A 114,766-nucleotide genomic window follows, 5' to 3' on the forward strand; every position below is an offset into this window, starting at 1 on the left:
TAAGGCAGGAAGGTCACCACCCCCGGTTTGCCGTCGGCGCACAGGCGGTAGTTGCAGGAGTCGGTCTTGTCGGCGAAGCCGCCCGCCTTGTAGCCGGTCGATATTGACCCGTAGGCCATCTGGTTGGCGTTGATCTGCTTTTGCAGGCCAACACGCCAGGTGGTTTTCTTCCAGGTTTCCTTGTGGTCGTTCGAGGTCGGCGCCGCGTAGCCCGCATACGCGCCAAGGCCACCGCCGGCCCCCATGTCGGTCGACAGGTCGTTACCGTTGTGGACCCGGAAACCCGGCGTGCCGGGGATGCCGCGGTTGTACCAGCCGCGGTAATACGCGGTGTCGCCGATCCAGTTGCGGCCATACACTTCGCCACCCTTGTCTTCCTTGCTGTCGGACGACAGGCGCGCGCCCAGGGTGCCGGTCCAGGTGGGCATGAACTTCCAGTCCGCCTGCGCGAAGGCGGCCTTGGCGTCGACCTGGCGGTTCGGCTGGTGATACAGCACGCTGCCAGGATCGCCGTACGGCTTCTGGATCACGTTGGTCATTTCGTAGTCGATGCGGTTCCGTTCGTGCATCCAGAACAGGCCCGCCACGTACTGCACCGGGCCGACGGTTTGCTTGAGCTGCGCTTCGTGCACGGTCGACAGGTAGCGCGAATCCATGGTGCGGTGGAAGACATCGTTGAGCGGCCAGGTGCCCCAGTCGCCGCCGGCGATGTTGGGGTAGTTGCCGTTGATCTGGAACGGCGCGGCATGCTGCAGGCCCTTGTCGTCGTCGGTGGTCTCCTTGCGGCGCTGGTCGGCGATCTGGAAGCTGTAGTCGACGCTGGCGGTGTCAGTCAGATTCCAGTTCACGCCAGCGCGCACGGTGCGGATGTTCAGGTCCGTCATGCCCGGCACGTTGACGTTGATGTCCCATTTGCCGCCGGTGCAGGCGTAGCGCGTGCCGGCGCCGGACTCGCAGTCGCGAAAGTGCGACCAGCCGGCGCCGGAGTCCTGGAACTCTTCATACGCCAGGCGTGCGGTGACGTTTTTGTTGATCTTGAGCGCGGCGGCCACGCGCGCTGCCCACTGGTCCTGGTTGGTGTAGTAGTCCTTCTTGCCCACCTTGTGGTTGAAGCGCTGGTCGACGTCGGGAATGCCATCCGGGATCCAGCCGTAGGCGGGTGCGTTCGCTTCGCTCAGGTCGCGCATCTGGTTGGCGTAGCCGTCGCGCCGCACCTTCATGTAGGTCGCGCGCAGGGCCAGCATGTCGTTGACAGCGACGTTCTGGACGATGTTGGCCTGCTTCTTGTTGTAGTTGCCAAGTTCGATGTTGGCCTTGCCGTAGTTGCCCGTGAAGTCAGGCTTGGCCGAAATGACGTTCACGCTGCCGCCGGTCGAATTGCGGCCGAACAGCGTGCCTTGCGGGCCGCGCAGCACTTCGAGCTGGTCGATGTCGAACATCAGCGCCTGCGCGCCTTGCGGGCGCGGCGAGTACAGGCCGTCGACGTGAAAGCCGACGGCCGGGTCGCCCGTTTCGGTGAAGTTGGTCGAGGTGATGCCGCGGATGGTGATCTGCACGGCCGAATCGAGGCCGGTGTTTTCGATGACGACGTTGGGGATTTCACCGGCCAGGTCCCTGAGGCTGGTGGCGCCCTTGCGCGTGAGCTGGTCCTGGCTCAGGGCTGTCACGGCCAGCGGGGTGCGCAGCAGCGAGGTGGAATGGCGGGTGGCGGTGACTTTGACTTCCTGGATTTGATTCGGGTCGTTATTGGCGGGTACGGTGTTATCGGCGGCGCTGCCGGCAGTTTGCGCGTGGCCGGGCAGAACCGCACAGCCGAACGCGCTGGCGACCGCCAGACTGGTCAAGGTCCGTGTCGTTGGGAATAGCATCTTGTCTCCTGTTTTCCATTTGGATTATGTGCGCGCGGCTTGGCGAGCCCGCGTTGCGCTTATATGCAACACAGTGGTGACCCGCCAGCTGTGGCAAGCGATGCAGCCTTGCAGGGATGGACGAATCGATTCAATTGAGTATTGCGTTCGGAAATTTGGAGGGTCAAACGAATCTCTGAAACAGCAAGTAGTTTCATGGGATTTACTAAACAGGGGTGCGATGCGCCGGTTGGCTTGATGCGTTAGCGCGCAACGGTACGTGGTCTATTCAGCGTAGCCTCGCCAGAGGCCTACAGTTATTTAGAGAACGTGGATGACATTCGTGCCCGATGAGGATGGTTGTCCCATCGCATCAGGTCGATACCATCGAGTTCTCGGACTCGAAAGTAGCCGCGGATGCACTCGTGGTTTCGGACGCAAATTTGCATGTGGTTCTTGTCTGTAATGCCGGCGTCCTCGTAGAGATCCTCGCCTTCCCACAGCGCCCCAATAACGGTGTCATAGTCAGGTAAGCCCGCATCCTTGCGCATCTGATGGAGGTGTTCGAGGACAGCGCAATCCAGGGTTCGAACAAGATATGCACCACTTTTGTCCTTGAATTTGTTACTCCGCAGGTGTTGTCCTTCAGCTTCCGTCAGGGTCTTCAGCATGCGATGTGCCCTTTTCATTTCAGCCAGACCTGCATGGTCGAGCAGATTGAGGCAATTGCCCAACTCAATGACTGCACCGACGACATAAGGATAACGAATTCTCCCTTGGGAAATTTTGCGGCGAACCTTGGCATCGCGCGCGAACTCCAGTCCGCGCTCAGGGCTCGATTCCCAAAAGTAGAAGCCGTGGCCAAGCCAGTCGTAGTCGTTGGTACTCGATTTTAAATGCTGAACGTGGGACGCAAGCACTGCCTCGCCGATGCGGCGGTCGCACCCGTGGAAACCGTAGATGATGCCCGGGCGCCCGTACATCAATCAGGGTGCAGGTTTGGAACTGATGACTTTATCGTATGGTTTTGCGACGGCGAGTTTGCCGTCAGCAGTACGGACGAATATGCCGGCCCCAACCAGGGTTGCTTGACGCAAACTGGAATCCCTCATAACCCGCTCGTGATGAGCTCGCAAAATATCCATTTCCTGCTGATGTTTGGTTAGCTTGGCGGGTGAGTTCAGAGAATGCCGAAGATTTTTTGACATGATCGAATGCTCTCTCAGTTACCAAAACAGGGAGGACAAAAATATGCAAATAATGCCAGCGCTAGGTGCGCCGGAGTCCGATAACTTTAGCACACTACGCTTCATTTGCCCGGGGCAACCAGACGAATGTTGATCCGGTAAGTGCATGACTCATTGCCCGGCATAGTCCGGGGTGGGTGTTGTCACGCGCTCTAACTCACCCAGCCACTGGATCGCATGTTCGCGGCTGGTTCCGCACATCTCTTCGGACGGCTGCAGCCCGCCGCAAAACGCAGGCCGTTCCGGCTTGCCGAAAATGCGGCACAGATTGTCGTCGGTCAGCTGCACGCATCGCACACCCGCGGGTTTCCCGTCCGGCATGCCGGGAATCGGACTGGTGATCGACGGGGCGGTGCAGCATGCGCCGCAATTGTCACGGCAATTCATGCCATCTCATTTCTGTGGGTAAGTCATACGTGGCCAAAGTATACACCGCATCGAATCATAAGATGTCGTACAACTATTCGGGTTGTATAATATAGTCATGACATCCACCTTCACTGCCCAGACGCTCCCGCCACCCCGCAAGAAACATCGCACCCTCGCCCAGGGCGTGGTCGAGCACATCACGGGCAGCATCCAGCAGGGCGTGCTCAAGCCCGGCGACAAGCTGCCGACCGAATCGGCCATCATGGAGCAGCACGGCGTGAGCCGCACCGTGGTGCGCGAGGCGATTTCGCATTTGCAGGCAGCCGGCTGGGCGCAGACCCGGCACGGCATCGGCACCTTCGTCATCGAACGCAGCAATGCGGGCCTGGCGATCAATGCCGAGAGCATCGTCACCGTCATGGATGTACTGGCGATGCTGGAACTGCGCATCAGCATGGAGGCCGAAGCAGCCTGGCTGGCAGCGGCGCGCCGCAGCGAAGCGCAGGTGGCCGAACTGGCCAAGGTGCTCGGTGCCATGCAGCGCAGCGTGGCGCGCGGCAGCCCCGCCGTTGACGCCGATGTGCAATTTCACCTGCTGATCGCCCAGTCCACCGGCAACCGCTATTTCGTCGACATCCTGAGCCAGCTCGGCACCACCATCATCCCGCGTGCGCGCGTCAACATGCCGCAACTGGGGCATGACGATCCGGCCATCTACCTGGAACGCGTCAACCGCGAGCACGAAGACATCTTCAATGCGATCCTGCGCAAGGACCCGGAAGCGGCGCGCGCCGCCATGCGTACCCACCTGAGCAACAGCCGCGAGCGCCTGCGCCAGGCGCAGCAGCAACTGGAGTCGAACGGGGCCTGACGGCCCGCTCCACCGACCCGCCTCGCATACCGAAACGCTGCCTCCCGCAGCGCTCCCGCTGGCCCTGTCTTCCTCCCGCCTCGCCTTCGTTGTTTCGCACGTCTTCCAACTCATGCCGTGGCGCCGCGATCCGGCCGCCAGCCGTCTCAACGTTGTGCTTGCTTATGTCAAAGACTAGTTGTACGATGATGTATCACTAGCGCTAAACAACCCGCCTATCTCTGGAGATCGCATGAATCCGCAAGAACTCAAACACATCCTGTCGTCCGGCCTGCTGTCGTTTCCACTGACCGACTTCGACGACCAGGGCAATTTCAACGCGCGCACCTACGCCGAGCGCCTCGACTGGCTCGCTCCGTACGGCGCCAGCGCTCTGTTCGCGGCCGGCGGCACCGGTGAGTTCTTCTCCCTGACCCCAACCGAGTACTCGGACGTGATCCGCACCGCGGTCGATACCTGCCGCGGCAAAGTGCCGATCCTGGCCGGCGCCGGCGGCCCGACCCGCACCGCGATCGCCCTGGCCCAGGAAGCCGAGCGCCTCGGCGCCCATGGCATCCTGCTGCTGCCGCACTACCTGACCGAAGCAAGCCAGGACGGCCTGATCGCCCACGTCGAAGCGGTGTGCGCATCCGTCAAATTCGGCGTCGTCGTCTACAACCGCGGCCAGTGCCGCCTGACCGCCGACTCGCTCGAAAAGCTGGCCGCGCGCTGCCCTAACCTGATCGGCTTCAAGGACGGCATCGGCGACATCGAACTGATGGTGCAAATCTGGCGCCGCATGGGCGACCGCTTCAGCTACCTGGGCGGCCTGCCGACCGCGGAAGTCTACGCCGCTGCTTATAAAGCGCTGGGCACCCCGGTGTACTCGTCGGCCGTATTCAACTTCATGCCGAAAATGGCGATGGACTTCTACCACGCGATCGCCGCCGACGACCACGCGACCACCAACCGCCTGCTGGACCAGTTCTTCCTGCCTTACCTCGAAATCCGCAACCGCAAGGCCGGCTACGCGGTGAGCATCGTCAAGGCCGGCGCGCGCCTGGTTGGCCATTCGGCGGGCCCCGTCCGCGCTCCGCTGACCGACATGACGGCCGAAGAAGACGCCATGCTGGAGAAGCTGATCACCGCCCAGGGCGCCCAATAAACCCGTTCGAGGAAGAGCATATGCAAATCAATGGAGAAATGGTCATCGGCCAACGCACCTTGCGCGGCACGGCCGGCGTGGTGCGCGCGATCGACCCGTCCCGTAACGACACGATGGGCCCGGACTTCGGCCTGGCCACCGACGCCGACGTCGACGCCGCCTGCGCCCTTGCGCAAAGCGCCTTCGACGCCTACCGCAACACCACGCCGGAGCAGCGCGCGGTCTTTTTGGAGACCATCGCCGAGGGCATCCTCCAACTCGGCTCCGCGCTGATCGAACGCGCCGCGCTCGAAACCGGCCTGCCGACGGCGCGCCTGGAAGGCGAACGCGGCCGCACCGTCAACCAACTGCGCCTGTTCGCCAAGGTCGCGCGCGACGGCTACTTCATCGACGCCACCATCGATTCGGCCCTGCCGGACCGCGTGCCGCCGCGTCCCGATCTGCGCCTGCGCAAGATCCCGTTGGGACCGGTCGCCGTCTTCGGCGCCAGTAACTTCCCGCTGGCGTTTTCGGTCGGCGGCGGCGATACCGCCTCGGCGCTGGCCGCCGGCTGCCCGGTCATCGTCAAGGCGCACGGCGCCCACCTCGGCACCTCGGAACTGGTTGGCAAGGTCATTGCCCAGGCGGTGGCCGACTGCAAGCTGCCCGAAGGCGTGTTCTCGATGCTGTTCGGCGAAGGCCGCCAGATCGGCCAGCGCCTGGTCGACCATCCGGCCATCAAGGCGGTCGGCTTCACCGGCTCGCGCCAGGGCGGCCTGGCGCTGATGCGCACCGTCGCCCTGCGTGCCGAACCGATTCCCGTGTACGCCGAAATGAGCAGCATCAATCCGGTGTTCCTGCTGCCGGCCGCCTTATCAAACGACCGCGCCGCCGTGGCGCAGGGCTTCGTCGATTCGCTGACCCTGGGCGTGGGCCAGTTCTGCACCAATCCTGGCCTGGTCATGGGTCTGCAGGGCGACCACTTCGACCAGTTCGTCGAAGCGGCGGCCGCCGCGCTGCAAGGCAAGGGCGCCGGCACCATGCTCACCCCGGGCATCCACAAGGCCTACGTGGGCGGCGTGGAACAGCTCTCCGGCATCGACGGCGTGACCCTGGTCGCCAAGGGCAAACCGGACGGCGCCGGCTGCGCCGCCCAAGCCTCGCTGTACGTGTGCGAAGCGGCCACCTATCTGTCCACGCCTGCGCTGGAGTCCGAAATCTTCGGACCGTGCGCCTTGCTGGTGCGCTGCCGCGATGCGGAGCAGATGCAGCAGGTCGCCGAACATCTCGAAGGCCAGCTGACCGCCACCGTGCACGCCCTGGCCGCCGACCGTGCGCACGCCGCGGCGCTGCTGCCGGTGCTGGAACGCAAAGCGGGCCGCATTCTGTTCAACGGCTACCCGACCGGCGTCGAAGTGGCGCATGCGATGGTCCACGGCGGCCCGTTCCCGGCCACCTCGGACAGCCGCAGCACCTCGGTCGGCGCGTCCGCCATCGACCGCTTCCTGCGGCCCGTGTGCTACCAGAATGTGCCGGCGGACTTGCTTCCGGACGCACTTGCCGACAATAATCCCCTGGGCCTGACCCGCCTTGTCGACGGAGCCATGCAGCTCCCGCAGTAAAAGCTGGTTGCGCCGCCGGAGAACCGGGTGTGGAGACACCTTCCGGCGGCGCTGTTTCTAAAAACAACCATAAAGAAGCGACCGATGAACCAGCAAGTCATAGGCAAGTACCGGTGGACGATTTGCGCCCTCCTGTTTTTCGCCACCACCATCAATTATCTGGACCGCCAGGTCCTCAGTCTCCTTGCCACCGACCTGTCGAAGGAGTTCGGCTGGTCCAATACCGATTACGCCAACATCACGGCGGCCTTCCAGTTTGTGTACGCGTTCTCGATGCTGTTCGCCGGCCGCGTGATCGACAAGCTAGGAACCAAGCGCGCCTTCGTCCTGGCCATTACCATCTGGTCGCTCGGCGCCATCATGCACGCTTTCGCCATCGGCATCGGCGAAGGCATCAACGGCATCCTGACCAGCCTTGGCATGACCGTGGTACCGGTATCGATCGCCGGCTTCATGATGTCGCGCGCGGTGCTGGCGCTGGGCGAGGCGGGCAATTTCCCGGCAGCGATCAAGGCCACCGCCGAATACTTTCCCAAGAAGGAGCGCTCGTTTGCCACCGGTATCTTCAACTCCGGCGCCAACGTCGGCGCCATCCTGGCGCCGCTCACCGTACCGGTGATTGCCGCCGCGTGGGGCTGGCAGATGGCGTTCATCATCATCGGCGGGATCGGCTTCTTCTGGATGGCCGCGTGGATGGTGTTCTACGATACCCCGGCCAACCAGGCGCGCATGGGCAAGGCGGAACTGGACTACATCAACAGCGATTGCGTGGTGGTTCCGGAGCCTGCGGCGGGCGCTCCCGCGGCGGGCATCGTCAAGCCGAAAAGCTCGTGGTTCAAGCTGCTCGGCTACCGCCAGACCTGGGCCTTCGCGCTCGGTAAATTCATGACCGACGGCGTGTGGTGGTTCTTCCTTTTCTGGCTGCCCAAGTACCTGGCCGCGACCTATGGCCTGAAAGGCACCGACATCATCGTGCCGCTGGCCGTCCTGTACAGCATGACCATGGTCGGCAGTATCGGCGGCGGCTGGTTCCCGACCTACTTCATCAACCGTGGCGACAATCCCTACGACGGGCGCATGAAGGCCATGCTGGCCATCGCGTTCATTCCGCTGGTGGTGCTGCTGGCGCAACCGTTCGGCTACATCAGCTTCTGGGTACCGGTGATCCTGATCGGCATCGGCGCATCGGCCCACCAGGCCTGGTCGGCCAACATCTTCACCACCGTCTCCGACATGTTCCCGAAACACAGCGTCGGTTCGGTGGTGGGCATCGGCGGCATGGCCGGCGGCATGGGCGGCGTGCTGCTCACCAAGCTCGGTGGCTGGCTGTTCGATTATTATGGCGCCATGGGCCAGATCAGCACCGGCTACATGATCATGTTCTCGATCTGCGCGCTGGCCTACCTGGCTGCATGGACGATGATGAAAACCCTGGTGCCGCGCTACCGCGAAATCACCGATCTGTAAGGGCAATATGAGCAAGCAAGCCAGTATCGAAAAAGTACCGGGCGTGACCTGCAAGGTGGGCGAAAGCCCGCTGTGGAGCGCGCGCGAAGGCGCCTGGTACTGGGTCGACATTCTCGGCAGGCGCGTCTGGCGCCTCGATGCGGCAAGCGGCGAGCAGCGTATCTGGTTCACCGCCGAAATGCCGGCCTGTCTTGCGCTCACCGGCAGCGGCGCCCTGCTCGCGGGGATGGAGACCGGCGTGTTCGAGCTCACGCTCGATGTCGAGGTGCATGCGCATGCGTCGCTGCTGGCCGCGCTGCCCGACCTGAAGAAGGGCATGCGCTTCAACGACGGCCGCTGCGACCGTCAGGGACGCTTCTGGAGCGGCACGCTGGACCTCGACCAGCCCGAACTGCGCGCCGCAGGTTCCCTGTACCGCTACACGCGGGAGCAGGGCTTCTCGGCGCCGGTGGTATCGAACCTGGTGGTGCAGAACGGCCTGGGTTTTTCGCCGGACGGGCGCACCATGTATTTGTCCGACTCGCACGTCTCGCGCCAGATGATCTGGGCCTTCGACTACGACACCGACAGCGGCACGCCGCACAACCAGCGCGTGTTCGTCGACATGAACGCGCACCAGGGCCGTCCCGACGGCGCGGCGGTCGATGTCGACGGTTGCTACTGGATTTGCGGGAACGATGGCGGCTGCCTGCTGCGCTTCACGCCCGAGGGCAAGCTCGATCGCACCATCGACCTGCCGCTGCTCAAGCCATCGATGTGCAGTTTCGGAGGCCCCGCTATGGACACCTTGCTGGTCACCTCGATCGCGGCCGGCAGGAAGCCCGAGGACACCGAATCGGGCGCGTTGCTGCTGGTGCGCGCCGGTGTGCAGGGCATGCCCGAGACGCATTTTTGCGATTGAGGCGGCTAAGGTGAACATCGCGCGACTCGATCCTGCGCACGCTGCGGCGTACCGGTCGATCACGCTCGAAGCGCTTGCGCTCCACCCCGACGCCTACACATCCGGCGAGCCTGAGCGCGCCGCCTTGCCGGCGTCATGGTGGGAAGCGCGCCTCGATCCAGACCCCGCATCGAACGAAGTGGTGCTCGGTGCGTTCGGCGCCGACGGCACGCTTGCCGGCACCGTCGGCTTGTCGTTCGAGGTCCGCGAAAAAGGGCGCCACAAGGTCACCTTGTTCGGCATGTACGTCACGCCCCTGTACCGTCACGGCGGACTTGGCGAGCAATTGCTGAACGCTGCCCTGGACTACGCCCGTTTGCGTCCGCACGCAAAAATCGTCCAGCTCACGGTCACCGAAGAAAACGGCGCTGCCCGCGGCCTGTACGAACGGCTCGGTTTCACCGCCTTCGGCGTGGAGCCGTTCGCCATCGCGCTGGGCGAATGCTATCTCGCTAAGGTTCACATGTGGCGCGCGCTCGCTCCTCTGAAGGCCCAGGATTAAGAACTTGTTACGGTAGATAGGCGTGGCAGCTGGCCTGTTCCTGGGTGGCCGCCGGGATTACTTCGCTTTGCGCGACGACCAGTGAAAATGCAGCACCACCCAGCCGTCGCCTTTTTTCTCCAGCAGCGCCGTCTCGGTTCCCAACGCATTGATCTTCTTGCCCTTGAACGTACCCTTGCTCTCGGTTTCGTCCAGGATGATGGCGATGTTGCCGTCGATCCGCTCCTTGTGCCGCAACACCCTGCGCGTGGTGGCCCTGGCGAACGCAATGTCGTCCGCCAGGTGATGGTCCGCGTATTCGCTGCGCGAGCGTTCTATATGGCCGGCTTCGTAAATGACCGCATCGGGGCTCAGGAGCGCCATTGCGCGCGCCTGGTCGCCCGCGTGCAGGGCGGCGTGGAAGGCCGCCAGCGTCTCGCTGGGCGTCGCCGCCCGGGCATGTAGCGATGCCAGTCCGAGGACGGCAAGCAGAACGTATTTACGCATCGGCTTCTCTCAGTCGTTGAAAAAAGCGTCAGTGTGCATGATTTTTGCCCGGTTTGGTCACTTGCAGCACCTTCTCGCCAGGTTTTGCCGCCATCCGGTCGGCATCCGGCGCGCGCACCGGCTCCGGTTTGGCGATGCCGCCTTCCTTCCATTCGTAGGCCACGGTCCCGGGCGGATGCTTGTACCAGCCCGGGTCCTTGTAGTCGCCGCGCGCCAGCCCTTTGCGCACTTTCATCATGGTGAACATGCCGCCCATGCCGATGCCGCCGAACGGGCCCCTGCCGGTCATCATCGGCAGCGTATTGTCCGGCAGCGGCATTTCCATCTCGCCCATGTCGGCCATGCCCTTGTCGCCCATGACCATGTAGCCCGGCACCAGCTTGTTGATCTTGCCGAGCACCTCGCGCTGGTCGACGCCGATCAGGGTCGGCACGTCATGGCCCATGGCGTTCATGGTGTGGTGCGATTTGTGGCAATGGAAGGCCCAGTCGCCCGGCTCGTTGGCGACGAACTCGATCGCGCGCATCTGGCCGACCGCGATATCGGTCGTCACTTCCGGCCAGCGCGACGCCGGCGGAGTCCAGCCGCCATCGGTGCCCGTCACCACGAACTCGTGGCCGTGCATGTGGATCGGATGGTTGGTCATGGTCAGGTTGCCGACCCGGATGCGCACCTTGTCGTTCTGCGCGATCACCATCGGGTCGATGCCGGGAAAGGCGCGGCTGTTGAAGGTCCACAGATTAAAGTCGAGCATCGTGTTGACCTTGGGTGTGTAGCTGCCCGGGTCGATGTCGTAGGCGTTGAGCAAAAAGCAGAAGTCGCGGTCGACCCGCATGAAGTTGTGGTCCTTGGGGTGGGTGATCCAGAAGCCCATCATCCCCATCGCCATCTGCGTCATTTCGTCGGCGTGCGGGTGGTACATGAAGGTGCCGGGACGCTTGGCCACGAATTCATAGACGAAGGTCTTGCCCGGGTCGATGCCGGGCTGGGTCAGGCCGGTCACGCCATCCATGCCGTTGGGCAGGCGCTGGCCGTGCCAGTGCACGCTGGTGTGTTCGGGCAGCTTGTTGGTGACGAAAATGCGTACCCGGTCGCCTTCCACCACTTCGATGGTCGGTCCCGGCGACTGGCCGTTGTAACCCCACAGGTTGGCTTTCATGCCGGGCGCGATTTCGCGCACCACCGGCTCGGCCACCAGGTGGAATTCCTTGACACCGTCCTTCATCCGCCAGGGCAAAGTCCAGCCGTTGAGGGTGACCACCGGGTTGTACGGGCGGCCGTTGGGCGGCATGAGCGGCGGCTGGGTCGCTGCCTTGTCCATGATGACCGCTTCCGGCAGCGAAGCGGCACCGGCGCGCGAGACCAGCGCCGTGCTGACGGCAACCGCGCCCGCGCCAGTGAAGAAATTTCTACGTGAAACCATGTTGCATGTCCTTTCAGTGTTGGGCCGGCGCGGCGCTGCCGGCGCGTGGCGCCGGGGTTGCGGCTGCGGCGCTGTCGCCGGCGCCGGTCAGCGCGGCTTGCAGGGCGGCGTCGGCGATCCAGTAGTCGCGCTGCGCTTCGATCGCGGCGTTGACGCTGACAACCTGCTCGCGCGCGTCGGCCAGCAGTTCGAAGACGCTGATCAGCATCCCGTTGTAGCGCAGCAGCTGCTCGTCCGCGATGCGTTTTTTGAGCGGCACCACTTCGTCGCGGTAGTGGCGCGCCAGGTCGTAGGCGGTGCGGTAGGCGCCATAGCTTTCGCGCACCTGCGAGCGGGCGTCGACAGCAAAACCGGCGGCGCGGTGCACCGCCTGCATGTACATCGCTTCGGCCTTGGCCACTCTGGTGCTGCCCCAGTCGAACAGGGGAATCTGCAATTCGATCTCGTAGCCGGTGGCGCGCTCGCCCGTTTCGCCGGTGTTGCGCAGGTAGCTCAGGTCGAGCAGGTTGACGAAGCGTGTGACGCGCGTCAGGCTGAGGGAGGAGGCCAGTCCGGCCAGTTCCTTTTGCGCCATCAGCATGTCGAGCCGGTTGTTCATGGCCTGCGCTTCGGCATCCATCACCTCGCGCGGGGCCGCCGGCAGGTCGGGCAGGCGTTGGGGCAGGGTGAAGGCAGTCGGGCTTGAAAGGCCCATCAGGCGCGTGAGTTTTTCCCGTTCGACAGTGCGCGTCTGGCGCGCGCGGGCCAGCTGGGCCACCGAATCGGCGTAAAACGCCTGTTCGCGCGCGTGCTGCAGTTTGCTCCAGTTGCCGGCCACCGCCATGCGGCGCGCCAGTTCGGCGCTCGCTTCGGCGGCGTTTTTCACCTGCTCCATGTACTCGGCGCTTTGTTGGGCCGCGACCGCGCCGTACCAGGCGCGCCGGGTGGCGTCGGCGGTGCGCAGCACCTCGCTGGCGGCGCGCAGTTGCGCCTGTTCGTAGCGGCGCCGTTCGAGGCGCGTGGTGACCGGCATCGTCAGCAGGCCGATCACCGGCAGCATCAGCTTGCGTTCGATCTCGATGCCCTCATGGCTTTTCAGGCGGCCGAAACTGAACACCGGGTTGGCGATGCGCCCGGCCTGCACCAGGTCCGCTTCGGCGATGCCCAGTTCCGCGTAGCCGGCCTGCAGGCCGCGGTTATTGAGCAGGGCGACGGTCACCGCATCGTCGGCCGACAAAGGCTTGGCCAGCAGCGCGGCGACCTGGTGCTCCACGCTGCCGGCGCCCGGTGCGGTGGATGGAATGGCGCCGCCGCTGCGCTGCTGCGCGAGCTGGCGCACCTCGGCGTAGCCGCCATCGGGCGAAAACGATGCGCAGCCGGCGGCGCCGGCGCAGATGGCCGCCAGGGCGATGCGGCGCAGCGGAGTCGATAATCGTTGCATCGTCATTCCTTGTGGTGGTGGCCGTGGTGCGGGTCGGACTTGGCCTTGGCCGGCTCCGGGCTCTTTTTCATGCTGCTCATGTCGTGGCCGGCATGCGGATCGTCAACCTTCGGTGCGTCCGGTTGTTTGGCGGCGCTCATGTCGTGACCGGCGTGGCCCATGTGGCCCATGTGGCCGGGCGCCTTGCGCAGCTGGTCGAGGGTAGCCTTCCAGGATGCCGGTTGGGGCTCCTGGTAGGTGCGGTATCCGGCAAACGCCGAGTCGTAGGCAGGTGGTGCGGCGCTCGTTTGCGCCAGCGCCGGCGGCGCGGCGGCAAGCAGCAGCGGCCATATCAGGCGTAGGGAATTCATGACAACCTCAATCGTGTTGGTTAAAAGTCGCTGGTCCGCGGACGGACCAAGGGCATTCAGGCGATCGGGGAATGAGGGGGACGTTCCAGGCCGCCGGGAATATGCGCCGTCACGTGCACGGCGGCATACGCTATCCGTTCGGATGCGAGCGCTCGCGCATCGGCCAGCGCGGCAAATGCAGGGGCAATGGCCATGCCCACGCAGCAGAATGCACAGTTACTGCACTTGGCGGGGCTGGCGGGACTGTCCGGCTGGTGGCAATGGCCTTCGTCCATGCTGGCGACGACCTGGCTCGCGACCGGTACCCTGGCCGCCTCGCACAGCGCCGACGATGCCGCGGCGAAGCCCTGTAAAGGGATCGCGAGCAGCAACAGCCAGATCAGCAATGTTCTCAAGGACGTCATGGGCAAAGTCTAGCACATGGAAAATCGGGGCCGCAGCGGTGCTTACCGGGCCACCGTCGCAGGGTAGCCGGCATCGGCCAGGCTGGCGACAACGCGCTCCTGCGCCGCTGTCGTGTTCAGCAGGGCCGTGCGCGCCGGCATGTCGAACGCGATGACGGCATCATGGTCCAGCTCCTTGATGGTCTTGGTAATGACGCCTGCGCAATGGCCGCAGCTCATGTCGGGGATACTCAGCTTGATCATGGCGGAACTCCTGGTGGTGGATATGACAAACGTCATTGTCGACGTTCCCACAGTGGGAAGGTCAAGCGGTTTTTTCGCTTGACCTTACTATAATGGGAAGCTTAATCATGGTGGCATGCGCATGTAGAAGGAGCAAGAAATGACTACCACGACAATGCAGGACAAGCGGGGTGCGTTTGAAACGTCGCTGGAAGTAGGTGGCATGACGTGCGCCTCGTGCGCAGGACGGGTCGAAAAAGCGTTGCGTGCGGTGCCGGGCGTGCAGGGCGCCACCGTCAATCTGGCAACCGAGAAAGTGCTGGTTACCGGCGCCGGCCAATCGCTCGACCCCGCCCAGCTGATTGCGGCGGTCGAGCGCGCCGGCTACACGGCCAGTGCGCCGGCCGACGCAATGCCACTGTCAGCGCCACCGCCCGCGCCACCACGCGCTCTGTCCGAACCGGCGCAAATCGCGATTGCCGCCGCTCTGACCATCCCCCTGCTTGCCCCCATGCTGTTGGCCGCGGTGGGCATCGACTGGATGCTGCCTGCCTGGGTGCAATGGCTGCTGGCCACGCCTGTGCAGTTCTGGATCGGCGCGCGCTTCTACCGTTCCGCATGGAAAGCGTTGCTGGCCAGAAGCGGGAACATGGACTTGCTGGTCGCACTCGGCACCTCGGCCGCGTACGGCCTGAGCCTGTACCAGTGGCTCGGCCAGCCGCAGCATCATGGGGCGCACTTGTACTTCGAGGCGGCCGCCGTGGTGATCACCCTGGTGCGCCTCGGCAAGTGGCTGGAAACGCGGGCCAAGCGCCAGACCACCGAAGCGATCCGCGCCTTGCAGTCCCTGCGGCCGGCAACGGCGCGCGTGCGCCGCAACGGCGTGGACAGCGACATCCCGATCGCTAGACTGAAGGTCGGCGACGAGGTCGTGATCCGCCCCGGCGAGCGCATTCCGATGGATGGCACCGTCATCGAAGGCGCCAGCCATGCCGACGAATCGATGCTGACCGGTGAAAGCCTGCCCGTGAGCAAGGCGGTGGGCGCGCGCGTGATCGGCGGGGCGGTCAACGGCGAAGGCGTCCTGCTCGCCCGCGCCAGCGCCATCGGCACCGAAACCGTGCTGGCGCGCATCATCCGCGCGGTCGAGGACGCGCAGGCGGCCAAGGCGCCGATTCAGCGCCTGGTGGACAAGGTCAGCGCCGTGTTCGTGCCGGCGATTATCGTCATCGCGCTGGTCACCTTCTTGGGCTGGTGGCTGGCCAACGGCGACTGGAGCGCGGCGCTGCTCAACGCGGTGGCGGTGCTGGTCATTGCCTGCCCGTGCGCGCTGGGGCTGGCCACGCCGACGGCGATCATGGCCGGTACCGGCGTTGCCGCCAAATACGGCATTCTGATCAAGGATGCCGAGGTGCTGGAACTCTTGCATGGCGTCACCGTGGTGGCTTTCGACAAGACGGGCACGCTGACCGCCGGCAAGCCGCGCCTGACCGCGTACGTGGCCGCGCAGGGCGACGAGCAAGCCTTGCTGGCGCTGGCGGCCGCCGTGCAGCAGGGCAGCGAGCATCCGCTCGCGCGCGCTGTCGGGGACGCGGCGCGGACGGCGGGCATCATGCCGGCGAGCGCGACGGGCACGCGCGCCCTGGCCGGACTGGGCGTCACCGCCACGGTGGATAGCCGGCAGCTATTGCTGGGCAATGCGGCCCTGATGCGCAAGCACGGTATCGACATCGCTCCGCTGGCCGCGCAAGGTCAGGCGCGCGAGGAGGCCGGCGAGACCGTGTCGTGGCTGGCCGAAGCCGCGCAAAGCCCGCGCCTGCTCGGCATGCTCGCCTTTGGCGACGCGCTCAAGCCGGAAAGCCGGCAAGCCATCGAGCGCCTGCACGCGGCCGGCATCCGCACGGTGATGCTCAGTGGCGACAATCCCGGCAGCGCGCATCACATCGCCAGCCAGCTCGGCATTGACGAGGTGCACGCGCAGGTGCTGCCCGAGGGCAAGGCAGCCATCATCGCGGCCCTGCGTGCCAAGGGCGAGCGGGTGGCAATGGTGGGCGACGGCATCAACGATGCGCCGGCGCTGGCAGCGGCCGATATCGGCGTGGCCATGGGCAGCGGTACCGACGTGGCGATGCATACGGCCGGCGTGACCCTGATGCGGGGCGATCCGCGCCTGCTGGTCGACGCCATCGACATCTCGCGCCGCACCTACGGCAAGATTCGCCAGAACCTGTTCTGGGCGTTTGTGTTCAATGTGATCGGGGTGCCGCTGGCGGCGTTCGGTCTGCTTAATCCGATGATCGCCGGGGCGGCGATGGCGTTTTCCAGCGTGTCTGTGGTGAGCAATGCGCTGCTGCTCAAGCGCTGGGTTGCGGGAGGAAAAACATGATGATGAATATCGGCGAGGCGTCCAAGGCGTCCGGTGTGTCGGCGAAGATGATCCGGCATTACGAATCGATCGGGCTCATTGGCGAGGCGCAGCGCACCGATGCGGGCTACCGGGTGTACGGGCCACGCGATGTGCAGGTGCTGCAGTTCATTCACCGCAGCCGCGAGCTCGGTTTTTCGCTGGAACAGATCAAGACCTTGCTGGCCTTGTGGCAGGACAAGCAGCGCGCCAGCAAGGATGTGCGCGCGATGGCGAAGCAGCATATCGCGCAGCTGGATAGAAAAATCAACGACATGCAGTCGATGAAGCGCACGCTGGAAAAACTGGCTGGCGCCTGCCACGGCGACGATCGCCCGGACTGCCCGATCCTCGACGATCTGTCGCTGGGTTAAGCCTGCATTCATGAACGGCGTGCCTGAACTTGTCCGAGGTTCGGGCTGCCGCCTGCGCTTGCGGGTCTCAAGAACGAGTCCGGATGCCGTTCCAGTCCTGTGCAGTTTCTGAAACGCCGGCGGGTTCCTACCGTTTCTTCATTTCCTTGGTCGCGACATCCGCAGAAAATTTTGGATTGCGACAGCGTTCCAGTTCCGCCGGGGATGATCCGACGCGCTCCCCATATTCATCTTTCAACTGGAATGAAATTCTCGACAACGAGACGTCTTTTGGATTGGAAAAGACGTTCAGCGTCGGGATCACAGCAAGGCATTCAGCGGCACGGGAGAGCGACATGGTAAGGTTGTCGGCATCGTCGATTCCTGTTGCAGTCACCTTGGACATGACGTGAAGCGCGCATTCGCGGTAAAAAGAATACACCGCGTAAGGTACCCACGCTCGCTTCAGCTCATGCTGATTAGCCAAAATAGCGGCACCTTGAGGTAACTTCACAGCCACAAACCGGAAGTCGGCAGTATCACTGACCAAAACGATGCCCACAGGAACGCCGGTGGGGAGTGTGCACGCCAGGTTAATCTTGCCCAAATTATAGTCATCCAAAAAAACCACCGAATAGTTTTTCCGGTGAGTCAGTTGGTGTGCGTTCGGCAAATCCGCGGCATGGCTTGATCCAGCAATGAGCAGCACAATAAGACCATGCAAGAAAAATCGCATATTCACTCCTTCATGGACGTGCAATTTGCGTCGGTAATTCGCCCCAGTACGATGGGGCTGACTTCGATCGAGCGGTCCGCATCGTTGCGTTTGATATCAATTTTATTTTCGGACTTCAGCACATCGAAGGTGCCTGCGGAATTGACGCCATCGAGTCTCACTGTGCGCCGCTCGCGGCATTCGCTCCGCAGTTCGAACAACACCTTCGGAAAATTGAGGACGTCGCCCGAACGCTGGACAATGACCTTGAACTCGTAGGAGCCGTCGGATTCCACGCTCAGCGTCTGCGGCAAGCTGCGCACGGCCAGCACGTTTTTGATATCAATATTTCCAGCATTTACCGCGCCGCGCACAGTCCACACCTCCACTTCTCTGGCCTGAAACCAATGTTTGTTCGCACTCAGGACCATTAGCGCCACAACCAGATAGGCGGCGAACGCGCCGCCAAACTTCCAGCGCATGCCATACAGTGTTCCCTCGCCTTCAGCGCTGTTCTGCGGTTGGGGACATGCCTTGAATATAACAACGGCTGGGATAATAGGTAGCAAAACCAGAATGCAGCTCGTCAATAAAAATTGATAGTAGCTGCTCATTGCACATCCCCCGAAGGTTAGATAGAAATGTTGCTTATTATCACGCCGAGGTCTTTATCTTGATGAATTTGCGCGCTTGGGTGCTTCCGCGCTGCCTGACTTCAGCAAGCACGTCAGCTCGCACTTTCGCCATGGAAAACCTGCATGCTCAAGGCGCTCCACCATGTTCGATCTGTCGAAGGGGATTCTCGAAACCGGAGACTGAATCGCAGCTTCATGTGAGTGAATATATACCCTCATTGAGGATAGTAAAGCATCTTTTTTGCAACATGCATCAAATCTCGTGAACGAACTTCGGGCCTGATCCGGCATGCTTCCTCGCCTTTCCATGGCGGTCCGCCGGTTCTCCCCGGCTATCGATCAAGTGCCGACCAGATGGCCTTGAATTTCGTCATGGCGCGCGGTGCACTGCCCTCGTTCGCATCGCCGAAATCGCTGTTCGTCAGGAAGATCTTTCCCGTCCCCTGTACCGGATCGAACGCCATGAACGTCGTCACGCCCGGATCGCTGCCCGAGTGCCCGATCTGCCCGTTGGCCTCGTAGCGCCAGAAGACACCGCCATTCGGTTCGCCTTTCGGGCTATCGGCGGGAATGGCATTGTCGGCGAACTGCTTGTCGAACAGCAGCCGGAACGATGCTTTGCCGAGCAAGGCCGACTCCCCCCGATACCCCTTGATCATTTCCACCAGGAAGATGGCCAGGTCGTCGGCGGAAGTGATCAGGCCGCCATCCGGATAGGTGATGAGCGAATACAGCGGATAGGCCTGTTTGCTGGTGTTGTACAGCCGCGCATGGCGCGCCGCCAGCCCCGCATCGATGGACCAACCCGTATGGCGCATGCCCAGCGGCTGGAAAATATGGGTCTGGCAGAACGCATCGAAGCGCTGTCCGCTCTTGAGTTCGACCAGATGGGCGGCCAGCGCCGCGCCGATGTTGGAGTACTCGTAGGTGCTGCCGCTCGGCGCCGCGCTGAAATTGCTCGCCTTGAAGTCGCGCCCGCCGGCCGCCAGGTAATTCCGAAGAAAACCATCGAGCGACGTATCGGCACGTCCCGGCACGGTGTACTCCTGTGTGAAACGCTTGAGCAAGGGACTGCGGCGGTCCGAATACGCGTTCAGGTAGTACGAGTGCCCGTAAGTCTCATCGTCGTCGACGATGCCGGACGTATGCGTGACCAGATGCCTGATCGTGATCGGTCCGGCGTCCGCATGCGGATTATCCACGCGAAAGGGCAGTACCGCATTGATCTCGGTATCGAGGGTGAAGTAACCCAGCTCGATCGCCCTGGCAAGCGCCACCCCCACGAAGGTCTTGCTGACCGAACCGACGTTTTGCACGGTATCGGTCCGGTACGGCCGCCTGGCGCCCAGGTCGGCGTAGCCGAAGCCGTGCCGGTACGTCACCCCATCCTTGTTGACGGTGGCCACCGCAAACCCGGGAAAGCCCGCGTCCCGATGCAGCGCCTGCAGCCTGGCGCTCAACGCTTTCTCGTCCGGCCGTGCCTGCGCCACTGCGCAGCAGGCCAGCATGATGGCCAGTAGTACTCGTCGTCTCATCTGCATCCCGCCTTCTGGTTGAAGTCTTGCATTTTTACATTTCCTTTACGGCAGCGCACTGACTCTTTAGAAATTTTTTACGGCCGCGTCGATACCATTTGCTGTGTCTCCGTTTTCCACTACAGCAAAGAAAGAACTACCATGAAGATCGCCCTACTCGCAGCCCTGCTGTCGTTTGCCGCCCAGGCCGCATCGGCAGCGACCGAGTTCAGTCTTAACGCGGCCCTCACCAGCGACTACCGCTATCGCGGCATCTCGCAAACCCGCCTCCAGCCCGCGCTGCAGGGCGGGGCCGACCTGGTCCACAAGCCATCCGGCTGGTACGCGGGCGCCTGGACCTCGACCATCAAGTGGACCAGCGACGCCGGCGGCAAGGGCAAGGTCGAGCTCGATATCTATGGCGGCAAGCGTGGCGAACTGGCACCCGGCATCGGCTACGACGCCGGCATACTGACTTACGTTTACCCATCCAATAAGCTCGGTCGCGTGCCCGGCTTGGCCAACGCCAATACCACCGAGGCCTACGGCCAGCTGTCCTGGGGCATCGCGCTGGTCAAATATTCCCGCGCGCTCACCAATCTGTTCGGCTACGTGGACAGCAAGCGCAGCGGCTATCTCGACCTGGCCGCCAATCCGGATCTCGGCAACGGCCTCGTGCTCAACCTGCACGCCGGGCGCCAGCGCGTGGCCCACAACAGCGCCGCCAGCTATACCGACTACAAGATCGGCATGACCAAGGACTTCGCATGGGCGAGCGTGGCGCTGGCCGCCGTCGGCAGCACCGCCGCCAAGGCCGCCTACGCCTCGCCCGCGAACGGCAGCTTTCTTGGAAAACGCGCGCTGCTGCTGACCGTCAGCAAGACCTTTTAACAAGGACGTTTACGCTTTGTTTACACCTGCGCAGCAACTCTTTACACCATTTTTAGACGCTTGCCGCTACGCTCATCAATAACAAAACCAATTCGTTCGAGGGTGATATGGACCTGATTTTCATTGGAGCGCTCCTGCTCTTTTTCGGCCTGGCCTGCGCCTTTGCAGCCGGCTGCGCCACACTGGGGGACAAGAAATAATGGAACCTGTTTATATAGGCGGGCTCGTCGCCGCCGGCCTGCTGGTCTACCTGGTGCATGCGCTGCTGAACGCGGAGGACCTGTAATGACCATGCAATCGATGGCGCTCCTGGGCGCCTTCCTGGCCGCGCTGCTGGCGCTGGCGTACCCGCTGGGCCGCCTGCTGGCCCAAGTCGCCGCGGGCGACCGCGTACCGGGCCTGGACTGGCTGGCGCCGGTCGAGCGGCTGCTGTACCGCGCCGGCGGCGTCTCGCCTGGCACTGGGATGGGCTGGAAATCCTATGCGACTGCGTTGCTGGTGTTTAACGGCCTGGGCGCCCTGTTCGTGTATGGCGTGCAGCGCCTGCAAACCTTCTTGCCGCTCAATCCGCAAGCGCTGGCCAATGTCAGCCCCGATTCCTCGTTCAATACCGCTGTCAGCTTCGTCGCCAACACCAACTGGCAGGGCTACGGCGGCGAACAGACCATGAGCTACCTGACGCAAATGGTGGCGCTGACGGGCCAGAACTTCTTTTCAGCCGCCACCGGCATGGCCGTTGCTTTCGCCCTGATGCGCGGCTTCAGCGCGCGCTCGGCGGCGTCGATCGGTAACTTCTGGGCCGATATCACCCGTTCCACCCTGTACGTGCTGCTGCCGCTGTCGCTGCTGTTCGCGGTATTCCTGATGGGGCAGGGCGTGGTCCAGAACTTCAACAGCTACCAGGAAGTGCAGTTGATGGAGCCGGTCGCCTATTCGGTCTCCACCTCGGGTGCCGACGGCCGGACTGTGACCGAAGCGAAGGTTGCCACCACCCAGACCATCGCCATGGGCCCGGTCGCCTCGCAGGAGGCCATCAAGCTGATCGGCACCAACGGCGGCGGCTTCTTCAACGCCAACTCGGCCCACCCGTACGAGAACCCCAGCGCGCTGTCGAACTTTGCCCAGATGCTGGCGATTTTCCTCATTCCGGCTGCGCTGTGCTTTACCTTCGGGCGCATGGTCGGCGACCTGCGCCAGGGCTGGGCCATACTCGGGGCCATGAGCCTGATCTTCGTGGTCGCCGCCGGCGTGGTGATGAGCGCCGAACAGGCCGTGCATCCGCAACTGGCGGCGCTGGGCGTCGACCAGGGTGCGAGCATCCTCCAAGCCGGGGGCAATATGGAAGGCAAGGAAGCGCGCTTCGGCATCGCCGCATCGTCCCTGTTCGCCGCCGTGACCACTGCGGCCTCCTGCGGCGCCGTCAACGCCATGCACGACTCGTTCACCCCCATCGGCGGCATGGTGCCGATGCTGCTCATGCAGTTGGGCGAAGTGGTGTTCGGCGGGGTCGGCTCGGGCCTGTACGGGATGCTGATATTCGCCATCATGGCGGTCTTCATCGCCGGGCTGATGATCGGCCGCACGCCGGAATACCTGGGCAAGAAAATCCAGGCCTATGAAATGAAAATGACCTCGATCGCCATCCTGGTTACCCCGGTGCTGGTGCTGTGCGGGACTGCGCTGGCGGTGATGCTCGACGTGGGCCGCGCCGGCATCGCCAACCCCGGCGCGCATGGCTTCTCGGAGATCCTGTACGCCTTCAGTTCGGCGGCCAACAACAACGGCAGCGCCTTCGCTGGCTTGTCGGCCAATACGCCGTTCTACAACACCATGCTGGCCATTGCCATGTGGTTCGGGCGTTTTGCCGTGATCGTGCCGGTGCTGGCGATTGCCGGCGCACTGGCCGCCAAGCCGCGCCTGCAAGCCAACGCCGGCACCATGCCCACGCACGGTCCGGTCTTCGTCGGCCTGCTGGTCGGCGTGGTCTTGCTGGTGGGCGTGCTCAATTACGTCCCGGCGCTGGCGCTCGGCCCCGTTGTCGAGCATTTGCAGCTCTATACCAAATAACTTCATGCGGAGCATATGATGTCGCAAGCCCTCTCGCTGCCACCGGCAGCTACCACCCGCAAGACGCTCACGCTGTTCGATTCGGCGTTGATCGGCCCGGCCATCCTCGACGCCGTCATGAAGCTGGGACCGCGCACGCAATTGCGCAGCCCCGTCATGTTCGTCGTCTACGTCGGCAGCATCCTCACCACCTTGATGTACTTCCAGGCCGTTGCCGGCAAGGGCGATACGAAAAGTGGTTTCATCCTCGCCATCAGCGTCTGGCTGTGGTTCACCGTGCTGTTCGCGAACTTCGCCGAAGCGTTGGCGGAAGGGCGCAGCAAGGCGCAGGCCGCCTCGCTGCGTGGGCTCAAGCAGACGGTCAGCGCCAAGCAGCTGGCCACGCCCAAGTACGGCACCACCTGGCTGCCGGTTCCCGGGGCCGATCTTCGCAAGGGCAATACCATCCTGGTCGAAGCGGGCGATGTGATCCCGATCGATGGTGAAGTCATCGAAGGCGTGGCCTCGGTCGACGAGAGCGCCATCACGGGCGAATCGGCGCCGGTCATCCGCGAGTCGGGCGGTGATTTTTCGGCCGTCACCGGCGGCACCCGCGTGCTGTCGGACTGGCTGGTGGTACGGGTGTCGGTCAACCCGGGCGAGACTTTCCTCGACCGCATGATCTCGATGGTGGAAGGTGCCAGGCGCCAGAAGACGCCCAACGAAATCGCCCTCTCCATCCTTTTGGTGGCCTTGAGTATCGTGTTCCTGGTCGTCACCGTGACACTGCTGCCGTTTTCGCTGTTCGGCGTGGCGGCCGCCGGCGCGGGCAAGCCGGTGAGCGTGACGGTGCTGATCGCGCTGCTGGTGTGCCTGATTCCGACCACCATCGGCGCGCTGCTGTCGTCGATCGGCGTGGCCGGCATGAGCCGCATGATGGGCGCTAACGTCATCGCCACCTCGGGCCGCGCGGTGGAGGCGGCGGGCGACGTCGACGTGCTGCTGCTTGATAAAACCGGCACCATCACCCTGGGCAACCGCCAGGCCGCCGCCTTCTTTCCCGCGCCGGGGGTGAGCGAGCAGGAACTGGCCGATGTGGCGCAACTGGCGTCGCTGGCCGACGAAACGCCCGAAGGGCGCTCGATCGTGGTGCTGGCCAAGCAGCGCTTCAATATCCGCGAACGCGACATGGCCAGCCTGCAGGCCAAGTTCATTCCGTTCAGTGCCAACACGCGCATGAGCGGCATCGATGTTGGCGCGCGCCAGGTGCGCAAGGGCGCCGCCGACTCGGTGAAAAAGCATGTGGAGGCGCTTGGCCTGCCGTATCCGCCCGAGATGGCGCGCACGGTTGACGATGTATCGCGCCGCGGCAGCACGCCGCTGGTGGTGGTCGACGATGGCCGCGTGATGGGCGTGGTGGAATTGAAGGATATCGTCAAGGGCGGCATCCGCGAGCGCTTCGCGCAACTGCGCCGCATGGGCATCAAGACCGTGATGATCACCGGCGACAACAGGCTGACCGCCGCCGCCATTGCCGCCGAAGCCGGCGTGGACGATTTCCTGGCCGAGGCCACGCCGGAAGACAAGCTCAAACTGATCCGCAGCTACCAGGCCGAGGGCCGGCTGGTGGCGATGACCGGCGACGGCACCAACGATGCGCCGGCGTTGGCCCAGGCCGACGTGGCGGTGGCCATGAACTCGGGCACGCAGGCCGCCAAGGAGGCGGGCAATATGGTCGACCTGGATTCGAACCCGACCAAGCTGCTCGAAATTGTCGAAATCGGCAAGCAGATGCTCATGACGCGCGGTTCGCTCACCACGTTTTCGATCGCGAACGACATCGCAAAGTATTTTGCCATCATTCCGGCGGCATTCGTGGGCACCTATCCGCAGCTGAAAAGCCTCGACGTGATGCAGCTTGCCAGTCCGGATTCGGCCATCATGTCGGCCGTGATTTTCAACGCGCTCATTATCGTGGTGCTCATTCCGCTGGCGCTCAGGGGCGTGCGGTACCGGGCCATCGGCGCGGCGGCGCTGCTGCGCCGGAACATCCTCATTTACGGTGGGGGCGGCATCGTGCTGCCGTTCATCGGCATCAAGCTGATCGACATGCTGCTGTCGGCGCTTGACCTGGTCTAGAAAGGACATCTTCATGAAAACCACTTTTCGCCCCGCCGTCGTGCTGTTCGGCGCCCTGACCCTGGTCGTGGGCGGGCTGTATCCGCTGGCGGTGACCGGCATCGGCTATGTCGCCTTCCCCGAACAGGTGCGCGGCAGCCTGGTGACGCAGGGCGGCAAGACAGTCGGATCGAGCCTGATCGGGCAATCGTTTTCGTCGCCCGGATACTTTTGGGGGCGTCCGTCGGCGACCGGACCGATGGCCAACAATGCGGGCGCCAGTTCGGGCTCGAACCAGGGACCGCTCAACCCGGCGTTGATGGAGGCGGCAAAGGGCAGGGTGGCGGCGTTGCGGGCGGCCGATCCAGGCAATGCGGCGCCGGTGCCGGTGGACCTGGTGACGGCATCGGCCAGCGGGCTCGATCCGGAAATCAGCGTGGCGGCGGCGCGCTATCAGGCCGGCAGGGTGGCGCGTGCGCGCACGCTGCCGCGCGAGCGGGTCGAGGCGCTGATCGGGGAATTGGCAATCATGCCGGTGCTGGGCGTGTTCGGCGAGGCGCGGGTGAATGTGCTGGCCCTCAATCTCGCGCTGGACAGGGCGTATACTCAGCCGGATTAGTAGCAAAGGCGGCCATGTCCCCAACTGAAACCCAACGCCCCGACCCCGACGCCCTGCTGGCCCAGGTCCAGACCGACGAACGCAAAGCGGCGCGCGGCAGGCTGCGCATCTACTTCGGCGCGTCGGCCGGCGTCGGCAAAACGTACGCCATGCTGGCCGCCGCGCGCAAGTTGAACGCCGACGGCGTGGCCGTCCTGGTGGGCGTGCTCGAAACCCATGGCCGCCCCGAAACGGCCGCCCTGCTCGATGGCCTTGAGCGCCTCGGCCCGGCCACGCACGTCCATCGCGGCAAAGCGCTGCGGGAGTTCGACCTCGATGCCGCCCTGGCCGCCGCGCCGTCCCTGATCCTGGTCGACGAGCTGGCCCACTCCAACGCGCCCGGCTCGCGCCACCCCAAGCGCTGGCAGGATGTGGACGAGCTGCTGGCGGCCGGCATCGACGTGTTCACCACGGTGAACGTCCAGCACCTGGACAGCCTGAACGACGTCGTTGGCGGCATCACCGGCGTGCGCGTGGCCGAAACGGTGCCCGACACCGTGTTCGACGGCGCCGACGAAGTGGTGCTGGTCGACCTGCCGGCCGACGAACTGCTGGCGCGCCTGCGCAGCGGCAAGGTGTATCAGCCGGAACAAGCCGAACGCGCCTCGAAAAACTTCTTCCGGAAAGGGAACCTGATCGCCCTGCGCGAGCTGGCGCTGCGCCGTACCGCCGACCGGATCGAAGACGACGTGCGCGCCTACCGCATCGAAAAGTCGATCGGCACGGTCTGGAAGACCGGCGGCGCGCTGCTGGCCTGCGTGGGGCCGCGCGCCGATGCGGAGCACGTGGTGCGCAGCACCGCGCGCCTGGCGGGCCAGCTGGGAGCCGACTGGCATGCGGTGTACGTGGAAACGCCCGCCCTGCAGCGCAATCCGGCGCCGCAGCGCGAACTGACCCTCAAAACGCTGCGCCTGGCGCAGGAACTGGGCGCGAGCACGGCGGTGCTGGCCGGGCGCGACATCGCCGAAGCCATCGTCGGCTACGCGCGCGAGCACAATATGTCAAAGGTGCTACTGGCGCGCGCGCACCCGTCCTGGCCCTGGCGGCGCGCGCACCGGGCCCGCATCGCCAGCATCGCACCGGACATCGACCTGATCGAAGTCGGCGGCGGCCAGCCGCGTGCGGCCGCGACGGCGCCGGAAACGAACACGGTCACCCTGGCGTTCAACAGCGGCAAACGGCGCGCCGCGGCCTACGCCTGGTCGGGCGCGGCCAGCCTGGCTGCCGCGCTGCTGCTCTCGCCACTGGTCGGCTACGTCGACCTGGCCAACATCGCCATGCTGTTCCTGCTGGTGGTGCTGCTGGTGGCGGTACGCTTCGGGCGCGGGCCGTCAGTGCTGTGCACCTGCCTCTCTGTGGCCTGCTTCGACTTTTTCTTCGTCACGCCGCGCTTCGACTTTGCCGTCTCCGACCTGGAGTACCTGATTACCTTCGGCGTCATGCTGGCGGTCGGCCTGATCACCGGCCACCTGACGGCCGGCCTGCGCTTCCAGGCGCGCGTGGCGGCGCACCGCGAGCACCGTTCGCGCGCGCTGTACGAGTTCGCGCGCGAGCTGTCCGGCGCGCTGCAGACCGAGCAGATCGTGGACATGACGCGCGACGCCATCGGCCGCGCCTTCCGCGCCGGCGCCACCCTGCTGGTGCCGGACGCCGACGGACGCCTGCAGGCGCCGCCGGGCGCCACGGCCGACATGGGCATCGCCCAGTGGGCCTTCGACCAGGCGCAAAGCGCGGGCCTGGGCACCGGCACCCTGCCGGCCAGTGCGCTGTTCTACCTGCCGCTGGTGGCCCCGATGCGCACGCGCGGCGTGCTGGCCATCAAACCGGAACAGCAGCGCTGGATGTTGATTCCCGAACAGCGCACCCAGCTCGACACCTTCGCCGCGCTGGCCGCCATCGCGCTCGAACGGGTGCACTACATCGAGGTGGCGCAGGACGCGCTGGTGAACATGGAGTCCGAGCGCTTGCGCAACTCGCTGCTGGCGGCGCTCTCGCACGACTTGCGCACGCCGTTGACATTGCTGGTGGGGCTGTCGGAATCGCTGGCTGCCTCCAGTCCCGCACTGGCCGCGCCGCAGCACGACATGGCCGTCATCCTGCACGACGAAGCGCTGCGCATGAGCGCCCTGGTGGCGAACCTGCTCGAGATGGCGCGCATCCAGAGCGGCCAGATCACCTTCGACATGCAGTGGCACCCGCTCGAAGAAGTGGTCGGCAGCGCGCTGCGGGCCTGCGCCGCGCCGCTGCGCACGCACGTGGTGCGCACCGCACTCGAGCCCGACCTGCCGCTGGTGCGCTTCGACGCGGTACTGATCGAGCGGGTGTTGTACAACCTGCTGGAGAACGCCGCCAAGTACACGCCGCCCGGTTCGACCATCGTGGTTGCCGGCGCGCGCCACGGCGCATCGCTGCAATTGCGCGTCTATGACGACGGTCCGGGCTTCCCCGCGGGGCGGGCCGACTCCCTGTTCGAGAAGTTCGCGCGCGGCGAGCGCGAATCGGCGAAACCGGGCGTGGGCCTGGGGCTGGCGATCTGCCGCGCGATCATCGAAGCACATGGCGGTAAAATCGAGGCTGGCGCGTCGCCCATCGGCGGCGCTTCGCTTGTGATCACCTTGCCGCTCGGGACCCCGCCGCCCGGCCCTGAACCTGAAACCTTCGATACACCTGATGACTGATTCCGCCCCCACCGCCCTGCTGGTCGAAGACGAACCGCAGATCCGCCGCTTCGTGCGCGCCGCGCTCGAAGACGAGGGCTGGGTCGTGTTCGAGGCAGCCACCATGCAGCGCGGCCTGATCGACGCAGGCACGCGCACGCCCGACCTGGTGGTGCTGGACCTGGGCCTGCCCGACGGTGACGGCATCGCCTTCATCACCGACCTGCGCAAGTGGTCGGGGGTGCCGGTGATCGTGCTGTCGGCGCGGGTGGGCGAGGCCGACAAGATCCGCGCGCTCGACGCCGGCGCCGACGATTACCTGACCAAGCCGTTCGGCGTGGGCGAGCTGCAGGCGCGCGTGCGCGCCACCTTGCGCCGCCAGCGCCAGCCGGGCGCCGCGCCCGCCGCGCTGGTGCGCTTCGGTACCGTGAGCGTGGATCTGCAAGCGCGCCGCATTACCAAGGACGGCCAGCACGTGCACCTGACGCCGACCGAGTTCCGCCTGCTGTCGGTCATCGTGGCCAATGCCGGGCGCGTGGTCACCAATCCGCAGCTGCTGCGCGAGGTATGGGGGCCGTCGCACGGCGAGGATGGCCACTACCTGCGCATCTACATGGGCCATCTGCGCCACAAGCTCGAAGACGATCCGGCGCAGCCGCGCTACCTGGTGACCGAAACCGGCGTCGGCTACCGTCTCCTGACGCCGGACTAGCGCACGTGATCCATTCCCTCATCGACGCCGAGAACACCCTGGCCTCGCCGGTTTGCGCGCTCGCCGGCCGCGCCGCGCAGCGGCTGGCGCTGACCATCCTGTGGCACCCGCAGCCGCAGCGTATCGGCGACCAGTTCATCGCCGCGCCGGGCAGCGGCGACATGGAGGTCAACCGCTTCGCGCCGCTGTTCTGCGGCCCCGAGGCCAGCGCGGCGCCGCTCGGCCACCGCCGCATCGCGCGCGATTCGCTGCGGCTGCGGCGCCATCGCGACCATGGCGTGAGCCTGCTGCTGCCGCAAAGCCGCATGCGGGTGGAACTGAACGGAGCCATGCTGGCCGGCGCCGGCACGCGCTGCACAGCCGAACAGGTGGACACGGGCCTGGTCATCGGCCTCGGTGGCGTTGTGCTGCTGTGCGTGCACTGGATGGACCGCCTGCCGCAGCACAGCGCCATCGCCTCCGTGCACGGGGTAAGCAGCGCCGCGATCCGCGTGCGTGAGCTGATCCGGCAGGTGTCCGCGACCGACCTGCCGGTGCTGCTGCTGGGTGAAGCCGGCAGCGGCAAGGAACTCGCCGCGCAGGCGATCCATCAAGCCAGCGCGCGCGGCCACGGCCCGATGGCGACGGTGAACATGGCGACCCTGGGCGAAACGCAGGCGGTGGCCGACCTGTTCGGCGCGCAAACGGGCGCCTTCGCGCGGGCGGGCGGCGGCACCCTGTTTCTCGACAAGATAGGCACGGCACCGCGCGCGGTGCAGGCAATGCTGCTGCGCGTGCTGCAGACCGGCGAGTACCGCCCGCCCGGCGCGCGCGTCAAGGAGGCGGCCAGGGCGCGCCTGATCGGCGCCAGCGACCACGATCTGCAGCACGGCGGCTTTCATCAGGGTCTGCTGCGCCGTCTCGAAGCGCTGGTGGTGCACCTGCCGCCCCTGCGCGAGCGGCGCTGCGATATCGGCGTGCTGGCGCTGCACTTCATGCAGGCGTGGAGCGCGCGCACCGGCAGCGCCGCCGAACTGCCGCTGGCCTTCATCAGCCAGCTGTGCAACTACGACTGGCCCGGCAATGTGCGCCAGCTCGGCAGCGTGGTGCAGCGCGCCCTGAGCGCCGCGCAGGCGGGCGAGCCGCTGGCCTTCGATGCGCTGGTGCCGGGCGTGGCGGCTGGAGTGGCGAGCCGGCCGGCGCGCGTCAGGCTGGGCAAGGTGAGCGGACAGGCGGTGCTGGACGCGCTGGAGGCGAACGGCTGGCTGATCCGCAATGCGGCGCTGGCGCTGGGGGTGTCGCGCCCATCGATGTACAAGCTGATCGAGGCGCATCCCGCCATCCGCCAGGTTGACGCGATCGCACCGGCCGAGATCGAGGCGGCGCTGGCGGCCAGCGGCGGCGACGCCGGACGCTGCGCCGCCGCCCTCAAGACGCCCAGCGAAGCGTTACGGCGTTACCTGCGCCGGCGTGCCGCAGGCAAGGTGTTGTGATAGGGGGCGCCGTGGCGGGCACCGAGGATTTTGCGAAAGCGGACCAGGAAAAGGACAGCGCCGCCGAGCTGCGCAAGGTCGACAGTGCCCAGCACGACAAGCCCTGAGACTCAGGCGCAGGGATGGGGCGTTGGCGTAGAATGCTGTTTCTATAATTGAACTGGAAACATTGCCATGCGCACCCTTCCGCTCCTGTCCGCTCTCGTCCTGGCCACGGCCAGCCTGACGTCGTTCGCCGCACCGCCTGACATCAACGAACTTCCCGGAAATTACTTTCTGCAAGGGGTGAGGGAAGTCGGTTCCGAGCTGTGGCTGGGCAAGAACGGCAAATTCCAGTTCATGCTCATCTATGGCTCGCAAGACGATGGCACCGAGGGCGTCTGGGAGATCAAGAACGAGCTCATCGTGCTCACGCCGGTAAAGAATCCAATGGTATTCCGCCTCGAGACCGACAGCGAGTTCAAGGCGAAGAAAGAACCCGAGGCCGGCACCTGGGTCGCGGTGGCCAGCACGGCCGACATTTTTTTGAAGAACATCGAAGTCAAGTTTGAAGCGCAGTCGGGCAAGAGCGCGGTGACCAATACCAACCCCAAAAATGGCGAGGCGACCGTGACCATGCCGGCCGGCGAAGTCTGGGCCCGTACCGGCCTGCGCCGCAGTAACAGCCAGGAAGAGTGGCAATGGCTGGCGGTGACGCCCGAGCGCGCCAAAGCCCGCATCGCCGGATTTCGCCTGACCAATCCCATCTCGGCCATGACCGCGTTCGCGTCGCTGGAATTGAAGGTGGGTAAGGAAGGCCTGGTGGTCGCCGATGAAAAGTCCTCCCTGGCCGACGGCGTCTACAAAAAAGCAAAAGCGCGCTGAGCGCACATGCACGGCTTCCGTTCAGCAATCAGGCTGGCAGCACGGCGAGCGCCGGCTGCCTGCCGCCATTAAGCCACCAAAGGAGACAAAGCGTGGGAGAGACCGATCATGTCCTGATCGTGGACGACGACCGGGACATTCGTGAGTTGCTCAGTACCTATCTCGAAAAACAGGGCCTGTGCTGTACGGCAGTGGCCGACGGCCGCGCGATGCGGGCGGCGCTTCAACGGTCGACGCCGGACGTCATCGTTCTCGACATCATGCTTCCTGGCGACGACGGGCTCGTCCTGTGCCGCGAAATCAGGGCGGGCAAGCACCGCGCCATTCCGATTCTGATGCTCACCGCGCGCGACGATGAAACCGATCGCGTTGTCGGCCTCGAGCTGGGCGCCGACGACTATGTGGCCAAGCCGTTCGCGGCGCGCGAACTGCTGGCGCGCATCCGGGCGGTGCTGCGCCGCACGCGGATGCTTCCTCCCAATATGCAGGTGACCGAATCGACGCGCCTGATCGGCTTCGGAGCGTGGCGGCTCGACGTCGTGGCACGCCATCTGCTCGCCGATGACGATGTCGCGGTCGCGCTGAGCACCGCGGAATACCGGCTGCTGCGGGTCTTCCTCGACCATCCGCAACGTGTCCTGACACGCGATCAGTTGCTGGAGCTGACCCACGGCCACGATGCACAGGCATTCGACCGCTCCATCGACATTCTTGTCAGCCGCCTGCGCCAGCGTTTGCGCGACGATCCGCGCGAGCCGCGCTACATCAAGACGCTGCGCAGCGAAGGGTATGTGCTGTCATGCCCGGTCACGCCGCTCGCGGGCGCGATGTGAGCCGCGTGATCGCCCTTTTGCGCAGGCTGGCGCCGGCCAGCCTGTTCACGCGCCTGTCGTTCATTCTGCTGGCGGGGCTGGCTGCGGCCCAGTACCTTTCCGCCCATCTGACGATTGAAGAACGCAACGACGCGAGCATGGGGGCGATGATCGATTACGTCGAGTCCGACGTGCGCACCGCCGTTGCCCTGATCGACCGCTTGCCCCACGCCGAGCGGGCGGCCTGGCTGCCGCGCCTTGCACGCGGCGGCTACCGTTTTTCGTCCGGCACCGGCAGCGACGGGCCACCGGTTCGCGCGCCGCACTCGGCACGCTTGCTGGCGTCCGTCACGCGCGCGCTGACGCCTGGCTATGCATTCACCGCGCGTGCGGTCGAAGGCGGACCCGAACGATTCCAGGTGCACGTGCAGCTGTCGGACGGGCAGCCGCTGACCGTCGACTTCCGCCCGCGCCGCGGCCTGCCCCTGTCACCGCGCCTGCCCTACATGCTGGCGGGGCAGCTGGCATTGGTCGCGCTGGCCTGCTGGCTGGCGGTACGGCTGGCAATCAAACCGCTGCGTACCCTCGCCCAGGCAGCCGACGCGCTCGGGCCCGACCTGCGCCCGGTTCCGATGCCTGAACAAGGACCGTCGGAGGTCGTGCGCGCGGCGCGTGCCTTCAATGCCATGCAGCGGCGCATCGCCGCCTACGTCGACGAACGGCTGCGCATCCTGGCGGCGATATCGCACGATTTGCAAACGCCGATCACGCGCATGCGCCTGCGCGTCGACCTGATGGACGAATCGCCGCAGCAGCAACGCCTCATCAAGGATCTTCAGCAGCTCGAAGACCTGGCGCGGCAAGGGATCGGCTATGCGCGCGCCATGCACGGCCTGCTGGAACCGGCGCGCGCGATCGACCCCAACGACCTGCTCGACGCCATCACGCTCGACTACCGCGACAGCGGCGCCGACGTCGTGTTCGACAGCCAGCCCGGCGAGCCGCTCGTCACGCGTCCCGGCGCCTTGCGCCGTGTCGTCACGAATCTGGTCGACAACTGCCTCAAGTATGCAGGCCAGGCACGGATCGTAATGGAGCGTTCCGCTGAACGAGAAGCGCTCATCACGATCCGGGTACTGGACCAGGGCCCGGGCATTCCGGAGGCGGCGCTGGAGGCGGTGTTCGAGCCGTTTTACCGGATCGAAAGCTCGCGCAACCGCGACACCGGCGGCACTGGCCTGGGCCTTGCCATCGCACGCCAGTTGGCGCTCACCCTCGGGGGCGCGCTGACCTTGCACAATCGCCCCGAAGGCGGGCTGGAAGCGCGGCTGGTGTTGCGCGCCCTGGAGGCGCCGCCCGCGCCATGACCGGGCAAGCGCGCTGCCGCTGAACCGTCATCCGAAGGTAAAGGCATACACGTCGGCCCCGCTGTCGAGGAAACGGATCTCGACGCGCCGCTGGCGTACGGTTCCGGACTGCCGGATCAGCTGGTAGAGGCGGGTGTCCGTGACGAGGCCGTTTCCGTCGGCATCGATGTCGGCCCCGTGGTCCGCGCCCGGCGCGCGGCCATCGATGGTGACCTTGATGCGCGCACGGCGCCCGGGTGCGCCGGCTCCCATTACAAGGTGCAGGTCGCGGGCGCTGAACTGGTGGGTGACGCCGCTTCCGGCTTGTGCGGCCACCGCGGATTCGGCGTTCACGGTCCAGCGTCCGGACAGGCCCCACTGGTTCAGGGCGAGCGCGCCCACCGAGTAGTCGTGCGGCACGCCGGAGCGGACCCGTTCAGGCGAGCGGAAGTTCGTGGCGCGGCTGTATCCGACATAGGTCTCGGCCGAATCGAGCTGGCGCAGGTCGGGCGCGAGCTGCTCGGCGGGCATGGGGGGAGCGACCAGCGTGGTATCGACCGGGCCGCCGCGCGCCTCGGCCAGCAGCGACTGGATCGCCCGCTCCAGCTTGTCGTATCCACCTTCCCCCAGCTGGCGGTAGCGGATCTTGCCGTTCGCATCGACCAGATACCAGGCGGGCCAGGCGCGGTTGCCCCAGGCCTGCCAGATACGATGGTGACTATCGACCGCAACGGGAAAATTGATCTGGAAGCGCGCGACGGCGGCACTCACGTTGGTCAGGTCTTCTTCGAACTTGAACTCGGGGGTATGCACCCCGACCACGGCCAGACCCTGCCCGCGATACTTGTCGGCCCAGGCGCGCACATACGGCACGGTGCGGATGCAGTTGATGCAGGAATAGGTCCAGAAATCGACCAGCACCACCTTGCCGCGCAGTTGCGCCGGCGTCAGCGGCGCGCTGTTGAGCCACGTGACCGCGCCGTCGAAACCCGGCATGGCGCCCTGTACCGGCAAGTTGCTGCTGTAGGGACCGGCGTTGGCGGCACGGCTGCCGGCCGGCATCGAGAGTGTCGCCACGCCGAGCGTGACGGCGATTGCGAGCGCGGCCATGGAATATCGGTTCATGTTGCTTCCTTGGCAGAATCTTATTTATCGAGAACGACGATGGGTTTGTTCTTTTCCACCAGGTAGGTTGCCAGTTCCGCGCTCACGCCAGCCGCGACATTCTTCGCCGAATGCGCCACGCCCGCCGGAATGTACAGCGACTCGCCGGCCTGGAGCCTGATGGTTTGGCCATTCATTTCATACTCGACCGTGCCGCTGAGGACGTAGGCGATTTCAACGCCAGGATGGGCGTGTTTCGGAAACGAGGCGCCCGGCGCGAAATCGACGCGCACCTGGATCGCTTCCCGTTTGCTGTCGAACTCGTGGCGTACGGTTTCCGTGCGGGCGATACCGTTGGGACCGAACTTTTGTGCGCTTGCGGCCGACGGCAGCAAGCCTGCTCCCGCCATCAGCATGATGCCTGCCGCGGTTCGTACAAGCGATCTGGCGGTGCGGATTCGAATGGCGTTCATATGTTCTCCTGTGAGTGAACGTTGTCGTGGCCCGCCGGGATGGCAAGCTGCGTCAACGAGGACTCATTGGACCGCGCCGGTGTTTCGGCGCGATGTCGGGAATGCGCCTGACATCGCGGTCAATGTGTCCAAAGGAGGGCTGGAAACAATTCGACACAAAAGATAGTAGCCTGGGACGCCGGTCAGGAAACCGGCCCCGGGTCTTTCACGGTTTCCTGGCCTGCCGGACGGAACGGCAAGGTCATCGTCGCCCGGGTTCCCTGCGCCAGTGGTTCGATGAGCAAGGCGGCGCGCGCGCCGAAACGGGTTTCCAGGCGCGTGCGGATATTGATCAGCGCCACGCCGTTGCCTGTGTGCACGCCGCGGCGCGCTTGGCCGATGCCGACGCCATCGTCGTCGACCACGATCGCCAGCGTGCCATCGCGCACGCTGGCGCCGAGGCGGACATGGCCGCCTTCGAGCCTGGGGCCGACACCGTGGTGCACCGCGTTTTCGACCAGCGGCTGCAACAGCAGCGGCGGCAGCAGGGCTTGCCGCAAGGTCTCGTCCGCCTCGATGGAGAAGGTCAGGCGGCTTCCCATGCGGATCTGCATCAGCAGCAGATAGTTATGGGCGGTTTCCAGCTCCGCTCCCAGCGTGCTGTCGCTGGCGCGCATCTGGCCGAGACTGGCGCGCAGGTAATCGGTGAACGTTTCGAGCATCAGCTGGGCGCGCGGGGCGTCGGTGGCGATCAGGCTCTGGACGTTGGCAAGGGTGTTGAACAGGAAGTGCGGCTCGATCTGCGCCTGCAGCATGCGCAACTGCGATTCGGCAGCCTGCTGCGCCAGGGCTTTTTCCTTGGCCCGGAACTGCCACCAGACCCAGTTGGCTGCCAAAATCAGCGCCGCGAAAATAGCGAATTTGAGCTGCACCATGGGCGCGCCCGACAATTTTTTCCACATGTCGTAGGCGTAGAGCTGTCCCAGCACCACGTAGCCGGCGCGCACCCCCAGTGCCGCCCCCGCGAACAGGATCGCACTCATCAGTGCGAGCGGGCGCCAGTCGGGTCCCGCGGACAGGGCGCTCAGCCACGCCTGCGGCAGCACACGTTCGCAGACGCGCATCAGCAGCAGCATGGCGGCAGCGGCGCAGATGCCAAGCAGCAGGTTGTTGGAGAGCGAACTGGTCCACCACCTCATCTCGGCCTTCGCCATCAGGAAGACCGAGGCCAGCATCAGCACCAGCGCCACCGCGAGCGCCAGCGCGGCGCCGACCACCAGGCGCGCCCAAAGGGGCTCCTCGCGCCGCTTCTTTAAAATCAAAGAATTGCGCAAGGCCTGCTTCAATGTGTTGCGAATATCCATGGGGAAATAGTGTAGCAGCTTCGCTGGCTCATCCTTTCGGGCGCGGGATGTCGGCAAGCGCGGCGCGGCGCGCGCGTTCGGCCTGCTGCGCCTGCGCCAGTTCCAGATCGAAGGGACTCGGTTTGGTCTCGGTGGGCGCTGGCGCAACGATATCTTCCGCCACCCGGAAGCCTTCCAGCGCACCGATGAAGTCGGGCGGCATGGCGCCGCGGTGGCTGGCGTGAAAGCCGCGCCAGTGCCAGCTGCCGCCGCGCAGGGAGCGTGCCTTGCACTGGGCATCGACCCAGGCGCTGCCGTCGGTGGGAGCGCCGGCGTAGGTGTCGTGCTCGCAGTCCTGGACGAATTCCGCGATATTGCCGAGCGTGTCGTGCAAGCCGAACGCGTTCGGCTCGTACATGCCGACGATGCTGGCGTAACCCGCCTTGTCGTCACAGGGAATCACGCCCACGTGCTCGCGCGCTTCCAGGCCATCGAAGTCGCGCCGGATCGCCGCTTCGGCGGAGCGGTCGGCCAGGTTGGCGTAGCGGCAGGCCTGGGTTTCATCGTTGCCGAAAAAGTAGCGGCCGCTGCCGCCGGCGCGGCTGGCGTATTCCCATTCCGCTTCGCTCGGCAGGCGGTATTTCTTGCCGGTTTCCTTGGCCAGCCACTTCACGTAGGCGTCGGCGCCATTCCAGCCGATGCAGGTGGCCGGTTCGAACTTGCTGACCGACTGCAGGGTGGCGGCGTCGACGAACTCGTTGGGCACGCTGGTGAACCAGCGCTTCGACGCCATTTGCAGGCACATGCGCGGCGCCTTGTACCTGGTCGCCTCGGCGAAGCGCTGGAATTCGGCCGCGGTGACTTCGTATTTGCCGATCCTGAATGCCTTGAGCGTCACGCTGTGCACCGGCTGCGTATTGGCCGCGCGCGCGCTGCCCATCATGAATTGGCCGGCCTTGATGGTGACCATCTGCGGCTCGATCGGCGTCAAATCGGGCGCCGCCAGGGCGGCGATCGGGAACAGGAAAAGGGAAGCGGCCAGCGTGCGTTGAATGAACATGGAATGCCTGCATGTGGTTGAGATGGCCGCAGGATGGCAGAGCGCGCCGGTCCGGCCATCGGCCGGGCGACGGATCGACAGGCGAAACGACGAATCGACAAACGTGGCGACGAATGGACGGCTGCCCGTCGCAGCCGGCGTCGATTCGTCGCGCGGCGCTGGCGGTGGCGCGGCCGGCACCACTACAATGGCGCCATGACTTCCTCTTTCATCTTCCGTATCCGATGCGCGCCCTGATCGCCGACGACGAACCGCACCTGGCGCTTTACCTGCGCCAGCAGCTAGCCATGCTGTGGCCGGAACTGGAGATCGTGCAGGTGGCCGTGAACGGGGTCGAGGCGGCGCACGGCATTGCCACCTTGCAGCCGGAGCTGGCTTTCCTCGATATCCAGATGCCGGGACTGACCGGGCTGGAAGTGGCGCAGGGCATCGAAGGGCCGACCAGGGTCGTCTTCGTAACGGCCTACGACAGCCACGCGGTGGAGGCGTTCGAGCATGCGGCGCTCGACTACATCCTCAAACCGGTGAAAACGGAGCGCCTGGCACGCACCCTGGAGCGCATCCGGGCCGCCTGCGCGCCAGCCGAGGACGACGCCCGCCTGGCGCGCGCGCTGGCGCGCCTGCTGGCCACGCCCGCGCAGCCGCGCCTGCGCTATATCCGCGCCGGACAAGGGGAACTGACGTTCCAGATCGCGGTGGAGGACGTGTTGTTCTTCCACGCCGACGACAAATACACGGTGGTGGCGACTAAGGCGGGCGAACACCTGATCCGCACCCCGCTCACCGAACTGGCGGCGCAGCTCGACCCGGAGCTGTTCTGGCAGGTGCACCGTTCCACCCTGATCAACCTGGCGTTCCTGGACGGCACCCGGCGCGACGAGAGCGGGCGCCTGTTTTTACGCATCAGGGGCCACCAGCGCGAACTGCCGGTCAGCCGCGCCTTCGTGCACCTGTTCAAGGCGATGTAGGGCGGTGCCGCGTTCGGCGGCAGCCTTACGGCGGCGTTGTCGGCTTACACATGGGCACGGCCGTGTCCTTGGGGTCGTGCGTGCAGAAATCGCGCTTGGGCGTAAAGGCCGTGAAACAGCCGCTGGTCGACAGCACCATGAGCGCGAGCGTCACGGCGCATGCCCCCGTTCTCAGTGCGCGTTGCATGCCGCAATCTCGGCCAGGACATTTTCCATTTGCGCCGGTTTGAGAATGTGGGCGTCGAATCCGGCCGCGCTGGCGGCGGCGATGTCGCCGGACTGCCCGTACCCGGTCAGTGCGATCAGCCTGGTCTGTGACCCCAGCGGACCGGCCCTGAGTCTGCGCGCAACCTCGTAGCCATCCATGTCCGGCAAGCCGATATCGAGAATGATGATGGTCGGCCGAAAGGCGATGGCCGCTTCCAGGGCGCTTTTTCCATCACAAGCGAACTGAACATCATGACCATGAAGCTGCAGCAACGCCCCCATGGCTTCTCGTCCATCTTCATTGTCATCGACCAGCAGAATGCGGCTCGTCGCCGCCGCCGCCGCCGCGGGCAGGCTTGCGGCAAGCGGCATGGGCCCGCTGCGGGGCGCCGCTTGCGCCAGGGCCAGCCGAACGACGATCTCGGTGCCGGTATTGGGCCCGTCGCTCAGCGCGACGATCGACCCGTCGTGCATGTCGACGATGCGCTTGGCCAGGGTCAGCCCGATTCCGAGGCCGCCCTCGGAACGCGCCAGCGAACGTGGAAGCTGGGAAAACAGGCCGAAAATGGCGTCGAGCATGCCGTCGGGAATGCCGGTCCCGTTGTCGCGTACCGCGATCTCGACATGCTCGCCAACGGTGCGCGCGGCGATCGACACTTGGCCGCCATCGGGCGTGTACTTGGCCGCGTTGTGCAGCAGATTGCCGAACACTTGCGCCAGCCGGGTGGCGTCGGCGCGCACGCGCATGGTGCGGGCGGGAAGCGCGACCGACAGGGCGTGCAGGTGCTGATCGATGATCGGCCGGGTTTGCTCCACTGCCGCCGAGATGACATCGGCCAGCGGGATGTCCTGCAAGTCGAGTTGAATCTGCCCTTTTGTCACGCGCGCAACGTCAAGCAAATCGTCGACCAGCCGGGTAAGGTGGCCCACCTGCCGTGACAGGATGTTGGCGCTGGCGCTGATGGGCGAATCGGCAGGGGTGAGCGTGCGGATGATCTCGGCCGAGGTACGGATGGGCGCGAGCGGATTGCGCAGTTCATGGCCCAGCATGGCCAGGAACTCGTCGCGCGCGTGCAGTGCCGAGAGCAGTTCGGCCGTCCTGCTCTCGACCCGCGATTCGAGTTCCGTGTTCAGGCGGATCAGGCTATCCTTGGCGATCTTCAGGGAAGAGCTTTCCAGCAGTTCCCACGCGCCCTCGCGCCGCGCCAGCGCAAACTGGTGCTGGCAGCACACATCGATCACGTCGGACGCGCTGCAGTTGTCCAGGCAGTAGGTGCACAGGGCGACCAGGTTGTGGCGCCGGAACGAGGCGTTGACCTGGCGCTCGTATTCCATGAAGCTTGTCCAGCCGGACCGTTCCACCCACACCGTGTCGCCGGTCAGGCGCAATCCGTTGAAACCTTTGTGCTTGGCGGCCGATTCCTTGTCGATCCATCCTTGCAGGACCGTTTGCGGATCGAAGACATCATCCGGCGCGTACCAGTCGGCAATCGATACGATTTCCATTTGTCCGGAGGAAATAAACTTCTTGAAACCCGGCACCGCGTCGATCATCAGCGCTTCGGCCTGTTCCGCTTCCAACTTGCGGCCGGTGACCCACAGACAAGCCTCCCCCGCGCCCAAGCCAGCTTCAAAATAAGGGACCAGGGTTTCGGTCAGGTCGGCTTCGGTGTTATAAAACTGGCAGAAATGCGTGCCCCAGGGGATGGCGCCGACAGCGTCGATGCCGGATTGGCGGGCTAAAGTTTCCATGGGGATTACCTTCATTTCGTGACGAATAGTGATTCTGAACAGGCCGTTGACGGATGATACGCGGCCTTGTTCAAGGCGGACTCACCGATTCAAGCGAACGCGCCCCATTGCGCAAATTCGGCGGATGCCAGCAACAAGCGGAAAGGCAGGCATCAGATCCGGTCCAGCAACTGCTGCCCGGCACGTTCGCTGAGCACCAGCACGAGCTTGAGCCTGGCCCGCGTCATTCCCACAAATAACTTGCGCAACACCAGTTCGTCGATCTGGGCGAAATCGATTTCGGTAAAAATCACCGCGGGCGCGGACTGGCCCTTGAAGCGGTACACCGATTCGGCCAGCAAGCCACCCTCCCGGTAGATCGGATTGCCGAACAGGTCGTATTCGCCGGTGAACGATTTCAGCGTGTGGGCGTCGCTGAGCTTGTCGAGCCGGAGGATGGCCGACTTTTCGCGTCCGCGAAACGAGGCGATGGCAATATCGTGCCGGGCGAACCCGGCGCCCAGGCACAGCGTGACCGCGCGCCGGGTCTGCGCCAGCATCGCCTCGGTATCGCCCTCGGGATACATCAGTTCCTCGATGTCGGCGCCTTTGAATGGGCTGCCTGCCTCGACCGGCGGGTGCACCGCGCCGATCGATGCCAGCATGTCGACAATCTGGCGCGGGCTGCGAAAATTGGTATCCGAATGCAGCTTGACCCAGCCCGGCAGCGGCACCGTGGGGCGGCCGTACAGGTTCTGGTTGGGGTCTTCCAGCCAGATGGCGCGGGCATCGTCCTTGAGCATGCGCAGCAGGATGTCGCGCCAGGCGAGCGAGAAATCCTGCCCCTCGTCGACAATCAGCACATCGTATTTCCAGGTTTCCGGCAGCTCGGCGCTGGCCATCCTCGCTTCGATCTCGTCCCACACGCCGGGCGCGGCGTAGTTGGGGATGTGGCCTTGGGCGCGCAGGAACGCGTCGCTGAGCATGTGGAAGGTGGCGACCCGTCCGCCGGGAGGGACCAGCCGCTCGATGTGATCGGCCAGGGGCCGGTTGTAGCAGACGTACAGGGGCGACAGGCCGGCCTCGATGGCGGCGGCGTATTCGGCCAGGGCCAGCTGGGTCTTGCCGCTGCCTGCGGTACCCACCACGCGCAGCCGGAACGGGGTGAATTCCAGCCGCCGGGCCCAGGTGGCCAGGCCGCCGGACAGGCGCGTGACCATGGCGGCGGCATTGCCGATCATGGCGCTGGGATCGGGGCGCAAGCTGAGCATGTTGCCGAGAAAACGCGTCACTTTCTCGAACTGCTCGCCAGGGGCGGTATCGGTCATGGGCAGGATGTCGCGGATCACTTTCGCCAGCCGGTCCTTATTGGTGGCGTCGATGATGTGGCGCGGGTCGATGCCCGCCAGGTGCGGGTTGCGCACGATGTAATCGGGGCAGTACAGCAGGTAATCGATGGACAGCTCGCCGCCGAAGCGTTCGGTGAGGCCCTTGATGGAGCGCATCAGGTGATTGGCGACCTTGCGCGGCTTGCCCTCGTAATGCTTGACCAGGCCATCGGCCGTTTCGTTCAGCAGGCCCGATTTCTGCTCGATCAGCAGCACCCGTCCGCTGGGCGCCACGATGATGAAATCGATCTCGCCAAAGGCGGAAAAGCCATTCTCGACGTTGGTCCAGTGCACGCCGTGGTAGATGCGGTAGGGCGCATCGGCCAGCCTCGTCTCGAGATAGCTCAGCGTGTCGATCTCGCGCACGGCGGTGCCGGTGACCGCCATCTCTTGCCAGCCGGTAGGATGAATGTGGGCCATGGGATCGGGGCGCGCGCGCCGTGGTGGTTAAAACAATATTGTAAGCGCTGTACGGGCGAAGACCGCGCGCTTGATAGATGGTCCGGCAGCGCCCGCGATTGGTGGCCGACGCTGCCAGCCATTGTCAAGCCACCGCGTCGCGAGGCGCCTACTATTTTGTTGACGATGCGGCGTTCGCACGACAGTCTGGTGATGTTAATTCGCTAAGATATAGCTTCCTCCAGGAGACCACCATGTTCAAACCCTCATTACTTATTGCCGCTGCCGCTGCCGCGCTGGCGACCAGTGCCCACGCGGAGCCGCTCTCCCGTGAATTCACCTATACCGGCTTTTACCACGTAGAAGGGGGGCAGTTCCGGCCCACCGCCAGCCTGTACGGCTATTTCGACAGCGACGATCGCAACGGCGACGGCCGTATTGAAGTCGGCGAGGTCACTTCCTTTATCCTCAACAGCCAGCAATATGTCGGCTGGTGCGGCCCCGAAGTGTTCATGTGCGGGCTGTTCGAATTCTCCTATACCCCCGGCGGCGCCCTCAATTTTCATACCGCATGGAGCACCGATCCCTGGGGCGAGGGCGTAGCCGGGGGCAGTGTGCGCACCGGCGTTGAAGCGAAGGAGCATTCCCACTGGCCGGGCGGGTCGGCATCGTATACCTTGCGCTGGACCGAGCAGACCGTCCTCAGCATGAGCCCGGTGCCCGAGCCGGCAAGCTACGGCATGCTGGCGCTGGGGTTGGGCGTGCTCGCTCTCAGTGCCCGGCGACGCTCCCGGTCGTAGCAAGCAGCGTGCCGGGTCTTGTGGCGCGGCACGCCTGGCGTGGCAGCCATGCCGCTGCATGGGCCTTCCAGCACGTGATACGTTGCGGGACGCTTCTCGATCCCGGGGACGCGCACATTTTTAGAAATCCCCGAAACGATAACCGACGCCGTAGACGGAGAAAATGAATTCGGTGTCTCCGGTGTACGGTTTGATCTTCTTGCGAATATTCTTTATATGACTGTCGACGGAGCGGTCATTGACCGCACGCCCAACGCAATCCTTTGCATTGAGCAGGGCTTCCCGTTCAAAAATTCTCCCGGGCTGGGACAGCAGTGTCTTGAATATCCGGTACTCGACTTGAGAAAGCGGTAACACCTTGCCCTGCCACCAAATGCGTTGTGCCGCTTCCTCCACGACAAACCCGAAGGTGTACTGGTCCCTGCTCATCGGCCCGGCGGCCCGGCGCACCTGGGCACGCACGCGAGCAACCACCTCGCGTGGACTCACCGGCTTGCAAAGATAGTCGTCAGCGCCGATGTCGAGGCCTTGGATCCGGTCGGCTTCGTCCACGCGAGCCGTCAACATGATAATCGGCACCATCGAAAACCTTCTCACGGCCCGGCAGACCTCGATCCCGTCGAGCCCGGGCAGCATGACATCCAAAATCAGAACGCTTGGTGCATATTGCCTGACGTACGCCACCGCGCTATTCCCGTCGAGGATGTGCGCAGTACGGAAGCCGTCCCGTTGCAGATACTCGGCTAATACCTGCGCAGGTTTTACCTCATCGTCAATAATGACTATTTCGTGCGCTGCAGGGTTCATATCTTATCGGTGGAATGAGGCAGGTCGATTCGGATTGCCAGGCCGCCCATCGGCGACGGCTCGGCAGTGATGTTCCCAAGGTGGGCATGGATGATGGCCTGACATATCGACAGTCCGAGTCCGCTTCCACCGGCGCGCCGGCTGCGTGCGATATCGGCTCTGTACAGCGGCTCGAACAGATGCTTTGCATCAGCCGGATCGATTCCGGGCGAGGTGTCCTCGAGGGTGATGGTCACGCGCTGCGGCCCGGGCTTGATCGACAGCGTCACAGCGCCCGGCGCATCCGTATAGCTGATGCTGTTTTGAACCAGGTTATCCAGCAGCTGCTCGAAGCGACCCTTATCCCACTTGACCAACAAGGCACCTGGGGGCATGTGCACGCTAAAGCGCAGACCTTTTTCCTGCGCGTATCGCACGTACTCGGATTTTTTCTTCATCAACAGCGCCTCAAGTTGCCAGCTTGTGAAGGTACATGGCAGAGGACGCAGATAGGTCAACGCTACTTCATGCAAGTCCGACACCAGTCGGGATAGCCGCATCACTTCTTCATGGATGGAAGCGATGGCGCGCTTGTTGATCGTTCTTACTCCGTCCAGCAAAGCCTCGGTTTCGCATAGCAAGGAAAAGAGGGGGATGCGCAATTCGTGGCTGATATCGGCAATCCATCGTTTGCGGGCGCCTTCGAGGCGGGATAGCGACGCGGCCATCACGTTGACGTTACTGGCAAGGTCAGCCAACTCCGGCGACTCCCCCGGAGCCAGGCGCACACCGAATTCGCCATTGGCGATGCGGCCAGTTGTCGTTTTCACGGCAGCCATGAATTCAGAGCGCTGTTGCGCTTCCCGTAGCTGGCAAGTGCGTTGTTCAAGTTGTTTGGCCAACTCAGCGTTATTGACCTGCAGCGCTGTGTTGTACTTCTGCTCGAACGCCGATTTTTCGCGTTGCAGGATGCGCACCCTGTCCTGCTGCGCCACGCCGAGGAGCACCACTTCCGCGATAAACGCCAGCTGGCAGTAGAAAAAATAGTTTTCATAACTCAGTTCCGCAAACCGGACCCCGGCAATTCCAATGAGCAGGGCCGCGTTATACACCAGCTGCGCTACCAGATACCAGCGCGTGAAAACCGCCCGGCCTCTGAGGACGAGTATCGCCACCACGGGGGCAATGGCATGCGTCAATAACAAGACGATCGTCACCTGGATCACCGCAACCTGAAGGCCCAGTGCGCGCAAAACGATGCCTGCGATGGCAAGAATGATGACACCGCCAAAATACTTGTCGAAACGAGGCATGAACCGCTTGGTCTGCAGGAACTCTCGCACGAACATACAGTTGGCAATTGTCGCCAGCAAGAAAAATACGACCAGCATGAAGTTCGCGATGTCCGGCTTGTCGACAAAGACGTATTCGGCCAGTTGTCCATTTATTCCCAGCCACGAACCCATGATGGCGAGGACATAGCCTGCGTAGACCAGGCTGCTGGGGGTCCCGTTGATGAACCATCCACAGAGCGCATAAACGACCAGGGCGCAGGGAATCCCGTAAAGAACACCCATCAATAGCTGATCGTTTGAAATTTTTCGTAAAAACGTGACTTCATCGGACAGTGCAAAGACTAAATGCATCGGTGCCGCCTGTTTGTTCCGCAAACGTATATAGACCTCCGATACTTGTCCCGCTTCCGACGTGTGGCGAACGCTCGCGATGCGATACGGAATCTGCCGGTCCGACATCAAGGTCCGGTCGCCACCTGCGGCATGGGTAACCAGCGCGCCATTTGTAAAAATCCAGTAATCGACGTAGTCGGTGATCGGCATGGGATGCCGCAGCACCCACGTCATGCTGGCTTTGGAAGCGTTATGGACCGATGTCTTGAGCCAGTAGTCGCCACGCTGGAATCGCTGATTGACATCGCGCTGGCGCACCACCGAAAATTGCCCCTCCGACAGTTTTCTCAGTTCACCAATCGTCAGGGTCTGCCGTGTGTCACGCAGATAGCGCAGGCCGAGTGTTTCACCAGATAGATCGCCGGACTGCTTCAGGCTGACCGAAGCAACACTGTCCGTGGCCTCGGCCGAAAAGCACATCAAAACGCATGTGGCGAACAGGACAAGATGGCGTATTGCGTGGAGGGAGAACAACATAGAACGCTAAAGGTTGAACCGTTGAAGCGACGCCAGGACAGTCGATTGTGCTTCTCGTGGGAAGGGTCGGGAATGTCGTGCGCGGAAGGCCCGGTCAGGCAGCAATGCATCGCGTCCGTAAGCGCTGATCGACCATGATTGTGCATGGATTGTACGCTTGCTTCCAGTTACGGTGCGGCATTTTTCGAGAGTGTGCAAGGTCAGGAAATGGTTAGCGCAGAATCCACAATTCATCCACATTTTCCTTTCATACTTTGGCGCCTGGGAACCCAACGCGTCATGAACACGTTGCGGGCGGCCGCCACTCGCGCGGCAAATTGCTCATGAAGTGAGGCTCGATGACCGGTTCAAACATGACCAGCGGCGAACCGCATGGCCATGTACGAAACCGGGAAAACTGCCGCATTTCAACCAGATCCACGCGCCAACGACCTTGGCGCGTCGCTTTGCCATTACCAATCAGAAAATTCTCAAAAAATCGATTGAACAACGTGCCCATGTGGCGCAGGAGACTTATATGCATCGCCATCCCCGTTTTTACCTTGCCTGTACCGCATCCGTTATCGCCGTGGCCGCCGCTCTGGCTTCGGCCGCGCAGGCTGCCCCCGCCGCGCCGGCCGCGCACGTCCTCTCCATTGACGAGCTGCGCGCCATGGAAGGATCGCAGCGCTTCGACCGCACGCGTCTGATCGTCAAGTTCCGCAGCGACGCTACCGAAGCCGACAAGGAGCAGGCAATGCGTGCCATCACGCCGACCAGCCGTAAGCGCTTGCACGGCGGGCGCCACGGTCGCAGCCTGGCCAGCGCCACGGATTACAGCCTGGCTGGCGCCGCGGATCGTGCCCGCACGCGCGGCATGGATCGCTACGAACTGGTCAATCTGAACCGTTTGTGGAGCGTGCCATCGGCGATCGCGCAACTGCGCCGCAACCCCTTGGTGGAAGATGTCCAGCCGGACTGGATGCTGGAGTTGCAAGACACCGCACCGTCCAACGATGCGGCATTCAACAACCTGTGGGGCGTGCACGGCGCCACCACCACCCCCGCCAATCCGTTCGGCACCGGCGTGGCCGCGCTCTGGCAGCAGGGCTATGCATGCAAGACGACACAGCCGGCGTACGTGGCGGTGCTCGATACCGGTGTACGCAGCACGCACGAGGACTTGAAGGACAACATGTTTATCAATGGCGGCGAAAAAGCCGGCGATGGTATCGATAACGATGGCAACGGATTTATCGACGACGTCAGGGGCTGGAATTTCTATAGCCACACCAGTAACGCGGAGGATGATCACTCGCACGGCACGCACGTGGCCGGAACGATCGCCGCGCGCCGCAACAACAGCCTGGGCGTGGCAGGCATCTGCGGCGACGGCGGGGTAAAGATCATTCCCGTCAAAGTATGCAGCGGCGGCGGCAGCTGCCCCTCGAGCGCGGTGATGGAAGCGCTCAGCTATCTGGTGGACCTGAAAACCAAGCGCGGCATTAACGTGGTGGCAGTGAACCTCTCGCTGGGAGGCTTGTCCGACACCGTCAACAACAACGGTATCGAATACTTCCAGGCTGCGCGCGACGCCAATATCATGGTGGCCGCCGCGTCCGGCAATAACGGCGCCAACACGGACGGAAAATTCATGTGGCCGGCGAACCTGGACGTGGAGAACGTCATCGCAGTGGGCAATCTGAAGCAGGATGGTATCTTGTCGTCGACGTCCAATTTTGGCGTCACGTCGGTGGACATCGCTGCGCCGGGAACGGGCATTTATTCCACCGTGATCAATTCGGACAGCGCTTACAGCTGGAAGAACGGTACTTCGATGGCGTCGCCTCACGTCGCTGGCGCGCTCGGACTGTATCGCGTGCTGAACCCGACGGCCACAGTACAGCAAACGCGCAATGCCTTGCTGTCCAGCGCGGCGGTGGAGCCCTTGTTGAACGGCAAGATAGCAGGGTCGCGCAGGCTGGACGTGTCGCGTTGGGCTTGGGGAAAAGCCACCAGCTTTCAGGCGCAATGCGGCGCCAGCCTGACCAACCGGGTGGGTTTGTGGATCCGCACGACGGCGTATAGCGATGGCTCGCTGCGCACACCGCTTGCACAGATGGGTGTCGCGTTAACGTTCACCAATGCGCAAGGCGGCTTGATGGGCAGCTACGCGCGCAAGACCGACGCCAACGGCCAGGTGCTGTGGTCGTTCAGCGGCACCCAGTTCCCATGGGGATCGCAATTCTCGGTCAATGTCCGTACCGACGATGGCGGCAGCCGTACCTATACCAGCGCCGAGCTTGGGTGCTATGCCGGCCGCTAAGCGCGGGTAAGGCAAGCCGCGGGGAGCGGACGGAGCTGCGCCGTATGGCGCAGTCACGGCAGGCGTGTCAGGAGGGTTGCGTGCGCTCGCTTGACAAACTTTCGTGGGAGGAAGGCGATATAGCTTGTCCTGCCCGTGATTTCCGTCCGATCCCTGCGGTGGGTATGTGTTTCGCCCGAATAAAATCTGAAACAAGCCTTTATATGAAACAAGGACTTAGCCGGACAGGACGTCACCGACGCGGTGCTGAATTCTTAAACGGACTTCAGTTCAAGCCATTCTACGCAACTGCGTGGGAATATATCCCGAAATGGTCGCCTTCTGTACTGCCTCAACGGCGACTACTTTCCCCTTGGTTTGCTTCGCCGAAACTGTGGTGTGTCACAAAGTACGCTTGTCGATACCGTGTCATGCTTGAAAGCTGACATACGACTGTTTCTTAAGAAAGGTCGATCGTGTCGTCTTGCTTCGCCGGACGTCGCTTGCGGCGTCGATCGGCATTTCGCTAGGATGCGTGCTGCAGTAAGGCCTCCCGGTGCTTTTCGCAATGGCTTCGGTTAGTTGGGTCAGAGCGTTTGTCACACGCGTCCACGTCAGGCTAAAAGTGCTGAAAATGGACATTCGTCAGCACGTTGTGCGAATCATTCACGCGTGCTGCCGCAGATCCGCGCCGCAGGTGCTCTAAAGCCATCCTACCCGCTTGAGTCGACGGTGGAGAAAAACGCTCACCAGGACGATCCCAAGCATGACGCAAGGGTAGCTCCAACGCCATGTCAATTCGGGCATGACGTCAAAGTTCATCCCGTACCAACTGAATACCATTGTCGGAACGGCGAGAATGGCGCCCCAGCCAGCGAGGCGCTTGACGACCTCGTTCTGGCGGATCGTTACCTGGGCCAGCGCTACCTGCATGGCGGCATCGATCATCTCCCTTACCCGGTCCGCGGACTCCGTCACACGCGCGACGTGGTCGAGAATGTCGCGGTAGTAAATCCGGTTTTCTTTGGGGATGATGTCCCCGTGAAAGCGCAGCAACTGCGTACACACGTCGGTCAGCGGCCCGGCGGCCGCCTGCAACGACAGCAGTTCGTTCTTCAGATTGTAAAACTCTTCCAGGTTACCGGCCGGAGGATTGGGCAGGAACAAGTCCTTTTCCACCTGGCGGAAGCGGTACTGGAGCGTATCCATGCAGGGCTGGTAATGGTCGACAATGAAGTCGACGATCGAGTACAGGACGTAGCCTGGTCCGGTAGCTAGCCTGGCCGGGGTATTTTCGGTTTTTTCGCGCACGCTGCCGTACCCGTTCGATTTCCCATGCCTGACGGTGATGACGAAGCGACGCCCGACAAAGACATGTGTTTCGCCGAAGTGGATCGTTTGTCCTGCCAGTGTCACCGTGTGCAAGACCACGAACAAGGTCTCGCCGTACTCCTCGATCTTGGGGCGCTGGTGGGCCTTCTGGGCATCCTCGACCGCCAGTTCGTGCAAGTCGAATTCTTCCTGTACCCGCTCCATCAATTCATTATCCGGTTCAACCAGACCGAGCCAGACAAACGTATCCTGCTGTTCCAGCGCCGTGCCGATCTCGTCGATCGTGATCTCGCCGCGCTTGACGCCCTGCCGGTATACCGAACAATTTACCCTTGCCAAGCCCTCGTTCATGTACCGGACTCGGTCTGCACGGGCGTCAAGCCGTGGGCAATATCGAGCCGGCGCACCAGGTCGCGCAGCACGATGCGGTACATGTCGTTGCCCAGCACGCTGTCTTCATTGCCGGCATCGATATTCGGGTTGTCGTTGACTTCGATGACCACGGGACCGCGCGTCGTCATTTTCATGTCTACCCCATACAGCCCGTCGCCGATCAGATTGGCCGCAGCGACCGCGTACGCCAGCAGGTCGGGCGGGACTTCGTCCAGGGCCACTGCGCGCGCGGCGCCAAACTTGGCCTGTCCGCCGGCATCGCGCTTGGCGATCTGCCAGTGATTCTTGGACATGAAGTACTTGCTCGCGAAAATCGCCTTACGGTTCAACACGCCGATGCGCCAGTCGAAATCGGTGTACATGTATTCCTGCACCAGGATTAATGCCGATTGCGTCAGCAGGGCCTGGGCGGTTTGCTGGAATTGTTCGGCGTTGGCCACTTTGGTCACGCCGCGTGAAAAGGCGCCGTCGGGAATTTTCATGACCATCGGGTAACCGATTTCACGTTCGATGGCACCGATGTCGGCAATGTCCGTGCGTTGCAGCGCGTAGGTGTGCGGAGTCGGTATTTTATTCAGGCGCAGCAGGTCCGCCAGATACACCTTGTTGGTGCAGCGCAGGATCGACATCGGATCGTCGATCACCACCATCCCCTCGCTTTCCGCCTTTTTCGCAAACAGATAGGTGTGGTGATTGATGGCGGTGGTTTCACGGATGAACAGGGCATCGAATTCGGCCAGCCGCGAAAAATCCTTTTTCTCGATCAGGGTGATATCCATGGCCAGTTCGCGGCCCACGTCGACAAACCGCTCCAGCGCTGCTTCGTTGCTCGGCGGCAGCTCTTCGTCCGGATCGCGCAAAATGGCGATATGGTAGCGGTACGGTTTGACGGGAGCCGGGGCCGGCATCGGTGCACGCTCGATGGCGCGCAGGGCGGCGCGGCCGCAGGTGAGCTGGGCATCGCTGAGGGTGCTCACATTGTGCACCCGGATGGCGCCAATCTTCCAGTCCTCGTCGCGTTCGAACTCGACCCGCATCAGCGGGGTCGGGAAGGTTTCGAAGATCTGGCGCGCAAGGGCGACTAGCGGGGTGTATTCGGTGGTGCCGAAATAAATATCCATCGAAAATTCGACGGGCATCGGACGCTCGCCCGTGTGCTCGAGCGACTGGTTCAGTGCATAGTCCAGTTGGTCAGTATCGAGGCCGTAGATCGCTTTGCGCGACAAGTCGTTGATGGTTTTCACCGACGGCAGCACCGCCTGGCCGCGGGCCTCGGCCAGCAGCGAGCAGTAGTAACCGACCGACAAATATTTGTAGCTTCGGCACAGGTTGATGACGGTACTTCCCGGGGCGCCGCCCTGGTCCGCCGAGCCCAGGAACTGGGCCGCGGTGACGATGGTGTACGGGGTGGCCGTATCGGGCCAATCCTTGAGCTGTTCGACCACGATGATCAGGCGCGACGCCACGGCGCGCGCGCGCAGCGGGGCGACGCGCGCCGTGGCGGGAGGTTCCTTGGGATCGTCGTCGGCGCCAGCGGCAAACTGGGCAATCGTAGGGCGGGATAACTTGGTGCGCATGGGGTTCATGATGGGTCAGAAGGTGGGTTGAGCGGCCGCGCGACCGGGCATGGGAGAGCTGGAACGGGGATAGATCACCACCACCGCCTTGGTGGCGTTGCGGCCATAGCGCGCCATGCGCTCGAAGTCTTTCTTCAGAATCGCCATGTTGATGCGCTCGTCCGCCGCCCGTCCGCTGGCATTGTCGGGATCGTGGATGAAAAAATAGCGGTCGTCGCATCCGGTGAGCAGCACCCAGTGCGGCGCACGTTCGCGCGTGAGCCTGTAGGTCGAGATCAGTACCAGCGGGATGCCGCCATCGGCATAGCAGCGGGTCAGTTCGGCCGTGCCGGCAACCCGGTGGTGAACCGGGATGCCGGCCTCGCGCGCCTGGCGCACGAAATCGTCGTGCACCAGAGTGATGACGTCGCGCTTTTCTTCGCTGCGCACCGACTCGCGGAACAGCACGCCATCGCCATTGACGTAGATCTCGGTCGGATAGCCGCGCCGGTGCCCCGCCAAGGCCAGTCCGTAGGGCCCGCAGCCGCCGTGGCCGGCCGTCATGAAAATCGTGGTCGCTTCGCGCCAGATCTGCAGTTCCAGCGTACGGTTGAGCACCAACGCATGGTTGAACGCCTTCATGGCCATCATCAGGCACGACGCGCCGCAGGTGAAACCCAGGGTCTGGCGGTAATAGGTGGTCCGGGCCAGCTCCGGGCGCAGACGCGCGGTGAGCGATTTTTCGAACCGCAGGGCGTCCATGCCATCCTCGTAGTAAGCGCCGTGTTCGCCGAACAGGGCATACCCCTGGCCAAGAAAGAGCCGCTGCGATGCCAGGTTGTCCTTGCGGATCTCCAGGCGCATTGCCACGCAATTGTGCGCCAGTGCCAGTTCTTCGGCGGCGCGCAGCAGTGCCGAACCGACTCCCTGGCCCAGCCAGTCGGGCGCGGTGGCGATCGAATACACGCGCGCCAGCGAAACGCCGGTCCGGAACAACAGGGTAATGTAGCCGCGCGCATGGCCATCGGCCTCGTCGATCAAGGTCACGGAGTTGCCTTCGGTAAGCAAATGGCGAAAGCTGCGGCGGCTGAGGCGGTCGGAATCGAAACTGGCCTCTTCGATGCCCAGCAAGGTCGTAATGTCTTCCGGGCCAGCCTGCCGGATCCGGCAAGTTGCGGCTCTGCGCTGCAAGCCCGCCGCGTCGCGTTGCGCGGCCCGCTGATCAACTACAGCACTCATATCTGCCTCTTCCTTGTGGTTTGCTTGTTGGCAGCGGCAATCGTACACAGCGCCATATAAAAACGGCATCAAGAACACTGGTCAAAGCGTAAACAAAACGTAAACAGCGCCTCGGCGTGCCGGGCGCCAGTGGTTTTTTACGCTGCGTTTACAGCCGGCGGGGAACTTTTTAGAACATCTTTACTGCTTGCTTGATACGCTGCTTGCAGTCAATCACGTATCACTGGCGGAGGCACCATGAACTCGTTTGCAACCCTGTATCCCTCATCCCGGCGCATCCCTGTCCGATCGGCGACGGACATGCACACCTGCACCATCCGTATGTCGGTGGACGCGGAATCGGTCACGACCTTGCGTCAGCTGGCGATGCGGCTGTGCGGCGAAGCGCTGGAATTCATGCGAATCGCCATGTGCGCCGGCGGCGCCCGGATCGAAGTCTGGCTGTGCGTGCGACAGTCCTGTGTGGAGGCGCTCAGCGAAGCCATTGCGCGCCAGTTGCCCGGCGCCCGGTTCAGGGAAGCGCCGTATCAGGCGGGAGCGGTGGCATGATCGTCGCCATCGCGAGTATCCAGGGGAAACCCCTCAAGACCCCGCTGGCGGCGAATTTGGCGCTGTTGCGAGCCCGTAGCGGGCGCACGATCTGCCTGATCGATGTCGATCCGCGCCGCAGCGCCTATAGCTGCAGTTGCGCGCGCAGCGCAGCCGGCCAGAGTCCATCCGTGCCCACCCGCACGCTCGATGCGCGCTCGCTGGCGCGCGAGATTGAAGAGTTGACCCCCGGCTTCAGCGACCTGCTGATCAATACAGGCGAGGTGGAAACCCAGGAAGCCCGTCCGGCGCTCATCGCCGCGCGCGTCGTGCTCGTGCCGGTGCAGGTCGGGAACGTCGATCTCGAATCCCAGTACCCGCTCATTGCGCGGCTCAATTCGGCCCGCATGTTCAATCCGTCCTTGAAGGTGCTGTTCGTGATCGTTTCGGACGGGTCGACACCGTCGCCGGAGCAGCTGGCGGCGGTGCGGCTATATGTCGCTCATGTCATGTCGGCCACCCTGGTCGCGACGGTGCTGCATGCACCGTGCAGCCATGACGACGGCCAGGGGCGCTGCGCAAGCGACGCGCAAACGTGCGATCCGGACGCCGCCGCCGAACTGCATGCCTTGTATCGCGAAATCTACACGCACTGAGCGCGCGTTGGCGCGCCTCTTTTATTCCCATCGCTTGCACCCGATTATGACTTTTTCCACTAACGCCTTGGCCGAGAACAATCACCCCGCTTGCCGTTGTGGCCGTCGAACTGCCCGAAGGATTGCTCGTGGCAAGAGGCCGCCGGCAGACCAGCACGGGCATATGAGGTATTCGCTTTTCTGGATCACGCTCATTGCCTCGATCGCTGTGCTGGTGTTTTATATCGTGCGCACCATCATGGCCGAAGGTGTTGCATGAATGGTGGCAAGGGCAAGCCGGCTGTGCTCATCGGCAAGCGGGTCAGGCTACGCTTGATCGAAGAGCGCGATGCGTCCGGGTTGTTCGAGCTTTACTCGGATCAGGACGTCATGCGCTATTGGAACCACGCGCCATGGACAAGGCCGGAGCAGGCCGACAGGGCGGTTGAAGAAGCCCGCTCCGAGCACGCGAGCGGCATCAGCCTGCATTATGTCATCGAGCATTTGTCCACAAAAAAGCTCATCGGCAGCTGCGCCCTGTACGCAGTCGACCAGGAAAACCGCTGTGCGGCGCTCGGCTACCTGCTGGCCAAGTCGTGCTGGGGCCAAGGCTACCTGTCGGAAGCAATGCAGCGCTTTCTTGGTTACGCATTCATGCAACTGACACTCGACAGTATCCATGCCGATATCCATCCCGGCAATGCCGCCTCTGCCAAGGCGTTGACCAGGCTCGGATTTCGGCAAGACCGGGACAGGCGCGCAAGCTGGCTCGTCGGCGGCGCACAATGCGCGACCGCGTCGTATCGCCTCACGCGGCGCGACTGGCTAGAGAGTGCAGTCCATGCCAACGTGCTCACAGCCGCGCTGCTTGATCAAAGCCAGGCACAACGATAGGTTTTGCCGCTACTCGCCGCAGCAGGGACGCCATGACCCGCCATGGAGCCGGAGCGATTGCGTGTAAACTGCGCGCAATCGTTAGAATATGCCTCCACCAGGGAAAGATCCATGCTCATCAGTTGCGTTGCCTACCAGGACGGTAAAAAGCTCGCCGATATCCCTGTCGCTGACATCAGCGAATTCATCGTTCTGCCGGACGCATTCGTGTGGGTTGCGCTGAAAGATGCCGCGCAGGCTGAACTTGCGGAGATGCAGGACGAGTTCGGTTTGCACGAACTGGCCGTCGAGGATGCACGGGTCGGCCATCAGCGTCCTAAGATCGAAGAGTACGGGGACTCCTTATTCGTCGTTCTCCATGCCGTCGAGCTGATCGACGGCGAACTGCATATCGGTGAGGTTGATGTGTTTGTCGGCGCCACGTATGTTCTGTCTAACCGCACTCGCTACCGCCAAGGATTTGGCGATGTACGGGTCCGCTGCGAGCGCGAGACGCATCACCTGAAGCAAGGCACGGCGTTCATTCTGTATGCCTTGATGGATGAGATTGTCGATCGGTATTTTCCGGTGGTCGACGCCCTCGAAGCGGCGCTCTGGAAAATCGAGGAACGCATATTTGCCTCGCCCGCCCATCGCTCCACGCTGGAGCAGTTGTACCAGCTCAAGCGCAAAGTCGTGCTGTTCAAGCATGCGGTCGCGCCGTTGATGGAGGCGGTAGGGAAACTGGACGGAGGACGAGTGCCGCATATTGTGGCGAACAGCACCGACTATTTTCGCGATGTCCACGACCACCTTCACCGCATCAACACCGCCATCGATTCCATTCGCGATACGATCAGCACGGCCATTCAAGTCAATCTGTCGATGATCAGCCTGGAAGACAACAACGTCAACAAACGCCTCGCCGCTTGGGCCGCGATCTTTGCCGTTGCCACCGGGCTCGTGGGAGTGTGGGGCATGAACTTTGAACACATGCCCGAACTCAAATGGAAATTTGGCTACCCGCTGGCACTGTCCATCGTCGTGTCCACCTGCGGCTATCTGTATTATCGTTTCAGGAAATCCGGTTGGCTGTGAATCTGGCTGGCGACGCACCCGGCCCGCTTACCGCGAAAAATTGGTGAACAATACCAGCCCCAGTGTGACGAAACGACCGCTGCTGGCATTGTCGGGATGCCCCCCGTACGTGGCATCGAGTTGCACCCGATCTTTGACCAGCCAGTGCTTTATTCCTAACTGAACCAACGGCTTTGCACCCTGTTGTCCGGACGTTTCTGCCGTCAATGCCGACCTTTCCGTCAGCGCGGCTTCCACACCAATGCCCCACGTCGCCTGCAGATCGCGCGTCGCTTTCGAGCGCAACAATCCGGCGTTGGTATGCACGAGCAGCGCGCCCGAGAGCGTGGAAACGCTGAGCGGCACGGCAGCGAATACATCGCCAATGCCGCCGTGATCGGGCAAACTCTGCGTTCCGACGACCAAGCCGCCACCCCAACCATGACGGTCGAGCGGCTTGAACACCGTCTTTACCTGGAGTACGGCCAGATTGGCGTTGTTGCCGCCCCCGACAATGCGCGCGCCGCCCAGGGCAACTTCCAGCTTGCCGCCGACATTGCAGGCCGGTACCGCCCAATACTCGGTTCCGATCGAGCGTTTGTAGACCCAGCTCTCCAGCTGGCAATGGTTGGGCTCGACGATGGCGGCATCATCTACCATCATGGGCCGTCCGGCGTGCGCCGGCATCATGGTACACGCCAGGATCAGGGCGGCGATGGCAGCACATGTGGTCGAACCGGGCGTCGTGTTGTACTTCCCGTGTGCGAGCAAGGCTATTCCCATCCGTATATCAAGGTCGTCATTTATAGGCCTGGCCGCGTATGTTCGTACAGGATAAGGCAGCCGATGCTAATTAACACCAGCCCGCCAATGAGTTCCGCGCGCTTACCGGCAATGGCGCCCAAAAGCCGGCCCATCATCACGCCGGCAGTGACCATGATGAAAGTGGAAAATCCGATCGCGGCTGCGGTAATGAGAATATCGGCTCCGAGTAGCGCCAGACCGATGCCGACCACCATCGCGTCAATGCTTGTGGCAAATCCGGTAAGGGCAAGCATCCAGAAAGTGTGGCTTGCCGGCTTTTCCGGCGCCTCACTCTGTCCGGAGAAGGACGACTTGATCATCATCAGGCCGATGCCGCACAAAAGCACGAATGCGATCCAGTGGTCCCAGGCCGCGACATACGGTGCGGCTACCCGGCCCAGCGCCCAGCCGGCCACCGGTGTCAGCCCCTCGATGACACCGAAGATCAAACCGGTTTTCAATGCTTCCCGCAGACTCGGCTTGTGCAGCGCCGCACCTTTACCAATTGCGGCTGCGAACGCGTCTGTGGACATGGCAAGCGATAACGCCGCGGTAGATGCAAAATTCATCGATACTTTCAGTGGCGGCCACGCTGTGCACGACTCAGTCTGGAGGTGCGAACCGCCTGCATGACAGCGACGGAATTGACCGGCGTGGGTAAGGCGAGAGAGCGGCGTTTGCGAGCACAGCGTCACAGCAGTAGCCCGACGTCTTTGCATCGCCCGCGCGACGGCAGGCGCGTGCGCTGCGGGCACGAACACATGTCATGTCGGGATCGAACACGGCAGTGGAAACATTATAACCGGCTCCCGTCGCGCCCGCCATCCGACCGCCGGGTGTGCTGTCCAAGCAGAACGGCCCTCCCAAGGCGGCCAGGAGGCCAACCCAGCTTGCCGCGCATGCTGTCGAAGGTCAGGACGTTGCGCACGATGGTTGGCGGCCCCGGAAAAATTGTGCTGCGCGACTCTACCGCTTCTCGGAAGTTGCGATGCCATAGCAAGATCGGCTTGCCCCCCGTCATCAATGGTAAAAGTTCGAGGATTTCGCTTCCTCATATGTGGTTGAGGCCAGCTTGAAATGCTCGTTGCGATACCTCCGCCCAACATCAATAGCGCGAGGACATTTACGGCCCGAGATTTCCTTTAGGCACCCCTTTAACCGTAAGCAGCCAGCGGCCCCACCTTCCATAAGCGCTTAGGCCTGTGTAGAGTTTGCGAACGGTAGCAGCGAGTCGATCCTGCTGTTCGGGCAGGTTGGAAGTTTTTCAAGTGTGTCGGCTAGCCAGCGCGCAGGATCGAGTCCATTCAGTTTGGCGGTCGCGAACAGGCTTTGGATGGCAGCGGCGCGGCGGCCGGCCCGTTCCGACCCGGCAAACAGCCAGTTCTTCTTGCCGATAGCGATCGGCCGTATCGCGTTCTCGACCGGGTTGTTATCGATGGGCAGGCTGCCCGAACTGGCGTAGCGCTGCAGCGCTGGCCAGCGTTTGAGGGCATGTTCAATGGCCTTGGCAGTGCCGCTGCCGGCGGCGACGCTGCGCTGCGTAGTCAGTAACCAGGTATGCATCTCGGCCAAGGCCGGGATGGCATGCTGCTCGCGCAAGGCGAGGCGCTGCGACGACGTCATGCCTTTTGTCTGCTGCTCGATGGCGTACAGCTGGGCGATACGGCGCAACGCTTCCTCAGCCACCGGACTGCCGCTGGCGGCGTGCACGTCGAAGAACTTGCGGCGGATGTGGGCCAGGCATGCGAGTTCGGTCGGACCCGTGGCAAACATTGCCTTGTAGCCGGCGTAGTCGTCGACCATCAGGTGACCGCGCCAGTCCTGCAGGAAGGCGCGCGCATGCGCGCCAGCACGACTCGTCCGGTAGTCAAACACGACCACTGACGGCCCGTCGTCGAGCGCGTTCGAACGGTAGGCCCACAGATAGGCGTGCTTGGTCTTGCCGCTGCCGGGATCAAGCTGGCGTACTGGTGTTTCGTCAGCATGCAGGCAACTTCGCTCCCTGAGCAGTTCGGCCAGCCGGTCGGCCAGCGGCTGCAGGGCCACGCCGATGCGGCCGATCCATTCGCCCAGCGTAGAGCGTGCCAGCGGCACGCCCTGGCGCGCGGCGATCTGTTCGATCCGGTATAGCGGCAGATGGTCCAAGTACTTGCAGACGGCGATCCACGCCAGCAGACCGACTGCAGCCAGGCCGCCGTCGATGACGGCCGATGGGATTGGCGCTGCCGTCACCGTTTCGCAAGGCCTGCAGGCGTACTGCGGCCTGATATGGCGATGCACGAAGAAGCGCGCCGGTTCCACGTCCAGCTGTTCGCTGACGTCCTCGCCGATCTTGACCAGGCCTGCGCCGCATTGCCCGCACTGGCACGATTCCGGCTCATGGCGGTGCTCGATGCGCGGCAGTTCCGGCGGCAGCGGCTGACGTCCGGCACGCTTGCGCGCTTGCTTGGTCGGCGCCTGACTGTGGAGTTCCTCGTCGATGGCGGCGAGGTCCATATCGACTGTCTCGTCAAATAGCATGCGCTGTTCGCCGACCAGCGCTTCGCTGGCCTTGCCGAAGCGGACCCGTTTGTAATAGGCCAGCTCGAACGTCAGCGCCTTGATCTTAAAGTCGTTCTCGGCCAGCTTCGCCCGCTGCTGTTCGAACAAGGCCCGCACCTGCGCCAGCATAGCTGGGTCGATGTTAGTGAGGGCAAGTTCGTTAAGCAGATCCATGGCTCGGTAGTTTACCGAGCATGGATAATGGTTACAAGCGAAACAGTTTACGTCCTCACAGGCGCCACTGCACCGGCGCTGTGGCCGACAAGCGCTGCCAGTCCACACCGGCCACCAACCACTGCCATTGCTCGGCACTCATCTGCCAACTTGCCTCGTCTGCCTGCGGCCAGACGAACTGGCCACGGTGCAGCCGGCGCAAGCACATCCAGACGCCGGTGCCGTCCCAGCACACCAGCTTCATGCGCGTCCGGCGGCGATTGGCAAACACGTAGGCCGTGCCGTCGCACGGCGCTCGCCCTAACGCCTGCTGCACGTGCAGGGAGAGTCCGTCGATGCCCGTGCGCATGTCCACCGCCGCCGTCGCCAGCCAGATCGTATCGGCCGACAGCTGCATCACAACGCACGCATCAATTCCGCCAGCCAACTGGCCGGCATATCGGTCGGCAAGCTCAAGGTCCAACCGTGCTCGTTGCGCAAGCTGATCGCAACCGCCACCGGACCCGCCGTAAGCGTCGGCCCAGCGCCGTCTTGAGCCAGCTGTCGAATTGCTTGATGATAGCGTCACACCGCTGGGAAGCGGCGTGTTGTTAGGCAGGTGCCAACTGCCCGGCGCAATGCCAGGGCAGAAACTCGTCAACACGGTTGACGGGATGATCGGCGATGTGGGCTAGCACATGGCGCAACCAGGCTTCGGGGTCGACACCGTTGAGCTTGGCCGTCCCGATCAGCGAGTAGATGGCGGCAGCGCGTTCGCCGCCCGTGTCGGCGCCGGCAAACAGATAGTTACGGCGACCGATGGCAACCCCGCGCAGAGCGCGTTCTGCGGCGGAGTTGTCGATCTCGATCAGGCCGTCATCGCAATAGCGCGCCAGCGCCGGCCACAGATTGAGGGCGTACAGAATCGCCGCCGACGTATCGGACTTGCGTGAGAGTTTTTCAAGCATGCCTCGCAACCATCGCTCCAGATCGTCAATCAGCGGTTTGGCCTTGGCTTGTCGTGCCTGGCGTCGCTCGTTCGGGGGCTTGCCGCGGATCTTCGCTTCGATCGCGTACAGCTCACCGATGCGGCCCAAGGCTTCGCTCGTCAGTGCAGAGGGTCTGGCTTCATGTAAGTCGTAGAATTTGCGGCGCGCATGCGCCCAGCAGGCTGCCTCCTGGATCGTGCCGTCCTCGTAAAGCGCGTTGAAGCCTGTGTAGGCATCGGCCTGGAGCACGCCCTTATAGCTGGCAAGGTGGGTTTGCGGATGGATGCCTTTGCGGTCGGGCGTATAGGCAAACCACACGGCCGGTGGCGTGGTGTCGCCGCTCGGCCTGTCGTCACGCACGTAGGTCCACAGACGCGCCGTCTTTGTCTTCCCATTGCCTGGTGCCAGCACCGGAATCGGGGTGTCGTCCGCGTGCAGCTTGGCACCGGCGAGCACATGGCGCCGGATCGCGTCGACCAAGGGGCGCAACAGCGCGCTGGCAGCACCGACCCAGCTGGCGAGCAAAGCGCGATCCAGATCGACACCGTCGCGTGCATACATGACTGCCTGCCGGTACAGCGGCAGATGGTCGGCGAACTTGGCCACCAGCACGTGCGCCAGCAAGCCCGGCCCGGCAATGCCCCGCTCGATCGGCCGGCTCGGCGCCGGCGCCTGCACGATGGCGTCGCAGCAGCTGCATGCCAGCTTTGGACGCACATGGCGGATCACGCGCAAGCTCGCCGGCACATATTCCAGTTGTTCAGCCACGTCTTCGCCCAGGTGGCGCAAGCCACCTCCGCAGGCCGGGCACGCGTTGGCGCCGGGCGGATAGACCTTTTCATCGCGCGGCAGGTGCTCGGGCAGCGGCCTGCGCACCGATTTCCTGCGCGGCGCCCGATCCGCTTCGGGCATTTGCCGCTCTGCTTCGGCCTCGTCTGCCTGCAGGTCTTCCAGTTGCAATTCGAGCTGCTCAATCTGGCGGTCGAGCTTTTCCGACTTGCGGCCGAACTGCATGCGCCGCAGTTTGGCAATCATCAGTTTCAGATGTTCGATCTCTGCGGCCCGCGTGTTCAGCTGCGCTTCCAGGCCCAGGATCTGCTCATCGCGGGCCAACAGCAATTCATCGCGTGCCAACAGCAAAGCCTTCAAGGCTTCGATGTCGTTGGGCAGGTCGGCGGTGTTGAGCATGTGCCGAGTTTACGCGACCCGTTTCATGTTTACAAGGCCAACGTTGGCTGCCACGTCCGTTCCGGGCGCCGCCAGTCAATTCCCTCCAGCAGCATCGACAGCTGCGCCTGGCTTAGCGTGACGCTGCCACTGCTCGCTTGCGGCCAGACGAAACGGCCTTTCTCAAGCCGCTTGGCCAGCAGGCACAGGCCATCGCCGGTCCACCACAGCACTTTGATCATGTCGCCGCGCCGGCCACGGAACACGAACACGTGGCCGCTGTACGGATTCTCCTTAAGCGCACTGTCCACCTTTGCCGCCAGGCCGTTCATACCGGCGCGCATGTCGGTGATGCCGGCTGCAAGCCAGATGCGCGTGCCTGCGGGCAGCCCGATCATGGCAGCAGGCGCGCCAGCACTTGGGCCAGCGCCACCGCATCAACGCCACCTTCGAGCCGCAGCTGCGCACGGCCCACCGTCAGCAGCATGACGCCCGAAGCCGGTAGTGCAGGCTTGGCAGCCACGTCTGGCGAATCCAGAACGGTGACCGGCATCAGCGCGGCCGGTGCCGCGTTCACCGCGCCGTGCAGGTCGGCGAATTGTCTGCGCCAGGTGAAGACCTGGTTGGCATTGATGTTGAACTCTCGAGCCAGGCGCGACACCGACGTGCCCGCGACAAGAGATCTGGCGACGACTTCTCGCTTGAATTCCGTGCTGTGCTGTCTGTAGGGACCGCGCTTGCGAGGTGTGGTGAGTGATTGAATTTTTGTGTCCATAATCGAAATTGTGGGCACAATTGAATTTGTACCCCGCCTTCAATCATGGCGCTGACGGATCAGGCGGTAAAGACGTCAGTGGGAAGACGCTTACGACCCGCCTGTGCCACCCGCACCGGGAGCAGTGTAGGCATCGCTTCCCGCTTGGTCAAACGCCGTACCCAGTAACCAACCTGGCGTACCGGAAAGCCTTGCTCGATTGCGTAGGCCCGCTGCGAAAGGCCGCTGGCCTGCCACTGCGCGACGCGCTCTTCCCATACCTTCTCACGTTCCGAATTTGACACTATCACCTCCTGAAAGAATGAGCGGATAGTTTGGCTTGGGCGATCAGGAATTCATAGGTGGAGGGGCCGGACGCTTACCTTTAACCGGCATGAAGATGCGGATTCGAGCAGCCTCAATCGAACGCCGAACTCAACTGCCTCAATTCGAGCGTCGATCATCATGAGAGGCGAGAATGGTGCGCACGAGATCAGGTGTAATCAACACAGCGTTACCGCGCCGCCGCTCCGGAAAGTTCAAATCTCGACCTGTGTGCCGAGCTCAATAACGCGATTAGAAGGCAATTGAAAATAGTCGGCCGCGTCGCGCGCATTTTTCGCCATTGTTGAATATAGACTTTCCCGCCACATCGCCATACCAGCTCCAGGTGTAGCAATCACCGTCTGGCGAGTGATGAAATAAGACGTTTCCATTGGCTCGAAATTCAAGCCCAACGCCGCACAATTTGCAAGATCAGCAGGTACGTTACGCAGATCGATGAAACCATAGGAAAGGTCGACTTGATAGCAATTGTGACCCAATTCAGTCACTTTCAGCCGCTGCGTTGCGCTGACTGTTGGAATGTCCGTCGAAATCACGGTCAAAAACACGACTCTCTCATGCAGAACTTTGTTGTGCAGGAGATTGTGAAGTAGCGCATGTGGTACACCGTCGCCCTCTGGCCGGAAGAACACTGCGGTGCCGGGTACACGAAGCGGTGGCTCAGCAAAGAGACTTTCTAGGAAGCCAGGCACTGGTAGCAAATGTGCTTTCAAATTTTCGAAAACGAGCTCTCGTCCTTTCCTCCATGTCAGCATGATCGTGACCATCACCACGCTGATAAGCAGGGTAAACCAGCCACCGCTTACGATCTTGAGACTGGTTGACGCGAACAGCGTAATATCGAATACCAAAAAAAACAGCGTTGCTGAAAATGCAACGACTCCAGAATAGCGCCAACCGTAGCGAACGACGAAGAATGTCAAAAGCGTCGTGGTGAGCATTGTCGCGGTCGCGGCAATGCCGTAAGCGGAGGCAAGATTAGTGGACGACCCAAATGCCACGACTGCGAAGACGACAGCACTGAACTGCAGCCAGTTCACCAAGGGTATGTAAATCTGCCCCTTTTCCTGATTTGAAGTATGCACAATTCGCATTCTTGGCAAAAAACCTAGCGAGATCGCCTGCTGCGCCACTGAGAAGGCGCCAGAGATGGTTGCTTGGGACGCCACTACCGCCGCTACAGTCGACAAGGCTACCAGCGGATAAATGCTCCATGCACCAAGCTGATTAAAGAACGGGTTGGATATAGCGGCAGGATTGTTGAGAAGTACGGCGCCCTGCCCGAGATAATTTAGCGCTAGCGCAGGAAACACGACTGTGAACCAAGCCAGACGGACAGGCGTCCGCCCAAAATGGCCCATATCGGCGTATAGCGCCTCGGCCCCGGTCAACGCCAAGACGACTGCGCCCAATGCGACGAACGCGATCCATCCGTTCGCGAGAAGGAAGCGCGCCGCATGCCCCGGGTTCAGTGCTGCCAAGATCTGAGGATGATCGATGATGTTTGCAACGCCCATCACCGCTAAGGTAGTGAACCATACCAAAACGATTGGACCGAACCATTTCCCGATACCACCCGTCCCCCGATGTTGAGCCCAATACAATACCGCTAGCACGCTTAGCGTTAAAGGAATGACATAAGGTTTAAAGGCCGGCGTCGCCACTTCAAGGCCTTCAATGGACGACAAAACGGTGATTGCTGGGGTAATGATGCCGTCGCCAAAAAACAGTCCAGCTCCAACCATGCCGAGTAACATCACCGGGTAATAAAAGCGGGAGCTCTGGGTAACAGACTTCAGGGCAAGAGCGGTTAGTGCCATAATGCCGCCTTCGCCATGATTGTCAGCTCTCAACACCAAGATCACATATTTCAGCGAAATTATGATAATGAGGCACCACAGTATCAGCGAAATAACGCCGATGATGTTGGAGGGGGAAGCGGCAACGCCGTGGGCGGGTGCAAAAACTTCTTTCAGGGTGTACAGCGGGCTGGTACCGATGTCCCCGTACACAACACCGATCGCGCCGAGCGTCAGTGCAGCGACCCGATTTTTTTGCGGTAATTCAGTTGTCATTGTTTTGCTCAGTTTTGTCGTATCAACATTGTAACGAAGTTTGTCCCGGTAAGCGCTTGGCAAAGACGCTGCGCGGCCCCACCCTGATGTGATTGAGCCGCAAGTGTGCAAGCGCGATACAGTTGCAGTGCACTGTCGTTGACCGATTGGCTCGACCTGGATGCCAAGTGTTGCTTGGCCAGCAGCCGACTAGGCACGATATGCGCAGTGGTTGCGCCAAGGCGTGCCTGGCTGCAAGAGGGGGCCGGGCTGAGTATGCAGTAGAGCGAAAAGTGGTCGGCAAACTTCGGCAATGACCACATTTCTGACATTTTTTAACGAAAATTTTGAACTGGGTTGGCTGGGGTGAACACCGATTTTTGCAGCGGAGCAAGCGGGCTCGGCTGGTTCAAGTTTTTCTCCTTTTGACTGTGGCGTTCATTTCAGATTCTATTGTTCTGTTTCAGATTCTATTCAGGCGCAACGTATGCATGCAAACTTGACGGGTTGAAACCATCGGTCTATATTAATGACTCGCAAGTAAGTTACGGAATAGACCCCATGCAATGTCCCCTTGAGATGAAGCCGCGCTGGGAGCGCCGTAAAGACGCGCGACCCCAGGAATTGCTCGCCGCCGCCCTCGACCTGTTCGTCGAGCGCGGTTTCGCCTCCACGCGGCTGGAAGACGTGGCCAAGCGCGCCGGCGTCTCGAAGGGCACCCTGTACCTGTATTTCACCAACAAGGAAGAGCTGTTCAAGGCCGTCGTGCGCGACACCATCGTGCCGGCCCTGGGCGCGGCCGAGGACATGATCGCCAGTTTCGAGGGCCATAGCGCCGACCTGCTGCGCGCCGTCATGATGGCATGGTGGGAAAACGCCGGTGCCACCAAGTCCTCCGGCATGATCAAGCTGGTCATGGCCGAATCGAACAACTTCCCCGATATTGCTGTCTTCTACCGCGAAGAAGTCATCCAGCGCGGCAGTATCATGATCAGCGGCATGCTCGAGCGCGCCGTCGAACGCGGCCACTTCCGCCCCCTCGACGTCTTCCTCACCACCCAGATCCTGATCGCGCCCATGCTCATGCTGATGCTGTGGAAGCATTCGGTCGGCCCCTGCGACATGGCCGAGCTCGACCCCGTGGCCTTCATCGATTCCTTCCTCACCATGACCCTCACTGGCTTGCTGCCGCGTGCGCCGGACCTGGGCGCGGCCGCGCCGTGACTTGTCAAAAGCGCCAGAGCGGCGTTTTGGGGCGTTCATTCCCTCTAAACTGCAGACTGTCGCAATTTATCGCGATCCGGGGCCTCAGATCGTTAAGATGTGCGTTCTGAGGCCGTTCAACGATAAAATATCGGATTATTATTTTTCCTCACCGAGCACAAGATGAATATCGAACAAGCCCGTTTTAACATGATTGAACAGCAGATCCGTCCCTGGAACGTGCTGGACCAGGACGTGCTCGATCTGCTGGTAGTGGTCAAGCGGGAAGATTTCGTGCCCGCCGCCTACAAGACGCTGGCCTTTGTCGATACCGAAATCCCGCTGCCAGGCGGCGAAGCGATGTTCACGCCGAAGATCGAAGCACGCATCTTGCAAGAGGTAGCCGTCAAGAAGCACGAAAATGTGCTGGAAATCGGCGCCGGATCGGGTTACATGGCAGCGCTGCTGGCGCACAAGGCGCGCCACGTCACCACCGTCGAGATCAATCCGGAACTGAAGGACCTGGCCGCGAAGAACCTGGCCAACGCCGGCGTGAGCAACGTCACCGTCGAACTGGGCAATGGCGCCGAAGGCTGGGAAAAGGGCGCACCGTTCGACGTCATCGTCATCTCGGGTGGCCTGGAAACCCTGCCGGAAGTGTTTCTGAAGCAGGTCAAGGTCGGCGGGCGCATCGCCGCCATCCTCGGCCAGGCGCCGGTCATGACGGCGCACGTGATCACGCGCGTGTCCGAGACCGCGTACGACACGGTCAAGGTGTTCGAAACCAACGTCAAGCAGCTGTCGACGTCGGTCAAGACCTCGCATTTCACCTTTTAAAGCGGGGGACGGCATGCAACACGTCACCGCCCCCGAGTTGGCAGCTTGGCTGGCCGACCCGTCGCGTCCGCGCCCGCTATTGCTGGATGTGCGCGAAAACTGGGAGTTTGAAACCTGCAAGATCGAGGGATCGACCCAGATTCCGATGAACACGATTCCGGCGCGCATCGAGGAGCTCGACGAGGAAGCCGAGATCGTGTGCATCTGCCACCACGGCGCGCGCAGCATGCAGGTTGCGGCCTTTTTGGAGCGCAACGGTTTTACGAACATGACCAATCTGACCGGCGGCATCCACGCTTGGGCGGTGCAGGTCGACGGCAGCATGCCGAAGTACTGATTCCACGTAATAGATACACGCGCGGCGGCGGTGTCGGCCACCACCGGGCTGCAGGTTTTTTTAACTTTTTTGATGACTCCAATGGAGAATGCAATGCAGAAACCCCTCATGGCCGTGCTGATTGCCAGCGCATTTTTTTCCTTGAATGCACAGGCGGCGGACCTGATCCAGGTCTACCAGCAAGCGCTGGCCAATGACGCCGCGTTTGCCAGCGCGCGCGCGGCCCTGGCCGCCGGCATGGAGCGGGTTCCGCAAGGCCGCTCGCAGCTCTTGCCGACCGTGGGCTTGAACGGCAGCATCGTCAAGAACGATGGCGAATCGACGCCATGGAATATCGGCCAAACCGTGACCCTGCCCAACGGCAGCCAGGTCCCGGTCACCACCGGCGGCGCCAACGAGCGCACCACCACGCACACCCTGTCGCTGACCCAGCCGCTGTTTCGCTGGGCTAACTGGCAATCGTACGAACAGAGCAAGCTGCAGCAAGCCCAGGCCGAAGCGCAGTTCGCCCAGGCCCAGCAAGACCTGATCACGCGCGTGGCGCAAGCCTACTTCGATGTGCTGGCCGCGCAGGACACCCTGGAACTGAGCCGCGCCCAGAAAACCGCCACCACCGAGCAACTCGCCTCGGCCAAGCGCAACTTTGAAGTCGGCACCCAGACCATCACCGACACCCACGAAGCCCAGGCCGCCTACGACCTGGTGGTGGCGCAGGAGTTTGCCGCCATCAACGACCTGGAAAACAAGCGCAGCGCGCTGCAAGCCATCATCGGCACCGCGCCGGCCGGCCTGGCCACGCTGAAACCGGGCGTACTGCTCGCGTCCCCCGAGCCGGCCGTAATCGACCCGTGGGTCTCGTCCGCGGAAAGCCAGAACTACGGCGTCGTCGGCGCCCAGCTGAACTACGAACTGTCCAAGCGCGAAATCCAGAAAAGCCGCGCCGGCCATTATCCGACCCTGGACCTGACCGCCAACATCCGCCGCCAGAGCATGACTGGCCAGACCCAGCAGTCGGGCAGGTCGACCGACAAGGGCATCGGCATCGCCTACAACGTGCCGATTTTCAACGGCTTTGCCGTCACCAGCCGCGTGCGCGAAACCATCGCGCTCGAAGACAAGGCCCGCAACGACCTCGAAGCGACGCGCCGCAACGCGGCCAACACGGCGCGCCAGGCCTTCCTGGGCGTCAACAGCGGGCTGGCGCAGGTCAGGGCGCTGCAGGCGGCGGAAGTGTCGGGCAATTCGGCACTGGAATCGAACAAGCTCGGCTACCAGGTGGGCGTGCGCATCAATATCGACGTGCTCAATGCGCAGCGCCAGCTGTATTCGACCCGCCGCGACCTGTCGCGCGCGCGTTACGACACCATCCTCAACGGCCTGCGCCTGAAATCGGCAGCCGGTTCGCTGCGCGAAGCCGACCTGGCGCCGGTCAACGATTTGCTGGTCAAGTAAGCTGGACGCACAGATGGGCGGGAGCGCCGGCATGCACGCCCGCCCACGCCTGCCCATCGCACAGCAATTGCATGGCCGCGGATAACGTTCATGCGATGCGCCACGCCGACGGCAATGGCGCGCTGGTCCGGAGCATCAACGCGCGTTTCAACTTCCAGGCCGGCCCGGTCTTCCGGACCGATGCCAGTGGCCTGTACGACATTTATCTCGCCTCCTTTACCGATCCCGACATTCGCCGGCAGCACAGCTGCGCCTGCTGCCGCACCTTCATCGAGCGCTTCGGCGGCCTGGCCACGGTCGGCGATGACGGCGTACTGGTGTCAGCCATCTGAGATCCCGATGCGGCGCCGGCGCCTTACCGCGCAGTGGTCGATACGCTGGGGCGCCGGGTGAGCCAGGCCCGCATTGCCATGCTGTTCCTGTCGAGCGAGACCCGCTACGGCAAGCCGGCCAGCGGCCCATGGCAGCACCTGGCCAGGCGAATTTACTGGCAGGTTTCGGGGAGGACAACGTGGCAGGCCTGACGCTGACCAGGGCCACCCGTGTGACGTCCGCCTGCGCGTGACATCGAACGGCCAGGCCAGTGAATATCAGCTTCATCGCTGGGACTGAGCTTTTCCGAACGGGCGTGGCTGTGCGGTTCTTGCTGTGAGTGCCGTTGCGCGTTTTCCGCTTGTTTCTTGGAAGTACGGCCATATCCGAACAGGCGTAGACTGTAGTGGCCTGGATCAGGACTCTCCTGGTGCACCGGTATCGCCTTGCTGTACTTTCTCTCAAGATTGGTCGCGCAGCAATCGTTGTTCAAGAATTCATTTTTTCGCACTCATCAGGACGTCATGCGCCTTTCTAAATTTATCAGCGAAAATATCGAAGTGATCTTGCAGGAGTGGGAAGACTTCGCCGGCACGCTGCATCCGCTTAACTCCGCCACCAAAGCACAGCTGCGGGACCACGCGAAAGCCATCCTCGGTGTGATTTGCCTCGACCTCGATGCCGACCAGAGCGTCGAGGCAGGCATCGAAAAATCGAAGGGAAATGCCCCTGACGCGGGGGACGCAACGGCGTCCGAAGCCCATGCCGTCGATCGGCTGCAGGCCGGTTTTACTGTCGAGGAATTGATGGCGGAATTCCGCGCCTTGCGCGCCAGCGTGCTCAGGCTCTGGCAAGCCCGGGTCAAACAAGCCGACGAATCCGACCTGCAAGACATGCTGCGCTTCAACGAGGCGATCGATCAGTCGCTGACGGAATCGTTGTCCCACTTTTCCGCCATGCTGCGCGATTCCCAGAATGTCTTTCTCGCCATTCTCGGCCATGACGTGCGCAATCCGCTGGGGGCGATCAGCATGGGAACCCAGATGATCCTGCAGGACACCACATTGCCGCCCAGGCACCTGAAGGTGGCCGCGCAGCTCCTGCGCAGCACGCAAAGGGTCACCGAGATCGTCTCCGACCTGCTGGACTATTCCACCAGCCACCTGGGGGGAGGCATTCCGGTCACGTTGGCGGGCTACGATTTATCGATGGAGTGCCGGTCGGTTGCCCAGGAAATGAAACTGTTTCATCCGGAACGCACGTTCAAGGTCGACGTGGAAGACGGCATCACGGTGGTATGGGACCGCGCCCGCATGAGCCAGGCCCTGTCGAACCTGATGGCGAACGCGGTACAGCACGGCGCAGCCGGCAGTCCGGTCTGGGTGACGGTCAGCCGCCTGGGGGCCGATGTGGTGATGGTGGTCCAGAACGAAGGCGGGATTATTTCTCCGGACCGGCTCAGGGTCATGTTCGATCCCGGCAAGAGCTTCGTCATGAAGAGCACCAGCGAGCGCAGCGCCAGCCAGACCAGCAATCTCGGCCTCGGCCTCTATATAACCCACGAGATCGTTATCGCCCATGGCGGAAAAATCTGGGTGACCTCGACCGAATTGGAAGGCACCACCGTCAAGGTGCAGATTCCCATGGTCGCGTCGGGACCCGCCGAATGAGCTGGTGCACCAACGAAAAAACGCCTCTTGCGAGGCGTTTTTCGTGAACCTCGGCGGCTGGCGGCGGCCTTACTCGTTCAAGCCGTTCGCGCGCACGCCATCCTTGCGCTCGATCAGTTCGATCTTGTAGCCGTCCGGATCGGTCACGAACGCAATGACGGTGCTGCCGCCCTTGACCGGGCCCGGCTCGCGCGTGACGTTGCCGCCATTGGCGCGCGCCGCATCGCACGCGGCCACGATGTCGTCGGCCGAGATGGCAAGATGCCCGTAGGCGCTGCCCAGCTCGTACTTGTCGACGCCCCAGTTGTAGGTCAGTTCCAATTCCGCATGCTCGGGATTGCTGCCGTAGCCGACGAACGCCAGGGTGTACTTGTACTCCGCGTTGTCGCTGGTGCGCAGCAGCGTCATGCCCAGCACCTTGGTATAGAAATCGATCGAGCGCTGCAGGTCTCCGACCCGTAACATGGTGTGCAAAATCCGCATCGTAGTCCTTGGTAATCAGATCAAGCCACGATTTTAAGCGCTCCACCGATTCTCTGCCGGCCGCGCCCGCGTGCGGCGGGCGCGGCCGGCTGATGACGCTCAGGAACCGAAGTGGTAGTTGAGCTCCAGCCAGATCTGGCGTCCGACCGGGCTGTAGTTGCCGACCGGGTAGTTCGGCCAGCCGCCGGTGGTGTCGCGCTTGATGCGGTTGTTGACGTTATTGACCGCCACCGACACCGTGGCGCGCTCGTTGACCTTGTACACGCTCGACAGATTGACCAGGGTGGTCGGCGACAGGAAGGCTGTCTGCCCGGAATTGGGCACCTTGCCGTAGCGCTGCGCGAACACGGTATTGGACCAGTTGCCCACGTTCCAGTTCAGGCTGGCGTTGAGCTTGTCGCGCCAGTCCTGGTTGGACAGGTCGTCCAGTTCATCCTTGAGCACGTCGCCGGCGAACTGGCGCGAATTCTTGCTGAACGACTTGGAGTAATTGCCCTTGAGCGTGAATTTGCCCCAGTCGGCCGTACGCAATGCGTAGCGTGCGCTCAGGTCGATCCCGTCGGCATCCTGGTAGGCGGCGTTGATCGGATTGACCCGGATTTCGCGGATCTCGCCCGGCTTGTTCAGCGCCGTCAGCGGATAGCGCTGGATGCGGCCGATGGTATCGAGGCAGGTCGGCGACGTCAGGTCGCCCTTGACTCGGCAGGCCGCTTCGTCGCGCAGCAAGGTATCGGCGCTCAGGTTGGTGACCAGATCATCGATCTTGATGTTCCAGTAATCGACCGAGACGTCGAAGTCCGCGCTCGGCGACCACACCGCGCCCAGCCCGTACGACTTGCCTTTTTCCGAGCGCAAGTCCTTGCTGCCGGTCTGGATATAGTCGCTGCCCGGCGACACGTTGGCGAACTCGCAGGTTTCGATGCTCTTGCCGGCCTGGGCGCAGCGGTAGTAATCGGTGCTCGACGCGTAGTAGCCGGTGCCGCGCGCCTTGAAGATGTAGTTCATGTCCGGGGCGCGGAAGCTGGTGGCGTAGTTGCCGCGCACCAGCAGCGGCTTGACGGGACGCCATTCGATGCCGGCGTTGTAGGTCAGCTTGCCTTCATTGCGGCCGGCAAAGTTGTAGCGATCGTAGCGGCCGGCCAGGGTCGAGTTCAGGTCCTTGAGCAGCGGCACGCTCGCTTCCACGCCCAGCGCGTAGCGGCGGCGCGAGCCTTCCGTGATATCGCTTTTCGCCAGCGTATTGAACACGCCCTGGTTGATGCGCGGGTCGGGTTTGTTGGCGAAGCGCTGGTGGCCGGCTTCGGCAATCGTCGCCAGCTTGACCGGGCCGGCCGGCAGTGCGAACAGTTCGCCCGTGGCGACCAGGCTCAGGGTCTGGTTGCGCGAGGTATCGTCGCTGTCGGCCTGGCCGGTGATGCTGTTGAATTCCTCGGGCGTGAGGCGCTGGGCCAGGCGCGCCTGATTCGGCGCGTAGATCGCGATGCCGTCCTTGTCGACGCCCAGTTTCGGCCCCAGGAAAAAGCTGTCGATATTGGCCAGCGCGCGCTGCACATGGCCTTCGCTCTTGTAGAACGAGGCACTGTAGCCGGCTTCATAGCGCCAGCCGGTGCCCGGAATGTCGCCCTTGGCGCCCAGCGAGACCGAGCTGGCCTGGTCATCCCAGGTGCGGTTGTAGCGCTTCACGCCGCCCATTTCCTCGGGCGAGATGTACTTGGTCCAGGCTTCGTACACGCCGCTGTTCTTGTTGAAGAAATAGCTGTTATCGGCCGAGGACGAGGTCCACGTCGGGCCGCGCGTGTTGTTGGCCGTCTTGTTTTGGCCGAGCAGGAATTCGGCGAACAGGTCGGTCGATGGCGAGAGCGCATAGTTGGCGCTGCCGAACAGATTGGTGCTGCGGTTCTTGGTCTGGGTGGTCCAGTAAGTCGGGCTGACCTTGTTGCTGGCGCAGTAGCTGCCTTTTTTGACGGTATGCTTGAACTGGCTGCCGCCGAACAGGTCGCCAAGCGCATTGCAGGCGTCGCCCAGGTCATGGAAGTTGCCGGTGTTGACGTTCTTGCGCGACAGGGTATTGGTCGGCGTGCCCTCGCGCACGGCCATGAAGTCGCGCTGGTTGCTCCACAGCGGCTCGCGGTCGAGCAATTCCAGGCTGAACACGGTGTTGAGTTTGTCGAAGCTGCGTCCGCCGCTGATCTGCAGGCGGCGGTCGCCCCCGCCGCCGCGCGAGGTGGTGCCGGCCTTGAGGTTGACGTCGACGCCGTCGGCCTTCTTCTTGAGGATGATGTTCACCACGCCGGCGATGGCGTCCGAGCCGTACACGGCGGAGGCGCCGCCGCTGAGGATTTCCACGCGTTCGACGATGCTCGACGGGATGTTGGCCAGGTTGGTGAAGTTGATCGCGCCTTCATAGGCAGTCGGGAAGTCGGCCAGGCGGCGCCCGTTCAGCAGGATCAGCGTGTGGTTCGGCCCCAGGCCGCGCAGGCTGATGGTGTTGGCCGATGGGGTGTGGGTATTGCCGAAATCGGCGCCGGTGGTAAAGCCGCTGTTCTGCGCCTGGTTGTTGAGGGCATCGAACAGGTTCTTGTAACCTTGCTTGGTGATTTCCTCGCCGGTGATGACGACCACCGCGGACGGGCCTTCGACGCTGGCGCGCGCGATGCGCGAACCGGTCACGACGACAGAGGTCGGGGTGGCTTGTTCGCCGGCGCTGGCGGTTTGCGCCTGCGCCTGCTGTGCCGAGCCGCAGAGCAAGGTGATTGCCGCTGCCGCCAGCGGCGTCAATTTCAAATTTGTGATTTTCATTGAGGTGCTTTTGGTAGTCAAAAACCAATGATACCAACCAAGAATCACCTGCTGAACGATTGTTTTTGCGTTTATATATGCGAAATTGCACAACCGTGGTGCAAGGCTGTGCCAAGCGGGAGAAAGCCGGTTGCGCCCATGGCGGGACCGGCCTGCCGGCTGTTACTCTTCCAGACGCGCGTCGAGCGTAATCGCCGCATTCAGCAGCTTCGAGACCGGGCAATTGTTTTTTGCACGCAGTACCGCCGCTTCGAACGCTTCCTGGTTCGCGCCGGGAATCGTCGCCACCAGGTTCAGATGCACGGCCGAAATCGTGAAGCCATCATCGGTCTTGTCCAACGAGACGGTCGCGGTGGTCGTCAGCTTTTGCGCGGTCATGCCGGCTTCGCCCAACTGCCCCGACAAGGCCATCGTGAAGCAGCCGGCGTGCGCTGCGCCGATCAGCTCTTCAGGATTGGTCCCGGGACCGTTTTCGAAACGGGTGTTGAAACCGTACTGGGTATTGTCCAGCGCGCCGCTCTGGGTCGAAATGCTGCCTTTGCCATCCTTGATGCCGCCGCTCCAGACAGCACTTCCTGAACGTTTGATCATGGTGTTTCTCCTAAAATTTATTTAAGTTCAATTAAGCCATCATGCGCTGCGGCCACCGGTCCATCTGTTCGCCAGCGCACCATGAGCTGTAGCAATGCTGCGGTGCAGCTATTTTCCTGTGGGCGTGATGCGCCAGACCGTATTGCCGACGTCGTCGGCGACCAGAATGCCGCCGCCCTGATCCACCGCCACGCCGGCCGGCCGTCCGAACGCTTGCCCCTCGGCACTGAGAAATCCGGTCAGCACGTCTTGCGGCGGACCGTTCGGCTTGCCGTCCGTGAACGGCACGTAGATCACCTTGTAGCCCGAATACGGCTTGCGGTTCCACGATCCGTGCTGGCCGATCAGCGCGCCATTCTTAAATGCCGGCATCAGGTCGGCGTTATAGAACGCCAGCCCGAGCGACGCGGTATGCGCGCCGAGCGCGTAATCGGGCGTGAGCGCCTTGGCTACCAGATCGGGACGCGCCGGTTCGACCCGCGCATCGACATGCTGGCCGAAGTAGCTGTAAGGCCAGCCGTAGAAGCCGCCATCCTTCACCGAAGTCATGTAGTCGGGCACGAGGTCGTTGCCCAGCTCGTCGCGTTCGTTCACGCTGGTCCACAGCGCCCCGCTTTGCGGCTGGAAACCCATGCCGACGGGATTGCGCAAGCCCGTGGCAAACAGGCGCGACTTGCCGTCGGCCGGGTTGAATTCCCAGATCGCGGCGCGGCCTTCTTCCTTGTCCAGGCCGTTTTCGCCGACGTTGCTGTTCGAGCCGACCGAGATATACAGGCGCGTGCCGTCGGGACTGGCCACCACGTTCTTGGTCCAGTGGTGATTGATCCCGGCCGGCAGGTCCATCACCTTGACGCCCTTGGCGGTGATTCTGGTCTGGCCTTCCTGGTACGGAAAGCGCAGCAGCGCGTCGGCATTGGCCACGTACAGGTCGTTGCCCACCAGCGCCATGCCGAACGGCGAGAACAGGCCGTCGAGGAACACCGAGCGGTTGGCCGCTTCGCCATTCGGACCAGCCCCGCGCAGCAGGGTGATGCGGTTGGCGGACGGCACGGCCGCGCCGGCCTTTTTCATTGCAAGTTTCATCACCATGCCGCGCAGGCTGAAGCCTTCATCGGGCTTGGGCGGCTTGTTGGATTCGGCCACCAGCACGTCGCCGTTGGGCAGCACGTACAGCCAGCGCGGATGCTCCAGCCCGCCGGCATAGGCCGCCACCGCCAGGCCCTGCGCCACCGCCGGCTTGGTGCCCTTGGGCCAGGGATCGGCCGGGGCGATGTTCATGGTCGGCAGCAGCGAGCGCGATGGCGCCGGCAGCGCCGGATTCGGGCCGAAGCCGGGCGGCATGGTCTGTGCGTGCGGGCTCAGCGCGGCCGCGGCCAGGCCGAGCGCCAGCACCAGGCGCGAACGCCTCATGCTTCGTCCTTGCCCTTGGTCAGGTCGGACGGTTCGTGATGGCGCATGCCGCTGCCGGCGTCCGCCTTGGGCCGGGCCTGGCCCGATCCGGCGGTGGGCGCGACTTCCTCGACGCCGCGCATGCCGTGCATGTCGGTATCGACCAGGCCCTGGGCCAGGTCGTCGGCGGCCTGCTTCATGACGCCGCGCGGTTCCTTGTCGTGCCCGTCCGGCGACTCGTCGCGCTCGTGCGGCAGGCGCTTGACGTCGTCGTCATGGATCTTGGCGTCGGTGTTGATTTTACGGTCTTGTGTTTCGGCTACCATGGTGCTGCTCCCTGTGGGTGAACTCATTGTGCAAATGGTATCGCTTCGTTGGGAAGGTGGCCGTTCAATTGACACGCCTGCGCACGGCGCCGATGCGCATTGCATGCACGCGCGGCTTGCCCGCGCGCGCCGCCGCACTTATACTGCGCCACTGTGGATGCATACAGTATTGCCGCCGACAGCGGCCGTATGGCAGAAGCAGGCATTATGGAGTAATCTCCTGCGTGTCGCCCCTCAACCGCCGAGAAGTCCATGCCAGCTACGCAAGAATCGCCAAAAACCATCGCGCTCGTCGTGCGGCATAACACGGCCGGCATCGGCGAGCCGGTCGGCCGCCTGCTCGCCTTTCTGCAGGAGGCCGGCTACCGGGTGGTGTTCGAGAGCGAAACCGCGGCCCACCTCGGCCTGCCCGGGATCGAGGCGATGAGCGTGAGCGGCATCGGCGCGGTGGCCTGCGCCGTCATCGTCATGGGCGGCGACGGCACCATGCTCGGCATCGCGCGCCAGCTCGCGCCCTTCGATGTGCCGCTGATCGGCATCAACCTGGGGCGCCTGGGCTTCATGACCGATATTCCCGTCGAACGCATGATCCCGGTCGTCGGCGACATCCTCGGCGGCAAGGCGCGCGCGGAAAAGCGCACCCTGCTCGAAGGACGCGTGCTGCGCGGCGGCGCCATGATCGCCTGCGGGCTGGCGGTCAACGATGTGGTGGTCGCGCGCGGCGCCGGGGCCGGCATGGTCGAGCTGAAAGTGGCCGTGGACGGCAACTTCATGTACAACCAGCGCTCCGACGGCCTGATCATCTCGACCCCGACCGGCTCGACCGCCTATGCGCTCTCGGCCGGCGGCCCGCTGCTCCATCCCAGCCTGGGCGGCATCGTGCTGGTGCCGATCGCCCCGCACGCGCTGTCGAACCGGCCGATCGTGGTGCCCGACAGCAGCGAAATCGTGATCGAGATCGTCAGCGGGCGCGACACCAGCGTCAATTTCGACATGCAGACCTTCGCCAGCCTCGCGCATGGCGACCAGATCGTGATTTCGCGCTCGCCGAACCACATCACCTTCCTGCATCCGGAAGGCTGGAGCTATTACGACACCCTGCGCGAAAAATTGCACTGGAACGAATATCCGTCGGGCGAGGGCAAGCTGCGCTAACCGCGCTGTCCCGCACGCCATTCCCCATTCGAATACTGGACTGACACACCTTCATGCTGCGTACCCTTACCATCCGTGATTTCGTCATTGTCGATACCATCGAGCTTGAATTTTCCAGCGGTTTTTCCGTCTTTACCGGCGAGACCGGGGCCGGCAAGTCGATCCTGATCGATGCGCTGCAGCTGGCGCTGGGCGGGCGCGGCGACGCCAGCGTGGTGCGCGAGGGTGCGGCCAAGGCCGACATCACGGCCGATTTTTCGGTCGCCGCCTCCGCCCCGGCCCGTGAGTGGCTGGAACAGAACGAATTCGCCGTCGAGGAGGGCGGCGCCCTGCTGCGCCGCGTGATCGACAACGCCGGGCGCTCCAAGGCGTTCATCAACGGCGTCGCCGCCACCGCCGCCCAGCTGCGCGACCTGGGCGACATGCTGGTCGATATCCACGGCCAGCATGCGCACCAGTCGCTGCTCAAAAGCGACGCCCAGCGCGCGCTGCTCGACAACCAGGCCGCCTTCAAGGATGCCGGGGCCGGCGCCGATGCCCAGACCGTGGCCGCCACTCACAAGGCATGGCGCGCCCTGGCCCGCCAGCGCGAGGAATTCGAAACCAATGCCAAGAATGTGCTGATCGAGCGCGAGCGCCTCGAATGGCAGGTGGCCGAGCTGCAGAAGCTGGCCGTGAAACCGGGTGAATGGAGCGAGATCACAAACGAGCACAGCCGCCTGTCGCACGCCGCCAGCCTGCTCGAAGGCGCGCAGGAAGCGCTGGCCGCGATTTCCGAATCGGACCATCCGATCCTGTCGCAGCTATCCTCGCTCAACCAGAAGCTGGGCAAGCTGGTGGCCGTGGACGCGCAATTGCAGACCGTGCTCGATTGCATGGAACCGGCCCGCATCCAGTTGCAGGAAGCGGTATATGCGCTGAATAATTACCTGGACCGGGTCGACCTCGATCCCGAGCGCCTGCGCCAGGTCGACGCGCGCATGGAAGCCATCCATACGACGGCGCGCAAGTTCCGCGTCACGCCTGACGAGTTGCCGGACGAATTCGCGAGCCTGTCGGAGCGCCTCCAGCAACTGGCCGACGCCAGCGACCTGGATGGCCTGCGCGAGCAGGAAGAGAAAATCAAGGCCAGCTACATGACGGCCGCGGCGCGCCTGTCGGCCACGCGCGCGGTGGCGGCCAAGCTGCTGGGCACGCAGGTGACGGCGGCCATGCAGGAGCTGAATATGACGGGCGGCAGTTTCGTGGTCGGGCTCAATGCCTGCGAGCCGACCAGCAATGGCGTCGAGCAGGTGGAGTTTCTGGTGGCGGGCCATGCCGGCGTGGCGCCGCGTCCGCTGGCCAAGGTGGCCTCGGGCGGCGAGCTGGCGCGGATTGCGCTGGCCATTTCCGTGATCACCTCGAATGCGACCACCACGCCAACCCTGATTTTCGATGAGGTCGACAGCGGCATCGGCGGCGCCGTGGCGGAAGTGGTGGGGCGCCTGCTCAAGCGCCTGGGCCAGGAGCGCCAGGTGCTGTGCGTGACGCACTTGCCGCAGGTGGCCAGCCAGGCCAATCAGCATTTCCAGGTGGCCAAGGGAACGACGGGGGAGGGCAAGACCGTCTCGCACATCGACGTGCTCGATAACAAGGCGCGGGTGGAGGAGGTGGCGCGCATGCTGGGTGGGGTGGAGATTACCGCGACCACGCGCAAGCATGCGCGGGAGTTGCTGGCGCTGTAAGTCCCACCTGCATCGTTCCCGCTGCCCTCCAATCGGTCGTCCCCGCTACCCTTCGATCCGTCGTTCCCGCGAAGGCGGGAACCCAAGTTCGTGCCGGAGCCGTTATCTGTACGCGACGAACTTGGGTTCCCGCCTTCGCGGGAACGACGGGGCTTAGTTCGGCGGTCGGTGATTGTCGTGCCACCGGGTCACACCTCCTAAAACCGGTTCAACACGCCTAAAGTATGCTCGGCTTTAACCCGGAACCCTATAATATCGGCTCTCCTTCTCACGATCGCCGCTCCCATGTCCTTCCGCAAAGAACCCCCCTTCACCCACGGCACGCCGACCCGCAACGCCGTGGTGCTGGTCAACCTGGGCACGCCCGACGCGCCGACCACGCCGGCGGTACGGCGCTACCTGAAGGAATTCCTGTCGGACCCGCGCGTGGTGGAAATTCCGCGCGCCATCTGGTGGCTGATCCTGCACCTGATCATTCTGCCGTTCCGGTCCAACAAATCGGCCGCCAAGTACGCGACGATCTGGACCAAGGAAGGCTCCCCCCTCAAGGTGCACACCCAGAAACAGGCGATCCTGCTGCGCGGCCTGCTGGGCCAGCGCGGCCATGATTCGGTGAACGTGGTGATGGCCATGCGCTACGGCTCGCCATCGCTGCCGGAAGTGCTGGACCAGCTCAAGGCCGAGAACTGCGACCGCATCGCGATTTTGCCGGCCTACCCGCAGTATTCGGGCACCACCACCGGCTCCATCAGCGACGCCGTGTTCGCCCACTACGCCGGGGTGCGCAACGTGCCCGAACTGCGCATGATCAAGCACTACCACGACCACGACGGCTACATCGACGCCCTGCGCGATACCGTGCTGGCGCACTGGAAAATCAACGGCCGCGGCGACAAGCTGGTGATGAGTTTCCACGGCGTGCCGAAGCGCACCCTGATGCTGGGCGATCCGTACCACTGCGAGTGCCACAAGACCGCGCGCCTGCTGGCGGCCAAGCTGGGCCTCTCAAGCGAACAATACCTGGTGACCTTCCAGTCGCGCTTCGGCAAGGCCGAGTGGCTGCAGCCGTACACCGCGCCGACCCTGGTGCAGATGGCCAAGGATGGCTTGAAACGCGTCGACCTGATCTGCCCCGGGTTTACCAGCGACTGCCTGGAAACGCTGGAAGAGATTGCGATGGAAGCGAAGCACGATTTCGAGGCGGCCGGCGGGCGCGAGTTCCATTACATTCCGTGCCTGAACGAATCGCCCACCTGGATCGCTGGCCTGGCCGACATCACCGAGCAGCACCTGCTGGGCTGGGACACCAAAGCCACGCCCGCGCAGCGCGCAGCGCAGCCGCGCTCGGCGCAAGCTGAGGCCAGCACGCCTCGCGGGCGCGAAATTGACAGGCTCTAATTGCCGCCTGTTAAAATAGCGACCCGTGCCCACTCAGACCGGCGTAGCAGATCATGACCAGCGCAAGCACGGTGTAGGCAACAACGCTGGCGGCAATCAACGGCAACTTCATGTCGAACTCCCTGAAACAGCTTCGCGCGAGCGGGATTCGCGCGTGCAAGCTGGATAACTTCATGGTAGTCCGGGCCGTCCTGAAATGAATCTCCTTATTGGTAAGATTTGTAACATTGGATGAAAAAGCAACGCCGCAGGATTCCCCTTGAAAATGTAGGTTATAGCCCCATCTGGGTGGCTGTGTGGTTAGCACGACACGTCAAACAAATCGCTAAGTCATTGATTCCAGGAGTTTTTCCGATGCAAGACCAAGAAAATCAGGAAGTGCAACAACCATCCGACGACGCCGTGCAGGCGGCAACTCCGGTCAACGGCGAGCCGAGCCTCGAAGAGCAGTTGAGCGCCACCGAAGCCAAACTGGCTGAAATGCACGACGCCTTCATGCGCGCCAAGGCCGAAGGCGAGAACATCCGCCGCCGCGCCCAGGAAGACGTCAACAAGGCGCACAAATTCGCCATCGAGAGTTTCGCCGAGGCCATGGTGCCCGTGCGTGACAGCCTCGAAATGGCGCTCAAGGTCGAAACCCCATCGGTCGAGTCGCTGAAGGAAGGCGTCGAAATGACCCTCAAGCAACTGACTTCCGCGTTCGAGAAGAACAAGCTGGTCGAAGTGCTGCCGGCCCAGGGCGACAAGCTCGATCCGATGAAGCACCAGGCCGTTGCCGTGGTTCCGGCCGATCAGGAAGCCAATACCGTAGTCACCGTGCTGCAAAAAGGCTATATGATCGCCGACCGCTTATTGCGCCCTGCCATCGTTACCGCAGCGCAAGCAAAATAAATACAGCGTGCTCTCTTGCAAGGTCTTGAAAGCACGCAGTTTTTCCACATATTCAAGTCATCTGAAACTAAGTAATTAAAAGGAAAACATCATGGGCAGAATTATCGGTATTGACCTGGGCACGACGAACTCTTGCGTGGCCATCATGGAAAACGGTCAGCCAAAGGTAATCGAGAACGCAGAAGGCGCGCGTACGACGCCTTCCATTATTGCTTACCAAGAAGATGGCGAGATCCTCGTTGGCGCGCCGGCCAAGCGCCAGGCGGTCACCAACCCGAAGAACACCCTGTTCGCGGTCAAGCGCCTGATCGGCCGTAAGTTCGACGAAAAAGAAGTCCAGAAAGATATCGGCCTGATGCCGTATTCGATCATCAAAGCCGACAATGGCGATGCATGGATCGGCGTGCGCGACAAGAAACTGGCCGCACAGCAAATTTCCGCCGAAGTCCTGCGCAAGATGAAGAAAACCGCCGAAGACTACCTCGGCGAAGAAGTGACCGAAGCGGTCATTACCGTGCCTGCGTACTTCAACGATTCGCAGCGCCAAGCCACCAAGGACGCCGGCCGTATCGCCGGTCTGGACGTCAAGCGCATCATCAACGAGCCGACCGCGGCCGCGCTGGCATTCGGCCTGGACAAGACCGACAAGGGCGACCGCAAGATCGCCGTGTATGACCTGGGCGGCGGCACGTTCGACGTCTCGATCATCGAAATCGCCGACGTCGATGGCGAAAAGCAGTTTGAAGTGCTCTCGACCAACGGCGACACCTTCCTCGGCGGCGAAGACTTCGACCAGCGCATCATCGATTACATCATCGACGAGTTCAAGAAGATCAACGGCCTGGACCTGAAAAAGGATCCGATCGCCCTGCAGCGCATCAAGGCCTCGGCCGAGCGCGCGAAGATCGAACTGTCGTCCTCGCAGCAAACCGAAATCAACGAGCCATACATCGCCATGGCGAACGGCGCGCCGGTCCACCTGAACCTGAAAATGACCCGCGCCAAGCTCGAGTCGCTGGTTGAGGAACTGATCGCGGCCACCATCGAGCCATGCAAGATGGCGATCAAGGATGCCGGCGTGAAGGTTTCCGACATCGACGACATCATCCTGGTCGGCGGTATGACCCGTATGCCGAAGGTGCAGGAAAAGGTCAAGGAATTCTTCGGCAAGGATCCGCGCAAGGATGTGAACCCGGATGAAGCCGTCGCTGTCGGCGCCGCCATCCAGGGCGCCGTGCTGTCGGGCGAGCGCAAGGACTTGCTGCTGCTGGACGTGACCCCGCTGTCGCTGGGTATCGAAACCATGGGCGGCGTGATGACCAAGATGATTCACAAGAACACGACCATCCCGACCAAGTTCAGCCAGGTGTTCTCGACCGCCGAAGACAACCAGCCAGCGGTGACGATCAAGGTATTCCAGGGCGAGCGTGAAATCGCGTCGGGCAACAAGGGCCTGGGCGAATTCAATCTGGAAGGCATCCCGCCTGCATCGCGCGGCACGCCACAGATCGAAGTGACCTTCGACATCGACGCCAATGGTATTCTGCACGTCGGCGCGAAAGACAAGGCCACCGGCAAAGAGAACAAGATCACGATCAAGGCCAACTCCGGCCTGACCGAAGCGGAAATCCAGAAGATGGTGAAAGACGCCGAAGTCAACGCCGAAGAAGACAAGAAGGTCAAGGAACTGGCCGAATCGCGCAACCAGGCCGATGGCCTGGTGCACTCGACCCGCAAGTCGCTGACCGAATACGGCGACAAGCTCGAAGCGGGCGAGAAGGAAGCCATCGAAGCGGCCATCGCTGAAGTGGAAGCCTCGATCAAGGCTGGCGACAAGGCCGAGATCGATGCCAAGATCGAAACGCTGTCGACCGTCTCGCAGAAGCTGGGCGAGAAGATGTATGCAGACATGCAAGCCAAGCAAGCCGCTGGCGGCGCCGAAGGCGGCCAGCAGTCGGGCGGCAATGAAGGCAAGCCAGCGCAGGATGACGTCATCGATGCCGACTTCAAGGAAGTCAAAGACGCCAAGTAATGCCGGAGCCGGGTGCGGGCCGCTGCAGTTAAGCGGACCGCACCGGATCGAGCAAAGGCCACGACAAGCCGAGCCCCCAGCGGCTCGGTTTTTTTGCATAAACAGTAGCGTAGTAGCTAGACAGCAAGGTGCCGACAAATGGCAAAGCGTGATTTTTACCAGATCCTCGGGGTCGCCAAGAATGCTTCTGAAGAAGAGATCAAGAAGTCGTATCGCAAGCTTGCGATGAAATACCATCCGGACCGCAATCCGGACAGTAAAGAATCGGAAGACAAGTTCAAGGAAGTCAAAGAAGCGTACGAAATGCTGACCAATCCGGAAAAGCGCGAAGCGTACGACCGTTACGGTCACGCGGGCGTCGATCCGAACATGGGTGGCGGCGGTGGCTTCGGCGGCGCCGGTGCGGGCGGCTTCGCGGACAGTTTCGGCGATATTTTCGGCGACATTTTCGGCGGCGGCGCGCGCGGACGCAGTTCCGGTCCGCAGGTGTACCGCGGCACCGACTTGCGCTTCAACCTTGAGATCACGCTCGAGCAGGCGGCGCACGGGCATACACAAGACATCCGCGTGCCGAGCTGGGAAAAGTGCGACACCTGCCACGGCAGCGGCGCCAAGCCCGGCACCTCGCCGGTGACCTGCACCACCTGCGGCGGCAACGGCCAGGTGCGCATGCAGCAAGGCTTTTTCAGCATCCAGCAGACGTGCCCGAAGTGCCATGGCAACGGCAAGATCATCGCTGATCCATGCGCTCCGTGCGGCGGCGAAGGCCGAATCAAGCGCAGCAAGACGCTGGAAGTGAATATTCCGGCCGGTATCGACAACGGCATGCGCATCCGTTTCACGGGCAGCGGCGAGCCGGGCACCAACGGCGGGCCTCCGGGCGATTTGTATGTGGAAGTGCACATCAAGCCGCACGCGGTATTCCAGCGCGAAGGCGACGACTTGCATTGCGAAATGCCTATCTCGTTCGTCAAGGCCACCCTGGGCGGCGAAATCGAAGTGCCGACCCTGTCCGGCAAGGTCTCGTTCACGATTCCTGAAGGCACGCAATCGGGCAAGACGTTCCGCCTGAAAGCGAAGGGCATCAAGGGCATGCGCTCCGGTTACGCGGGCGACCTGTTCTGCCACGTGGCGGTCGAAACCCCGGTCAAGCTGACCGACAAGCAAAAAGACCTGCTGCGCGAATTCGAGCGCCTGACGGTCGAAGGCGGCGGCAAGCACAGCCCGCAGAGCAAGGGCTGGATGGACAAGGTGAAAGATTTTTTCGAATAAGGCGGGCTTAAGCACGCCTTTTCATCCGAACCGCTGAATTCGGCCCTTGGGCCTATCAGCGGTTTTTTTTGAGCAAACAGGACATAACATGACTCAAGCACAACAAGAAATGGACGCGCTATTCAAACGCAATCGCGACTGGGCGGCGGCGATGGTGGCCAAGGATGAAAACTTCTTCAAGGCGCTGACTGCCCAGCAGTCGCCGCAGTATCTGTGGATTGGCTGTTCCGACAGCCGCGTGCCGGCCAATGAGTTGTTGGGGCTGGCGCCGGGCGAACTGTTTGTTCATCGCAACATCGCCAACGTGGTCGTGCATTCCGACCTGAACTGCCTGACGGTGCTGCAGTTCGCCATCGACGTGCTGAAGGTCAAGCATGTGATCATTTGCGGCCATTACGGCTGCTCGGGCGTGCATGCCGCGATGATCAACAAGCGCGTGGGCCTGGCCGACAACTGGCTGCGCCATGTGCAGGATGTGCAGCAAAAGCACGACAAATACCTGGGCGATGCCTTGCCGTCGCGCGCACGCGCGGACCGTTTGTGCGAGCTGAATGTGACGGAACAGGTGGTCAACACCGCGCAGACGACGGTGGTGCAGGATGCGTGGGAACGCGGACAGCCGCTGACCGTGCACGGCTGGGTGTACGGCTTGCATGACGGCTTGCTGCGCGACTTGGGTATGAGCGTGAGCGGGGCCGATGAGCTGGCGCCGAAGCTCGCGTCGCGCTTGCTGGAGTATCAGGAATAAAGCCGGGTCGTCTTTCCTAACCCCCACGGTTGCGCGTCATAATAGCGCTAAGGCTAAAATCGTCGCCCCCGTCTGCGCGGGGGCGACGGCGTCGAGATGCAGCTGATTATTTGCTTTCTTTTACCACGCGTCCGTTCAGATGCTGCACCGGACGCGCATTGTGCTTGTACAGCTTGTGAAACTGCGCCAGCTGCGCCTTCGACATTTCCACCGGCGTCTTGAGCACGAACCAGTTCGCTTCTTCGCTGCATGGCGGCGTGGTCAGCGATCCCGGGAAATTGTAATACCCCTGGGTCGGCGGCAGAATCTGCATCATGTCGATCGTCACGCCCTCGACAGCCTGCTCGACTTCGGCTTCCTTGGGGAGGTTGTTGAAGATATTCGTCAGCGCCGGGTTTTCCTTGCCCAGCTTGAACAGCACCGCGACCACGGCCAGCTTGTTGTCCGCATTCTTGTGCACCAGGTGTAATCCCAGCGGATACTGCTTGCCATTGATGCGCTCTTCGCTTGGCGTATGGAAGTGGAACTGCAGCAATTCATGACGCACGCCACCGATCGCGATCCCGCTGCCGGGCGCATAATTGACTTGTACCGTGTGCCCGTTGTCGATAATTTTCAGAGGCGATGGCTGGTACTCGAACACGATCGGATCGAGGTCGGCCTTGGTGGTCGCATTGGTGTGGATATCGATCGGCGACTGCTGGTGGCCCGTCTTGCAGGTCACATAATCGGACTTGATGCCGCCCCATTTCGCCGGTCCCGTAACGCCTGCGTAAGTCCATTCATGCGCGGCATGCTGGCCATGTTGGGCATGTTGGGCATGTTGTGCAGGTTGGGCATGTTGTGCCTGGGCCGACAGCGGCAGGAGGGCGGCCAGCGCCAGCGAAACGACGGTCATGCGTGAAATCATGTTCTTTCCTTGTAGTCGAATGGGATACCGTAACGGAGTGGCCTCGTTGCGCGCTCTGTCTGGTCATAATATCTTTCCTTGCAACAAGTAAATACAAAAGAACTACACCTGCTGCAATAAAGCAACAAGATGCTGTCTTCTTCCTTCCTAGCCAAGTGTGGAAAATACTTAATGGAGATGAAATTTGAATCACGGAAATAACCACCTGCACGAGATCCGCGCCCTGGCGCGCACCTTTGTCGCCGAGCGCGACTGGGGACAGTTCCACACACCGAAGAACCTGTCGTCGGCACTATCGGTGGAAGCGGCCGAACTCCTCGAACATTTCCAGTGGCTCAAGACGGGCACGCAGGAAGAGCTCGGCGCAGACAAGCTGACGCAAGTGCGCCATGAAATGGCCGATGTGCTGGTCTACCTGGTGCTGCTGGCGGACCAGCTCGATGTCGACCTGGGCGCGGCGGTGGAAGAAAAGATGGCGCTCAACCGGGCCAAGTACCCGGCCGACAAGGTGCGCGGCGATGCGCGCAAATACCACGAATACCCGCCGGACTGAGCCGGCGGGGGACTTTCAGGAAACGCTTACAGTCCGGCCATGCAGATATACTTGATCACCAGATAGTCATCGATGCCATAGCGCGAGCCTTCGCGGCCCAGTCCCGACTGCTTGACGCCGCCGAACGGCGCCACCTCGGTCGAAATGAGGCCCGTATTGACCCCGACCATGCCGGACTCGAGCGCATCGGCCACGCGCCACACGCGCCCGATGTCGCGCGAGTAGAAGTACGCCGCCAGCCCGAATTCGGTGTCGTTGGCCATGGCGATGACATCGTCCTCGGTATCGAAGCGGAACAGCGGCGCCAGCGGGCCGAAGGTTTCCTCGGTCGCCACCTGCATGGCGGACGTCACGTCGGCGATCACGGTCGGCTCGAAAAAGCTGTGTCCCAGCGTATGGCGCTTGCCGCCGGTCAGCAGGCGCCCCCCTTTCGAGAGCGCATCGGCGATATGCTGCTCGACCTTGAGCACGGCCTTTTCCTCGATCAGCGGGCCTTGCGTCACGCCCATATCCTGGCCGTTGCCGACCTTCAGTTTCTGCACCGCCGCCACCAGTTTCTCGGCGAAGCGCTCGTACACCCCATCCTGCACGTACAGACGGTTGGCGCACACGCAGGTCTGGCCGGCGTTGCGGTACTTCGACGCGATGGCGCCTTCGACCGCCGCATCGAGGTCGGCATCGTCGAACACGATGAAGGGCGCATTGCCGCCCAGTTCCAGCGACAGCTTCTTGATGGTCGGGGCGCACTGTTCCATCAGTACCCGGCCGACCTGGGTCGACCCCGTGAAGCTCAGTTTGCGCACCAGCGGATTGCCGGTCATTTCGCCGCCAATCGCCTTCGAATCCCCCGTGACGACGCTGAACACGCCCTTGGGCATGCCGGCGCGCTCGGCCAGTTCCGCTAGCGCCAGGGCCGAGAACGGGGTCAGCTCGGCCGGCTTGACCACCATCGGGCAGCCGGCCGCCAGTGCGGGGCCGGCCTTGCGCGTGATCATCGCCGCCGGAAAATTCCACGGGGTAATCGCCGCGCAGACGCCGATCGGCTCCTTGGTCACCACCAGGCGGCGGTCGGCCCAGGGCGACTGCAGGGTGTCGCCTTCGATGCGCTTGCCTTCCTCGGCGAACCATTCGATAAAGGAGGCGGCGTAAGCGATCTCGCCCTTCGATTCGAGCAAGGGTTTGCCCTGTTCGGCGGTCATGATCACGGCCAGGTCGTCGGCGTTCTCGATGATCAGATCGTTCCATTCGCGCAGGATGACGCTGCGTTCGCGCGCGCTCTTCTTGCGCCAGGCCGGCCAGGCCGCGTTGGCCGCCGCGATGGCGCGCGCCGTTTCCGCGGCGCCCATGCGTGGCACCGTGCCCAGCGTCTCGCCGGTGGCCGGATTGGTGACCGTGATGGTGGCCGCATTGTCCGCATCGCACCATTCGCCGTCGATAAAACATTGCTGCCGCAGCAGCGCAGGGTCTTTCAGATTCAACATAGGGGTGCTTTCGTCAAGAGCTTGGCGTGAAGGCCGGGCAACCATCTTAGCGTTTTTCCTTATCGATTGCCCGGCAGCGCGCGCGCCGCCGCAGCAGCACCTTTTGTGACCGCACAAGCGTGGCCGCGCTGCCAAGACCATGCTCAACGGTGACGGCGCCGCGTCCGGCGTTGTCGCCGCTAATGCTTTCCTAACCGGGGTCAGACCTTAATGCCGCTAACTTAAGCTCCGTCCTTCCCGCGCAGGCGGGAATCCAATTCCGCAGCGCAGTCACAGGCGGCTCCACGAACTTGGATTCCCGCCTGTGAACTGACCCAAAAAAGTTGGACACCGTTTCTACTTTTTGGGGGAAGTCGATGACGAAGCATACGACGGCATTCAAGCTAAAAATCGCTAAGCAATATGTACGTGGCTTGATGGGCTATAAGGAAGTAGGCCGCATCAACAACGTTAGCTACGGCCAAGTACGCCGTTGGGTACTGTTCCACCGCTATCACGGCAAAGCTGGCCTTGAACCGAGGAAGTCTGTTCAGTACAGCGCCGATGAGAAGCTTGAGGTTTTGCGGTACATGTGGGCGAACAAATTATCGTATGTGGAAACGGCGGCCAGGTTCAATATTCGCGCGCAGGGCTACGTCGGGGTTTGGGAGCGCGATTTTCGTGATGGCGGTATAGTGCCACTGATCCGCAAACCCAGAGGAAGACCCAAGCGCATGGCTGATTTACCCAAGCAAGTTGCACCTGCCAGCGTGCATAGTGATGCCACACGTAGCCGTGAAGAGTTGCTGGTGGAACTGAACCAGTTACGGATGGAGGTCGCCGTTCTAAAAAAGCGGAGAGCCTTAGCTCAAGCGGCCGAACAGGCTGCGGCAATGCGCAAAAAGCGCACATAGTCCACGAGTTAAGGCTGCAATTTCCCATTGCGCAGTTGCTTGCGCTTACCGGTCTGAAACGTAGTACGTTTTACTATCAAAAGAAGGTTGCGCAAGACGGCGACAAGCATGCGCACTTGAAGCAGGGTATCGAGACGACCTATCAGGCACACAAGGGGCGTATGGGCTATCGGCGTATCGCTGACGTGCTGCGCAAGGCAGGCCATCGCGCATGCGCCAATACCGTCCAGCGCTGCATGCAGGCAATGAAGCTGACATCGCTGGTACGCATCAAGAAATACAAGTCGTACAAGGGGGAAGTGGGCAAGACTGCGCCGAACATCTTGCTGCGCGATTTCAACGCAGAGGGGGTGAATCAGAAGTGGGCAACCGACGTCACCGAGATGAAAGTCGCTGGTCAGAAAGTGTATCTATCACCCGTGATGGACCTGTTCAACGGGGAAATTGTAGCGTATGAAATGGACACGCGTCCGGTACTCGGACTGGTGACAGGCATGCTCAAAAAAGCCTTCCGGAAGTTGCGTGCCGACGATAAACCGATCGTCCATTCAGATCAGGGATGGCAGTATCGCATGCCGGCCTACCAGCACATGCTGGCGCAGAAAGGCATCGTGCAGAGCATGTCTCGCAAAGGCAACTGCCTCGACAACGCAGCCATGGAGAGCTTCTTCGCAGTGCTGAAGACGGAGTATTACCACCTGAACAAATTTAGTAGCGTCGACGAGTTGAAAAAAGGTCTGGCCGAGTACATTGACTACTATAATCACTGCCGTATCAAGATGAAGCTGAACGGACTGAGCCCGGTGCAATACCGAACCCAGCATTCGCTTTGATTTAATCAAAACACCGTCCAACTTTCTTGGGTCACTTCACTGCGCGGGAAAGACGGTTTTGCAGTTTGTGGTCAGAAAACGGCTTAACTTAGCGGCATTAGGGTCAGACCTCCGAATCGAAACACTTTTATTTCTAATCGGAGGTCTGACCCCGGTTAGGAAACTAGTTGCTGTGGTGGAAGATGAAGCTCCCCGGCGGTTCGTGTTGGCATGTTTGACAACTTGCCGGTAAGCTCTAACAGTGGTTCGATGCATTGACCTGCGTCAAGCCTAGGTCGTCCATTTGAGATGGATCAAGCAGCACTCGCCATCAGGCCGATTAGCCATTATGATGAAACGAGTGCGTCATTCGTTCCTATACCGACAATCATGCGCCGCCCTATTGTCCTCGTTCCAGCCTGCACGCGCCAGATCGGACCTCATCCGTATCACGCCGCGCAGCTTAAATATGTCGACGCCGTCGTCCTCGGCGCCGACTGTGCCCCCATGATCCTGCCCGCGCTCGGCGCCGCGCTTGACCTCGAGGCGTCCCTGTCCGTGTGCGACGGCATCATGCTCACCGGCTCGGCCTCGAACGTGCACCCGAGCTACTACGACCAGGACGTCCTCGACCCAAGCCTGCCGCAGGACCCGGCGCGCGATGCCACCACCTTGCCGCTGATCCGCGCCGCCCTCGAACGCGGCATCCCCCTGATCGCGGTCTGCCGCGGTTTCCAGGAGATGAACGTGGCCCTCGGCGGCAGCCTGTTTCAGGCGGTGCAGGAAGTCGAAGGCAAGATGGATCACCGCGAAGACCCCGATGCGTCCATCGACGACCAGTACGGCCCGGCCCACGACGTCATCCTCACCCCCGGCGGCGCCTTCCAGCGCATGCTCGGCGGCGCCCAGCGCATCGCCGTCAATTCGCTGCACGGGCAGGGCGTGGACCGGCTCGCACCCGGCATCGCCATCGAAGCGGTGTCGCACGACGGCCTGGTGGAAGCGTTTTCGGTGCCGTCCGCGCCCGGCTTTACGCTGGCCGTGCAGTGGCATCCCGAGTGGCAGATCCTCGACAACCCCGCCTCGATGAACATGTTCGGCGCCTTCGGCCAGGCCTGCCGCGCTTTCCAGGCCAGGCGCGAGGGGCGCGCATGAATACGCACGCCACCAGTCATTACGAAAAGTGGGCCCTGCGCTGCGTGCCGTAGCGCCGCTTGCCATCCTCGGTTCCACCGCACGCCCGCGGCATCTGCCCGCGCGCGTTTGAATAAACTATAGAGAGAACATCATGGCAATTCGCGAAAACTTTACCTATACCGACATGGACCTGTGGCTCAACGAGAAACGGGTCACCGAAATCGAATGCCTCATCCCCGATTTGACCGGCGTCGCCCGCGGCAAGATCCTCCCGCGCGGTAAATTCACGCAGGAGCGCGGCATGCGCATTCCCGAGGCGGTGCTGGGCATGACCGTGACCGGCAACTATCCGATCGACGACGAGGCCTACGACCGCGCCATCTCGGCCACCGACCGCGACATGATCCTCAAGGCCGATCCGACCACCATCACCATGGTGCCGTGGGCGGTCGACCCGACCGCGCAGGTAATCCACGACTGCTATTTCGCCGACGGCAAACTGGTCGACTTCGCCCCGCGCACGGTGCTGCGCCGCGTGCTGAAACTGTACGCCGACAAGGGCTGGAAGCCGGTCGTCGCGCCCGAACTCGAGTTCTACCTGACCGCCAAGAACATCGATCCGGACCTGCCGCTCAAACCGCCGATCGGCCGCAGCGGCCGCGCCGAAACCAGCCGCCAGGTCTACAGCATCGACGCCGTCAACGAATTCGATCCGCTGTTCGAGGATATCTACGATTACTGCGACCTGATGAACCTCGACGTCGACACCCTGATCCACGAAATCGGTGCCGGCCAGATGGAAATCAACTTCCTGCATGGCGATCCGCTCGGCCTAGCCGACAAGGTGTTCTTCTTCAAGCGCACCTTGCGCGAGGCGGCCCTCAAGCACGACATGTACGCTACCTTCATGGCCAAGCCGATGGCGGGCGAACCCGGATCGGCCATGCACGTGCACCAGAGCGTGGTCGATACCAAGACCGGCCTGAATATCTTCAGCAGCGAGGACGGTTCGGCTTCGCCCCTGTTCAAGCAGTACATCGGCGGCCTGCAGCGCTACATGCCGTCGGCCATGGCGATCGTCGCGCCGTACGTCAATTCGTACCGCCGCATCGTGCGCCACACGGCCGCGCCGATCAATATCCAGTGGGGCCTGGATAACCGCACGGTGGGCTTCCGCGTGCCCGAATCGGGCGTGCAGGACCGCCGCGTGGAAAACCGCATCATCGGCGCCGACGCCAATCCCTACCTGGCATTGGCCGTGACGCTGGCCTGCGGCTACCTCGGCATGACCGAGCAGCTCGAACCGACCCCGATGATGAACGGCAGCGCCTACGAAATGCCGTTCGAGCTGCCCCAGGGCCTGCCCGAAGCGCTGCACCTGCTGCGCGCCGAGGACAAGCTGCGCACGGTGCTGGGCGAGCGCTTCATCGACGTGTATGCGGCCATCAAGGACCTCGAACACCAGGAATTCATGACCGTCATCAGCCCGTGGGAACGCGAGCACCTGCTGCTGCACGTTTGATCACGCAACACTACCGATAATAATTAGAACGAGGTTCATCATGACAGCCAATCCCATGGTCCCGAGCGCCGCGCTGGTCGCGTCGGTCAAGGCCGCCACCCACGACGTCTACGACACCGCCGAAATCCAGCGCCAGGATGCGGCGCACTACATGCATCCCTTCACCGACCACAAGGCGCTGGGCGAGCGTGGCGTGCGCGTGATGGTGCGCGGCGACGGCATCTATCTGTGGGATTCGGAGGGCAACAAGATCCTCGACGGGATGTCCGGCCTGTGGTGCGTCAATGTCGGCTACGGGCGCACCAGCATCTCGGATGCGGTGTACCGCCAGATGCAGACGCTGTCGTTCTATAACAGCTTCTTCAACACCACCAATGTGCCGGCCACGCGCCTGGCCGCGCTGCTGGTGGAGATATCGCCGCCCCAGTTCAACCACGTGTTCTTCACCGGCTCCGGCTCGGAAGCGAACGACACCAACCTGCGCATGGTGCGCCGCTACTGGGACCTGAAAGGCTTCCCGAACCGCCACACCATCATCAGCCGCTATAACGCCTACCACGGCAGCACCGTGGCCGGCGCGGCGCTGGGCGGCATGGCGGGCATGCACGAGCAGGGCGGCATGATTCCCGGGATCGAGCATATCGGCCAGCCGAATTACCTGGAAAACGGCAGCGGCATGAGCGCCGACGAATTCGGCATCGTGGCCGCCGGCTGGCTGGAGACCAAAATCCTCGAGGTCGGCGCCGACAAGGTGGCCGCCTTCATCGGCGAACCGGTGCAGGGCGCCGGCGGCGTGATCATTCCGCCGGCCACCTACTGGCCCGAGATCGAGCGCATCTGCGACAAGTACGACGTGCTGTTGATCGCCGACGAAGTCATTTGCGGCTTTGGCCGTCTTGGTACATGGTTTGGCTCCGAGTTGATGCAGATCAAACCGGACTTGATTACGTTCGCGAAGGGGGTGACCTCGGGCTATGTTCCTCTGGGTGGCGTGCTGGTCGGCGACCGCGTGGCGGACGTGCTGATCGAGGAGGGCGGCGACTTCAATCACGGTTTCACGTATTCGGGCCACCCGGTGGCCTGTGCGGCGGCGCTGGAAAACATCCGCATCCTGATCGACGAGCGTCTGGTGCAGCAGGTGGCGCAAGATACCGGCCCGTACCTGAAGGAGAAGTTCGAAGCGCTGATGGACCATCCGCTGGTGGGCTATGCCGACACTTGCGGTTTCGTGGCGGGGCTGAACCTGGTGCGCAAGAAGGCCGAAGCGGTGCACGATTGCGAGTTCTTCGAACCGGACCATGGCGTGGGCATGCTGTGCCGCGGCTATATGTTCGCCAACGGGATCATCATGCGCGCCGTAGGCGACCGCATGATCATCGCGCCGCCGCTGGTGATGACGCGCGCGCAGATCGACGAAATGATTTTCAAGATCAGGTACTGCCTCGAGGCCACCCTGATCGACTTGCAGCAGCGGGGCTGGGTAGTTTGAACCGACGTTGAACGGGAGGCAGGATGAAGACCATACGCCGCATCGCACAGTGCTTCATCCTCGGCCTCGCGGCCGCTGCCAGTATCACTGGTCCGGCGCGTGCCGCCCCGCCGGAAGAAAAAATCCTCAACATCTACAACTGGTCCGACTACATCGCCGAGGACACGGTCCGCAACTTTGAAAAAGAAACCGGCATCAAGGTCCGCTACGATCTGTTCGACAGCAACGAGGTCCTGCACGCCAAGCTCAGCGCCGGCAAAACCGGCTACGACATCGTGGTCCCCACGGCCCACTGGGCGCGCCTGCAGATCGACGGCGGCCTGCTGCGCCCCCTCGACAAGGCGAGCCTGCCCAACCTGGCCAATCTCGATCCGGCGCTGCAAACCCTCATTGGCCGGCTCGACCCGGACAACAAGCACCTGGTGGTCTGGCTGTGGGGCTACACCACGCTCGGCATCAACGTCGACAAGGTCAAGGCGGCCCTGGGCAGCTTGCCGATGCCCGACAATGTGTGGGACCTGGTGTTCGATGCGCGCTACGCCAGCAAGCTCAAATCGTGCGGCATCTCCTTTCTCGATTCCCCGTCCGAGGTGCTGCCCGCCGCGCTGCTCTACATCGGCAAGCCGGCCTACTCGAAAAACAGCGCCGACTACCAGGATGCCGCCCGCATGCTGCAGGCGATCCGGCCATCGGTGACCCTGTTCAGTTCCGCCGGCTACATCAACGACCTGGCCAACGGCGCCCTGTGCGTCTCGCTCGGCTGGTCGGGCGACATCAACATCGCGCGCCAGCGCGCCATCGACAGCAAGAACGGCCAGAACATCGTGGCGCTGGTGCCGAAGGCCGCCGCCCTGATGTTCGACACCATGGCCATTCCGGCCGACGCCCCGCATCCGGGCAACGCCCACCTGTGGATCAACTACATCCTGCGCCCCGACGTGCACGCGAGCCTGACCAACAAGGTCTTTTACGCCAATCCGAATGCGGCCGCCACGCGCCTGGTGCGGCCCGACATTGCCGGCAACCGCACGGTCTATCTGCCCGACGCCGACAAGCAGCGCATGGTGGTGCCCGAGCCCCTGAGCGCCGACGTGCGCCGCACCATGACGCGCGTGTTTACACGTTTTAAGACCGGGATGTAATCATTTTGCCTGCATACCGGCGTATGTCCGATAAAATTGCGGTTTTGCCTATTCTTTCATCATTCATATGACGATTGCACAACCCGCAAGCCCGCAGCCTTTTCTCCTGATCCGCAACCTCGTCAAGGACTTCGACGGCGTGCGCGCCGTGAACGACATTTCGCTCGCCATCAACAAGGGCGAGATCTTCGCGCTGCTGGGCAGCTCCGGCTGCGGCAAATCGACCTTGCTGCGCATGCTGGCCGGCTTCGAGATCCCGACCGAGGGCGCGATCGAACTGGCCGGCCAGGACCTGGTCGGCGTGCCGCCCTACGAGCGCCCGGTCAACATGATGTTCCAGTCGTACGCGCTGTTCCCGCACCTGACGGTGTGGGACAACGTCGCCTTCGGCCTGCGCCGCGACGGGCTGCCCAAGGCCGCCATCGCCGAACGGGTCGACCAGATGCTGGCGCTGGTGCAGCTGGGCGCCTACGCCAGGCGCAAGCCGCACCAGCTCTCGGGCGGGCAGCAGCAGCGCGTGGCGCTGGCGCGCAGCCTGGCCAAGCGCCCCCAGTTGCTGCTGCTCGACGAGCCGCTCGGCGCGCTCGATAAAAAACTGCGCGAACAGACCCAGATGGAACTGGTCAATATCATCGAGCAGGTCGGCGTGACCTGCGTGATGGTCACCCACGACCAGGATGAGGCGATGAGCATGGCCACCCGCATCGCCGTCATGAGCGAAGGGCGCATACTGCAGGTGGGCGCGCCGGGCGACATTTACGAAACGCCGAATTGCCGCTTCGTGGCCGATTTCATCGGCAGCGTCAACATGTTCCACGGCCACGTGCGGGTCGACCAGCCCGACCACGTCATCGTCGAGACGCCCGAATGCCGCCATTACGTCAGCCACGGCATCAGCGGCACCAACAACATGCCGGTCAGCGTGGCGGTGCGGCCCGAAAAAATCGCCCTGCAGCGCGACATGCCGGGCGTGGAGCAGCGCGCCTCGGCCGCCGAAGACGGCTACAACTGCGTGGCCGGCGAGATCGTCAACGTCTCCTACTTCGGCAACGAGACCCACTACCAGGTGCGCCTGGCACAGGGCGGCATCCTCAAGGTGGCGCGCACCAACGCCGCGCGCCATGAAGAGGCCCGTCTCGAACGCGGCCAGCACGTGGTTGCGTGGTGGGACGGCAGCGACATCGTGGTCCTGACCAATTGAGGCGGCCATGAGTACAATCCTGCGCCCCCCGGCGGCCGGCCGCCGCTTCGTCATCGGCCTGCCCTTCGTCTGGCTGACGATCGCCTTCCTGATCCCGTTCCTGATCGTGCTGCGCATGAGTTTTGCGGAACTCGACGACACTGGCAGCCCGTTCGGCCCTTTGCTCACCTTCAGCGATGGGGTCATCAGCATCAAGGCCAAGATCGTCAACTACGTGGCCCTCACCGAGGACGACAACTACCTGTGGACCTTCCTGCGTTCGCTCGCCTACGCCGGCCTGACCATGGTCCTGTGCCTGGTGACCGGCTACCCCTTCGCCTACTTCATGGCGCGCGCCAAACCGGCGTATCGTCCGGTGCTGCTGATGATGGTGATGCTGCCGTTCTGGACCTCCTTCCTGCTGCGCATCTACGCCTGGAAGGGCATCCTGGCCAACCAGGGACTGCTCAACAACCTGCTGCTGTGGCTCGGCGTGATTACCGAACCGCTGAAAATGATGAACACCCCGTTCGCGCTGGTGCTGGGGATGTTCTATGCCTACCTGCCGTTCATGATTCTGCCGCTGTACGCCAACCTGGTGAAGATGGACGTGCGCTTCCTCGAAGCGGCGGCCGACCTGGGCGCCACCCCGTGGCAAGCCTTCTGGCGCATCACCGTGCCGCTCTCGAAATCGGGCATCATCGCCGGCGCCATGCTGGTGTTCATTCCGGCGGTGGGAGAGTTCGTCATTCCCGAGCTGCTCGGCGGCCCCGAGACGCTGATGATCGGGCGCCTGCTGTGGGACGAATTTTTCGTCAACACCGACTGGCCGCGTGCCTCGGCGCTGGCGGTGGTGGCGATCATGCTGATCCTGGTGCCGATGGCGGTCTTCAATAAATACAAAGCCGAACAGGAAGCGGAGGACCGCGCATGAGCAAGCAAGTAAACAAAATGACGCTGGCCCGCTGGTTCGGCCGCGGATGGCTCTCGCTGGGCTACCTGTTCCTGTACCTGCCGCTGGTGGTGCTGGTCGTGTTTTCGTTTAACAGCTCGCGCCAGGACATGGTGTGGAGCGGCTTTTCCACCCAGTGGTACCCGGAGCTGTTCAACGATGCGGAACTGGTCAGCGGCTTCGTGCTGTCGCTGAAAATCGCCTTGATGAGCGCCACATCGGCCGTGGTGCTGGGGACCTTTGCCGCCTTTGCCCTGAACCGCTACAAGCGCTTTCCCGGCCGCCTGCTGTTTTCCGGGATGGTCAGCGCGCCGCTGGTCATGCCCGAGGTGATCATCGGCCTGTCGCTGCTGCTGATGCTCGTATCCGTGCAGAAGATGTTCGGCTTTCCCGAGCGCGGCGCCTTCACCATCTGGATCGGCCACACGCTGCTCGGCATGGCGTATGCGGCCGTGGTGGTGCAGTCGCGCCTGCGCGAAATGAACCGCTCGCTCGAAGAAGCGGCCATGGACCTCGGCTGCCGTCCGCACCAGGTGTTCTTTCTGGTGACGCTGCCGAACATCACGCAGTCGCTGGCTTCGGCCTGGCTGCTCACGTTTACGCTCTCGCTCGACGATGTGGTGCTGTCGAACTTCCTGTCCGGTCCGGGCGCGACGACCATGCCGCTGGTGATCATGTCACGCGCGCGCCTGGGCCTGGACCCGCGCGTGAACGCGGTGGCGGCATTGACAATTCTGGTGGTGTCGACCGGCGTGATCGTCGCCGCCATCATGATGGCGCGCGCCGAGCGGCAGCGCCAGAAGCAGGTGGCGGCCGCAGTCAAGTCATAGCACGCTCTTCGGCCGCTGTTTACGGTGGTGGGCACGGCGTGCCCGCCACCCTCACCGTTGGCCCGAGGAGTGATCCATGCACGTCTACCGCAACGCCGTCATCGCCATCGCCGCAGCTTGTCCCGTCATCGCGCAAGCCCAGACCACCCAGGAACTCAAGGCCGAACTCGACGCCCTCAAGGCGCACGTGCACAAGCTCGAAGCGATGATCGAAAGGTCCGAGCGGTCCAAATCGGACGACGCGGCCGAACTGGCGCGCCTGCGCGTCAAGAGCGACGCCGCCGACGATGCCGCCGAGACCAGCGGCTTGAAGGGCCTGAAGATCTCCGGCTATATCGATCCGACCTATATCCGCAACCGCAACGCCAGCACGTCGAGCTTCGTCTTCCTGAACAATAACAGCTCGGTCAACGGTTCCGGCGAGAGCTTCGGGTATGACAATACCTACTTCGGCAGCGCCATGCTCAATGTCGACAAGGAGCTCGAAGGCGGCACCAGGCTGAAAATCTCCCTCATGCCGAGCAAGGGCACGGCGGCCGGCTACAACTTCGGCAACATGGTGCACGAAGCGTCGGTCTCGATTCCGCTGGGCGGCCTGTCGACGCGCGTGTTCGCCGGCCAGATTCCCGACTGGAGCGGCTACGAGTACATTGCCTCGACCCAGAACAAGCTCATTACCCACAACCTGTTGTTCGATTTTTCGGCCGCGAACTTCTATACCGGGGCCGGCCTGCAGTTCGTGCGCGGCAAATGGGATAGCAAAATCATGGCCGGCAATATGAACAGCGCCCGCATCGACCACGCGCGCGAGAAAACCCCGGGCTTGTTCTACCGCGTCGATTACGCCAAAAGCGAGTTCGCCGGCCTGGGCATGTCGGGCACCCATTCGGGCTTCGACGACGACAGCGCGTTTGGGCGCCTCGACCTGCTGGAAGTGGACGGCTACCACACGCGTGGCGACTGGAATTTCCAGGGTCAGTTAAGCTATGGGCGCCAGCAGGCCACCGCCGCCAATCGCTACAACGTGGCGCGCCAGCGCTGGTATGGCCTGTCGTCGCTGATGTCGTACAAGGTCATGCCGCGCCTCGAAGCCATCGCCCGGCTCGACTACATCCACAACAGCAGGGGCGGAGGCGGCGTGTTCGGCTCGACCCTGGGCAGCGGCTGCAAGGACCTGGACGGTCTGGAAGCGAACTGCCCGGACGGGCGCAACGGCTTTGGCGCCGGCATGGTCTGGAGCGGCGACGACTGGGTGGTGCTCGACCCCACCCGCGGCGCCAACCGCGCGGCGCTCTCGCTGGGCACGCAGTACCTGCTCATGCCGGGCGTGAGCGTGAAGGGCGAATACCGCTACGACCGCGCCAACGCCAGGGTATTCAAGACATCGGACGACCAGTACCGCCGCGACAATCATGTTATCGGCGTATCGACAGTAGTGAGTTTTTAGGGAGCACAGCATGGCAACGACGCAAGCGAACAAGCAATGGCACGAACGGGCGGCAGCCCTCAGCATCGACGGGCGCGCATTCATCGGCGGCGAGCGCGTCTGGGCCAGATCGGAGCAACGGTTCGATAATCTCTCGCCCATCGATGGCCGCCAGCTGGGCCTTGTCGCGCGTTGCGACGGCCTCGATGTCGACGCGGCCGTGGCGGCGGCGCGCGCGGCGTTCGAGGACCGGCGCTGGGCCGGCCAGGCGCCGGCGGCGAGAAAGCGCGTCATGATTAAATTCGCGGACCTGATCCTGGCGCACGCCGGGGAACTGGCCTTGCTGGAGACGCTCGACATGGGCAAACCGATCAAGTACAGCCAGAGCGTGGACGTGCCGGCGGCGGCCAACTGCATCCGCTGGTACGGCGAGGCGATCGACAAGATTTACGACGAAATCGCGCCCACGGGCGACAACAGCCTGGCGCTGATCACGCGCGAGCCGGTCGGCGTGGTGGCGGCCATTGTGCCGTGGAATTACCCGATGATCATGGCGGCCTGGAAGATCGCTCCGGCGCTTGCCGCCGGCAACAGCGTGATCCTCAAGCCGTCCGAAAAGTCGCCCCTGACGGCGCTGCGCCTGGCCGAAATCGCGCTCGAAGCCGGGCTGCCGGCGGGCGTGTTCAACGTCATCCCCGGCTATGGCCACGAAGCCGGGGCGGCGCTGGCGCTGCACATGGATGTGGACTGCATCGGCTTTACGGGCTCCACCAAGGTCGGCAAGCAGATCTTGCAGATGGCCGGGCAATCGAACCTCAAGCGCGCCTGGACCGAATTGGGCGGCAAATCGGCCAACATCGTCTGCGCCGACTGTCCCGATCTCGATGCGGCGGTGAGCGCGGCCATTGGCTCGATCTATTTTAACCAGGGCGAAAGCTGCAATGCGCCTTCGCGCCTGTTCGTCGAGGCCTCGATCAGGGACGCGTTTCTGGAAAAGGCGCTGGCGCTGGTTCCGGATTTTGCGCCGGGCGACCCGCTCGACGAGGGTACCATCATGGGCGCCATCGTCGATGCGGCCCAGATGAAGACCGTGATGGGCTACATCGAGCAGGGCAAGCAGGCCGGCGCCAAGCTGCTGGCCGGCGGGGAGGCCGCACGTACCGACAGCGGCGGCTTTTACGTGGCGCCGACCCTGTTCGACCAGGTGGACGGCAGCATGAGCATTGCGCGCGAAGAGATCTTCGGACCGGTGCTGTCGGTGCTCAGTTTCACCGACATCGACGACGCCGTGCGCCAGGCCAATTCGACCCAGTACGGTTTGCAGGCGGCGGTGTGGACGGCCGATTTGAGCCGCGCGATCAAGACCGCGCGCGCCCTGCGCGCCGGGACCGTGCACGTGAACCAGTACGATGGCGACGACATCACGGTGCCGTTCGGCGGCGTCAAGCAGTCGGGCAACGGGCGCGATAAATCGCTGCACGCCTTCGACAAGTACACGGAACTGAAAACCACATGGATCCAGATTGGATGAGCGCGCAGCAGCGCCGCGCCTGAAGTACCGGCTGGTCATTTTTGACTTCGACGGTACCCTGGCCGACTCGTTCTCTTTCTTCCAGAGCGTGTACAACGGCCTGGCGGACAAGCATGGCCTCAGGCGCATCGAGGGCGACCAGGTCGGGCATTTGCGCGCCATGGGCACGCGCGAGATCATGCGCTACATCGGCATGCCTGCCTGGAAGATGCCGGTGGTGTCGAAAAGCTTCATCGCGATGATGAGCGAGAATGCGGCCAGCATTGCCCTGTTCGACGGCGTGGCCGACGCCTTGCGCGCCCTTGCCGATGCGGGCGTGATGCTGGCGGTGGTGTCGTCCAACTCGGAGCAGAATGTGCGCCGCGTGCTGGGGCCGGGGTTAAGTGGGCTGTTCAGCCATTTCGAGTGCGGCATGTCGGTCTTCGGCAAAGCCTCGCGCATCCGCAAAGTGGTCAGGCAAAGCCAGGTTGGCGCGGGCGACGCGCTGTACGTCGGCGACCAGGGTACCGATGCCGAGGCATCGGCCAAGGCGGGCGTGGCGTTCGGCGCAGTGGCGTGGGGATATGCGCCGCCCGAGGTATTGCGCGCGCATGGCCCGGCCGAAGAGTTTGAATCGGTATCGGCGATGCTGGCGATATGTTTAGCCGCCGGCGCGACGCTCAATACACCCGCGTCGGCCGCAGTCCGCGCGCCGCGAAGTGCGGGTCGAGCCGGCGCGACAGGCGCCGCAGATTCATCGTCGGCACTTGCGGATACAGGTGATGCTCGAGATGGTAAGTCAGGTTCATGAACAACGCCGGCACGATGGCGCCGCGCATGGTGCGCGCCTGTTCGAGCGGCTTGCTGCCCGGTTTGTAGTGCGGCAGATACGCCGTCGCCAGCGGATAGAACCAGCCGCCGATCCAGGCCATGGCGACGTAGACCAGCGGCCCGGTGCTCCAGCGTGTCAGCCACAGGGCCAGCAGCGCCAGCGTCAACGCGGTGGCCAGTTCGGCGACCATCCAGCGCCGCTCGCGCGCCGGACGGATCTTGCGCAACGATTCGCGCCACAGGCGGGGCAGGTACAGCGGTCCGCACAGCAGCGCGCCGAGCAGGCCGCCGCGTGCCGGTGCGCCTTCCAGGTCGTCATCTTCCAGGCAGTGGGCATGGTGGTGCAGGTGCGTGTAGCGGAATGCATGCCCGCTTTGCAGCACCAGTACACTGACGATGAACAGCGCCCAGTGCGTGGCGCGCGCATCGAGGCCCGCCGAGCCGTGCGCCACGTCGTGCAGATAAGCCACCGTGACCACGAAGTGCATCAGCATCACCATCGGCAGCGCCAGATAAGCACCGTACGCGTAGAGCGCCGCGAACGCGGTCAGCGTCAGCGCGGGCAGGGCGGCGAGGGCGATGCGCTGCCACGTGGCGACCGTCAGCAGGTCGCCGTCGAGCGTGCCCAGTTGCGGCATGCCGGCATTGCGCCTTGTCAGGGACGGGAAAACGAAGTGATGTGGTGCTGCGGTAAAGGCAAACATGATGGCGACTACCTGATCAGGTTAATGTACGACGACAGGAAAAAGAAGATGACGATCGAGACCGCCACGCCGCCCGCGTTCTTGCGCATGCCCCAGCGCCGCAACGCCTGGACGATGGACGGATCGAGGTGTTGAAACAGCGTCACTGGCATGCGCAGGAGCGGCCAGAGCACGATCAGGGACGATGGAACGGCAATAATCCAGAGCACGCCCAGATAGGCGAGGTAGTTGGAAAAGGGGATGAGGCGCAGCGCCGCGATCAGCGTCGGCACCAGCAACAAAAACAGCAGCGTCAATCCGACCCGGTACCCGCTCAACAGAAACCGGTTGCGCGGACTCAGGTCTGGCGGCTGCCGGCCGAAGACATGCATTGCCGCGCTGAAGCGGCGCGCCGGCGCTTTGGGCACGCCGAACAAAGCAAGCGACATCGCCGCATGCGCCACCAGAATCACCAGGTCGAGCGCCAGCCCGCGCATGAACGCGGTTCCGAGCGCCCACTGCGCCAGGGGCGAGACGATCAGGGCCCAAGCCAGCACGCGGTTGACCCGCATCCAGATGATTTTGGGTGGCATCAGTGCGTCGATGCCGGGGAAATGCAGTGTTTTCATGATGCTTCGATGCCTTTGCTGAGTCGCTCCGGCCTGCGCCGTCTTACTCTTCAATACGCAAGCCGCATACCACCCGCACCGCGATCCTAAGCTGCTGTTTTTAAAGCGAAAATTACCAGGCGATACGCACGGGCTGTCAACTTGCTATATAGTTAGTCCGTTGCAACTATCAAGCTGCCTTACACTTGGGCCCGCATGGACATCTATCGCGTTTACTATTTCTCCCTGGTGTTCCAAAGTTGCATCAGCCTGGGACTGGCGGCCTGGCTGTGGGCCAAGGCGCCACACCAGAGCGGCATCAAGCCGCTGGCGCTGTTTTGCGTCGGCATCGGCTGCTGGGCGCTGGGGCAGCTGGGCATGCACCTGGGCGACGACAGCGTGGCCGCGCTGGGCAAACGGCTGGTCAACTGCGGCCCGATCAATGCGGTGTTCTTCCTGCACTTCGTGTTCCGCTTCCTGCAGCGCGACCGCCCGCGCCAACTGCTGGCCGTCTACCTGCTCGGCATCGCGACCCTCGTGCTGATCCAGCTACTCGACATGGGAACGCTGGCGCCTTGGCTGGGCTTCCGGCGCTACTACTTTTTCCCTGTGTGGGGCTGGATACCCGGCATTGTCGTCAGCTCGATCAGCGTCTGGGCTTACCTGCTGCTGCTGGCGGCGTGGCCGGCGGCGGCGCCCAAACAGCGCGGCAAGATCCTGGCGATCTGGTTTGCGGGCGTGTGGGGATCGGGCGCCTCGCTCATGTTCCTCAACGCCTCGCTCGGGATCGACATCTTCCCCTACAGCGTGATCCTGCTGCCGGGCTACGCGCTGCTGCTGGTGTTCGGCATCCTGCGCTACGACCTGATGGTGGTGAACCTGTGGGCCAACCGCCTGCTGGCCTGGCTTGTGCTGATGGCTATCACGGTGGCCCTGGCCAGCCTGCTGCTCAGCGTGGCCGCGCGCACCGGTTTTGCGCCGCTGGCCGCCATGCCCCTGTGGCAGCTATGGCTTCTCGGCACCGCGATGCTGGGCGTGATGCTGGTGCTGGAAGGCCCGTCGCGCCGCGCCATGGAGCGCCTGGTCTTCCCCGGCGCGCATCTGGAAGCGGGCGTGCTGGCCGACTGGCGCCTGCGGCTCGACGCCGCCAGCAGCTGGCAGGAGCTCGAGCGCATCGCCGCTTCCACCCTCGGTGCGCACCTGCGCCAGCCGATGCGGGTGGTGCTGGGCGACGCCACGCCGGCCGGCGACGCTGCGGGCAAACCGGGCGTGCACTGCTATCTCGCCGCCGGCAAGGAAGGCGAGGCGCCGCACTGGCGCAGTGACCTGATGGAGTGGGAAGGCGCGACCCCGAGCGTGACCCGCGTGGGCGAAGTGTTCGGCGCCCTGCTGGCGGCCGCCGCCGCGCGGCTGGACCAGTTGCTGCGCTATGCGGAGCACGAAAAGGAGCGCCTGCAACAGGCCCACCTGCTGGAGCTGGGCGGCCTGGCGGCGACGGTGGCGCACGAACTGCGCAACCCGCTCAACATCATCAGCATGGCCGCTGTGATGGCGCCGCCGGAGGTGCGCGCCGAAATCCGCGCCCAGATCGAACGCGCCGACCATCTGATCCAGGACTTGCTCAGTTATTCGGGCGAAGTGCGCCTGAACCGCCAGCGCGTGCCGGTGGCGGAACTGGTGCAGCGGGTCGCCGCCGGCCATCCCTCGCAAGCCATCGCGCTCGAGGTGGACGAGGCCCTGTGCCTGCACATCGACCCGATGCGCGGCGAACAAATCCTCGGCAATTTGATTGGCAACGCCATGGCCATGCTGCGCGGACGCCCGGACCCGCGCATTCTTGTCGCCGCCGAAGCGCAACCCGATGGCTGGGTACTGCTGCGCGTGTGCGACAACGGCCCGGGCGTGCCCGCCGATCTGGCCGCCGACCTGTTCCAGCCCTTCACCACGCGCCGTCCCGGCGGCACCGGCCTTGGCCTGGCGATCGTCAGGCGCCTGGTCGAGGCCCACGGCGGCAGCGTCAAGCTGGGCGAACGGGCTGGCTGGAACTGCTGCTTTGAACTTCTTTTACCAGGCTCGCCATGACTACCGAACGCATTCTTCTCGTCGACGACGAACCCGCCTTCCAGCGCCTGTGCGGCAACTGGCTGGCCAGCCTTGGCTACGACGTCAAGGTCGCGGCATCGGCCGAACAGGTGCTGGCCTTGTCGGCTGATCACACCTTCGACCTGGTGCTGCTCGACCTGGCGCTGCCGCCATCGTTCCGCCCCGATGAAGGGCTGGCGCTGCTGCCCCGCCTGGCCTCGGCGCCTGTAGTGGTGATGACCGGCCACGCCGACCGCGAACTGGCCCTGCGCGCGATGGCCGCCGGTGCCTGGGACTTTTTACCCAAGCCGCTCGACCCGGACCTGCTGCGGGTGGTGGTTGAGCGCGCGCTGACCAAGCGCCGCCTGGAGCGCGAGCTGGCCGAGTGGCGCGCGCGCGCCGGGCCGGACGACGCCACCATGGGCCTGATCGGCATCAGCACCGACTTGAGCGACCTGCGCGCGCTGATCCGGCGCATCGGCCCGACCGAGGTGCCGGTGATGATCACGGGGCCGAGCGGCACCGGCAAGGAACTGGTGGCACGCGCGCTGCACGCCAACGGCAAGCGCAGCGCCAAGCCGTTCGTGGCGGTGCACTGCGGTGCGATTCCGGCGGAGCTGTTCGAGAGCGAGTTGTTCGGACACTGCAAGGGCAGCTTCACGGGGGCGGACCGCGACCGCATCGGCTTGATCGCGGCGGCCAACGGCGGCACCCTGTTCCTCGACGAAATCGGCGACATGCCGCTGGCAATGCAGGTCAAGCTGCTGCGCTTTTTGCAGGCCGGGAGTTTTTTCGCGGTCGGCGCGCGCAGCGAAACACGGGTCGATGTGCGCGTGGTGGCGGCCACCAACCGCGACCTGGCGGCGATGGTCGAGGAAAAATCGTTTCGCGATGATTTGTTTTATCGGCTCAAAGGCATTCAGGTCAGGACCACGGCGCTGGCCGAGCGGGCAGAGGATGTGGCGCTGATTGTGCAGGCGGTGGCGGCCAGGCTGTCCCCGCCCAAGCGGCTGGCGCCGGACGCGCTGGAATGGGTGGTGTCGAGGAACTGGCCGGGCAATGTGCGTGAGCTGCAGCATTCGGTGTCGACGGCGGCGGCGCTGGCGGGCAATGCCGATGTAATCACGGTCGACGACCTGGCGCTGGCCTGCGGGGAAGCGGCCGCGCCGGCGGCGGTGGAGGGGGATGGTTTGCTCGATGCGCAGGTAGCGGCGCTGGAAAAGCGCCTGATCGTCGCCGCGCTTGATGAGACGGCGCACAATCACACGCATGCGGCCAAGCAGTTGGGGATTTCGCGGGTGGGGCTGTTAAATAAAATGAAGCGGTACGGGTTACGCTAATCGTTTAAAGCCGCCAGTTGCATCATTTGCCGCGTTACCTTCGTCGTTCCCGCGCAGGCGGGAACCCAATTTGGTACCGTAACCAGTGGCGCCACAAACTTGGGTTCCCGCCTGCGCGGGAACGACGGTCTTTGGGCTAGCGGGGTAATGCGGCAATCGCGTCTGGAGACGGATCAGAAACAGTGCTCCACCGCCGGAAAACTGCCATCCTTGACCGCGCTCACATACGCGCTCACGGCGGCATCGATGCTGGTTTGCCCGTCCATGAAGTTCTTCACGAAGCGCGCTTTGCGCCCCGGGAAAACGCCCAGGATATCGTGCATTACCAGCACCTGGCCCGAGCAGTCCGGCCCGGCGCCGATGCCGATCGTCGGCACTTTCAGCGCCTCGGTCAACTCCTTGCCCAAGGCACTAGGAATCGCCTCGAACAGCACAATGGCCGCACCGGCCGCTTCCAGCACCAACGAATCGGCCTTGAGCTGGGCCGCGCTTTCGATGCTCTTGCCCTGCACCTTGTAGCCGCCCAGCTGGTGCACCGACTGCGGTGTGAGCCCCAGGTGCGCGCACACCGGCACCGCGCGGTCGGTCAGGAAGCGGATCGTCTCGGCCAGCCACGCGCCGCCCTCGAGCTTGACCATGTGCGCGCCAGCCTGCATCAGCTGCACCGCGTTGTTGAACGCCGCTTCCGGCGTGCCGTAGCTGCCAAAAGGCATATCGGCCAGCACCATCGCGCTCTTGTTGCCGCGGGCGACAGCGGCGGTGTGGTACGCGATCTCGGCCACCGTCACCGGCAAGGTCGATTGATGTCCATTGCAGACCATGCCCAGCGAATCGCCGATCAGCAGCACTTCCACGCCGCAGCGGTCCATCAAGGTCGCAAAGCTGGCGTCGTAGCAGGTCAGCATCGTGATCTTGGCGCCCGAAGCACGCATCGCGTTCAGCGAAGGAATCGTCACCGCCTTCGTCACCACCGGTTTGACAGGCGCCGGAGTGTCGCCGCCCGCCATGTCCTTACCCTGCAGATAACCGCTCATAATAGTCCTTTGATATCAAAATGGTCGCAACGGCGCATAGTGTAATCTCAACCGCCGTAATGTGCTTGGATCGGCTGGGGGAGATGAGGTCGAGCGCGCCTGGCACGCGCAGGCCGGCCTTGGGGATTGGTGCGGCGCGGTAAACCATGGGCGTTGACCGTGTCGGATGAAATAGATATCATCAAGGGCAAGCAGGAACAGGCGCGCCGAATACAATGGGCGCCAAGGTGGATCCAACAAACTTCAAAGGATTTTTGACGTGCTCAAGGCAATTGCAAAAGGCGCTCTTCATTAGGTAATTAACTAATGGAGAGTACAGTGAAACGACATGCACGCTTGATAGAGGCTTACGGGTACAACGAATACGGCTTGGTGGATTTTCCCCGAAAAATATCCGGAACAAGTGTCTCTCGGGTAATGATTAGGAACGACAACGGTTGTTCTCGTTGTTTTCCACACGGGTACGAGACCGTCAATAGCCACCTTCACAACCGACAACGCTGCTGGAAGCGTCAGCGCAAGACGCAGTGGAAATGATGCGGCGTTCCCTCTCGCCGACGCATTGCATGCAGGGGCGCGCGCGATCGATTCAAGATTGTTGATGACAGGCGGACAGAGGCTGACCGGATTGTACGGAAGGCCGATGTCTGTCCCGCTTCCCGCAAAATCGGTCCGGCGTATCGATTTTTATCTGCCTGCGCGCCGCATCGTTACAGCCAAGCGCAGGCATGTGCCGGTCAGCTGCGGAAGATGAAGTAGACGGCGCCGACCAGGCATAGCCCGGCCCACGCGTAATCGAGCTTGAACGGTTCGCCCATGTAGAACATCGCGAACGGGACGAACACCGTCAGGGTGATGGCTTCCTGCAGGATCTTGAGCTGCGCCAGGCTGTATTGCGTATGGCCGATGCGGTTGGCCGGCACCTGCAGCAGGTATTCGAACAGGGCGATGGCCCAACTGACCAGCGCCGCATACCACCACGCCTTGCTCGACATGTTCTTCAGGTGGCCATACCAGGCAACCGTCATAAAGATGTTCGACAGGACCAGCAGGCCCGCGGTCTGCACAAAAAATCGGAATCTGCATATCAGTTCAGCCGTTCGATGGCCTGGCCGGCGACGGCGGGAAGAAATTGACGTGCCGGCCCATGCCCCGGTACTTCGATGTCCGGTGCGATCTCCAGCAGCGGCACCAGCACGAACGCGCGCTCGGTCATGCGCGGATGCGGCACCTGCAGGCTGGCCGTGTCGATCCGTTCGTCGTTATACAGCAGGATGTCGAGGTCGAGGGTGCGCGGGGCGTTACGGTAGGGCCGTTCGCGCCCGTGCGCCAGTTCGATCGCCTGCAGCGCGGCCAGCAGCGCTTGTGCGCTCAGATCCGTGTCGATGCAGGCGACCGCGTTGATGTAGTCGTCGCCCGAGGAGTCGATCGGCGCGGTGCGCCAGGCCGACGATTGCGCCAGCAGGCGGCTGCCGTCCAGCGCGGCCAGGCGCGCCAGGGCGTCGGCCACGTTGGCGCGCGCGTCGCCCAGGTTGGCGCCGATGCCGACGTACGCGATCATTCGTCGCCGCTGGTGCTGCCGGTGGTGCTGGTGGTGGTGGCGGTGTCGCCGCCTTCGCCACTGGCGCGGTTGCGTGGTGCGCGGCGCGGCGGGCGCTTGCGCTTGGCGCCGGCCGGTGCGGCCACGGCGGTGGTGAGCAGGGTTTCGCGTTCGACGGCGTCGCCTTCATAAAAGGCGGTCCACCATTCGCCGATTTCCATTTCGATCTCGCCCGACTCGCAGCGCAGCAGCAGGAAGTCGTAGCCGGCGCGGAAGCGCGGGTGTTCCAGCAGCTTGTACGGGGCCTTGCCGTTGCGCCGCTCGAAGCGCGGCTGCATCGACCAGATGTCGCGCATGTCCGAGCCGATCTTGCGCTGCAGGGCCAGTTTTTCGGTTTGCGAATCGAGTACGTCGTCGGCCGCCAGGTGCAGCGCCGGAATCGGCGACTCGCCCGCCGCGCGGTAGGCGGTCCATTTCTCGACCACCTGGTGCCACAGCAGCGACGCAAACAGGAAGCCGGGCGAGACGCCCTTGCCGGCCTTGACGCGGTTGTCGGTGGACTCCAGCGCCAGGGTGACGAACTTCATGCCGATCGGCTGCTCCAGCACCACGTCGAGCAGCGGCAGCAGGCCGTGGTGCAGGCCCTCCTTGCGCAGCTGCTGCAGGCAGGCCAGTGCGTGGCCGCTCATGAGCAGCTTGAGCATTTCGTCGAACACGCGCGCGGCCGGCACGTTGTTGATCAGCGGGGCCATGACGGGGATCGGTTCGCGCGTGTGCGGTTCGATGGTAAAGCCCAGGCGCGCGGCGAAGCGCACCACGCGCAACAGGCGTACCGGATCTTCGCGGTAGCGCGCTTCGGGCTGGCCGATGATGCGCAGGGTCTTGTCGCGGATGTCGGCAATGCCGCCGTGGTAGTCCAGCACCACCTGCGTGGCCGGGTCGTAGTACATGGCGTTGATCGTGAAGTCGCGCCGCATGGCGTCTTCGTGCTGGGGACCGAAGTTATTGTCGCGCAGGACCCGTCCGTGTTCGTCCTTGGGCGCGCTGGACTCGCCGGCGCCGCGGAAGGTGGTTACCTCCAGCAGGTCGGAACCGAACATCACGTGCACGATCTGGAAGCGCTTGCCGATGATGAAGGCGCGCCGGAACAGGCGCTTGACCTGTTCGGGCGTGGCATCGGTGGCGATGTCGAAGTCCTTCGGTTTGACCGACAGCAGCAGGTCGCGCACGGCGCCGCCCACCACGAACGCCTTGAAGCCCGCCTCCTGCAATGTCTGGGTCACGCGGATCGCGTTCGACGACAGCAGCTTGGAATCGATCCCGTGCTCCGCCGCGCCCAGGATGATGGGTTCGGTCAGGTCGCGCACTGGCTGCTTCTCTTTGACGCCGAGCATTTTGCGGATGAATTTTTTAATCATTGAATAGATGGAGTAAAGGCCAGCCAAGGCGTGTGGCGTGGGTCGCCAGCACGGCGTTCGGGTTGGTCGCGACAGGATGGGTGACGACGGACAGTAGGGGGATATCGTTGTGGGAATCGCTGTAGAAGTGGCTGCGCCCGAAGCCATCCAACGGCGTGCCCACCTGCGCCAGCCAGGCGTGGGTGTGGGTGACCTTGCCGGCGCCCGATGTCGGCACGCCCACCAGTTTGCCGGTCAGGTTGCCGTCGGCGTCTTCTTCGGGCACCGCGGCGATCAGGTGCTCCACGCCCAGCGCCCTGGCGATCGGCGCGGTGACGAAGCGGTTGGTGGCGGTGATGATGGCCACCAGGTCGCCGGCATCGAGGTGCTGCCGGAGCAGCTCACGCGCGCGCGGCAGGATGGCAGGTTCGATCACTTCGGCCATGAACTGCGCGTGCATGGCGTCGAGTTCCTTGCGCGGAAAGCGCGCCAGGGTGCCGAGCGCGAATTCGAGGTATTCGACCGGGTCGAGCGTGCCGGCCTGGTACTGGGCATAAAATTCGTCGTTGCGGCGCTTGAATTCGACGGGATCGACGGCGCCGGTGCGGACTAAAAATTCGCCCCATTCGTGGTCCGAATCGATCGGCAGCAGGGTATGGTCCAGGTCAAACAGCGCCAGGTTCTTCATTCTTTGGTGTCCGCTTGCGGGTTGGCTTGTAATAGTAAATCGCGCAGCAACGGCAGGGTGACCGGTCGCTGGGTTTCGAGGGAATACTGATCGAGTGCGTCTAGCATCGTCGACAGGGAGCGCATGTCGCGCTTGAAATGGGACAGCAGATAGGGTAACACGCTGGCCGACAAGGTCAAACCGCGCGCTTCGGCGGCATGCGTGAGCGCGGCGATCTTCTGTTCGTCGGCCAGGCCGTGGATCTGGTAGATCAGGCCCCATCCCATGCGCGTGCGCAGGTCTTCGCGTACCGGCAGCACCACCGGCGGCACCGGCCCGGTGCTGACCATGTAGGCGCCGTGTTCGCGGATCTGGTTGAACAGGGCAAAAGCGTCGATCTGGGCCTGCGGCGAGAGCTTCTCGCAGTCGTCGAGCAGGTACAGGGTGGTCTCGGGCGCGTACGTGAATTCGGATTCGGGGGCGTCGCAGGCGATGTAGCGCGAGCGCGGCGTGGCGGCCAAGGCTTGGAGCAGGTGGGTCTTGCCGGCGCCGGTTTCGCCCCACAGGTAGGCGAAATGTTCGCGCGAACGACGCTCCGCGAACTGGTGCATCAGATGCGCCAGTTCGGCATTTTGCCCTACCTCGAAGGTATCGAGGCTGTGCGCCTGCTCTGCGCCCAAATCGAGTACCAGCTGTTTCATGAGTTCATTCTTGCGCCGTCGTATACATCAGGCATTATAGAAGCTGCCACGCACATCGTGGTGGTGGTGATGGTGCTGGCAGGGTGCCGACGCTGTGCTGGAGTGCCGTGACTGTGAAAAAAAGCATCTTATTGTTGTAATGTGGGTTAAATCGGCTCAGGACGGGGCATTTTGATAAAATAGCGGATTGACCAGTTTTGGCCGCCCGCGGCTCGAATCGGTTCGCCGCCTTCTATTTTACCGCCTCCGCTGCCAAATACACCATGAGCCAACTTTCTAATGTTTCCCTCTCCTACCGCGACGCCGGTGTCGATATCGATGCCGGAGACGCCCTGGTCGAAGCGATCAAGCCGTTTGCCAAGAAAACCATGCGCGAAGGCGTCATGGGCGGCATCGGCGGTTTCGGCGCGCTGTTCGAGATCAGCAAGAAGTTCAAGGAGCCGGTACTGGTGTCCGGCACCGACGGCGTGGGCACCAAACTCAGGCTCGCGTTCGAACTGAACCGCCATGACACGGTCGGCATCGACCTGGTCGCCATGAGCGTCAACGATATCCTGGTGCAGGGCGCCGAGCCGCTGTTCTTCCTCGATTACTTCGCATGCGGCAAGCTCGACGTGCCGACCGCCACCGCCGTCGTCAAGGGCATCGCCCAGGGCTGCGAGCAGGCCGGTTGCGCGCTGATCGGCGGCGAAACGGCGGAAATGCCGAGCATGTACCCGGCCGGCGAGTACGACCTGGCCGGTTTCGCGGTCGGCGCGGTGGAAAAATCGAAAATCATCGACGGCACCAAGATCACCCCGGGCGACGTGGTGCTGGGCCTGGCATCGTCGGGCGTGCACTCGAACGGTTATTCGCTGGTGCGCAAGATCATTGAAGTGGCCAAGCCGGACCTGAACGCCGACTTCCACGGCCGCCCGCTGGCCGACGTGCTGATGGAGCCGACCCGTATTTACGTCAAGCCGCTGCTGGCGCTGATGGAATCGATGGAAGTCAAAGGCATGGTGCACATCACCGGCGGCGGTCTGGTTGAAAACGTGCCGCGCGTATTGCAGCCAGGGCTGACGGCGGTGCTCGATTCGAAGGCATGGACCATGCCGCCGCTGTTCCAGTGGCTGCAGCAGCACGGCGGCGTGGCCGACGCTGAAATGCACCGCGTCTTCAACTGCGGCATCGGCATGATCGTGATCGTGTCGAAAGAAAATGCCGATGCGGCGTTTGCACAGTTGCAGGCCGCCGGCGAGAGCGTCTCGCGCATCGGCGTCATCCGCGCGCGCGAAGGTGACGAGCACCAGACGATCGTCAGCTGACCCGTTTGCGGTCACTCAAAAAACGGACGGCGCCTTCGGGTCCCGTCCGTTTTTTTTGATCTTTCTCATGTTGAATCGACCATGCCCGATGCCACCATCGAAGGCTTGATCCTGACGTACGCCAAATGCAGGGCGTTCGCAGCGAATCAAGTGCTGGTTGTCGCTTGACAACCGGATTTTTGGTGACGACAATAGGAGAGACAGATGGCACGCACATCCCACCCCAAAAAGGAGATTGAGCAGGCCCTGAAACACGCTGAAGCAAACGGCTGGCGCATTAAAGTCGGTGCCAGCCACGCGTGGGGAAAGATGTACTGTCCCGACGACGCGGGATGCCGAGGCGGCAGATATTGCATCACTTCGGTGTGGAGCACCCCGAAGAATGCTGGCCAACATGCAGGGACATTGAAGCGCGCTGTCGATAATTGCACCGCCTACAAGCATCACGACGATGATGGTTCTTCGAAGGAGTAGCTATGTATTTCATCTTTGAGCTGACTTATCAATTGTCCAGCGACGATAACAATCATGATGAGATTGTTGGTCGTCTGGGCGGAGAGGGCTGTACCGATGCCTTGGTCGGTATCGGCCACCCAGGACGTATCGCGCTCGATTTTAGCCGTGAGGCTGACAATGCTTTTGCCGCCATGACCAGTGCAATTGCCGATGTGAAGCGTGCCATTCCTACAGCAGAGCTTATTGAAGTACGTCCCGATCTGGTGGGACTTACTGACATTGCGGAGTTTGCCGAAGTAAGCCGCCAAAACATGCGCAAGCTGTCACATAACTACCCCGAAACCTTTCCCGTGCCAGTGCATGCGGGAAGTACGACCTTGTGGCACCTCGATGATGTTCTTCGCTGGATGATGCCGCGCGGGACTTACCCGATCGAGCCGGGTACGCTTGAGGTGGCGTCGATCGCCAAACAGCTTAATTTCGCCATCCAGGCCCGGCAAATCGAGCCTGAATTATTCCGTCAAGTACAGGCGTTGCTGGCCTGATACCTGACTGACGAAAACGCAGGCGGCGCTATTGCCACCTGCGTCCGCCTACAGCTTGCGCACAAAGTCGCAGTACACCGGACTCACGTCGGGATGCGCCAGAATGCCGTTATGGCTCGCTCCCCTGGCCACATGCCACTGCTTGTTCTCGCCCGGGATCGCGTCGTACACCTTGCGCGACATCGCCACCGGGATCAGTTGGTCCTTCTCGCCCGACAGCACCAGGCTGGGACCATCCCAGGTCCTGACGAGCGCCTGGTTATCCACGCCGCGCAGCGTGTCGGCCACGTCCACTTTCAAAAACAGCTTCAGATACCAGGGCACGTTAGCGTCGGTCCATTCCTGCACGGTGGTGGCGGTCGCTTCGAGCACCATGCCCCTGGCAAGCGGCCGCTGGCTCGCCACGTAGGCCGCCATGAAGCTGCCCAGCGACTGGCCATGCACGGCCACCTTGCCCGGATTGATGGCATTGACATGGTCGAACACGCGCAGCGCGTCGGCC

At 63.0% G+C, this 114,766-nt stretch carries 103 protein-coding genes and 2 pseudogenes (2 of these 105 only partly in view); 56 read left to right on the top strand and 49 right to left on the bottom strand.

The window, feature by feature from the left end:
- The 3 genes from CR152_RS10440 to CR152_RS10450 form a co-directional block, all read right to left on the bottom strand.
- On the bottom strand, positions 1-1,868 hold the 5' portion of the coding sequence (locus CR152_RS10440) for a TonB-dependent receptor (RefSeq protein ID WP_099874861.1). 808 nt of this gene lie to the left of the window's left edge; only the first 1,868 of its 2,676 coding nucleotides appear in the window; its start codon is at positions 1,866-1,868; the stop codon falls past the left edge of the window.
- Positions 1,869-2,164: 296 nt separating this feature from the next.
- Positions 2,165-2,830, bottom strand: coding sequence for a hypothetical protein (locus tag CR152_RS10445; RefSeq protein ID WP_099874862.1), 666 nt, complete (start codon positions 2,828-2,830; stop codon positions 2,165-2,167).
- A gap of 375 nt (positions 2,831-3,205) precedes the next feature.
- Positions 3,206-3,481, bottom strand: a complete 276-nt coding sequence (locus tag CR152_RS10450; protein WP_099874863.1) for a YkgJ family cysteine cluster protein — start codon at positions 3,479-3,481, stop codon at positions 3,206-3,208.
- Between the two features lie 97 nt (positions 3,482-3,578).
- Between CR152_RS10450 and CR152_RS10455 the strand changes: the two genes are divergently transcribed.
- The 6 genes from CR152_RS10455 to CR152_RS10480 all read left to right on the top strand — a co-directional run bounded on the left by CR152_RS10455 (position 3,579) and on the right by CR152_RS10480 (position 9,988).
- Positions 3,579-4,334, top strand: coding sequence for a FadR/GntR family transcriptional regulator (locus CR152_RS10455; RefSeq protein ID WP_099874864.1), 756 nt, complete (start codon positions 3,579-3,581; stop codon positions 4,332-4,334).
- A gap of 232 nt (positions 4,335-4,566) precedes the next feature.
- The gene (kdgD, locus tag CR152_RS10460; protein ID WP_099874865.1) at positions 4,567-5,478 is read left to right on the top strand and encodes a 5-dehydro-4-deoxyglucarate dehydratase; all 912 of its coding nucleotides are present in this window, start codon (positions 4,567-4,569) and stop codon (positions 5,476-5,478) included.
- Between the two features lie 20 nt (positions 5,479-5,498).
- Positions 5,499-7,079 (top strand): aldehyde dehydrogenase (NADP(+)), encoded by a 1,581-nt coding sequence (locus CR152_RS10465; RefSeq protein WP_099874866.1) that lies wholly within the window; start codon positions 5,499-5,501, stop codon positions 7,077-7,079.
- A gap of 84 nt (positions 7,080-7,163) precedes the next feature.
- Positions 7,164-8,546, top strand: a complete 1,383-nt coding sequence (locus tag CR152_RS10470) for an MFS transporter (RefSeq protein WP_099874867.1) — start codon at positions 7,164-7,166, stop codon at positions 8,544-8,546.
- A gap of 7 nt (positions 8,547-8,553) precedes the next feature.
- The gene (locus tag CR152_RS10475; protein WP_208640104.1) at positions 8,554-9,447 is read left to right on the top strand and encodes an SMP-30/gluconolactonase/LRE family protein; all 894 of its coding nucleotides are present in this window, start codon (positions 8,554-8,556) and stop codon (positions 9,445-9,447) included.
- Between the two features lie 10 nt (positions 9,448-9,457).
- Positions 9,458-9,988, top strand: a complete 531-nt coding sequence (locus CR152_RS10480; RefSeq protein ID WP_099874868.1) for a GNAT family N-acetyltransferase — start codon at positions 9,458-9,460, stop codon at positions 9,986-9,988.
- A 57-nt stretch (positions 9,989-10,045) separates the two neighbouring features.
- On the opposite strand, the gene CR152_RS10485 is transcribed toward CR152_RS10480, so the two are convergent.
- The 6 genes from CR152_RS10485 to CR152_RS10510 are packed head-to-tail and all read right to left on the bottom strand — an operon-like array spanning position 10,046 to position 14,314.
- Entirely contained in the window at positions 10,046-10,474 is a 429-nt protein-coding gene (locus CR152_RS10485) for a YybH family protein (protein ID WP_099874869.1), read from the bottom strand.
- A 28-nt stretch (positions 10,475-10,502) separates the two neighbouring features.
- Positions 10,503-11,897, bottom strand: a complete 1,395-nt coding sequence (locus CR152_RS10490) for a multicopper oxidase family protein (protein ID WP_099874870.1) — start codon at positions 11,895-11,897, stop codon at positions 10,503-10,505.
- 13 nt (positions 11,898-11,910) lie between these two features.
- Positions 11,911-13,317 (bottom strand): TolC family protein, encoded by a 1,407-nt coding sequence (locus CR152_RS10495; protein ID WP_099874871.1) that lies wholly within the window; start codon positions 13,315-13,317, stop codon positions 11,911-11,913.
- Between the two features lie 2 nt (positions 13,318-13,319).
- Complete coding sequence (locus CR152_RS10500; RefSeq protein ID WP_099874872.1) at positions 13,320-13,667, bottom strand: hypothetical protein; 348 nt, start codon at positions 13,665-13,667, stop codon at positions 13,320-13,322.
- A gap of 56 nt (positions 13,668-13,723) precedes the next feature.
- On the bottom strand, positions 13,724-14,071 hold the full coding sequence (locus CR152_RS32805) for a hypothetical protein (protein ID WP_157778427.1): 348 nt from the start codon (positions 14,069-14,071) through the stop codon (positions 13,724-13,726).
- A gap of 42 nt (positions 14,072-14,113) precedes the next feature.
- The gene (locus CR152_RS10510) at positions 14,114-14,314 is read right to left on the bottom strand and encodes a heavy-metal-associated domain-containing protein (RefSeq protein ID WP_099874874.1); all 201 of its coding nucleotides are present in this window, start codon (positions 14,312-14,314) and stop codon (positions 14,114-14,116) included.
- A 139-nt stretch (positions 14,315-14,453) separates the two neighbouring features.
- Between CR152_RS10510 and CR152_RS10515 the strand changes: the two genes are divergently transcribed.
- Together CR152_RS10515 and cueR are read left to right on the top strand one after the other, a co-directional pair.
- Complete coding sequence (locus CR152_RS10515; RefSeq protein WP_099874875.1) at positions 14,454-16,679, top strand: heavy metal translocating P-type ATPase; 2,226 nt, start codon at positions 14,454-14,456, stop codon at positions 16,677-16,679.
- Positions 16,676-17,071 (top strand): Cu(I)-responsive transcriptional regulator, encoded by a 396-nt coding sequence (gene cueR, locus CR152_RS10520; RefSeq protein ID WP_208640105.1) that lies wholly within the window; start codon positions 16,676-16,678, stop codon positions 17,069-17,071. Before CR152_RS10515 ends, cueR begins: the two co-directional genes overlap by 4 nt.
- A 127-nt stretch (positions 17,072-17,198) precedes the next feature.
- On the opposite strand, the gene CR152_RS10525 is transcribed toward cueR, so the two are convergent.
- The 3 genes from CR152_RS10525 to CR152_RS10535 form a co-directional block, all read right to left on the bottom strand.
- A complete protein-coding gene (locus tag CR152_RS10525; protein WP_099874876.1) occupies positions 17,199-17,786 on the bottom strand; it encodes a hypothetical protein in 588 nt (195 codons plus the stop codon).
- Positions 17,787-17,788: 2 nt separating this feature from the next.
- Positions 17,789-18,379 carry a hypothetical protein gene (locus CR152_RS10530; RefSeq protein WP_157778428.1) on the bottom strand — a complete coding sequence of 197 codons (591 nt, stop codon included), beginning with the start codon at positions 18,377-18,379 and terminating at the stop codon, positions 17,789-17,791.
- Positions 18,380-18,732: 353 nt separating this feature from the next.
- A complete protein-coding gene (locus CR152_RS10535; RefSeq protein WP_157778429.1) occupies positions 18,733-19,935 on the bottom strand; it encodes a serine hydrolase domain-containing protein in 1,203 nt (400 codons plus the stop codon).
- A 141-nt stretch (positions 19,936-20,076) separates the two neighbouring features.
- On the opposite strand from CR152_RS10535, the gene CR152_RS10540 reads away from it, so the two are divergent.
- The 11 genes from CR152_RS10540 to CR152_RS10590 all read left to right on the top strand — a co-directional run bounded on the left by CR152_RS10540 (position 20,077) and on the right by CR152_RS10590 (position 33,511).
- The gene (locus CR152_RS10540; protein WP_099874879.1) at positions 20,077-20,805 is read left to right on the top strand and encodes a TorF family putative porin; all 729 of its coding nucleotides are present in this window, start codon (positions 20,077-20,079) and stop codon (positions 20,803-20,805) included.
- Positions 20,806-21,004: 199 nt separating this feature from the next.
- Positions 21,005-21,091, top strand: a complete 87-nt coding sequence (gene kdpF / locus CR152_RS34990; RefSeq protein ID WP_099874880.1) for a K(+)-transporting ATPase subunit F — start codon at positions 21,005-21,007, stop codon at positions 21,089-21,091.
- The gene (gene kdpA, locus CR152_RS10550; protein WP_099874881.1) at positions 21,091-22,872 is read left to right on the top strand and encodes a potassium-transporting ATPase subunit KdpA; all 1,782 of its coding nucleotides are present in this window, start codon (positions 21,091-21,093) and stop codon (positions 22,870-22,872) included. Before kdpF ends, kdpA begins: the two co-directional genes overlap by 1 nt.
- 18 nt (positions 22,873-22,890) lie before the next feature.
- Entirely contained in the window at positions 22,891-24,990 is a 2,100-nt protein-coding gene (gene kdpB / locus CR152_RS10555; RefSeq protein WP_099882171.1) for a potassium-transporting ATPase subunit KdpB, read from the top strand.
- A gap of 13 nt (positions 24,991-25,003) precedes the next feature.
- Positions 25,004-25,588, top strand: a complete 585-nt coding sequence (gene kdpC, locus CR152_RS10560; protein ID WP_099874882.1) for a potassium-transporting ATPase subunit KdpC — start codon at positions 25,004-25,006, stop codon at positions 25,586-25,588.
- Positions 25,589-25,602: 14 nt separating this feature from the next.
- Positions 25,603-28,305: a DUF4118 domain-containing protein gene (locus CR152_RS10565; protein ID WP_099874883.1), complete on the top strand. Its 2,703-nt coding sequence runs from the start codon at positions 25,603-25,605 to the stop codon at positions 28,303-28,305.
- Positions 28,298-28,996, top strand: coding sequence for a two-component system response regulator KdpE (gene kdpE / locus CR152_RS10570; protein WP_099874884.1), 699 nt, complete (start codon positions 28,298-28,300; stop codon positions 28,994-28,996). The genes CR152_RS10565 and kdpE overlap by 8 nt, the downstream gene beginning before the upstream one ends.
- 5 nt (positions 28,997-29,001) lie before the next feature.
- Positions 29,002-30,468: a sigma-54-dependent transcriptional regulator gene (locus tag CR152_RS10575; protein WP_099874885.1), complete on the top strand. Its 1,467-nt coding sequence runs from the start codon at positions 29,002-29,004 to the stop codon at positions 30,466-30,468.
- Between the two features lie 174 nt (positions 30,469-30,642).
- Positions 30,643-31,332, top strand: coding sequence for a hypothetical protein (locus tag CR152_RS10580; protein ID WP_099874886.1), 690 nt, complete (start codon positions 30,643-30,645; stop codon positions 31,330-31,332).
- 92 nt (positions 31,333-31,424) lie between these two features.
- Positions 31,425-32,165, top strand: coding sequence for a response regulator (locus tag CR152_RS10585; protein ID WP_099874887.1), 741 nt, complete (start codon positions 31,425-31,427; stop codon positions 32,163-32,165).
- Positions 32,132-33,511, top strand: coding sequence for an ATP-binding protein (locus CR152_RS10590; protein ID WP_208640106.1), 1,380 nt, complete (start codon positions 32,132-32,134; stop codon positions 33,509-33,511). Before CR152_RS10585 ends, CR152_RS10590 begins: the two co-directional genes overlap by 34 nt.
- Positions 33,512-33,538: 27 nt before the next feature.
- On the opposite strand, the gene CR152_RS10595 is transcribed toward CR152_RS10590, so the two are convergent.
- The 4 genes from CR152_RS10595 to CR152_RS10610 form a co-directional block, all read right to left on the bottom strand.
- Positions 33,539-34,615, bottom strand: coding sequence for a redoxin family protein (locus tag CR152_RS10595; RefSeq protein ID WP_099874888.1), 1,077 nt, complete (start codon positions 34,613-34,615; stop codon positions 33,539-33,541).
- A gap of 20 nt (positions 34,616-34,635) precedes the next feature.
- Positions 34,636-35,067 (bottom strand): cupin domain-containing protein, encoded by a 432-nt coding sequence (locus tag CR152_RS10600; RefSeq protein WP_099874889.1) that lies wholly within the window; start codon positions 35,065-35,067, stop codon positions 34,636-34,638.
- A 182-nt stretch (positions 35,068-35,249) separates the two neighbouring features.
- Positions 35,250-36,380, bottom strand: coding sequence for a sensor histidine kinase (locus CR152_RS10605; protein ID WP_229413342.1), 1,131 nt, complete (start codon positions 36,378-36,380; stop codon positions 35,250-35,252).
- Positions 36,381-36,438: 58 nt separating this feature from the next.
- Positions 36,439-37,449, bottom strand: coding sequence for a formylglycine-generating enzyme family protein (locus CR152_RS10610; RefSeq protein WP_099882175.1), 1,011 nt, complete (start codon positions 37,447-37,449; stop codon positions 36,439-36,441).
- A gap of 224 nt (positions 37,450-37,673) precedes the next feature.
- On the opposite strand from CR152_RS10610, the gene CR152_RS10615 reads away from it, so the two are divergent.
- Positions 37,674-38,417, top strand: a complete 744-nt coding sequence (locus tag CR152_RS10615; RefSeq protein WP_099874891.1) for a LytR/AlgR family response regulator transcription factor — start codon at positions 37,674-37,676, stop codon at positions 38,415-38,417.
- Positions 38,418-38,442: 25 nt separating this feature from the next.
- Here the strand turns inward: CR152_RS10615 and CR152_RS32810 are convergent, their stop codons facing one another.
- From CR152_RS32810 to CR152_RS10625, 3 genes are all read right to left on the bottom strand, one after another.
- Entirely contained in the window at positions 38,443-38,604 is a 162-nt protein-coding gene (locus CR152_RS32810; RefSeq protein WP_157778430.1) for a hypothetical protein, read from the bottom strand.
- The gene (locus CR152_RS10620; RefSeq protein ID WP_167399885.1) at positions 38,589-40,376 is read right to left on the bottom strand and encodes a hybrid sensor histidine kinase/response regulator; all 1,788 of its coding nucleotides are present in this window, start codon (positions 40,374-40,376) and stop codon (positions 38,589-38,591) included. The genes CR152_RS32810 and CR152_RS10620 overlap by 16 nt, the downstream gene beginning before the upstream one ends.
- A 152-nt stretch (positions 40,377-40,528) precedes the next feature.
- Entirely contained in the window at positions 40,529-42,163 is a 1,635-nt protein-coding gene (locus CR152_RS10625) for an ATP-binding domain-containing protein (protein ID WP_099874893.1), read from the bottom strand.
- Between the two features lie 233 nt (positions 42,164-42,396).
- Here CR152_RS10625 and CR152_RS34080 point away from each other — a divergent pair, with 233 nt between their 5' ends.
- Positions 42,397-42,942, top strand: a complete 546-nt coding sequence (locus CR152_RS34080; RefSeq protein WP_229413343.1) for a PEP-CTERM sorting domain-containing protein — start codon at positions 42,397-42,399, stop codon at positions 42,940-42,942.
- A gap of 120 nt (positions 42,943-43,062) precedes the next feature.
- Here CR152_RS34080 and CR152_RS10635 read toward each other — a convergent pair whose 3' ends face one another.
- Together CR152_RS10635 and CR152_RS10640 are read right to left on the bottom strand one after the other, a co-directional pair.
- Positions 43,063-43,749 (bottom strand): response regulator, encoded by a 687-nt coding sequence (locus CR152_RS10635; protein WP_099874895.1) that lies wholly within the window; start codon positions 43,747-43,749, stop codon positions 43,063-43,065.
- On the bottom strand, positions 43,746-45,893 hold the full coding sequence (locus tag CR152_RS10640; RefSeq protein WP_099874896.1) for an ATP-binding protein: 2,148 nt from the start codon (positions 45,891-45,893) through the stop codon (positions 43,746-43,748). Before CR152_RS10640 ends, CR152_RS10635 begins: the two co-directional genes overlap by 4 nt.
- Positions 45,894-46,410: 517 nt before the next feature.
- On the opposite strand from CR152_RS10640, the gene CR152_RS10645 reads away from it, so the two are divergent.
- Positions 46,411-48,198 (top strand): S8 family peptidase, encoded by a 1,788-nt coding sequence (locus tag CR152_RS10645; protein WP_099874897.1) that lies wholly within the window; start codon positions 46,411-46,413, stop codon positions 48,196-48,198.
- Positions 48,199-48,879: 681 nt separating this feature from the next.
- Here CR152_RS10645 and corA read toward each other — a convergent pair.
- The 3 genes from corA to CR152_RS10660 are packed head-to-tail and all read right to left on the bottom strand — an operon-like array spanning position 48,880 to position 52,697.
- Positions 48,880-49,860 (bottom strand): magnesium/cobalt transporter CorA, encoded by a 981-nt coding sequence (gene corA / locus CR152_RS10650; RefSeq protein WP_099874898.1) that lies wholly within the window; start codon positions 49,858-49,860, stop codon positions 48,880-48,882.
- Positions 49,857-51,479 (bottom strand): RimK family ATP-grasp domain-containing protein, encoded by a 1,623-nt coding sequence (locus tag CR152_RS10655; protein ID WP_099874899.1) that lies wholly within the window; start codon positions 51,477-51,479, stop codon positions 49,857-49,859. Before CR152_RS10655 ends, corA begins: the two co-directional genes overlap by 4 nt.
- Before the next feature lie 15 nt (positions 51,480-51,494).
- Positions 51,495-52,697: a GNAT family N-acetyltransferase/peptidase C39 family protein gene (locus tag CR152_RS10660; RefSeq protein WP_099874900.1), complete on the bottom strand. Its 1,203-nt coding sequence runs from the start codon at positions 52,695-52,697 to the stop codon at positions 51,495-51,497.
- A gap of 237 nt (positions 52,698-52,934) precedes the next feature.
- Here CR152_RS10660 and CR152_RS10665 point away from each other — a divergent pair, with 237 nt between their 5' ends.
- The 4 genes from CR152_RS10665 (at position 52,935) to CR152_RS10680 (ending at position 55,831) form a co-directional block, all read left to right on the top strand.
- Positions 52,935-53,246: a hypothetical protein gene (locus CR152_RS10665; protein WP_157778431.1), complete on the top strand. Its 312-nt coding sequence runs from the start codon at positions 52,935-52,937 to the stop codon at positions 53,244-53,246.
- The gene (locus CR152_RS10670; RefSeq protein WP_099874902.1) at positions 53,243-53,881 is read left to right on the top strand and encodes a nucleotide-binding protein; all 639 of its coding nucleotides are present in this window, start codon (positions 53,243-53,245) and stop codon (positions 53,879-53,881) included. The genes CR152_RS10665 and CR152_RS10670 overlap by 4 nt, the downstream gene beginning before the upstream one ends.
- A gap of 255 nt (positions 53,882-54,136) precedes the next feature.
- The gene (locus CR152_RS10675; protein WP_099874903.1) at positions 54,137-54,754 is read left to right on the top strand and encodes a GNAT family N-acetyltransferase; all 618 of its coding nucleotides are present in this window, start codon (positions 54,137-54,139) and stop codon (positions 54,752-54,754) included.
- A 111-nt stretch (positions 54,755-54,865) separates the two neighbouring features.
- On the top strand, positions 54,866-55,831 hold the full coding sequence (locus CR152_RS10680; protein ID WP_099874904.1) for a magnesium and cobalt transport protein CorA: 966 nt from the start codon (positions 54,866-54,868) through the stop codon (positions 55,829-55,831).
- Positions 55,832-55,858: 27 nt separating this feature from the next.
- On the opposite strand, the gene CR152_RS10685 is transcribed toward CR152_RS10680, so the two are convergent.
- From CR152_RS10685 to CR152_RS10720, 9 genes are all read right to left on the bottom strand, one after another.
- Positions 55,859-56,593: a PA4824 family protein gene (locus CR152_RS10685; RefSeq protein ID WP_502554291.1), complete on the bottom strand. Its 735-nt coding sequence runs from the start codon at positions 56,591-56,593 to the stop codon at positions 55,859-55,861.
- A gap of 20 nt (positions 56,594-56,613) precedes the next feature.
- The gene (locus CR152_RS10690; RefSeq protein ID WP_099874906.1) at positions 56,614-57,183 is read right to left on the bottom strand and encodes a manganese efflux pump MntP; all 570 of its coding nucleotides are present in this window, start codon (positions 57,181-57,183) and stop codon (positions 56,614-56,616) included.
- Between the two features lie 625 nt (positions 57,184-57,808).
- A complete protein-coding gene (gene tnpC, locus CR152_RS10695) occupies positions 57,809-59,329 on the bottom strand; it encodes an IS66 family transposase (protein WP_099874335.1) in 1,521 nt (506 codons plus the stop codon).
- 55 nt (positions 59,330-59,384) lie between these two features.
- Positions 59,385-59,792 carry an IS66 family insertion sequence element accessory protein TnpB gene (gene tnpB, locus CR152_RS10700; RefSeq protein WP_208640107.1) on the bottom strand — a complete coding sequence of 136 codons (408 nt, stop codon included), beginning with the start codon at positions 59,790-59,792 and terminating at the stop codon, positions 59,385-59,387.
- A gap of 127 nt (positions 59,793-59,919) precedes the next feature.
- The gene (gene tnpC, locus CR152_RS10705) at positions 59,920-61,485 is read right to left on the bottom strand and encodes an IS66 family transposase (protein ID WP_099874907.1); all 1,566 of its coding nucleotides are present in this window, start codon (positions 61,483-61,485) and stop codon (positions 59,920-59,922) included.
- Between the two features lie 29 nt (positions 61,486-61,514).
- Positions 61,515-61,862: an IS66 family insertion sequence element accessory protein TnpB gene (tnpB, locus tag CR152_RS10710; RefSeq protein WP_099874908.1), complete on the bottom strand. Its 348-nt coding sequence runs from the start codon at positions 61,860-61,862 to the stop codon at positions 61,515-61,517.
- Positions 61,859-62,239: an IS66-like element accessory protein TnpA gene (gene tnpA / locus CR152_RS10715; RefSeq protein ID WP_099874909.1), complete on the bottom strand. Its 381-nt coding sequence runs from the start codon at positions 62,237-62,239 to the stop codon at positions 61,859-61,861. The genes tnpB (CR152_RS10710) and tnpA (CR152_RS10715) overlap by 4 nt, the downstream gene beginning before the upstream one ends.
- Positions 62,240-62,298: 59 nt before the next feature.
- The gene (tnpA, locus tag CR152_RS32815) at positions 62,299-62,523 is read right to left on the bottom strand and encodes an IS66 family insertion sequence element accessory protein TnpA (protein ID WP_157778433.1); all 225 of its coding nucleotides are present in this window, start codon (positions 62,521-62,523) and stop codon (positions 62,299-62,301) included.
- Positions 62,524-62,757: 234 nt separating this feature from the next.
- Positions 62,758-64,638, bottom strand: coding sequence for a potassium transporter Kup (locus CR152_RS10720; protein ID WP_099874910.1), 1,881 nt, complete (start codon positions 64,636-64,638; stop codon positions 62,758-62,760).
- A gap of 540 nt (positions 64,639-65,178) precedes the next feature.
- Here CR152_RS10720 and CR152_RS10725 point away from each other — a divergent pair.
- The 6 genes and pseudogenes from CR152_RS10725 (at position 65,179) to CR152_RS10750 (ending at position 70,428) form a co-directional block, all read left to right on the top strand.
- A complete protein-coding gene (locus CR152_RS10725; protein ID WP_099874911.1) occupies positions 65,179-65,841 on the top strand; it encodes a TetR/AcrR family transcriptional regulator in 663 nt (220 codons plus the stop codon).
- Between the two features lie 162 nt (positions 65,842-66,003).
- On the top strand, positions 66,004-66,657 hold the full coding sequence (locus CR152_RS10730) for a protein-L-isoaspartate O-methyltransferase family protein (protein WP_099874912.1): 654 nt from the start codon (positions 66,004-66,006) through the stop codon (positions 66,655-66,657).
- A 13-nt stretch (positions 66,658-66,670) separates the two neighbouring features.
- Positions 66,671-66,994 (top strand): rhodanese-like domain-containing protein, encoded by a 324-nt coding sequence (locus CR152_RS10735; RefSeq protein WP_099874913.1) that lies wholly within the window; start codon positions 66,671-66,673, stop codon positions 66,992-66,994.
- 93 nt (positions 66,995-67,087) lie between these two features.
- Entirely contained in the window at positions 67,088-68,446 is a 1,359-nt protein-coding gene (locus CR152_RS10740) for a TolC family outer membrane protein (RefSeq protein ID WP_099874914.1), read from the top strand.
- A gap of 95 nt (positions 68,447-68,541) precedes the next feature.
- A pseudogene (locus tag CR152_RS35175) lies at positions 68,542-68,970 on the top strand (DUF8224 domain-containing phage-derived protein).
- Positions 68,971-69,204: 234 nt separating this feature from the next.
- Positions 69,205-70,428: a sensor histidine kinase gene (locus tag CR152_RS10750; RefSeq protein WP_157778435.1), complete on the top strand. Its 1,224-nt coding sequence runs from the start codon at positions 69,205-69,207 to the stop codon at positions 70,426-70,428.
- A gap of 69 nt (positions 70,429-70,497) precedes the next feature.
- On the opposite strand, the gene gloA is transcribed toward CR152_RS10750, so the two are convergent.
- From gloA to CR152_RS10775, 5 genes are all read right to left on the bottom strand, one after another.
- Entirely contained in the window at positions 70,498-70,911 is a 414-nt protein-coding gene (gene gloA / locus CR152_RS10755; RefSeq protein WP_099874917.1) for a lactoylglutathione lyase, read from the bottom strand.
- 99 nt (positions 70,912-71,010) lie between these two features.
- Positions 71,011-73,710 (bottom strand): TonB-dependent receptor plug domain-containing protein, encoded by a 2,700-nt coding sequence (locus CR152_RS10760; RefSeq protein WP_099874918.1) that lies wholly within the window; start codon positions 73,708-73,710, stop codon positions 71,011-71,013.
- A 162-nt stretch (positions 73,711-73,872) separates the two neighbouring features.
- Positions 73,873-74,301, bottom strand: coding sequence for an OsmC family protein (locus CR152_RS10765; protein ID WP_099874919.1), 429 nt, complete (start codon positions 74,299-74,301; stop codon positions 73,873-73,875).
- Positions 74,302-74,409: 108 nt separating this feature from the next.
- Positions 74,410-75,711: a PQQ-dependent sugar dehydrogenase gene (locus CR152_RS10770; RefSeq protein WP_099874920.1), complete on the bottom strand. Its 1,302-nt coding sequence runs from the start codon at positions 75,709-75,711 to the stop codon at positions 74,410-74,412.
- Positions 75,708-76,016: a hypothetical protein gene (locus CR152_RS10775; RefSeq protein ID WP_229413344.1), complete on the bottom strand. Its 309-nt coding sequence runs from the start codon at positions 76,014-76,016 to the stop codon at positions 75,708-75,710. The genes CR152_RS10770 and CR152_RS10775 overlap by 4 nt, the downstream gene beginning before the upstream one ends.
- A gap of 252 nt (positions 76,017-76,268) precedes the next feature.
- Between CR152_RS10775 and CR152_RS10780 the strand changes: the two genes are divergently transcribed.
- The 7 genes from CR152_RS10780 to can all read left to right on the top strand — a co-directional run bounded on the left by CR152_RS10780 (position 76,269) and on the right by can (position 85,236).
- On the top strand, positions 76,269-77,171 hold the full coding sequence (locus CR152_RS10780) for an NAD kinase (protein WP_099874921.1): 903 nt from the start codon (positions 76,269-76,271) through the stop codon (positions 77,169-77,171).
- Between the two features lie 53 nt (positions 77,172-77,224).
- On the top strand, positions 77,225-78,895 hold the full coding sequence (recN, locus tag CR152_RS10785) for a DNA repair protein RecN (RefSeq protein ID WP_099874922.1): 1,671 nt from the start codon (positions 77,225-77,227) through the stop codon (positions 78,893-78,895).
- 285 nt (positions 78,896-79,180) lie between these two features.
- Entirely contained in the window at positions 79,181-80,293 is a 1,113-nt protein-coding gene (gene hemH / locus CR152_RS10790; protein WP_099874923.1) for a ferrochelatase, read from the top strand.
- Positions 80,294-80,647: 354 nt separating this feature from the next.
- On the top strand, positions 80,648-81,184 hold the full coding sequence (gene grpE / locus CR152_RS10795) for a nucleotide exchange factor GrpE (RefSeq protein WP_099874924.1): 537 nt from the start codon (positions 80,648-80,650) through the stop codon (positions 81,182-81,184).
- 91 nt (positions 81,185-81,275) lie between these two features.
- Positions 81,276-83,216 carry a molecular chaperone DnaK gene (dnaK, locus tag CR152_RS10800; RefSeq protein WP_099874925.1) on the top strand — a complete coding sequence of 647 codons (1,941 nt, stop codon included), beginning with the start codon at positions 81,276-81,278 and terminating at the stop codon, positions 83,214-83,216.
- Positions 83,217-83,354: 138 nt separating this feature from the next.
- Entirely contained in the window at positions 83,355-84,488 is a 1,134-nt protein-coding gene (gene dnaJ, locus CR152_RS10805; protein ID WP_099874926.1) for a molecular chaperone DnaJ, read from the top strand.
- 88 nt (positions 84,489-84,576) lie between these two features.
- Positions 84,577-85,236: a carbonate dehydratase gene (gene can / locus CR152_RS10810; protein ID WP_099874927.1), complete on the top strand. Its 660-nt coding sequence runs from the start codon at positions 84,577-84,579 to the stop codon at positions 85,234-85,236.
- A gap of 106 nt (positions 85,237-85,342) precedes the next feature.
- On the opposite strand, the gene CR152_RS10815 is transcribed toward can, so the two are convergent.
- Positions 85,343-86,146 carry a carbonic anhydrase gene (locus CR152_RS10815; protein WP_099874928.1) on the bottom strand — a complete coding sequence of 268 codons (804 nt, stop codon included), beginning with the start codon at positions 86,144-86,146 and terminating at the stop codon, positions 85,343-85,345.
- A 184-nt stretch (positions 86,147-86,330) separates the two neighbouring features.
- On the opposite strand from CR152_RS10815, the gene CR152_RS10820 reads away from it, so the two are divergent.
- On the top strand, positions 86,331-86,699 hold the full coding sequence (locus tag CR152_RS10820) for a nucleotide pyrophosphohydrolase (protein ID WP_099874929.1): 369 nt from the start codon (positions 86,331-86,333) through the stop codon (positions 86,697-86,699).
- Between the two features lie 26 nt (positions 86,700-86,725).
- Here CR152_RS10820 and gabD read toward each other — a convergent pair whose 3' ends face one another.
- Positions 86,726-88,180: an NADP-dependent succinate-semialdehyde dehydrogenase gene (gene gabD / locus CR152_RS10825; RefSeq protein ID WP_099874930.1), complete on the bottom strand. Its 1,455-nt coding sequence runs from the start codon at positions 88,178-88,180 to the stop codon at positions 86,726-86,728.
- Positions 88,181-88,536: 356 nt separating this feature from the next.
- Between gabD and CR152_RS10830 the strand changes: the two genes are divergently transcribed.
- From CR152_RS10830 to CR152_RS34085, 11 genes and pseudogenes are all read left to right on the top strand, one after another.
- A protein-coding gene (locus tag CR152_RS10830) for an IS3 family transposase (protein WP_099881933.1) occupies positions 88,537-89,906 on the top strand; the annotation gives its coding sequence in 2 pieces (ribosomal slippage) (positions 88,537-89,055 and positions 89,058-89,906; 1,368 coding nt in all).
- A gap of 369 nt (positions 89,907-90,275) precedes the next feature.
- Positions 90,276-91,040 carry a gamma-glutamyl-gamma-aminobutyrate hydrolase family protein gene (locus tag CR152_RS10835; protein WP_099874931.1) on the top strand — a complete coding sequence of 255 codons (765 nt, stop codon included), beginning with the start codon at positions 90,276-90,278 and terminating at the stop codon, positions 91,038-91,040.
- A 133-nt stretch (positions 91,041-91,173) separates the two neighbouring features.
- Positions 91,174-92,544 carry a glutamine synthetase family protein gene (locus CR152_RS10840; RefSeq protein ID WP_099874932.1) on the top strand — a complete coding sequence of 457 codons (1,371 nt, stop codon included), beginning with the start codon at positions 91,174-91,176 and terminating at the stop codon, positions 92,542-92,544.
- Between the two features lie 55 nt (positions 92,545-92,599).
- Positions 92,600-94,033 (top strand): aspartate aminotransferase family protein, encoded by a 1,434-nt coding sequence (locus CR152_RS10845; RefSeq protein ID WP_370663849.1) that lies wholly within the window; start codon positions 92,600-92,602, stop codon positions 94,031-94,033.
- 23 nt (positions 94,034-94,056) lie between these two features.
- Positions 94,057-95,175 (top strand): polyamine ABC transporter substrate-binding protein, encoded by a 1,119-nt coding sequence (locus tag CR152_RS10850; protein WP_099874934.1) that lies wholly within the window; start codon positions 94,057-94,059, stop codon positions 95,173-95,175.
- Between the two features lie 67 nt (positions 95,176-95,242).
- Positions 95,243-96,376 (top strand): ABC transporter ATP-binding protein, encoded by a 1,134-nt coding sequence (locus CR152_RS10855; protein ID WP_099874935.1) that lies wholly within the window; start codon positions 95,243-95,245, stop codon positions 96,374-96,376.
- A gap of 7 nt (positions 96,377-96,383) precedes the next feature.
- On the top strand, positions 96,384-97,289 hold the full coding sequence (locus CR152_RS10860) for an ABC transporter permease subunit (RefSeq protein ID WP_099874936.1): 906 nt from the start codon (positions 96,384-96,386) through the stop codon (positions 97,287-97,289).
- Positions 97,286-98,137 (top strand): ABC transporter permease subunit, encoded by an 852-nt coding sequence (locus tag CR152_RS10865; protein WP_229413345.1) that lies wholly within the window; start codon positions 97,286-97,288, stop codon positions 98,135-98,137. Before CR152_RS10860 ends, CR152_RS10865 begins: the two co-directional genes overlap by 4 nt.
- 76 nt (positions 98,138-98,213) lie before the next feature.
- Positions 98,214-99,584, top strand: a complete 1,371-nt coding sequence (locus CR152_RS10870; RefSeq protein ID WP_099874937.1) for a DUF3138 family protein — start codon at positions 98,214-98,216, stop codon at positions 99,582-99,584.
- A 10-nt stretch (positions 99,585-99,594) separates the two neighbouring features.
- Positions 99,595-101,094 (top strand): aldehyde dehydrogenase, encoded by a 1,500-nt coding sequence (locus CR152_RS10875; protein WP_099874938.1) that lies wholly within the window; start codon positions 99,595-99,597, stop codon positions 101,092-101,094.
- Positions 101,087-101,635: pseudogene (locus CR152_RS34085) on the top strand (HAD hydrolase-like protein); the annotation flags it as partial. The gene CR152_RS10875 and the pseudogene CR152_RS34085, both read left to right, overlap by 8 nt.
- A 118-nt stretch (positions 101,636-101,753) precedes the next feature.
- On the opposite strand, the gene CR152_RS34090 reads toward CR152_RS34085, so the two are convergent.
- Positions 101,754-102,608, bottom strand: a complete 855-nt coding sequence (locus CR152_RS34090) for a fatty acid desaturase (protein WP_099874939.1) — start codon at positions 102,606-102,608, stop codon at positions 101,754-101,756.
- Positions 102,609-102,616: 8 nt separating this feature from the next.
- On the bottom strand, positions 102,617-103,216 hold the full coding sequence (locus CR152_RS10890; RefSeq protein ID WP_099874940.1) for a hypothetical protein: 600 nt from the start codon (positions 103,214-103,216) through the stop codon (positions 102,617-102,619).
- Positions 103,217-103,411: 195 nt separating this feature from the next.
- On the opposite strand from CR152_RS10890, the gene CR152_RS10895 reads away from it, so the two are divergent.
- Both CR152_RS10895 and CR152_RS10900 read left to right on the top strand, forming a co-directional pair.
- Positions 103,412-105,277 (top strand): sensor histidine kinase, encoded by a 1,866-nt coding sequence (locus tag CR152_RS10895; RefSeq protein WP_099874941.1) that lies wholly within the window; start codon positions 103,412-103,414, stop codon positions 105,275-105,277.
- Positions 105,274-106,617, top strand: coding sequence for a sigma-54-dependent transcriptional regulator (locus CR152_RS10900; RefSeq protein WP_099874942.1), 1,344 nt, complete (start codon positions 105,274-105,276; stop codon positions 106,615-106,617). The genes CR152_RS10895 and CR152_RS10900 overlap by 4 nt, the downstream gene beginning before the upstream one ends.
- Positions 106,618-106,790: 173 nt before the next feature.
- On the opposite strand, the gene panB is transcribed toward CR152_RS10900, so the two are convergent.
- From panB to hda, 6 genes are all read right to left on the bottom strand, one after another.
- Entirely contained in the window at positions 106,791-107,651 is an 861-nt protein-coding gene (gene panB, locus CR152_RS10905; protein ID WP_099874943.1) for a 3-methyl-2-oxobutanoate hydroxymethyltransferase, read from the bottom strand.
- 737 nt (positions 107,652-108,388) lie between these two features.
- The gene (locus CR152_RS10915) at positions 108,389-108,679 is read right to left on the bottom strand and encodes a DMT family protein (protein WP_099882183.1); all 291 of its coding nucleotides are present in this window, start codon (positions 108,677-108,679) and stop codon (positions 108,389-108,391) included.
- A 59-nt stretch (positions 108,680-108,738) separates the two neighbouring features.
- Positions 108,739-109,212 carry a 2-amino-4-hydroxy-6-hydroxymethyldihydropteridine diphosphokinase gene (gene folK / locus CR152_RS10920; RefSeq protein ID WP_099874944.1) on the bottom strand — a complete coding sequence of 158 codons (474 nt, stop codon included), beginning with the start codon at positions 109,210-109,212 and terminating at the stop codon, positions 108,739-108,741.
- A complete protein-coding gene (pcnB, locus tag CR152_RS10925; protein WP_099874945.1) occupies positions 109,209-110,609 on the bottom strand; it encodes a polynucleotide adenylyltransferase PcnB in 1,401 nt (466 codons plus the stop codon). The genes folK and pcnB overlap by 4 nt, the downstream gene beginning before the upstream one ends.
- Positions 110,602-111,276, bottom strand: coding sequence for a histidinol-phosphatase (locus CR152_RS10930; protein WP_099874946.1), 675 nt, complete (start codon positions 111,274-111,276; stop codon positions 110,602-110,604). Before CR152_RS10930 ends, pcnB begins: the two co-directional genes overlap by 8 nt.
- Positions 111,273-111,956, bottom strand: coding sequence for a DnaA regulatory inactivator Hda (hda, locus tag CR152_RS10935; protein ID WP_099874947.1), 684 nt, complete (start codon positions 111,954-111,956; stop codon positions 111,273-111,275). Before hda ends, CR152_RS10930 begins: the two co-directional genes overlap by 4 nt.
- A 263-nt stretch (positions 111,957-112,219) precedes the next feature.
- On the opposite strand from hda, the gene purM reads away from it, so the two are divergent.
- The 3 genes from purM (at position 112,220) to CR152_RS10950 (ending at position 114,264) form a co-directional block, all read left to right on the top strand.
- Positions 112,220-113,263 carry a phosphoribosylformylglycinamidine cyclo-ligase gene (purM, locus tag CR152_RS10940; RefSeq protein ID WP_099882185.1) on the top strand — a complete coding sequence of 348 codons (1,044 nt, stop codon included), beginning with the start codon at positions 112,220-112,222 and terminating at the stop codon, positions 113,261-113,263.
- Positions 113,264-113,467: 204 nt separating this feature from the next.
- Positions 113,468-113,737: a hypothetical protein gene (locus CR152_RS10945; protein ID WP_099874948.1), complete on the top strand. Its 270-nt coding sequence runs from the start codon at positions 113,468-113,470 to the stop codon at positions 113,735-113,737.
- A 2-nt stretch (positions 113,738-113,739) separates the two neighbouring features.
- Positions 113,740-114,264: a helix-turn-helix transcriptional regulator gene (locus CR152_RS10950; protein WP_099874949.1), complete on the top strand. Its 525-nt coding sequence runs from the start codon at positions 113,740-113,742 to the stop codon at positions 114,262-114,264.
- Positions 114,265-114,312: 48 nt separating this feature from the next.
- On the opposite strand, the gene CR152_RS10955 is transcribed toward CR152_RS10950, so the two are convergent.
- Positions 114,313-114,766, bottom strand: partial view of an alpha/beta hydrolase gene (locus CR152_RS10955; RefSeq protein WP_099874950.1) — the 3' portion only. 377 nt of this gene lie beyond the right edge of the window; the window shows 454 of its 831 coding nt (coding positions 378-831); the start codon falls outside the window, past its right edge; it ends in the stop codon at positions 114,313-114,315.

The organism is Massilia violaceinigra, from assembly GCF_002752675.1.
Classification (GTDB): Bacteria; Pseudomonadota; Gammaproteobacteria; order Burkholderiales; family Burkholderiaceae_D; genus Telluria_A; species Telluria_A violaceinigra.

Coding starts and splice junctions, on each gene's coding strand:
- CR152_RS10445 (WP_099874862.1), bottom strand. CDS start 2,830: ATGTACGGGCGCCCGGGCATCATCTACGGTTTCCACGGGTGCGACCGC.
- CR152_RS10450 (WP_099874863.1), bottom strand. CDS start 3,481: ATGAATTGCCGTGACAATTGCGGCGCATGCTGCACCGCCCCGTCGATC.
- CR152_RS10455 (WP_099874864.1), top strand. CDS start 3,579: ATGACATCCACCTTCACTGCCCAGACGCTCCCGCCACCCCGCAAGAAA.
- kdgD (WP_099874865.1), top strand. CDS start 4,567: ATGAATCCGCAAGAACTCAAACACATCCTGTCGTCCGGCCTGCTGTCG.
- CR152_RS10465 (WP_099874866.1), top strand. CDS start 5,499: ATGCAAATCAATGGAGAAATGGTCATCGGCCAACGCACCTTGCGCGGC.
- CR152_RS10470 (WP_099874867.1), top strand. CDS start 7,164: ATGAACCAGCAAGTCATAGGCAAGTACCGGTGGACGATTTGCGCCCTC.
- CR152_RS10475 (WP_208640104.1), top strand. CDS start 8,554: ATGAGCAAGCAAGCCAGTATCGAAAAAGTACCGGGCGTGACCTGCAAG.
- CR152_RS10485 (WP_099874869.1), bottom strand. CDS start 10,474: ATGCGTAAATACGTTCTGCTTGCCGTCCTCGGACTGGCATCGCTACAT.
- CR152_RS10490 (WP_099874870.1), bottom strand. CDS start 11,897: ATGGTTTCACGTAGAAATTTCTTCACTGGCGCGGGCGCGGTTGCCGTC.
- CR152_RS10495 (WP_099874871.1), bottom strand. CDS start 13,317: ATGCAACGATTATCGACTCCGCTGCGCCGCATCGCCCTGGCGGCCATC.
- CR152_RS10500 (WP_099874872.1), bottom strand. CDS start 13,667: ATGAATTCCCTACGCCTGATATGGCCGCTGCTGCTTGCCGCCGCGCCG.
- CR152_RS32805 (WP_157778427.1), bottom strand. CDS start 14,071: ATGACGTCCTTGAGAACATTGCTGATCTGGCTGTTGCTGCTCGCGATC.
- CR152_RS10510 (WP_099874874.1), bottom strand. CDS start 14,314: ATGATCAAGCTGAGTATCCCCGACATGAGCTGCGGCCATTGCGCAGGC.
- CR152_RS10515 (WP_099874875.1), top strand. CDS start 14,454: ATGACTACCACGACAATGCAGGACAAGCGGGGTGCGTTTGAAACGTCG.
- cueR (WP_208640105.1), top strand. CDS start 16,676: ATGATGATGAATATCGGCGAGGCGTCCAAGGCGTCCGGTGTGTCGGCG.
- CR152_RS10525 (WP_099874876.1), bottom strand. CDS start 17,786: ATGCGATTTTTCTTGCATGGTCTTATTGTGCTGCTCATTGCTGGATCA.
- CR152_RS10530 (WP_157778428.1), bottom strand. CDS start 18,379: ATGAGCAGCTACTATCAATTTTTATTGACGAGCTGCATTCTGGTTTTG.
- CR152_RS10535 (WP_157778429.1), bottom strand. CDS start 19,935: ATGAGACGACGAGTACTACTGGCCATCATGCTGGCCTGCTGCGCAGTG.
- CR152_RS10540 (WP_099874879.1), top strand. CDS start 20,077: ATGAAGATCGCCCTACTCGCAGCCCTGCTGTCGTTTGCCGCCCAGGCC.
- kdpF (WP_099874880.1), top strand. CDS start 21,005: ATGGAACCTGTTTATATAGGCGGGCTCGTCGCCGCCGGCCTGCTGGTC.
- kdpA (WP_099874881.1), top strand. CDS start 21,091: ATGACCATGCAATCGATGGCGCTCCTGGGCGCCTTCCTGGCCGCGCTG.
- kdpB (WP_099882171.1), top strand. CDS start 22,891: ATGTCGCAAGCCCTCTCGCTGCCACCGGCAGCTACCACCCGCAAGACG.
- kdpC (WP_099874882.1), top strand. CDS start 25,004: ATGAAAACCACTTTTCGCCCCGCCGTCGTGCTGTTCGGCGCCCTGACC.
- CR152_RS10565 (WP_099874883.1), top strand. CDS start 25,603: ATGTCCCCAACTGAAACCCAACGCCCCGACCCCGACGCCCTGCTGGCC.
- kdpE (WP_099874884.1), top strand. CDS start 28,298: ATGACTGATTCCGCCCCCACCGCCCTGCTGGTCGAAGACGAACCGCAG.
- CR152_RS10580 (WP_099874886.1), top strand. CDS start 30,643: ATGCGCACCCTTCCGCTCCTGTCCGCTCTCGTCCTGGCCACGGCCAGC.
- CR152_RS10590 (WP_208640106.1), top strand. CDS start 32,132: ATGCCCGGTCACGCCGCTCGCGGGCGCGATGTGAGCCGCGTGATCGCC.
- CR152_RS10595 (WP_099874888.1), bottom strand. CDS start 34,615: ATGAACCGATATTCCATGGCCGCGCTCGCAATCGCCGTCACGCTCGGC.
- CR152_RS10600 (WP_099874889.1), bottom strand. CDS start 35,067: ATGAACGCCATTCGAATCCGCACCGCCAGATCGCTTGTACGAACCGCG.
- CR152_RS10610 (WP_099882175.1), bottom strand. CDS start 37,449: ATGTTCATTCAACGCACGCTGGCCGCTTCCCTTTTCCTGTTCCCGATC.
- CR152_RS10615 (WP_099874891.1), top strand. CDS start 37,674: ATGCGCGCCCTGATCGCCGACGACGAACCGCACCTGGCGCTTTACCTG.
- CR152_RS32810 (WP_157778430.1), bottom strand. CDS start 38,604: ATGCAACGCGCACTGAGAACGGGGGCATGCGCCGTGACGCTCGCGCTC.
- CR152_RS10620 (WP_167399885.1), bottom strand. CDS start 40,376: ATGGAAACTTTAGCCCGCCAATCCGGCATCGACGCTGTCGGCGCCATC.
- CR152_RS10625 (WP_099874893.1), bottom strand. CDS start 42,163: ATGGCCCACATTCATCCTACCGGCTGGCAAGAGATGGCGGTCACCGGC.
- CR152_RS34080 (WP_229413343.1), top strand. CDS start 42,397: ATGTTCAAACCCTCATTACTTATTGCCGCTGCCGCTGCCGCGCTGGCG.
- CR152_RS10635 (WP_099874895.1), bottom strand. CDS start 43,749: ATGAACCCTGCAGCGCACGAAATAGTCATTATTGACGATGAGGTAAAA.
- CR152_RS10640 (WP_099874896.1), bottom strand. CDS start 45,893: ATGTTGTTCTCCCTCCACGCAATACGCCATCTTGTCCTGTTCGCCACA.
- CR152_RS10645 (WP_099874897.1), top strand. CDS start 46,411: ATGCATCGCCATCCCCGTTTTTACCTTGCCTGTACCGCATCCGTTATC.
- corA (WP_099874898.1), bottom strand. CDS start 49,860: ATGAACGAGGGCTTGGCAAGGGTAAATTGTTCGGTATACCGGCAGGGC.
- CR152_RS10655 (WP_099874899.1), bottom strand. CDS start 51,479: ATGCGCACCAAGTTATCCCGCCCTACGATTGCCCAGTTTGCCGCTGGC.
- CR152_RS10660 (WP_099874900.1), bottom strand. CDS start 52,697: ATGAGTGCTGTAGTTGATCAGCGGGCCGCGCAACGCGACGCGGCGGGC.
- CR152_RS10665 (WP_157778431.1), top strand. CDS start 52,935: ATGAACTCGTTTGCAACCCTGTATCCCTCATCCCGGCGCATCCCTGTC.
- CR152_RS10670 (WP_099874902.1), top strand. CDS start 53,243: ATGATCGTCGCCATCGCGAGTATCCAGGGGAAACCCCTCAAGACCCCG.
- CR152_RS10675 (WP_099874903.1), top strand. CDS start 54,137: ATGAATGGTGGCAAGGGCAAGCCGGCTGTGCTCATCGGCAAGCGGGTC.
- CR152_RS10680 (WP_099874904.1), top strand. CDS start 54,866: ATGCTCATCAGTTGCGTTGCCTACCAGGACGGTAAAAAGCTCGCCGAT.
- CR152_RS10685 (WP_502554291.1), bottom strand. CDS start 56,593: ATGGGAATAGCCTTGCTCGCACACGGGAAGTACAACACGACGCCCGGT.
- CR152_RS10690 (WP_099874906.1), bottom strand. CDS start 57,183: ATGAATTTTGCATCTACCGCGGCGTTATCGCTTGCCATGTCCACAGAC.
- tnpC (WP_099874335.1), bottom strand. CDS start 59,329: ATGGATCTGCTTAACGAACTTGCCCTCACTAACATCGACCCAGCTATG.
- tnpC (WP_099874907.1), bottom strand. CDS start 61,485: ATGCTCAACACCGCCGACCTGCCCAACGACATCGAAGCCTTGAAGGCT.
- tnpB (WP_099874908.1), bottom strand. CDS start 61,862: ATGATCGGGCTGCCCGCAGGCACGCGCATCTGGCTTGCAGCCGGCATC.
- tnpA (WP_099874909.1), bottom strand. CDS start 62,239: ATGGACACAAAAATTCAATCACTCACCACACCTCGCAAGCGCGGTCCC.
- CR152_RS10720 (WP_099874910.1), bottom strand. CDS start 64,638: ATGACAACTGAATTACCGCAAAAAAATCGGGTCGCTGCACTGACGCTC.
- CR152_RS10725 (WP_099874911.1), top strand. CDS start 65,179: ATGCAATGTCCCCTTGAGATGAAGCCGCGCTGGGAGCGCCGTAAAGAC.
- CR152_RS10730 (WP_099874912.1), top strand. CDS start 66,004: ATGAATATCGAACAAGCCCGTTTTAACATGATTGAACAGCAGATCCGT.
- CR152_RS10735 (WP_099874913.1), top strand. CDS start 66,671: ATGCAACACGTCACCGCCCCCGAGTTGGCAGCTTGGCTGGCCGACCCG.
- CR152_RS10740 (WP_099874914.1), top strand. CDS start 67,088: ATGCAGAAACCCCTCATGGCCGTGCTGATTGCCAGCGCATTTTTTTCC.
- gloA (WP_099874917.1), bottom strand. CDS start 70,911: ATGCGGATTTTGCACACCATGTTACGGGTCGGAGACCTGCAGCGCTCG.
- CR152_RS10760 (WP_099874918.1), bottom strand. CDS start 73,710: ATGAAAATCACAAATTTGAAATTGACGCCGCTGGCGGCAGCGGCAATC.
- CR152_RS10765 (WP_099874919.1), bottom strand. CDS start 74,301: ATGATCAAACGTTCAGGAAGTGCTGTCTGGAGCGGCGGCATCAAGGAT.
- CR152_RS10770 (WP_099874920.1), bottom strand. CDS start 75,711: ATGAGGCGTTCGCGCCTGGTGCTGGCGCTCGGCCTGGCCGCGGCCGCG.
- CR152_RS10775 (WP_229413344.1), bottom strand. CDS start 76,016: ATGGTAGCCGAAACACAAGACCGTAAAATCAACACCGACGCCAAGATC.
- CR152_RS10780 (WP_099874921.1), top strand. CDS start 76,269: ATGCCAGCTACGCAAGAATCGCCAAAAACCATCGCGCTCGTCGTGCGG.
- recN (WP_099874922.1), top strand. CDS start 77,225: ATGCTGCGTACCCTTACCATCCGTGATTTCGTCATTGTCGATACCATC.
- hemH (WP_099874923.1), top strand. CDS start 79,181: ATGTCCTTCCGCAAAGAACCCCCCTTCACCCACGGCACGCCGACCCGC.
- grpE (WP_099874924.1), top strand. CDS start 80,648: ATGCAAGACCAAGAAAATCAGGAAGTGCAACAACCATCCGACGACGCC.
- dnaK (WP_099874925.1), top strand. CDS start 81,276: ATGGGCAGAATTATCGGTATTGACCTGGGCACGACGAACTCTTGCGTG.
- dnaJ (WP_099874926.1), top strand. CDS start 83,355: ATGGCAAAGCGTGATTTTTACCAGATCCTCGGGGTCGCCAAGAATGCT.
- can (WP_099874927.1), top strand. CDS start 84,577: ATGACTCAAGCACAACAAGAAATGGACGCGCTATTCAAACGCAATCGC.
- CR152_RS10815 (WP_099874928.1), bottom strand. CDS start 86,146: ATGATTTCACGCATGACCGTCGTTTCGCTGGCGCTGGCCGCCCTCCTG.
- gabD (WP_099874930.1), bottom strand. CDS start 88,180: ATGTTGAATCTGAAAGACCCTGCGCTGCTGCGGCAGCAATGTTTTATC.
- CR152_RS10835 (WP_099874931.1), top strand. CDS start 90,276: ATGCGCCGCCCTATTGTCCTCGTTCCAGCCTGCACGCGCCAGATCGGA.
- CR152_RS10840 (WP_099874932.1), top strand. CDS start 91,174: ATGGCAATTCGCGAAAACTTTACCTATACCGACATGGACCTGTGGCTC.
- CR152_RS10845 (WP_370663849.1), top strand. CDS start 92,600: ATGGTCCCGAGCGCCGCGCTGGTCGCGTCGGTCAAGGCCGCCACCCAC.
- CR152_RS10850 (WP_099874934.1), top strand. CDS start 94,057: ATGAAGACCATACGCCGCATCGCACAGTGCTTCATCCTCGGCCTCGCG.
- CR152_RS10855 (WP_099874935.1), top strand. CDS start 95,243: ATGACGATTGCACAACCCGCAAGCCCGCAGCCTTTTCTCCTGATCCGC.
- CR152_RS10860 (WP_099874936.1), top strand. CDS start 96,384: ATGAGTACAATCCTGCGCCCCCCGGCGGCCGGCCGCCGCTTCGTCATC.
- CR152_RS10865 (WP_229413345.1), top strand. CDS start 97,286: ATGAGCAAGCAAGTAAACAAAATGACGCTGGCCCGCTGGTTCGGCCGC.
- CR152_RS10870 (WP_099874937.1), top strand. CDS start 98,214: ATGCACGTCTACCGCAACGCCGTCATCGCCATCGCCGCAGCTTGTCCC.
- CR152_RS10875 (WP_099874938.1), top strand. CDS start 99,595: ATGGCAACGACGCAAGCGAACAAGCAATGGCACGAACGGGCGGCAGCC.
- CR152_RS34090 (WP_099874939.1), bottom strand. CDS start 102,608: ATGTTTGCCTTTACCGCAGCACCACATCACTTCGTTTTCCCGTCCCTG.
- CR152_RS10890 (WP_099874940.1), bottom strand. CDS start 103,216: ATGAAAACACTGCATTTCCCCGGCATCGACGCACTGATGCCACCCAAA.
- CR152_RS10895 (WP_099874941.1), top strand. CDS start 103,412: ATGGACATCTATCGCGTTTACTATTTCTCCCTGGTGTTCCAAAGTTGC.
- CR152_RS10900 (WP_099874942.1), top strand. CDS start 105,274: ATGACTACCGAACGCATTCTTCTCGTCGACGACGAACCCGCCTTCCAG.
- panB (WP_099874943.1), bottom strand. CDS start 107,651: ATGAGCGGTTATCTGCAGGGTAAGGACATGGCGGGCGGCGACACTCCG.
- CR152_RS10915 (WP_099882183.1), bottom strand. CDS start 108,679: ATGACGGTTGCCTGGTATGGCCACCTGAAGAACATGTCGAGCAAGGCG.
- folK (WP_099874944.1), bottom strand. CDS start 109,212: ATGATCGCGTACGTCGGCATCGGCGCCAACCTGGGCGACGCGCGCGCC.
- pcnB (WP_099874945.1), bottom strand. CDS start 110,609: ATGATTAAAAAATTCATCCGCAAAATGCTCGGCGTCAAAGAGAAGCAG.
- CR152_RS10930 (WP_099874946.1), bottom strand. CDS start 111,276: ATGAAGAACCTGGCGCTGTTTGACCTGGACCATACCCTGCTGCCGATC.
- hda (WP_099874947.1), bottom strand. CDS start 111,956: ATGAAACAGCTGGTACTCGATTTGGGCGCAGAGCAGGCGCACAGCCTC.
- purM (WP_099882185.1), top strand. CDS start 112,220: ATGAGCCAACTTTCTAATGTTTCCCTCTCCTACCGCGACGCCGGTGTC.
- CR152_RS10945 (WP_099874948.1), top strand. CDS start 113,468: ATGGCACGCACATCCCACCCCAAAAAGGAGATTGAGCAGGCCCTGAAA.
- CR152_RS10950 (WP_099874949.1), top strand. CDS start 113,740: ATGTATTTCATCTTTGAGCTGACTTATCAATTGTCCAGCGACGATAAC.